Source organism: Arenibacter palladensis, assembly GCF_900129275.1.
Lineage (GTDB): Bacteria > Bacteroidota > Bacteroidia > Flavobacteriales > Flavobacteriaceae > Arenibacter > Arenibacter palladensis.
This window is the reverse complement of the sequence record NZ_FQUX01000009.1, coordinates 57672-173014: the sequence shown is the minus strand read 5'-3', so window position 1 is coordinate 173014 and position 115343 is coordinate 57672. Positions and strand designations below refer to the sequence as shown.

Genomic DNA, 115343 nt, shown 5'->3' with positions numbered 1-115343 from the left:
ATTGAAGGGGAAAATATTAAGAAGGATAAAATATTTCAGGCCAAGGAAAAGTTCTTGGAACTAAAAGCAGAGCACGAAAAGGTTATAATCAATAAGGACAAGAAGATTTCAGAGGCTGAAAAACGCACAAGGGATAAAGAATCCCAGGTGAGTAGCGAACTTGCTAAAGGCAAGAAATTGGGAGAGCAGTTGGAGCTTAAGTTAAAGGAGGTTGATTATAAGAGTGAATTCCTTGAAAAGAAACAATCCGAGCTTGAAAAACTTCACAAAAGCCAGGTACAACAGTTGGAGGTAATTTCGGGACTATCGGCCGAGGAAGCCAAATCACAATTGTTGGAGTCCCTTAAGGATACGGCAAAATCCGATGCCATGGCTTACATTCAAACTACGGTGGAAGAAGCAAAGCTTACGGCCCAGCAAGAAGCCAAGAAAATTATTATCAATACCATTCAGCGAATTGGTACCGAAGAGGCAGTGGAAAATTGTGTTTCTGTCTTTAATTTGGAATCCGATGATGTAAAAGGTAGGATTATCGGACGTGAAGGACGAAATATTAGGGCTTTGGAAGCCGCTACAGGGGTAGAGATCATTGTGGACGATACTCCCGAGGCGATCATTCTTTCCTGTTTCGATTCTGTACGTAGAGAGGTTGCACGTTTGTCGTTGCACAAGCTGGTAACTGACGGAAGAATCCACCCTGCCCGAATTGAGGAAATAGTAAAGAAGACAGAAAAGCAGATAGAAGAGGAAATTGTTGAAATTGGTAAGCGTACTGTGATCGATTTGGGAATACATGGTCTGCATCCAGAATTAATCAAGGCGGTGGGTAGAATGAAATATCGTTCTTCCTATGGTCAGAACCTTCTTCAACACTCCAGGGAAGTTGCCAAACTATGTGGTGTTATGGCGGCCGAATTAGGAATAAATCCGAAACTGGCCAAGCGTGCCGGACTATTACATGATATTGGAAAGGTTCCAAATACAGAGGCGGAAGTGGAAACACCACATGCCATTCTTGGTATGCAATGGGCGGAGAAGTTTGGTGAGAAACCAGATGTTTGTAATGCCATTGGTGCCCACCATGATGAGATAGAAATGAAAACGCTTATTGCACCAATAGTGCAGGTGTGTGATGCTATTAGTGGTGCAAGACCAGGGGCAAGAAGACAGGTGTTGGATTCATATATTCAGCGATTGAAGGATTTGGAAGATATCGCGTTCGGATTTGGCGGAGTGCAAAAAGCATACGCAATTCAGGCGGGAAGGGAATTAAGGGTTATTGTAGAAAGTGAAAAAGTTAGCGATGACAAAGCGGCTGAACTTTCTTTTGAAATTTCCCAAAAAATCCAAACAGACATGACCTATCCCGGTCAGGTAAAAGTTACTGTTATTAGGGAAACTAGAGCGGTCAACGTAGCCAAGTAATTTTGCAAGAAATTTAAAAAACTTCCCCAAAATGATTATCAAGGTCATTTTGGGGAAGTTTTTTTATATCTATCGTAGATAAACAAATAGATTGCTGGCTTTCTTAAAATTAGATAATGGGACAAGTATTACAGTTGGAAATGGAAAATAAATTACATTTCTGTCTATTTAATCTTTTGTTCTCCCTATTTATTCACAAACGTGAATGTGAACGTGTAAATTAATCAGAAAAATTGTTATGTGGTTAAACGCATCCTGCTTACTGGAATTCCAAATACCGGTTCCTAGTCCGTTTTTGCTTAAGTTGCGTCCGCGAAGTGGACGGAATCAGTGGATTGCACGTGAAGAGTATATTTTGTCACCGAGTGCACCTGTGAACGAGTTCACCGACATGTTTGGCAATTTGTGTCAGCGATTGGTTGCGCCGGCGGGGAATTTTTCGGTACGAACATCTGTTTATGTGGAAACGGCAGACTCCTCTGATACTGCTCCCAACGCTCCATTTATAGAAGTACAACAATTGCCTGATGACACCCTTCCTTTTCTTTACCCAAGCCGGTATTGTGAGTCGGATCGGTTTACTGAAATGGCTGCATCACTTGTAAGAGGTTATTCCTCTGGTTATGATCAGTGTACTGCAATCGTTGAATATGTCCGAAACACAATAGAGTACACCCCCGGAGCTGGGCAGCAGATCATAAGTGCCACAGAGTTGAACCAATTAAGTGCAGGAGTTTGCAGGGATATGGCACATTTGGGAATAGCTTGTTGTAGGGCACTATCAATACCATCACGTATGGTAGTGGGGTACCTTGAGGGTCTTGTTCCTATGGATTTGCACGCGTGGTTCGAGGTCTATGTTGGAAATCGGTGGTACACTCTTGATCCTACCCAAGCCGATATGAATGGAGGTCGTATTGCAATCGCTTATGGTCGCGACGCAGCGGATGTTGCCATCTTTTCACAATTTGGAAACCCTGTGGAGCTGTTAAATATGAAAGTTACAGTAGAGCAGATGTCAGGACCGAATTACTAAAACCGACGGAATTTTCTAATCTTTTCTATAGGGCCTACTAATAGTTTTACTGTTATATATGTCCAGTTCTCTAAGGCCTGTTTCGGTCCATTTATCCCAGTATGACTGCTGTGATAGGTCACTATATACAGCCTTATCATAAGCCTCCTGCTTTAATAGAAGTTCTTTGTTGACCTCATTCCCTATGCGCTCCACATTCTTTATTAGGTCCTCAAAATTCTTGATTTCCTGGTGTAATCGTTGTATGAATTTCCTGGCATAGAGCTCCGTAATGTCAAAATGCAGCTGTTCGTGGTTTAATACCAAGGATTGGTTCTTATTATTTTTATAATAGGATAGCTCACAATCGAAATAGGTGTCCACTTCCACAATAACGAGGTTTTCTTCTGATTTAACGCTGGTACTATAGCCAAAATAGGTGTTAGTGGCGGCAACATAGGGTTTGTCTAAGGTTGATCCCTTGAAATCCCTTACCTTAAGTTTTCTGTTTGGATTCCAAAGAATTTCCTTTTCAAAGGCCTCCGGATTGGGAACGGAATAGATATTTCCCCTAATTCTATGGCATGGATTCAACAGGGTATTTGGGAGCTTGTGTTTTGTTATAAATATTAAATTACCGCCTATTTCTTTGGCTTCTTTTTCTGCAGCCCTTTTAACTTGTCTTAGATTGCAGTCCCCGCTAAAGCCGTTGTGTTTGGTTGCAATGGTACCGATAAGAAAAGAGTCGCCGAGGTCAGGGTCTTCCTTGGTGATAATAAATATTGAATTGGGTTGAGGTAAGCGGTCGGTTAGGGTGTTGGAATTTTTTTTTACAATTATTCTAGACGTACCACAGCTTGTTAGTGAAATAACAAACCATAAAGCCATCATTGCACTAACCTTATTTCTACTAATGTGCCTATATTTTAATTGTTAAGATCGAGGTCTATTCTTCGTCATCGGAGGAATCTTCCTCATTTTCCGCTTCTTCTGCCTCTTTTATCAAATTATTTTCCAGAATGTTCAGCTTCTTAAGTTTGGCTTTCCAAGTGGCCAACGACTCCTTGTGGTTATTTATGTTTTTAATCACTTCTTTTACCAAGGGATTATCTTCGGAAGCGTTGGAAAAAAATTGAAGATTGTTTTCCAATTGACGAATTTCACTCTTGCTTTCGTCTATTTTTCTTCTGATAAAAGTACGTTCGTTAGAGATGGCGTAGTCGTTGTCGTTGTTGGCCAACTGTTGAATCTTATTACCGTATTTCAACAGTTCCGCCTCTTGTCTATTAACATCGAGTTTTTTGAAAAGTGCATCGAGTATTTTGTTGAACTTGGCATTTATACTCTTTTTGTTAAAGGGTACCCTTCCTGCCTCTTTCCATTCAGAAATGAATTCTTTGATGGCCACTAAATCCTTACTCTTGTCTCCACTTAATTGAAAACTCTTTAAATTTTCAAGACAGGCATTTTTCTTCTCAAAATTCTCTATCTCTTCCTTGTGGGCTTCATTTTTTAAGGCGTGTAAACGGTCAAAATAATGGTTGCAGGCAGTTTTGAATTCCTTCCATATTTTGTCGGAGTATTTTCTGGGAACGTGTCCAATTTTTTTCCATTCGTTCTGTATTCTTTTCATTTCCTGGGTGGTAGTATCCCATTCCTCACTATCCTTTAATGAAACTGCAAGCTCCAACAGTGCCCTTTTTTTATCAAGATTGGCCTGTTGGTCCTTTTTTAAATTTTTGTAGTAATTGTTCTTATTTCTATTAAACTCGCGTACAGCCTCCTTAAAACTTGCCCAAGTCTTCTCATTTACTTTTTGAGGTACTTTTCCCGCTTTAAAGAAAGAATCGCGCAATTTTTCCACTTCCTTTATTTGCTGTTGTAATTCTTTGTGACTCGTAGCAATATGTGTGGCTATTGAGCTTATGGCCTGGATAATCTCATTTTTCTTTTCCAGGTTTTGTTCATAGACCTTTTCCAGATCTTTATAGTAATCTTGTCGTCTTTGGTGCAGCAATTTGGTGGCATTGCTAAAACGGTCCCAAATCTCCTCCCTGTGCTCTTTGCCAACGGGGCCAATATCTTCCTTCCAGATTTTATGCAGGGTCTGAAGTTCTTGAAATGCCTTGTTTAAATCCTCTATTTGGACCAACTCTTCCGCCCTCTGGACTATCTTTAGTTTTTCCTCGTAGTTGTGCTTAAAATCCAGATCCCTCAGCTCTCTATTTAGGTGGAGGAAGTCGTAAAATATTTCAATGTGATGGTGGTATGTGCGCCAGACATCATTGTAATTGGCACGTGGAATTGGGCCGGCATTTTTCCAGCGTTCCTGAAGATCTTTAAAGTTTTTATAGGTTGTGTTTATATCCTCTTCAACGTTGACCAAGGCCTTAAGTTCGTTGATGATTTCCAGCCTTTGTGCAAGATTGGATTTAAGTCCCTGTTCCAGGTTTTTGTAGTAGCTGTTTCTTTTTTCCCGGTAATCCGAATACACCTCGTTGAACTGTCTTTTGGTAACCGAATTGTAACGGAAATCTATTTCGTTTCCACCACTATTTACAAAGTCTTCCTTCTTTTCGTCTATGAACTCCTGGAATTTTTGGTCAAACTCATATTTAATGCCATCAACATGCTTTTTAATGGCCTGTACCTTTTCATTCCTTACCAATCTCTGAAGTTCACCCACCAGGTTCTCCATGGACATAGCGTGGTAATCTGGCATGGGGATATGGTGCCGCTGATGGTTGTCCGAATCTTCGGCATCCTCGGCGTTGGATTCATCTATTTCTTCCAAGACATCTTCCTCCTTATCCTCCGTTGTTTCTGCTGTATTTTCATTGTTTACAACATTTTCCGCAACCTCTTCAGAAGTTGTTTTTTCTTCGTTGGTTGATACTTTTTCCGTGGTTTCTGTGGATGAAATTTCCTCCAGCTTTTCTTTATCCTTGGTTTCAGGATCGCTAGATACGCTTTTTTCTTCCGCGACTTCCTTGGTACTGTTGTCGGAATCGGTTTCCATGGTCTCAGGACTTGGAGCGGATTTTGTTCCTGTCTCGGCCTCCGAATTATTTATTGCTTCGGTATTTCCTGAAGTTTCCTCTGTACCTACATTATTCTGTAGGTTGTCTTCTTTATCTTCTAACATTTTATTAATGTTTATAGCTTTCTAAATGTAATGTACGGAAATATAATTACATCCGTCTATATATCAAAGGTAATGAAACTTCTTTTTAAGGACTTTTTACAGAGGGGATTCCTGTATTTTTATGGTTTTGAGGGGCCTAAAAGCTCCTCATGCTAGGAATTCCATATCTCCCAGGATTTTTCTGCCTGGAATTGAAGCATGTTGGAGCCATTACTTATTTTACCGCCTTGCTGCTCACCTGCCAGTAAAAATGCCGTTTTTTCCGGGTTGTAGATAAGGTCGAAAAGCAAATGTTGATCGGTAATAAAGTTGTAAGGAAGGTCGGGCTTGTCGTTTATATTGGGGTAAGTTCCTAATGGAGTACAATTTACAATTACCGTATGGTCCGTTAACACCTCCTTGTTAAGATCTGTGTAATTGAGCTGCCCATCTTTGGGGTTTCTTGAAACAAATTTATAGGATATCCCCAATTTATTAAGCACAAATGCCACTGCTTTGGAAGCACCACCGGTACCTAGGATAAGCGCTTTTTTATGGTGTCCCCGCAGATGGGGTTCTATGGATTTTTGAAAACCATAGGCGTCCGTATTGAAACCTATTGTTTGTTGCCCAATTATCTTTATAGTGTTCACAGCTCCAATAGCCTGGGCTTCTGGGTCTATTTTCGATAAAAAGGGCATAATCTGTTCTTTATAGGGGATAGTTACGTTAAAGCCTTTGATATTGCTGTTTTGTTCCAATAGGCCCTTAAACTGGTCAATCTGATCGAAATCAAAATTCTCGTACGAATGCCTTTCCAGTCCCATTTCAGAGAATTTCTTGGTAAAATAACCTCTTGAAAATGAATAGGAAATATTTTTTCCTATCAATCCAAATCTAATTTTATCGCTTTCTATTTTTTCCATACCAGTCTAATCCTAATAAAATTAATATACCAAAAAATATAAAAAATATGGCCCACCAAGTCTCTGAAGATCCCAAATTTGGCAGGAATCTTTCATAATTCTTTATGATCGGGTTATGGTTCGTGTCCAAGAGCACATTGCCGTTGATATCCGTTTTGAATAAAGTGCGTTTCCAGGGCCATACCACTCCCAGTGAGCCCGTAATAAACCCTATAATCACGGCTGTTGTTATATTCCTAAAATGCTTTAATACGTACGTCAACAGGTGGGAAAGGGTCACCAATCCCGCAGCTGATCCCGTAGTGAATACCGCCAGTATTTTAAGGGTATTGAGACGTGTCGTATTTTTAATAAAACTGAAGTCGCCCGTTAAGATTTCCGAAAACGTATCATAAAGTGCGTTTACGGAATCTACCAAAAGGAGTACATAATTGCCTAGGAGAATCAAAATAAAAGAACCGGATAGTCCCGGCAAGGTCATGCCGGAGACACTTATAATGCCACAAAAAAAGATGAAGACCAGATTGTCGTTCTGTGTAGCGGGATTAAGGAAGCTTATAGATATACCTATGATTAACCCTATTATTCCTGCCGGAATGGTCTTTTTTCCCCAATGTCCAAAATCTTTTCCTATATAGTAAATGGAACCCAATATCATTCCAAAAAAGGCAGACCATACATAGAGTTCATTTCTTTCCAAAAAATAATCCAAAATTTTGGAGACACTGAAATAACTCACCAACATACCAAAAATAAGGAGGGTTAAGAACTGGCCGTTGGTGTAGCGATAGAAACTTTTTAACCTTCCGCTAATCAAGAGTTTAAAGGCTTTTCCGTTTACCTTTTGAAGTGAATAGATAAACTCTTCATAAAATCCGCCTACAAAAGCTACTATACCCCCTGATACACCTGGAACTTTGTTGGCCGCACCCATAAATAAGCCCTTTATTACAAGGAAAAATTTATCCGTGAACGTTCTGGGGTTTTTCATTTGGGGTTGGGAGTTTATTTTTTAGCGGCCAATTTTTCCAGTATAAAAATAAGGGAAAAACCGAGTAAAGCGAGAATGATCGCACTTATTAATTGAGGATCGCCGTCGAATGAAAATGGGGAGATATTCTGATCTTTGATGGTTATTATTTTTTCTCCGAACATTTTCGTCTCCAGGACTTCTTTCCAAGGCCATATCTTATTCAAGGAGCCTAAAATAAATCCGGTCAACAGTGCCAAGGTAAGGTTTTTGTAATGTGTAAACATCCATTTTAGAAGTTTTGCAAAGCTCAGTAGGCCAAAAATGGCACCTAGGCCAACTGTAATTACAATTTTAAGATCTCTTTCATGAACTGCATCCAATACCGTTTTATACGATCCCAGTAGCACTAGGATAAACGCTCCGGATATCCCGGGTAAAATCATGGCACATATGGCCAGGGCCCCGGAAAAAAATAAATAGGGGAGTGATGCCGAATTTTCTGAAGGAGGCAATTTTGTAATGTAAAAGGCGACGGTGGCTCCCAAGATCAATATTATTATTGCGGCCAAATTCCATTTCTTTATTTCCTTGCCTACCAATATTATACTGGCCACCACCAGGCCAAAGAAAAAGGACCAAAGGGGTATGGGTTCGTTCTCCATTAACCAACTAATGAGTTTGGCCAGGGAAAGGACACTTATACCAATGCCAAGAAGCAGTGCGAGTAGAAAGTTGCCGTTAAGTTTGGTCCAAAAGGCTTTTATTCCTTCTTTTCTTAATGTATTTAAAAGGGAAACGTTTACGTTGTTAATACTGGTAATAAGTTCTTCGTATATCCCGGAGATAAAAGCGATGGTGCCTCCAGAAACACCGGGCACAACATCTGCAGCACCCATGGCCATGCCTTTTAATAAAATAATAATGTAAGATAAAAGATTGCGATTTTCCATATATGATAAAAAAACAAAAATAGTTTATTTATCTGGAAGCTTTTTTCACATCCTCAATTAAGTTTTGAGCCCATTCCGTATTGAAGAATTGGGGAAATTCGTCCTCAAATAAGTGTAGTTGGTCAAGGTCTATTTTAAGGGCGTTGATCAACCTGTATTGGGCTCTGGGGAAATCGCTAAGAAGCAGGTAGAATCCTGCCATTTTATATTGCATTTCACATCGCTGTGGATAAAATTCATGGCCTTGCAGCAATATTTCTATGGCCGCATGAACGTCTAGGTTCTGGACTGCTACATCGGCCCAATGAAACCAGGTGTCAAATTCATAATTTCCTAGGTCTACCGCTTGCTGAAAAGCATAGTAAGCCTCGTCATTATTTTTTAGGGAGGCATGGATCTTTCCGCATTTTTTCCAGTACTTGGAATTTTCCCCATCAATATTTATAGCTTTATTGATGTAGTAGAGTGCCTTTTTATAGTCTTCCTGCCTTATGTAATAATCTGTAATTGCCAACCATCCCTTGTCCAATAATGGATCTTCATGCACCGTCCTATAATAATAGGATTTGGCCAATTCATCGTTCTTTAATTTTTCGTGACATCTTCCAATCCTTAAATAGGCATGGGAAGTAGGGTCTTCAATGGCAATGGTGGTCTCATAATTTTCAATGGCTTCATTGTATCTGCCCATTTTTTCCAAAACTTTCCCTTTTTCAAAATAAGCCCCTATAAAAGAGTCATCGGAAATAATGGCAAAGTCAAAAGCGGTAAGGGCTTCTTTGTGCATCTTTTTTGTAAAATACATTTTGCCCAATTGGTGCCATGCTACTTCGCTATATGGGTTCCGTTCAAGATAATCATTGAGGTATACGATGGCTCCGTCATAATCCTCAAGGAATTCAAAACAATAGATTACATTGTAAAGTGATGAATAATCCTCCTCGTCAAAGGACACGCACATCATGAAATTTTGTTTTGCGTCCTCAAAATTATCCATGAACAAATATTCCATTCCAAGTAAGGAATGGATGTCAAAACTGTCGTCGGTTAAATTTAAAGCATGGGTCAAAAGAGAGACCGCGGCTTCGTGATTGTCTTTTTTGGAATAAATATTGGCCCTTTGGATGTATATTTCTTCGTTGTTGCTGTCTATGACCTGTAGCTCATCCAACATCTTCTCCGCCAATTCCAGATTGTTTTCAAACACAAGGACTTCAATGGACAATAACTTAAGCTCTATACTGTCAGGATGCTGTTGCAGACCTATTTTAATGGCTTTTTTGGCCAATGCGATTTTACCATTATTGAGGTAGTGGTGAATAATATCTTGAAAATCTTCCGCGTCAAAGAAGTAGACATCGTCGGTCTTGAGCATGGATTCAAACTTAGCAATTGGTTGCCCTGGTCTCTCGTTTGGTTCTAACGCCATAGGAACTTCTAATTATTCATTGGAACTAAAGTACTCTTTTGAAACCCTTAATTCCGACAGATTTGGTCTATTATATTAACAAATTAGTTAACAATTTATTGTTTAAGGCCGTCCAACACCTCCAAAATCAGCGCACATCCAAGGCTAATTTCTTGATTGTTAATGGTCAATGGCGGCGAAATGCGAATTGCATTTGGTTCAAAAAGGAGCCAAAATAATATTAGGCCTTTCTCGGCACATTTAAGGATTACCTCATTGGCCACTTCAGGCTTTTCCATTATCAAAGCCAACATTAATCCTTTACCTCTAATTTCCTTTATTGATGGGTGTTGCAAAAGTTCTCTAAAAAGTGCTTCCTTTTCCAAGGATTCCTCTATAAGATTACTTTCCGTTATTTCCTGTAAAGTGGCGAGACAGGCTGTGGCAATTACAGGATTGCCTCCAAAGGTGGTAATATGACCTAGCTTGGGGTTTTCAATTAAAGATTGCATCATCTCGTGGGAAGCTACAAATGCACCTACCGGCATGCCGCCGGCCATTCCCTTTCCAACAACCAGAATATCCGGAGTACAATCGAAATGTTCAAAAGCAAATAATTTTCCCGTTCGTCCAAAGCCCGGCTGGATCTCATCCAATATTAACATGGCGCCCACGGCCGTACAACGCTCCCTTACCTTTTTTAAATACCCGTTCTCAGGTAATATAAAACCCGCACCTCCTTGTATAGTTTCCAATACAACTGCAGCTGTTCTTTTCGTTATTTTTGATAGATCCTCTTCGGAATTAAATTGAATAAAACCAACATCTGGGATAAGTGGCCTGAAAGCTCTTTTGCGCTCTTCATAGCCCATAATGCTTAAACTTCCCATGGTATTTCCGTGGTAAGCATTCTTGGCAGATAAAATTTGGCTTCTTCCCGTGAACCTTCTAGCCAATTTTAGGGCGCCTTCTATAGCCTCTGTCCCGGAATTTACCAAATAAGTGGTTTCCAGAGGTGGAGGGAGTAGGCTGGCCAGCAGCTTGGTATAGGCAACTGCTGGTTCCTGGATGTACTCGCCATAGACCATGACATGCATATATTTTTGCGCTTGTTCCTGGATGGCCGTTACCACTCTTGGGTGGCAATGCCCCAAACTGCATGCGGATACACCTGCAACAAAATCTAGATGCGCCTTTCCTTTTATGTCGTATATATAACTTCCCTTGGCATGTGAAATTTCCAAAGCCAAAGGATGTGGGGAAGTTTGTGCTTGGTACTTAAAATAATCCTCTTTCATTTATTCTATTTGTCAAGGACCCTAAAAATCCAAGTTTCATCCAAATATTTACCGTTGAAATTGCTGTTTCGGGATTGGAGTGCTTCTTCCCAAGTATTATAGCGTTCTAAATATACGTAGTGGTATTGATTGAAATTTCGTAAAAAATGTTGGGGCTCCAAACCTTGTTTTGTTAGGCTTTCCATGAATTTTTCATAATTCTCCTTCACTTCAAAAACGTTCGCTATTAAATAGTAACCGGCATCCAAACCGTTCTCTTTAGCGCCCTCCTCGTAGCGCACGTCTGCTTTTGTTTCTGAAACGATGGCCTTGGGCTCCTTTTTCTGTTGATCTTTTTTGGTAGGTTCTATTTTCTTCAAGGGATTGGGAGGTAATAATTTGGAAGAATTTATGGAATCGCGCTTCCTTTCGTCCTCCACGGCTTCCTCCGGTTCCACGTCCAAATCTATAGGGTTGTCCACTCCTCTTATAGTGACCAGTTTAATGTTGTTGTCGTCCTCATCAAAAATGTCGTCCTTGGTCATAATTCTCTCCTTACCACGCCATATAAAACCTTTTAGCAGCCTACTGTTTTCAGGGAGTTCCTTTTCGGGGAAAATATCGCCATCGGGATTGGTGATAAAGGTAATATCCTCTATCTCATTATTGGCCAGGGTCATTCTAATGGCGCTGCATATGGTCTTGTCAATCCCAATTAGTTCCTGGTCATCATTGTACATATAATAGATGACCTCGGTATTTTTTACAAGGTCGATAAGACTTAGTTTGTTGTCTATGAATTTACCAAATAGATCCTTGCCCTTTGCCTGATTGTAGCCAACTTTGCCCACCGTATCAAGGGAAATTATAAAGGCATTATTGATTACTTTTAAGGAGTCCAATTTTTCGGTTTCCAGATCGGATAGTAAGTGGATACTGTCCCCGGTCATCTGATTTTCACCGTTCCAAATTATAGGATTGGTAATTAATTCGGTAATACCGGTCTTTTGGTTAAAATGGATGGAATCGCACTTGCCACTTAAATCGGTCTTATAGAATTTTGCATTCCTGAACGCCCTTAGGATGCGTTGTTCTGGTTTGCCCGTGACCATTAGGGTGTCGCCGTGCATATACAGGGAATCCTGTTCTACCAGATTGATCGATACGGCCCTCTTGGTGGCAAAAACGGAATCCTTGGCCTTATATACTTCAGCATAGTGCGCCCTTATCAATCCATTGTTTATGGTATCCCTTATAGTAATATTGTTTGTTGCCGATGCAAATTCGGTCTTTTTGTCAAAATATAAACTGTCTCCGGTAATAATACGGTTATTGTAGTCTATACGGGTATTTTTAATTCCGTATCCGTTTTCAATTTTGGTGTCATAGAAACCACGTTCGCAATACATTGTATAGGTTTCCCCCGTAATGGTGGACGGACCGTACAAATAGGCATTTTTGGACTCGGTATAATAATCCAATTGTTTGGAAACCAAATTGAATTCTGGGTTCACAAGGTTTACACTTTGCAAGAACTGGGATTTCTTAAGTTGTGTAAAGTAACGCCCTATTTTACTGGTAAGGGTGTTGGAGGAATCAACTACGGTTCCGTTATGTTCATAGTAAGCCTCTTGTTTTTCCCTGTCGAACCGTAAGGTGTCCGTGGTAAGTGTCATGCTGGTATGGTTCAATACCACATTTTCCCATGCCTTGGCCAGGTTTAGATTGCCATCATAATCAATTTTGCCACTGGTCAGCTGTACGGAATCTCCCTGTTGCAGTTTAATGTTCCCAATGGCTTTGAGTCTATTTTCTTTTTGGTAATATATAGCAATATCGCACCATAAATCCGCTCCCTCGTGCTCAAATTGTACCTGCCGGTCATCCTTGCTAAAGATGGCGGCCCCGGGATATTGTTTTTCATCTTTGGTAAAGTTGGCCCCATAAACAATGTTTATTTGTTTAACCTCTGTCTGGGGCTCCTGTGACCAGCCACTCCAACAAATGAATACGGTTAATAATAAAAATACGGACTTAAGCAATGTTTAAAATTTTGGTCAAAAATAGTATATTTTGAGGGAGGATAATATAGTTTGGGATAGTTTTAGTAAAACCCCAATAACGAAAAAGCCATCTTTTAAGATGGCTTTGGTTTATCGATATATGGTCTGGGTCCTATCTGGTCCTACCGAGACAATCTTGATAGGTACTTCCAGTTCCTTTTCCAGAAACTTAATATAATCTATCAGGGTATCTGGAAGTTCATCGGATTTGCTCATTTTGGTCAAATCCTTTGCCCAACCTTTCATTTCAGTATAGACTGGGGTAACATATTCCGGTTCTATGCTATAGGGCAAATGCTTTATTTGGTTTCCTTTATAGTTATAGGCCGTACATACTTTTAGTGTCTTAAAGCCACTAAGCACATCCGCCTTCATCATCATCAATTCCGTAACTCCATTAATTTCAACGGCGTATTTAAGTGCTACAAGGTCTAACCATCCACAGCGTCTTGGTCTACCTGTGGTGGCGCCAAATTCGTTTCCAACCCTGCCCATGGTTGCACCGTCCTCATCAAAAAGTTCTGTGGGGAAAGGTCCACTGCCCACGCGGGTAGTATACGCTTTGAAAATACCCAATACACTACCTATTTTATTGGGAGCCACACCCAATCCGGTACAAGCTCCTGCTGCCGTCGTGTTGGATGAGGTTACAAAAGGATAGGTTCCAAAATCGATATCCAATAAGGATCCCTGTGCACCTTCCGCCAATATTTTTTTGCCTTCCCGCTGTGCATTAAAAATATACTCTTCACTATCTATGAAGGTTAATTTTTTTAGTTCTTCCACCGCCATAAAGAAGTCGGCCTCCAATTCCTTCAGGTCATATTGAATCTCAACATTGTAAAAGCTTATCATGGCCTCATGTTTGTTGGCTAATATCCTGTACTTTTCTTTCCAGTCCGAGAATTCCAAATCACCAACTCTCATTCCGTTCCTTCCGGTTTTGTCCATATAGGTCGGGCCAATACCTTTTAGGGTAGATCCAATTTTAGCCTTGCCTTTGGAGGTTTCCGAAGCCGCATCCAATAAACGGTGGGTGGGTAAAATTAGATGGGCCTTTCTAGAAATAAATAATTTTGATTTAATATCTAGATTGAACTTTTTTAGATTATCCAGCTCCTTTTTAAAGATAACCGGGTCTATAACCACTCCGTTGCCAACAATGTTCACAGCGGTTTTGTGGAAAATCCCTGAAGGAATGGTATGCAATACATGTTTTATACCATCAAATTCTAAAGTGTGGCCAGCATTGGGGCCACCTTGGAAACGTGCAATTATGTCATAGTTTTTTGTTAAAACATCAACTATTTTCCCTTTTCCTTCATCTCCCCATTGGAGTCCTAGTAGTAAATCTACTGCCATTATTTATGTAATTGGATTAATTATTCGTGTTCTCTTCTTTATTTCGTGTTCCGTAAAAATAGAGCGAGTGGGTGTTGATCTTGATGTTGAAAACCTCCTCGATGGTCTTTTTTATACTTTGAATACGTGGATCGCAAAATTCCATAACCTCACCGGTATCCGTTAGGATAACATGATCGTGCTGTCTGTCAAAATAGGATTTTTCGTATTGGGCCTGATTTTTTCCAAATTGGTGTTTTCTTACCAATTTGCATTCCAAGAGAAGCTCAATAGTATTGTAGAGTGTGGCCCTGCTTACCCGATAATTCTTATTTTTCATGGTGATATAGAGCGATTCTATATCAAAATGTTCTTCGCTATCGTAGATTTCCTGTAAAATTGCGTAGCGCTCAGGTGTTTTTCTGTGACCATTTTCCTCCAGAAAAGTGGTGAAGACATTTTTGACTATTTCTTGATTCTTATTTTCGCCCATAGCATTTACCCAGCGTTAGGGTACAAATGTACAGTTAAAATTTAAATTCTGGATACTTTATCGATGCCGTTAATGCGCTTTAGATTATCTATAACTTTTTTAAGGATAGCATTGTTTTTTACAACAAGGGTAATTCTTCCCGAGAATGTTCCCCCATCCGTACTGAAATTAATATTTCTCATATTCACATGTAGGTTGCCTGAGATTACCTCGGTAATTTCACTGATCAAACCTATGTTGTCTATCCCGGTAAGCATTATTTCCACGGTAAATTCTTCTTGGGAAGAATCGATCCATTTAGCGGATATGATTCTGTAGGCGTAATTGGACTGAAGGGAAATGGCGTTAGGGCAATTTTTTTTATGCACCTTAATTCCATCGTTTACGCTAACAAACCCAAATACCTCATCACCGGGTATGGGGTTGCAACATTGGGATAATTTATATTCCAATTTGTCCTCTTCCTTACCAAAAACAAGGGTATCATATTTTGTGGTTATTTCTTCCTTGTGGATATCCTCCGGAACTGGGGTCCTCTTTATTTTATTTTTAAAGAAGGTTATAAATGCGTTGCTATAGGAGGCCGCAAAATCTTTCAACATCTGATTGTCAATAGCCCCTATGCCCACTCTATAGAACAGGTCCAGACTGGTCTTAAGCTTAAAAAAGACGACCAACTTATTTATGGTGTCCTCGTTAAGGGTAATTTTTTGGGATTTTAATTTACGCCTAAGGATTTCCTTGCCCTCCATGGCCGTAGATTTCTTTTCTTCCCTTAATGAAGATTTTATTTTGGACCTGGCTCTTGCCGTTGTGGCGTAATCCAACCAGCTTTGACTGGGTTTGGCCGTGTCCGAAGTAAGAATGTCCACTTGATCGCCACTCTGCAATGTGGTATTTAAAGGTACCAGTTTGCCATTTACTTTGGCCCCCCGGGTATGCATGCCCACTTCGGTGTGTATATTGAATGCAAAATCCAATGGGGTGGCCCCTTTAGGAAGGGATTTTAATTCCCCTTTGGGCGTAAATACAAATATCTCTTTGGAATAGAGGTTAAGTTTAAATTCCTCTACAAAATCTACAGCATTGGTATTCGCATTTTCCAAGGCTTCCTGTAGTTTGTTTAACCACTCCTCAATACCCTGTTCTTTTTGATTGCCGTGCTTGTATTTAAAATGTGCGGCATAGCCCTTTTCGGCAATTTCGTGCATTCTTTCACTTCGGATCTGAACTTCCACCCATTTTCCCTTTGGGCCCATTACAGTGATATGCAAGGCTTCATAACCTGTAGATTTGGGGGAGGAAATCCAATCCCTTAAACGGACAGGGTTAGGGGTGAAGTGATCGGTAACGATGGAATAAATCTTCCAAGCCAAAAACTTTTCGTTATGCCGGTCCGATTTATATATGATCCGAATCGCAAATTTGTCATAAATCTCATCGAAGGATACATTCTGAACCTTCATTTTTCGGCGAATGGAGAATATGGATTTCATCCGGCCCTTAATGTAGTAATTAAGGTTTTCTTTATCCAATGAGTCACTGATTACACCGGAAAAAGCATCGATATAGGCCTGCTGTTCTTCTTTGGACTCTTCAATTTTACCTAAGATGTCTTCGTAAACATCCGGTTCCGTATACTTAAGACTAAGGTCTTCCAGTTCCGTTTTAATATTGTAAAGCCCTATTCTATGCGCTAATGGTGCATATATGTAAAGGGTTTCCGAGGCTATTTTCACTTGTTTATGCTCTGGCATGGAATCCATAGTGAGCATATTGTGATACCTGTCCGCAATCTTTATAATGATAACCCGAACATCGTCATTAAGCGTAAGGAGCATTTTTCTAAAATTCTCCGCCTGTTGGGAAATGTTCATATCCTTTTTCAGGTGGGCAATTTTAGTGAGTCCGTCTACGATCCGTGCAACGGTCTCGCCAAACAAGCGTTCTATGTCCGCCAGCGTATATTCGGTGTCCTCAACAACATCATGGAGCAGGGCAGAAGCTATGGAAACTGCATCCAAACCTATTTCGGAAGCCACAATTTTGGCTACCGCTATGGGATGGAAAACGTATGCCTCTCCCGATTTTCTTCTTTGGTTCTTGTGGGCATCTACGGCAATATCAAAGGCAGAGCGTATCAATTTCTTATCCTCATCGGTAAGGCTTTGATAGCTTATGCGGAGCAGTTCCTTATATTGCTTCGCTATTTCCTTGTTTTCTTTCTCTATTGCAGCTTCGGTCATCATAAATTAAAAATAGCACAAACTATGATAGTAGACAACAAAAATTATGCCTTTAAGTTTTCAATTCTGGACATTAGGGTTGGGTGCGAGTAGTGCATAAAAACATAGGCAGGATGAGGAGTAAGATTGCTTAGGCTATTCTTGGATAATTTTTTCAAGGAGGTAATCAGAGGTTTGGAAGCAAAGGTTTCCTTGGCAAAATCATCTGCCTGATATTCAAATTTTCTGGACATGGCGTTCATGACCAATCCGGTAATTTCGGAGATAGGGCTATATAGTATTCCAAAACCTATAAGCGCTGCGTGAAAACTGGGTTGCGAAACACCAATAGCCAAGGAAACCTCAGGATTATTTATAAAAATGGACAGGATAAAAAGGGTGAAACCAGTAAGTAAAATGGAGGCCGATAAATTGAAAATGATGTGTTTTCTTTTGTAATGTCCCACTTCATGTGCCAGTACCGCTACAATTTCGTCTTCTTCAAGGTCATTGATCAGGGTATCATACAGGGTAATTCTCTTTTCCTTGCCAAATCCGGAAAAATAAGCATTGGCCTTGGTAGATCTTTTTGACCCATCTATCACAAAAATATTTTTTAATTCAAATCCTACCTTTTTGGCATAAGCTTCAATTTTACTTTTTAAACTACCTTCTTCCAAAGGGGTCTGTTTGTTAAAAAGCGGAACTATCAGCTTGCTGTAAAAAAGGTTCATGAAAAGTGAAAAAAAGGCTATGAGGGCCCAGGCATAAATCCAAAAGTTGGTGCCGGCCCATTGAAAAAACCAGATAATCAAAGCAAGTATTCCTCCCCCAAGAATTATCATCATAATCCAACCTTTAATCTTATCGGTCCAAAATAACTTTTTGGTACTCTTGTTAAAGCCGAATTTCTCCTCAATTACAAAGGTGTGGTAATAAGAAAAGGGGGTTGTGACAATATCATTGCCTATCATAATTATACCGAAAAAAATAAGAGCAATCAGAATAGGGTTGTCACTGTAGCTCCTGGCAATGGTATCTATCCATTCAAATCCCCCGAAAATCAGAAATATTAAGGTAAGGCACAGGGAGAAGACAGAGCTTGCCAATCCAAAGCGATAGTTGGTTTTTTTATACTCCTGCGATTTTCTGTATTCCTCCTTGTCGAAAACGTCGTTCAGCTCATTGGGAACAACATCCGTATAGCGTTGGGCGTTCAAATATTCCAGCACGGCTTCAATTAAAAATTGAATCAATAAAATGGCGATTATGATATAAAAAAGGGTATTACTATTCATTTAAAAGGCTAATGGATTTCAATATTATTATATGTCGCAGTTTTGCGGATGCCGGTTTTTCCTTAAAATCCCCGTTGTCTCCTTGCCTCAAAGATAAGTATTGCTGCGGATACGGAAACATTCATAGAGTCTATTTCTCCATGCATGGGAATTATAATATTTTCGGTTGCCTTGTTGAGCCATTGCTCGGATAGACCTGTAGCCTCTGTTCCCACTACTATTGCCGAGCCTTGGGTGAAATCTACTTTTGTATATGGTTTGGAGGCACTTAATGCCGCACAGTTGATGGCAATATTATGACCCATTAAGAATTGGATTATTTCGGGTGTGGATCCCATGGCTATATTGGTAGTGAAAACGCATCCTACACTGGAACGGATTATATTTGGGTTGTATAGGTCGCTTTTTGGGTTGGCAATGATTACAGCGTCCAAGTCGGCAGCATCGGCAGTACGGAGTAGGGCGCCAATATTGCCTGGTTTTTCCGGGGCTTCCGCCACTAAAATAAGTGGATTGTCGTTTTTGAATTTTAAGGACTCCAGAGAATGCTCCCGAGATACTGCTATGGCCAATATACCCTCTGTGGTATCCCTATGTGCCAATTTTTGAAAGATATCCTTTGATATGGCAATTACTTCGGGGGCAGGGGAAATATTTTGTATTAATTCCAAAATAGTATCACTAGGCACCAGTTCTGGAAAGAAAAGAATGGCCTTTAAGGTATACTGTCCCTTAATGGCGAGTTGCAGCTCTTTGATGCCTTCAATAACAAAAAGCCCATTTTTTTTTCGTTCCCGGGATTTTTCCTTTAAAGATATTGTACTCCTTACCAAGGGGTTGTGAATACTGCTTATCTCTTTTATATAGCTCATTTGTGCAAAAATAATATATTATGTTAACTTAATTATGGTTTTACGACCAATGGGGCAACTAAAATAAGTAAGATGAAATATGTAATTGCAGTTGTGCTATTGGCTAGTACGCTATCCTGTAAAATGGAAAAGAACTCAAAGGGAATTGAAGTGGAATTGGCAGAGCCCAAGACAGAAACAAGGGTTGACCTGGAACGATATCCAGAACCGTTAACAAAGGTTTTTGAGGCCCATGGGGGGTTGGCAAATTGGAAAGATCAGAGGACTTTGATCTTCAAATTGGGAGAGGAACTGCATACTATGGATTTACAAACCAGAATGGATAGGGTGGACGGACCAGCTTATTCCCTTGGGTTTGATGGTGAAAAGGTATGGCTGTTGAACGAAGAAAAAGCGTTTAAAGGAGATCCTGTATTTTATCACAACCTTAGGTCTTATTTTTTCAATATGCCTTTTATATTGGGTGATGATGGAATTGTTTATGGTGAAACTGAGGATTTGGTATATGAGGGTGTCAATTATCCCGGTATTGCCGTAAGTTTCAAATCAGGAGTCGGCACCTCCTATAAAGATGAATACTTTTTGCATTATGACCCCCAAACTTTTAAAATGGCATGGCTTGGTTATACGGTCAGCTACAGAAGTGGAGAGCGTTCAGATAAAGTAAGTTGGATAGGGTATCATGATTGGGCGGATGTAAACGGCCTTAAGGTGCCCAAGGAATTGACTTGGTACAGTTCGGAGAGGCGCACGATTAAGGAGCCTCGAAAACCAGTAGTGTATGAGGGAATTGAATTTAGTGAAGATGCCAAACCGGCAAGTTTCTTTGAGAAGCCCGAAAACGGGATATTTGTTGAAGGAAAGGTACAGAAGTAGTACTCTTTAAATAGGAAAAGGGGTTGGAAACAAATAGTTTTCCAGCCCCTTTTTTTGTTTTTGATAACCTTTGACTATTTACCGTTGTATTTTTCCATGTATCTTTTCCATAACTCCGTTTGGTGGGTTTCCAATGAAATGTCCCTTCCGTCAATAAAGGCTCTACTCAATTGGTTGGTCCGCATATCCAGTGCGTCGCCTTCAGAAATAAACAGTGTGGCACTTTTACCTACTTCCAAGGTTCCGTAATCTTGGTCAATTCCCAAGATTTTCGCCGGATTTTGTGTGATCAATTGCAGTGCTTTTTCTTTGGCAAGTCCTTGTTGAACTAGCTGTCCGGCATAAAACGGCAGGTTTCTATTTTGAAAATTTTTAGCATCCGTGTTTTGCATAGCTACCAATATTCCGCTATCGGATAGTATTTTGGGCAGTTTGTAGGGGAGGTCATAGTCATCGTCCTCAGAAGACGGCAAGTTGTGGGGAGCCCTTACCAGTACGGATATTTGATGCTGTTTTAAGAAATCAGTGATTTTGTTGGCGTGATAACCCCCAACCAACACAACTTCCTGTATCCCTAAATTTTTGATGTTGGTAATGGCGTCCAATATTTCCTTTTCACCATCAGCATACACATAAAGCTTTTGTGTACCATTGAACAAGCCTTGGGTAGCCTCAAATGCCGGATTGATTTCTGGCGCCGGACTGTTACCATAGGCTTGGGCATTTTTAAAAAAGCTAATTATTTTATCCTTCTCCTTTGTGTAGTTTTCATTGGGTTTATGCCTACGGTCCTGGCTTTCGGAAGAAGGACTTCTTTTAAATCCGTTTGGCCAAGATAAATGTATGCCGTCATCGGCCTTTACCACTGCATCTTCCCAGTTCCAGGCATCGAACTGCATAACGGATGATGTTCCTGAAATAGTGCCCCCTTTAGGCGATATTTGTCCCAGGAGTACTCCGTTGGGACGCATACTTTCCACAACTTTGGATTCGGCATTATAGGCGATTAGGCTTCTAACATGGGGTATTATTTCCCCAATTTCATCCTTGTCATTGGAGGCCCTAACAGCATCTACCTCTATCAACCCCAAGGAAGCACAGGTGACAATGAAGCCAGGGTAGACATGTTTCCCATCGGCCTTTATAATAGTTCCCTTTCTGGCAATTCTGGTCTTGGCATCACCTACAAAAGAAATTTTTCCACCCTCGAACATGATAAGGGAGTTCTCTATAACTTCACCGTTACCCAAGTGGGCTACAACGCCTTCAATACTTATGGCTTCCTTCTGTGCGCTGGCGGGAGTTTGTTGTGCGGTTCCTTTAATGGCAAATGACAACAGAACAAGTGCTATTGCGTTTCTTATATTTTTCATCTTAATTTTTATTTTAAAGGCTGTCACAATGCAATTCCTCTTGGTTTTTTTTCTTCGGTTCCTGGGTAGGGCTGCCGTTGTCCTTTTCTTTAAGCATAAGGTTGATTAGTAGGGCCTTTTCTTTTTTTATGGCTTCCCTTTGTTGCTTGTCTTTTTCCAGATCGAAATATACAGCTCCCTCAATTATAGTTTTTTCCACCATGGCATAAACGGATAGGGGGTTGTTGTTCCAAAGTACCAGATCCGCGTCTTTTCCTTCCTTGATACTTCCCACCCTATCATCTATATGCAAAAGCTTGGCTGGGTTTATAGTAACCATTTTCCAGGCTTCCAGCTCGGTCATCCCACCATATTTAACAGTCTTGGCAGCTTCCTGGTTTAAACGTCTGGACATTTCTGCGTCATCACTGTTTATGGCAACGGTAATGCCTTGGCTCTGCATGATGGCCGCATTGTAGGGGATGGCATCGTTTACTTCGTACTTATAGGCCCACCAATCACTAAAGGTGGATGCCCCTACACCATGTTCGGCCATTTTATCGGCAACTTTATAGCCTTCCAATATATGGGTGAAGGTGTTAACTTTAAAGTTGAATTTTTCTGCCACTTTCATAAGCATGTTAATTTCGCTTTGAACATAGGAATGACAGCTTATAAAACGTTCCCCATTAATTATTTCCGCCAAGGTTTCCATCTCTTCGTCAAACCTGTAGGGCTGCCCACTTTTTTTCTTGAGATCATATTCTTTAGCCCTTTGGAAATAATTGATAAACGTTTGTTCCACTCCCATTCTGGTCTGTGGAAATCTGCTAAAACTGTTCCAGTTGGATTGTTTTACGTTTTCACCAAGGGCAAACTTTATAAATTTGGGAGAGTTGTAATAAATCATCCTCTCTGCACTGGCACCCCATTTTAATTTTAGGATAGCCGACCGTCCGCCAATAGGATTGGCAGAACCGTGCAGTAGTTGGGCAGAAGTTACACCACCTGCTAAATCACGATAAATTCCAATGTGTTTGGGGTCTACCACATCTTCCATTTTTACCTCTGCAGAGGAATTCTGACCGGATTCATTAATGGACAAAGCAGCAATATGCGTATGTTCATCAATTATACCAGCGGTCAAGTGTTTTCCTGTGGCGTCTACCACCGTTGCCCCACTGGGTTTTAGGTCTTTGCCTATTTTGGCAATTTTGCCGTTTTTAACAAGTACGTCTGTATTTTCCATAATACCTACATCCTCACTGGTCCAAACCGTGGCATTTTTGAACAGGATGGATTCTGGTTTGGGTTGCTCGGAATAGCCGTAGCCAATGTTGGGAAATGCAATGGGTACTACCACTGGTTTTTTCTGGGTAACGTCTTTTTCTTTTTCGGAAAATGCTGAGGTCATTATAGCGTTAAAGGTGGTTTCGGTACCATCGGGCAACAAAAGTTTACCTACAAGATTATCTGAGCTGGATGCTACCATTGCAGATAACCTAAATGCTTGGTCACCATCTTTGTTATTAAAGGAGAGTGTAAGCCAATTATCGTCGTAATTAATTTTGGAAGTCAATTTCTCCTCTCCTTCTTTTACCTCCACCTTAGGTTTGTCCGTCTCTCCGGTAATTGATAATTGGAACATCTTTTCCCCGGCAATTAAATTGTAGTTTCCACGGATATCCTTAAGTTGCTTGTCATGGATAATATGCTTTTGGCCCTGTACCCAATTTTCATAGAGAACAGTTCCCTTGTCAAAAATATCCCCTGAAGTAATTAAAAAATTAGCTTGACTACCGTTTAGTAAGGAACCGATTGTATTGGATTTGCCCAAAATCTGTGCGGGAATCGTGGTGAGCGCCTCCAAAGCCTTTGTTTTTGATAAGCCATACTCAATAGCCTTTAATAAATTATTTCTGAAGGCGGAGGTAGATTTTTGGTCATGGAGTGTAAGTCCAAAAGTTATGTTGTTTTCTTCAAGGACTTTGGGGTTTGTAGGTGCCTGGTTCCAGAAGCGCATATCTTCCAGGCTTACGTAATCTGCCAAATATGGGTCGGAAACGTCATAAGGATCCGGGAAGTTAATTGGAACGATCAAGGTGGCATTGGTAGCTTTGATTTCCGCTACGCTTTCAAATTCATTTCCTCCTGCAAGTATGGTGTAATTAATGTTGAACATATCCCCGATCTTATCTGCCCTTAATACGTTGTCCTTGTCCTTGGCTTCGAATATTTGAACTAGACCTTTGTTGGCGTTCAGCGCCTCTAAGGAAAGATCCTTGGTGGTTACATTGCCTTTGGCGTACCAATCTGCATCAAAGTACATTTGCCTCAACAATGCCAAGGTGCCCATTAAAGAAGTGGGATAGGCTTGTCTTTTGGCAACGCTTTTGGTCACCGAAAAGTATTGTGCCGATTTATCTGCCAATACCCTATCAGAATCATTGCCAAATTCGTTCAATGAAATTAAGGCGCCGTTTCCACGGGCAATTCCATCCTGTATATGGGTGTTTACAACCCCAAATCCTGCTTCCCTTAATTCCTTTGCTTTTTTACTGTCGTAGTTGAATCTGGAAATTGCATTGTTTTCCGGCATTATATGGTCGTTCCAGTAAAAACCTTCCCTAGAGGGTTCATATTGTGCCGATCGCCCCCCTGAAGCTGCTGCTTTGGGTATGTCTACCCCAAAATCTGAATAGATATCAATGAATGAGGGATATATGGATTTTCCCTTTAGATCTATCAATACTGTGTTTTTGGGAAGTTGTACAGTCTTTCCAGCCTCTATTACTTTTCCCTTCTGAATAAGCAATATCCCCTTGTCCAATACTTTGGTCGGGGTTATATGGATCTTGGCATTGATGAAAGTCGTAAAATTGTTGTTCTCCGCCTTTACGCCATCATTTTTCGGAAAGTAGTCTTGGGCCGATAGCGTTAACCCGTAAAAAAGTGAAACAAGTACATAAAATCGTATTCTCATATATCAATGTATTCTTTATTAAAATGGGTTTAAAAATAATATATCCCATAAGAATATCAATAGGATTTAGACTTATTATACCGTAAAAATCAGTCCTGGATTTTGAAGATAAACAAAAAATTCTGCTATGCATTGACCATTATGGAACAACGGGGTGGCAAACGGTTATAACATGTCCATTAGATTGGATTGTCGCGGTAATAGTTTACCAATAGGGTCACCACGGCATTGTAGCTTTTTATTCCTTCCTTCTGACTGTTGGCCTTTAAAAAAGTATTGAATATAGATTTAAAAATAGGCTCGGTCGGATTTTCATGTGCCTCCCAAAATTCGGCAATTTCTTTATAATTCTTTTTTACTCCTGGATTCAGTTTGTTGTACTGGTGTTTAAACTCCTCTTGGTCGTGATTCGCAAGATCATTAAGGCAATAGCTTAGGGCGTAAGCATATGCGGAATATTTAAAATAGATATCCTCATTGCTCACGGTTGCCAAATAACCAATAAAATTGGTTTCATTTTCTGCGGAAAACCCCAATTGGTGGCCTATCTCGTGGCCACATATAACAGGAAATCTGAAATTGGGAAGTTCACTATTTGCCTGGGCTTCATTGGTGAAAGGGTTTAAATAACCGCCATAACCCATATAACTCAAAGGGATGCTGAATATGGATTTTTTTAAGCTGGGATGGTGGTAGGTAAAAAGGGGAATTTTGTTTTTTAGGGATTGGTAGCCTTCCAGGGTGCGGCCCATAATTTCTTTCTTGGTATAGGGGACTTGAACTATTTTACTGGTGTCGGCGGTTATCTTGAATTGGATTTCATTGGTTTTAAGCACCAGTTGTTCCACAAAATCTACCAGGTCTTCTTGGCTGTGTTTATCGCCAAGTTGCAGGGATTGCGAAAGCGGTTGCCTGTAATAATTTAATCCCCACAAGAGATGAAATGTAAAATAAGCAACGGACAAGACCATAGCTACATCCCGCATAAACCCCCATAGTTTGTTTTTAATGGCCATTCTATTCACGAGGATATAGCGCACTCCCAAGATAATTAGAAGTGCATAAAGAATGTCACCTACGGAAAAAGGGATCCATCCCATTAAAATACGCCAAAATCCGGAAATATAAGGGTATATACCTTTGCTGTAATAGGTTTCTATAAATTCAGGGTATTGCCCAAGCCATTTTACCAAGATTATTTGAGGGACCAATAAAAGGGCGATAAGATTTTTAATTTTAGTATTCATCGGGTCAAAAATAGCCAATAATCTAGCATGGTTGTTTTTCTATCTGTATTTTTGACTTCATAATTTATAAATATGAATAAGGAAATAAGAGTTTTAGAGCCTAAAAATATCTGGAATAAATTTGCCGATTTAAATGCTGTTCCAAGACCATCCAAACATGAGGAGCGAGTAATAGAATTTATGATGGACTTTGGTAGGTCGCTTGGTCTTGAAACCACCAAGGACGCTGTGGGAAATGTAATAATTAAGAAGCCTGCATCGGTGGGTATGGAAGATAGGAAAACCGTAATTCTACAGTCGCATTTGGATATGGTACACCAAAAAAATGCTGATACGGATTTCGATTTTAGCACCCAGGGTATAGAGATGTATGTTGACGGAGATTGGGTAAAAGCAAAAGGTACCACCTTGGGGGCCGATAACGGTCTGGGGGTAGCTACCATAATGGCATTGTTGGAGAGCAAGGATATTTCCCATCCTCCTTTGGAAGCTCTATTTACCATAGACGAAGAAACTGGAATGACAGGGGCCAAGGGATTACAGGGAGGACTTTTGGAAGGGGATATTTTGTTGAATCTGGATACAGAGGATGACGATGAAATTGATATTGGATGTGCCGGAGGAATAGACATTACTGCGAAGGGAGTTTATAGGGAGATTCCCTTGGACGAAGGCTTTGCTGCCTATAAAATAGTGGTAAAAGGTCTCTCTGGAGGCCATAGTGGAATGGATATACATTTAGGACTGGGTAATGCCAATAAGATCATGAATGATTTATTGATCATGGGGCATGAGCAACTTGGTTTAAGGATTTCTAAAATTGATGGTGGAGGATTGCGAAATGCAATTCCTAGGGAAAGCACTGCTTTGGTTGCGGTAAAAGTATCGGACTCCAAAGAATTGGAAACTTTGTTTAAAGATTGGGCAAGTAATTTAAAAAAGGAGTTTGCGGCGACCGAGCCTAATCTTGTTATTTTTTGCGAACCTGCACCTCTTTCACAAATGGTTATGGAAGCCAAGGACCAGTTGGCACTAACGGAAGCTATTAAGAATGCTCTTAATGGGGTCCATGCCATGAGCAAAACCATGATAGACTTGGTGGAGACATCCAATAATATTGCAAGGGTGGAGGTCGGAGATGGCCAGATAAAGATTGCATGTCTAACCCGGTCATCCGTAGAGGCCGGTAAAATGGAATTGGCTAAAAACCTACAGAGCAATTTTGAAAAGGCTGGGTATGAAGTAGTTTTAAGTGGGGAATATCCTGGTTGGAATCCCAATCCTGATGGGGCTATCCTGGAACTGTTACGTACAAAATATAGGGAGCTTTTTAATGAGCAGCCCAGAGTAGTTGCCTGTCACGCAGGTTTGGAATGTGGAATTTTGGGAAAGAATTATCCTGGAGTAGACATGATAAGTTTTGGACCAACTATAAAAGGTGCCCATTCTCCCGATGAACGTGCCAGCATATCTTCCCTGCAAAAATTTTGGAAATTCATTTTGGAAATACTTTTGGAAATTCCAAAAAAGTAGTTGGCCTATGGCCTGAAAGCTGCATAGGTTTTAAGATGTACAGGTCTGTAAAACAATTATATAGCTTGATATAAAAATCCTCCATCTTTTCTAGATGGAGGATTTTTTTTTTTAGGATTACATGATTAAATTTCTTATATTTAAAAGAGTCAAAAGATATCAATAATGGGAATTAAAAGTTTTCAGGGGCCTAGAGTTCAACAACCCAGTGAAGAAGCACCACTTAGGGTATGCGACTATATGACCAAAAAACTGATTACTTTTAAACCAGAACAATCTGTAGAAGAAGTAATCGTGGCCTTATTGAAGTATAAAATTTCTGGTGGTCCGGTGGTGAATGATAGGAATGAATTGGTCGGGATGATTTCTGAGGGGGATTGTATTAAGCACATAAGTGAAAATAGGTACCACAATCTACCGAGCTCCAATTTGACGGTGGAAGGACACATGATAAAGAATGTGGAAACCATTGACGGCAATATGAATATTTTTGATGCGGCCAATAAGTTTTTGAACGAAAAGCGAAGACGTTTTCCAATAGTGGAAAATGGAAAGTTGGTGGGACAAATTTCCCAGAAAGATATATTAAAGGCTACCTTAAAACTTAAATCGCAAAACTGGAAATAGGATGTCCTCCTAGGTTTGGTCAGAAGGGGAAATGCTTCTCAGGACTGGATGCGTTTTTGTTGGTAGCCGTATTTGCATAACGAAATAAGTAATAAAAAAAATCCTAGTTGATCTTCAATATAGAGACCAACTAGGATTTTTTAACTTTTGGAATATTATTATTGGGCTATTCCAGTAATTTCCAGATCAAAAACCAATTTGGCATCTGGGGGAATAGGACCGTAGCCAGCTTCACCATATCCTAAATGGGATGGTATAAATAAACGAACCTTATCCCCGACCTTCATTTGCATAAGACCTTCCTTAAAGCCTGGAATTATCCTCGCTTCAGGGCTGTAGTCCATTGGAATGGCTTCGTAACCTCTACCTTGTTTTCTGGCCTCCTGATAAACGCCATATTTTTTAGCGATCTCTTCGTAGTTGCTGTCAAAAAGTGATCCGTCCGATAAATATCCTGCGTACAACACATTTACCTTTTGCCCTACTTTGGGTTTTTCTCCATCGCCCTCTGCTAGGGTAAGTATTTTAAGCCCGGATGGAAGCTCTTCTGCCTTGCTTTCCTCCGCTGTAATTTGGGCCACGAAATCGGTCTTCATTTTCTCCATTGCCTTGAGCCTTTCCTCTTCCTCGGCAAAGTAATCGCTCATTACTTTTACGGCATCGAATTTTTTGGCTTCCTTACCGTTTCTGATAATTTCTACAGTGTTCATAACCACATCCGTAACCGGTCTGTCGCCTTCCGCAGTTTTAACATTGGCAATGGAATCAACGATATCCATACCTTTAACAACCTCGCCAAAAACAGTGTGTCTACCGTTTAGAAAGGGAGTTTCTTTATGGGTAATGAAAAACTGACTTCCGTTGGTGGTAGGTCCGGAATTGGCCATGGATAGAATACCGGCCTTATTGTGTGTAAGGGAATCGTTAAATTCATCCTTAAATTTATATCCAGGATTTCCCATGCCCGTTCCTGTTGGATCTCCACCTTGAATCATAAAGTCCTTTATAATTCTATGAAAGATGATACCATCATAATATTTTTTGCCCTTTAGGCTGTCGGTAACAAAAGGATTGTTTCCTTCGGCCAGGGATATAAAATTGGCAACGGTCAAAGGGGTCTTTTGGTACTCCAACTTAAGGAGGATTTCACCTTTGGTGGTGGTAATATCCGCAAAAATACCATCTCCCAAATCAGCATGCTTACTGGACTTACAGCTGGAAAATGCTATGGATACTACTGCCAATAATAAATAAATGTTCTTCATTGTAATTAATTTTAATTGTTTTCTTTTTGTTTATCTATATTTAAAATGGTAATGGTGGATTTAATAGGGACATTTACCCCAATTTTATTATTGTCACCGTGATATCCGTAAGATAGGGAGGAGGGGAACAAAAATGTTGCGCTTTCCTTCTCTTTTAAGAGTTTTACGCTATTTCTTAAGCCGGGGAAAAGGTCCTGTTTGTCTACCTTATAGGTTATGGTGCCTATATCCTCTGTGGAGTATATGGTGTCATTGTTGAAAGTCATAACATTGTACTGCAATGTAACCAGGTCATCTGTTTTAGGGTAGTAATCGGTCTGGTCGCTCTTGCTAATATAATGGTACCACGAGCCGATTCCGCTGGAGAAATAGGTGTTCAAGGAGTCATTTTTAATGATTTCCATGATTTGTTTTTCTTCCTTTGCCAATAGGTCCTTATTCCTTTCCACCGACTTTTGTAAAATACTTCCGGTTTTAACTTTGACCGGCTTTCGCGGTTCAGGTCCATTGCAGCTAAAAAAGGCGATAATAAGCAAAAGAAATATTAGGTTTTTCATGCGTTTAGATCATCTTTATATTGTGGTAGTAAGGACTTGAATAGGCTTATGGTTTCTTCTATGGAAACATCGCTTCGTCCACCTGCCGCATTTGTATGTCCACCTCCATTAAAATGGGCTCTAGCGAATTCATTTACGGAAAAATCACCTTCCGATCTAAAGGAGATCTTGACGATTCCTTCCTCCCGGTTTTCAATGAAAATAACGGCGAAGACAATTCCTTCCAAGGTTAGACCGTAATTTACAAATCCTTCCGTATCCCCCTTTTTGTAATCGTAGGTATCCAATTCGTCTTGTGATAAAGTGATGAATGCCGTATGATATTCCTCTAGGATAACCATGTTTTTTAAAGCGCAACCCAAAAGATGCAATCTACTTGGGGTGTTGGTATCATAGACCTTGTTATGTGCTTCCGTATTTTTGGCACCTCTCTCTATTAATTTGGCAACAACCAAATGTGTCCGGCTGGTGGTGGAAGAATATTTAAAGGATCCGGTATCGGTCATAATACCGGTGTATAAGGAAATTGCAAGTTCTGGGGTAATGCTTTCCAATTCGTCAAGACCTTCAATTACATTAAAAACCATTTCACAGGTAGAGCTCATGCTAACGTCTGAGTACATAATTTTGGCATAATCGTCAGGTTCCTGATGATGGTCTATCATTACAAATGTAGCTGAAGAATTTTCCAAAAGTGGTTGCAGTTGCCCTATCCTTCCTAAGTGATTGAAATCTAAAGTAAATATTACGGAAGCCTTGTTAATTAAGGATTTGGCTACCGAGGAGTCTCTTTCAAAATTGACTATTTGCTCGCTGCCCGGCATCCATTTTAAAAATTTGGGAAAATCATTGGGAACAATGATGGTAGCATCCTGACCTTTGCCTTTCAGAAAGTGCCATAGCCCCAAAGTAGAACCAATAGCGTCCCCGTCCGGATTTTTGTGCGGTATAATTACAATTTTCTGAGGGATGTCCAATAAGCCCTTAATTGCCTTTATAATCTCTAAATTCATGCGCGCAAAGATACAATTTAATAATATATGGCATTGTGAGAAAAATCTATTTTTAAATTGGGCACATACCGAGTTGGCATGCGTTAAACCAAAGCTCTTAAATTGGGTATGAGAAGGTAGGAATTGAATGTATTATATTTTATAAGTGTATTAAGAATTGTCCGGGTCTTTATGCAAAATAATGACATGTAAAATTTTGGACCTTGGGCTATAGGTGATTAAAAGTAGGGGTTTCTTGTGATGTTGAAAAAAAGTCGGATTCTTGGTTATATTTGTGGGAAAACATTTTGATGCTGGATATATTTCTTATTGTCTTAGGACTAGTATTGTTGATTGCAGGGGGGAATTGGCTTTTGAAGGCGGCAGTGGCCTTGTCGTTAAAACTAAATATACCAAAGATTGTTATAGGTATGACGGTGGTTTCCTTTGCAACTTCCGCACCCGAGTTGATTGTTAGTGTAAATGCCGCTTTGGAAGGATTTCCCGATTTGGCGTTGGGCAATGTTGTGGGGTCCAATATTGCCAATCTAGGTTTGGTACTGGCAATAACCATCATTTTGGGCAGCATTGAGGTTAGAAAGAGTTTTTATACTACGGATTGGCCGGTTATGATGTTGGCCTCCTTTTTATTCTTCATTTTTATTTATTTTGATGGCGAATTGCAAAGATATGAGGGCTTTGTCATGGTGGTCGTACTCTTTATTTTCTTGGTATATCTATTGCGTTTTCAGAAAACTGCGGTTGTTGATGAATTGCCTGAGGATGATGTGCCGCTGCCTTTATATAAGACGGTGCTATTTTTGGGACTGGGAGGGCTTGCCCTTTGGGGAGGTTCAGAGCTATTGATTAAGGGTGCCGTAGGGCTAGCTACTTTTTATGGTGTTAGTGAGCGGGTAATTGCAGTAACCGTAGTATCAATTGGGACCAGTATTCCGGAATTGGCCGCCTCAGTCATTGCCGTAATTAAGAAAGAAAAGGCCATATCATTGGGAAATCTAATCGGGTCGAATATTTTTAATCTTTTGGCTGTTTTGGGTATTACATCAATGATTACACCTATTAAAGTGTTGGATCAGGGCTTGCTGACCAACGATATTTTTTGGATGTTGGGTACATCCTTTTTAATCCTTCCCCTAGTGTTTTTACCTAAAGGGCTTAGGTTGGGATGGAAGGACGGTGTAATCCTTCTAGCGGTTTACGTGCTATTCGTATATTTAACAATAAGCTAAGGAAGTTAGTATAATTAGATTATGGGAAGGTTTGGTCATAATATTATTGCTTTCTTTTTTTTGGCCTTTGCCACGGTACATAGCCAAGAAAATCAATTTGTTAGCGGTGTTCTTCTCGATTCCGAAACCTTGGAACCCATATCTTTTGCCAGTATTAGGGTCAAGAATAGGGCGGTGGGTGTTATTTCCAATAATGATGGCAGTTTTAGGGTTCCGCTGAAATTTAGGGAGTTGAACGATACCTTGCATATTTCCTCCATGGGATATGACTCCAAGGAAATAGTGATTAGCAGTTTAAGGCCCAAGGATATAAATCAATTATACTTAAATCCTATGCTGGTCCAATTGGAGGAGGTTACCCTAAGTGCATCCAAGAAAAGTAGAAGAGACAGAAATGCGGGAAATGACAAAGATAAGCCCGTAACGGCCGAAGACATTATTGCCAAGGCCATAGAAAAAATCCCGCTAAATTATCCCTTTAATCCACAGTCCTACGTTGGGTATTACAGGGATTACCAATGGAAATCTGGAGGCTATACCAATTTAAATGAGGCAATTGTTGAGGTTTTTGACAAGGGTTTCGGGACTTTGGATTATGAGGAATCCAATACAAGGATATACGAGTACTCGAGAAATACGAACTTTCCAATAGATTCCTTGAGTGAAAGACTATATGATTATGGCGAATATAAGACCAAGACCATCCCTAGGGCTTATTTGAATAGCTATGGTGGCAATGAATTTGTAATATTGCGCATCATGGATGCCATTAGGAATTATAACACCTTCTCCTATTCCTACGTAGATCACTTGGATACTGATTTTGTTAAGAACCATGATTTTACAATTGAGGACGATACCTCGTTGGACGGTTTGCCATTGTACGTAATAGATATTTACAAACACAATAGAAGGATAATGGTACGTGGCAAGATTTATATTTCCAAGGATAATTTTGAAATCGTTAAATTGGAATACGCTACTTATGACGCCTTGCTGGGAACTAGGAAAATAAGTAAGACTAGTAAGAGGATTGAAGATAGGTTACTTTATAGAACCGTTGTGGAATACAAGAAAGAGGACCATAAAATGTTTCCCAGTTATATTTCCTTTAGCAATAAATTTGAGGTAAAGGTGCCACCGGTTTTTACGGTAAAGGATGTGCTTATAGACTTTGAAAACCAGCGATTTGAAATTGCATTCAACAGGGTTCCCTTGCATTTTAGGGTACTTAAGGATAAAAATTACAATATTAGTTATAAGGGTAAGGGAATAGATGTTGAGAAGGTTGTTCTTGCAGATAGTGTAACCGTACAGTTGTATCCCAAGATGAACCTTGGAGATCAGGCCTTGGAGATTTTTTATAAGGAACCAGGAGAAATAGCCAAAGATGATTTTCGGATAGTCATGGATAACATTATAGATATGGATGGGAACAAGTTGGATTACTCCGAGACGTATTCCTTAATGCAATTCAGGGAATTTTTTGTTCAGCAACGAAAACCGGTAGTGCAATATCCTGACAAGCATCTTTATATGGGTAAAAATTGGCCCATTTTCCAGGATCAACCCATTATTAAACCTGATAACTACCATGATTTTTGGATGAACACTCCACTGCGTAACGAAGGGGCCATCATAAAATAATGCAAATAAAAAAAACCGCCCCTCTTTCTCAAAAGGAACGGTCGGTAAAAATAATCAACAATTATTTTTTTACTCTTTATATTTTAACAGATTTAACCGTTTTAACGATTCTTCCTGCTATTTTGTATGGATCACCATTGGAAGCCGGTCTTCTATCTTCCAACCAACCTTTCCAGCCTTTTTGTACTGTAATGATTGGAATTCTAATAGAGGCACCCCTATCGGAAATACCATAGCTAAAGTCATTGATAGAAGCTGTTTCGTGCTTTCCTGTCAAACGTTGTTCGTTAAATTCACCATAAACGGCAATGTGCTCTTTTACAACTGGACGGAAGGCCTCACATATCTTTTCGTAAACTTCCCTAGAACCACAGGTTCTCAAAGTAGTATTGGAGAAGTTAGCGTGCATACCTGAACCATTCCAATCGGTATCACCAAGAGGTTTTGGGTGGTATTCTATATAGTAACCGTGTTTTTCGGTTAATCTGTCCAATAGATATCTTGCAACCCAAATTTCGTCACCTGCTTTTTTGGCACCTTTGGCAAATAACTGGAATTCCCACTGTCCACAAGCAACTTCTTGGTTAATTCCCTCAAAGTTTAGACCGGCGGCGATACAGGCATCTGCATGCTCTTCTACCAAGTCACGACCATGGGTATTTAGACCACCAACAGAACAGTAGTACATACCTTGTGGTTTGGGATATCCACCTCTAGGGAATCCTAAAGGAAGTTCCGTTCTGGTGTCCATAATGAAATATTCTTGCTCAAATCCAAACCAGAAATCATTGTCTTCATCTTCAATGGTAGCCCTACCGTTAGACACGTGTGGGGTACCATCAGCATTCATGACCTCGGTCATTACTAAGTAACCATTGATGCGATGTGGGTCAGGATAAATTGCTACGGGCTTTAACACACAGTCAGAAGATCCTCCTTCCGCCTGGCGGGTTGAACTTCCATCAAAAGACCAGATTGGGCAATCTTCCAGTTTACCACTGAAGTCATCCTCAACCTTAGTTTTACTCCTCATGTTTTGTGTGGGCTCGTACCCGTCCAACCAAATGTATTCTAATTTAGACTTGCTCATAATATGTATTGTTGATTTTTATTATTAACGCAGACAAAAATAATAATTTTCACCATATATGCCATTTTTTAGTGGGTTAAATGACAATAATGTTGAAATTTTTTTGGAGACCCCTATTTTTTTGGGGGTATATTATTAAATATGTATTTTATGTGGATTATTTTAATGAATTGTTATTTTTGTCAAAAAATAAAATATGTCAAATCAAAGATTTAAGGCCATAGCCAGTAGTCATACCAGAACAGAAATAAATGTAGAGGACTTTGGCAGACGTTCGGAATACTTTGGAATGAACGTGTTCAATGAGGAACGTATGCTGCAATACTTGACCAAGGATGCTTATGATAGGGTAAAGGCAGCTGTGGTATCGGGTGTTAAAATAGACAGAAAAGTTGCGGACCAAGTTGCGGAAGGGATGAAGACTTGGGCTATATCCATGGGGGCAACCCATTACACCCATTGGTTTCAACCTCTTACAGGAACCACTGCTGAAAAACACGATGCTTTTTTTGATTTTTCACCCGAAGGACGGGTAATGGAAAAGTTCGGTGGTGGTCAATTGGTGCAGCAGGAGTCGGATGCCTCCAGTTTTCCAAATGGAGGAATACGCAATACTTTTGAGGCCAGGGGCTATACGGCCTGGGATCCAACTTCACCGGCATTTCTTTACGGTACCACCCTATGTATACCAACAGTTTTTGTGGCCTATACCGGCGAAGCCTTGGACAATAAAGCTCCGCTATTGAGGGCGTTGAATGCCATGGATGAGGCCGCGACTACAGTAGCCAAATTCTTTGATAAAAATGTTAGCAAAGTATACGCCACTTTGGGCTGGGAGCAGGAATATTTCTTAATAGACAAGTCATTGGCTTTTTCCCGACCCGATATTAGCTTGGCCGGTCGTACGTTGGTAGGTCAATCCGCCGCAAAGGGCCAGCAATTGGACGATCATTATTTTGGGGTTATACCAAATCGCGTTTTGAATTTCATGAAAGATCTGGAAAAGGAATGTACCAAATTGGGGATTCCGGTAAAAACCAGACATAATGAAGTGGCCCCCAATCAATTTGAGCTGGCTCCTATCTTTGAGGAAACCAATCTGGCCGTAGATCACAATCTATTGCTCATGGATGTCATGGAAAAGATTGCCGATAAACATTTCTTTAAAGTGCTCTTTCATGAAAAACCGTTTAGGGGTATAAATGGATCTGGCAAGCATAACAACTGGTCTTTGTCTACGGATACCGGTGTCAACTTGCTTAGCCCTGGGTCTACACCTATGAAAAACCTTCAGTTTTTAACTTTTTTCGTGAATACGATAAAGGCGGTGGATAATTATGAGGAATTATTGCGCTCTTCCATTGCTTCTGCCGGAAACGATCATAGATTGGGTGCCAACGAGGCGCCTCCAGCCATCTTGTCCATTTTTATAGGGGAACAATTAAATGAGGTGTTGAATGAACTGGAAGGGGTAACCAAAGGGAAATTGTCCCCTGAGGAAAAAACGGAATTGAAGTTGAATGTGGTAGGTAAGATTCCGGAAATTCTCCTGGACAATACCGATCGTAACCGTACCTCGCCTTTTGCATTTACCGGAAACAAGTTTGAGATGAGGGGGGTAGGTTCCAAGTCCAATTGTGCCAAACCTATGATGGTACTCAATACCATTGTGGCCAAGCAACTTATGGCCTTCAAAAAGGAGGTGGACCAATTGGTGGACAAGAAAGGTCTTAAAAAGGATGAGGCCATTTTTAACGTCCTTAGGGAATATATAAAAACTTCCAAGAGAATAAGGTTCGAGGGCGATGGTTATAGCGAAATTTGGGAGAATGAGGCCAAATCCCGTGGTTTGAGCAATAATAAGAATACCCCAAAGGCACTGCAAGTGCTTACCTCCAAAGAAAGTTTGGCACTGTTCAAGTCAATGAACGTCATGAGCGAAATTGAGGTCAGGGTGCGACAAGAGGTGGAATTGGAAGAATACATCCTTCATATTCAAATTGAAGGCAGGGTCTTTAATGAGCTTGCCTACAGCTATATTATACCGGCCGCTGTGGAGTATCAGAATAAATTGATAAAAAATGTGGTAGGGCTAAAAGAAATTTATGGTGCCGCCCACAAGAAAATGTCCGAAAGTCAGTTGGATATTGTTGAGCGTATTTCCGAACATATCCGCGCTATCAAGATCAAGACCGATGCTATGGTAGACGAAAGGAAGAAAGCCAACAATATGTCCGATATAAACAAGAAGGCCTTTGCTTATTGCGATAACGTACGGCCCTATTTTGATGAAATTCGTTACCACTGTGATAAATTGGAACAATTGGTAGGTGATGAATATTGGCCCCTAACCAAGTATAGGGAACTATTGTTCATTAAATAATAGTGAGATTTATTAAATTATGAATTAAAAGCCTACGATTAGTGGGCTTTTTTTTATGGATTCTTCTATTTTTGTCGCAAACTTTTATTCATGAGCTCATCCAACAGCAAAAGATACGATCAAAGAGGGGTTTCCGCTTCCAAGGAAGACGTGCACAATGCCATTAAAAATATTGATAAAGGCTTGTTTCCCAAGGCTTTTTGTAAAATTGTGCCCGACTACCTCACCAATGATGAAGAGTACTGTTTGGTGATGCATGCCGATGGTGCGGGTACTAAATCCTCCTTGGCTTACATGTATTGGAAAGAGACAGGTGATATCGCTGTATGGAAGGGAATAGCGCAAGATGCCCTGATCATGAATGTGGACGATCTTATTTGTGTTGGGGCAACGGACAATATTATGTTGTCTTCTACCATAGGGAGAAACAAAAATTTAATTCCTGGAGAAGTCATTTCGGCCATCATAAATGGGACTGAAGAATTGATCGAGGATTTGAAAAAACATGGGATAACGATAAGATCAACTGGAGGGGAAACGGCAGATGTAGGGGATTTGGTGCGTACCATAATCGTTGATTCCACGGTAACGGCAAGATTGAAAAGGAGTGAGGTGATCAATAATGCCAATATAGAAGCTGGAGATGTAATTGTTGGATTATCTTCCTCCGGGCAGGCCAGCTATGAAAAGGAATATAACGGGGGTATGGGTAGCAATGGGCTTACCTCTGCCAGGCATGATGTTTTTGCCAAATACCTGGCGGAAAAATATCCGGAAAGTTATGATGCTGCTGTGCCTGAAGATTTGGTGTATTCCGGTACTGTGAAGTTGACCGATGCTGTTCCCGACGCCCCATTGGATGCAGGGAAATTGGTGTTATCCCCAACCCGTACCTATGCTCCAATTGTAAAAAAAATTCTTGGTAAGTACTCTGCGAACGATATTCATGGAATGGTTCATTGTAGTGGAGGCGCACAGACCAAAATTCTTCATTTTGTAGATAATCTTCATATTGTAAAGGACAACCTATTTCCTGTTCCTCCTTTGTTCAAATTAATTCAAGAACAGTCGGGGACCGACTGGAAGGAGATGTACCAAGTTTTTAATTGTGGACATAGATTGGAATTGTACGTAAATCCCGCTATTGCGGAGGACCTTATTGCCATTTCGGAGAGCTTTGGGGTTGAAGCCCAAATTGTGGGTAGAGTGGAAGGGAATTCTGTTAAAAAACTCACAATTAAAAGCGAGTACGGCACCTTTGTGTATTAAGGTATACGAATACCCTTTTTCCTACGTTGTTTTATAAAGAAATTACGTTATGGAAAGAAAGCAGTTTTTAAGGACTTTAGGTACCGGAGCGGCATTTGCCCTCACTTTTCCCTGCTTACATGGCTGTTCATCGGATAGCGATGAAGTTATAGATCCCAAACCCGTACCAACGGGCGTGGATTTTACTATTGATTTAAATTCAACGGAAGGCGCCAAATTGCAAAACAATGGCGATTTCATAATTAAGAATTATGTGGTCGTGGTTAAAAACCTGGAAGGCGAATTTGTGGCCGCAAGCCAAATCTGTAGTCATCAACAGACAGATGGGATAAGTTTTAAAACAGATAATGGAGGTTATTTTAAGTGCTCCACCCATGGTTCTACCTTTAGTCAGACTGGTACCCCATTAAACCATATCGGTAACGATGTTGCCAAACCCCTTAAAATATTTAATACGGAATTAGAAGGGCAGATCCTTCGTGTCTTTGAATAATCCAAACTGATTTTTAACTACTTGCTTGCATGGGATTTTCCTTAAAATCATTCTTCGGATGTTTATTTTGCATCTCTGTACCATTTTCTTTGCAGTCTTTTTGCAATGGGAATTCGGTCACAAATCTCGCGTCAATAAGTAAAGTAATGATGAATGTATTTTGGTTTGTATTGAACGGATCTAGGTTTTCTAATGCTAATACGCTTACTCTAGGCTCTGATAAAAAAAGTTCCATTTTTAATTCTGTCTTAGGGTGAGGGCTTTATTTTCTCTATTAATATTTTGCATGGTACTTATGGGCCATGCCCAAGAGCTTAATTACGTTACCGTTCAGCGATCGGTGAACTTAATGGGCGATAAATTTGATATTACCGTAGTAGCGGATAATGAGGAAATAGGCTATATAAATATTGAAGAGGCAGTTTCGGAAATTAAAAGGATAGAAAAACTGATATCTTCATGGGACGAAGAATCCGAAACTTCAAAAATCAATAAAAATGCCGGAATAAAGCCAGTAAAGGTTAGTGTGGAGCTGTATAAGCTAATTGAAAGGGCCAATCAGATTTCCGAAATAACCAACGGTGCTTTTGATATTACATTTGCGGGTTTGGATAAGATATGGCAGTTTGACGGTTCCATGAAATATAAGCCTACCAAGGAGGAAATTAAACAATCCGTAAGCAAGGTGGGGTATAAAAAAATTATCCTGAACGAGGAAGATCATACAGTATTCCTACAATTCAAAGGGATGAAGATCGGTCTAGGCGGTATAGCAAAGGGTTATGCTGCCGATAAGGCCAAAGAACTGTTGGTGGGAAAGCAGGTTAGCGCAGGGGTTATCAATGCATCCGGTGACCTTACCACATGGGGCACCAAGGCTACCGGGGAAAAGTGGTTGATCGGCATTGCAAATCCGCTGAGCAAGGACAAGATATTTTCGTGGCTACCCGTTTTGGAATCTTCTGTAGCCACTTCCGAGAGTTACGATAAATATATCACATTTGACGGTAAGAAATATTCCCATATACTTGATCCCCGGACCGGAAACCCAATTTCAGGAATAAATAGTGTATCGGTCTTTTCCAAAACCGCCGAATGGTCAGATGCGTTGGCCACGGCTATTTTTGTACTTGGCGTTGATTCGGGAATGGCATTGATAAATCAATTAAAGGGAACCGAGGCAATCATTGTGGACGATAACAACAAAATGCACAAAAGTAGTGGGATCCTTTTCAATTGAATCCTAATTAATATAGCCTTCGCTCTTTAGTTCTGTCTTATCCTCAATTTTTTTGGAACAACCGTTTTTAAGAAGATAGACCGTATCGCTTACATCTAAAATATCATTGTAAAAATGATCGGTCAGGATTATAATGCTCCTTTTCTTTACCTGGCTGATAAGGGCCTTGAATTTCTCTACAAATATTGGTGCAATGAATGAAAAGGGCTCGTCCAGAAGAATAATTTCCTTTTTGGACAGAAGTATCAAGTAAGCTTCTATAACCCTAATTTCACCACTGGATAAATCATTGATCCTACTCTTGTCGTATTCTCTAAAACTCTCGAAGAGGTTTATGAATTGTTCCCAGGAAACATTGAACAATCCAAATGCACGCTTTATATTTAAATGCCGCGGCAAAAGGGAATATTGGGGTAGGTACCCTATTTTTCCGGTCATATACATAGGTCTTGGAAGGCACTTTCCGTTACTGCGGATATTCTTGTATTTGGGTTGTAGATCCCCAAATAGAATTCTCAACAAGGAAGTTTTTCCGCAGCCATTTCTTCCAAGGATCCCTGTAACTTTTCCGCGTTCGGATTTTATATAAATACCGTATAGGATCTTTTTTCCATCAAACTCCAGTTCAACACTGTCAATTTCCAAGGTCAAAATAAACGGATGAGGTTAATAAATACTAGGGTTAGGGCGATGTCCATTAGAAGTGAAATTAGGATAAGGACTATTTTGGACAAACCAAAATTTTGATAAAATGTCAATCGCTTTCGCTGGGCAATATCAAAATACGAAAGGAAGACCCCTAAATAGAACAATATCTTGAAACTTAGTATCATGGCATTCAAGTTGGATATCTTGAAAATAACACTCCCACTAAATACCATAAAAACCGTAACAAGAAAGGATATCCAAAGGTAAGGTTTGGCAAAGCGGAAACTCAATTCATAGGTTCTAAAATTGAAAATAGAATTCATCTATTGAATAGGATATGGTTAAATGTACAAAATTATCGTAAATTCGCAGTCCAAGTGTAGATTGTATATGATAGATAAATTAAATATAGTAAAGCAACGTTTTGATGAGGTTTCGGACCTTATAATTCAGCCTAATATTATAGCTGATCAAAAGCGTTATGTGGCACTAAACAAGGAATATAAGGATTTAAAACAGCTTGTAGACAAGAGAGATCTTTATTTGGAGTATACCAATAATATATCCGAGGCAGAGGAGATTCTGGCCGATGGCAGTGATCCCGAAATGGTGGATATGGCCAAAATGCAGTTGGAAGAGGCCAAGGAAAAATTGCCCAAATTGGAAGAGGAGATCAAATTGATGCTGATTCCAAAGGATCCGGAGGATTCCAAAAACGTAGTGGTAGAGGTAAGAGCTGGTACCGGAGGGGACGAAGCCAGTATTTTTGCGGGCGATCTTTTTAGAATGTACACCAAATATTGCGAGTCCAAAGGATGGAAAACAAATGTCATTGACCTAAGTGAAGGTACAAGCGGTGGCTATAAGGAAATTCAGTTCGAGGTTACCGGCGAGGATGTGTATGGCACTCTTAAGTTTGAGGCGGGCGTACACCGTGTTCAACGTGTTCCTCAGACCGAAACCCAAGGAAGGGTGCATACCAGTGCCGCCACGGTTATGGTGCTTCCCGAGGCCGAGGATTTTGATGTGCAGATAGACCCCAAGGACGTGCGGATAGATTTTTTCTGTTCCTCAGGGCCTGGAGGTCAATCCGTAAACACCACCTATTCTGCAGTACGATTAACCCACATTCCAACAGGTTTGGTGGCACAGTGTCAAGATCAGAAATCACAACACAAAAACAAGGAAAAGGCATTTAGGGTATTACGTTCCCGTTTGTATGACATGGAATTGGCCAAAAAACAGGAGGAAGATGCTGCCAAGAGAAATTCGCAGGTAAGTAGTGGTGACCGTTCGGCTAAAATTAGAACTTATAATTACCCACAGGGTAGGGTAACGGATCATAGGATCGGATTAACGCTATACGACTTGCAAAACATTATTAACGGCGATATTCAACGTATTATAGACGAATTAAGTTTGGTTGAGAATACGGAGAAACTAAAGGAAGCCTCTGAGATTTTTTAATTCCTATGACCACTGATTTTTTAGTTGGACAGATTCGAAAAAAGGAATCTTTTCTTTGTATTGGGTTGGACACGGACTTGGATAAGGTTCCAAAACACTTATTGCAAGAGGAAGATCCCATTTTTGCTTTTAACAAGGCCATAATTGATGCAACGCACCATTTATGTGTGGCCTATAAGCCCAATACTGCATTTTATGAGGCTTATGGAATAAAAGGATGGCAGGCCTTGGAAAAAACCATCAACTACTTAAATAGCAATTATCCAGAAATATTTACTATTGCAGATGCCAAACGTGGGGATATTGGTAATACCTCTACCCGTTATGCCAAAGCATTTTTTGAAGATTTGGGATTCGATTCTGTAACCATTGCCCCCTATATGGGTAGGGATTCCGTGGAGCCATTTTTGGCGTTTAAGGATAAGCATACCATATTGTTGGCATTAACTTCCAACAAAGGAGCGTTCGATTTTCAAACAAAAATGGTAGAAGGAAAGGAGTTGTACAAACAAGTACTGGAGATTTCCAAAACCTATGAAAATTCTGAAAATCTAATGTATGTGGTAGGTGCTACCAAGGCAACTTTTTTAACGGAAATAAGAAATATTATTCCAAATAGTTTTCTTCTTGTACCAGGTGTAGGGGCACAAGGTGGCAGTTTGGTCGAAGTGTGCAAATACGGAATGAGTGATAATGTAGGTCTTTTGGTGAACTCATCCAGGGGAATTATTTATGCTTCGGACCAAGAAAATTTTGCGCAGGCCTCTGCCGAAAAGGCAAAAGAATTGCAGCAGCAAATGAGTTTGGAGCTTAAAAAACGCTAAGTTACCTAATTCGTTAAGGTTTCAATGATTTTTTGGATCTTAGCGGCCTTCAATTCAAAAAAATCGGCAAGTTTCGAATCGGAGTATTTTTTGCTGCTAGCCTTGTCCATGAAACTTTGGTATTGGTGCTCCAAAAAACTTATTTCTTTTGAAACATTGGTCATTGGGGATACGGAACCCACTTTACAATATTGATTTTCCATATAATTTTTTTCTAACAAATATAACTAGAATAAGGGTTTGAGGGAGGCTGTCAATAAGCGCATTTATCTAATAATCAGGTAATTTGTCTATTTTTTAACCTTGTGTTAATGTTGGAAAATGTATTTTGAATTTTTTGGTCCACATCAAGTGTATTGGAATTAACACTACATTTATAAAAAATGAATATTGATCAGTTATAATATACATAGTCATGATACCTCTAAAAAATGGGTGACTTTTGTGCATGGTGCAGGAGGTAGTTCTACTATTTGGTACAAGCAGCTTAGGGAATTTAAAAAACATTTTAATGTACTTCTATTGGATCTTAGGGGCCATGGGAACTCTAAGGTACATCTAAAGGACGCTTTTAAGAGCAAGTATACTTTTGACAATATTACCGAGGATATATTGGAGGTGATCAATTTTGAAAAGATTGAAAAATCACATTTTATTGGAATTTCCCTAGGCACAATTTTGATTAGAAATTTGGCAGAAAAACACCCCCATCGGGTAGAGAGCATGATTATGGGAGGGGCCATTATGAAATTGAACCTCAGGTCGCAAATATTGATGAGACTAGGTGTTATTTTAAAATCTATAGTCCCTTATTTATGGCTGTACAAGTTTTTTGCTTTTGTAATAATGCCCAATAAGAACCATAAGGAATCGCGGTTACTTTTTGTTCGAGAGGCTAAAAAATTGTACCAAAAGGAATTTATTCGATGGTTTAAGTTAACCTCGGAGATTAACCCATTGCTACATTTTTTTAGAACGGTAGATATAAAAATACCTACCCTATACGTAATGGGGGCAGAGGACTATTTGTTCTTGCCTACTATTCAACAAATTGTGCTGGATCATAAAAGTGCGGAGCTGATAGTGGTCCAGAACTGTGGGCATGTTGTGAATGTGGAGCAGCCCCAGTTCTTTAACGATACGGTAATTGGGTATCTTTTGGTAAAATAATGTAAATCATTTCTTTTAGGAATGGCTGAAATTGTATCCTACCTTGTTGCAGGGGCCACATATATGTGGTGATCAGCGGGAATGGATTGGTATACCAACAAAAAAACCGGTGCTCCCACCGGTTTTAAACTAACTAACTCAAAAAATACTAACTCAAATTCTTTTGGTATAACTCGTATTGCAATTTTAGGCAACTAAAAGGTTGTAATCTGTGCTTGTTTAAGTGTAACGTAAAGTAATTGGATTTATTGTGTAAAATGACCATAAATTGTTCATTTTTAATCCTGTAGGGCAAAAACCTTTTTCAACACATCTGTTGTTCTTGCGGAAACCTTGTTCCTTATTTCTTTTTCTTCAACGGCAATCATCGTAAATACCCCTTTTAAGGCCTCTTGGGTAACGTAATCTGTTAGGTCTGGATTTACATTATTGGTAAGAGGAATGCTGTTGTATCTCGTAATTAGGTTGTTCCAAATTTTGTCTGCCCCGACTTTTTCAAAGGAATTTTTGATTACCGGGTTAAATTTATTGTAGAGTTCTGTTTGTGTAGCATTGGTAAGGTATATGGTTGCTGCATTGTCCGAACCCAAAAGAATGTTTTTGGCGTCGTTAAAAGTCATTCCCTTTACGGCATTTACAAATATGGGCGTTGCTTCACCAACAGCGTCCTCTGCAGCCCTGTTCAGTATTTTTAGGCCTTCATCAGCTAGGTTGGAAAGTCCAATGTCCCTAAGGGTCTTGTCTACTTTCTGTAATTCCTCAGGAAGCATAATTTTTACCAGTTCGTTCCCAAAAAAACCATCGGTTTGGGTTAGTTTACTTACCTGTTTATCAATCCCCATATTAAGGGCTTCCTTTAATCCATTTGCAATTTCGTCATTGCCCAAAGTGCCTCCTTGGGGCAATTGGTTGACTACCTGTTGTAATTCCGAACATCCAATAAATTGAAATAGGACTACGGCTAATAAGATTTTTTTCATTTTAAAATTTTAAAGTTATACCTATAACTTATACTGTTGGGATTTAGTACTTGGCGTTAAGAGAAAATTACGGTTTTGTTGTTGTATACCATGGTCTTCCTGTTAATATGAAGCTTTACGGCCCTGGATAGTACAATTTTTTCTAAATCCCTACCCTTGGTTATAAAGTCCTTTATGCTGTGTGCATGTGTTACTGTGGTAACATCTTGCTCTATAATGGGGCCGGCATCCAATTCCTCGGTAACGTAATGACTGGTGGCACCTATAATTTTAACACCCCTCTCAAAAGCGGCATGGTATGGTTTTGCGCCGGCAAAGGCAGGGAGGAAGGAATGGTGGATATTGATAATCTTATTGGGGTAGTGGTCAATAACCTTACTACTTACAATTTGCATATATCTGGCCAATACAATAAAATCTATTTGATATTCCTTCAGTAGGGCCAATTGCCTATTTTCGGCCTCACTTTTTGTGCTTTTAGTTACAGGTACATGAAAAAAGGGAATATCGAATTGTTTGGCCACATATTCCAAATCACTGTGGTTGCTTAAAATGAATGGTATTTCAACCTCTAGTTCACCTGAATTATACCGGCTTAATAAATCGTATAAACAATGGTTGTATTTGGAAACAAAAAGGGCCATTTTGGGTTTTACGGATCCCAAATACAAACTCCACTCCATTTGATGGGGTACGGCCAATTCTTCTTCAAATTCTTGTTTTAAATTTTTCACGGCCGGAATGTTCTTTTCAAAATCGCTTTCCAGTCTCATGAAAAACACACCCGCTTCTTTATCTACGTGCTGATCAATATAAATAATGTTGCCACCTTTTCTGTGTATAAATCCGGTTACCGAACTGATAATTCCGGATTTGTCGGGGCAATTAATAAGGATAGTTGTCTTCAAAGTTTAACTGTTTTAGGTGGCAAAATTAGGATTTTAGGAATGAAGTACTCTAGTTGAGGGATATTTTTATAATATTCTAATTATATCAATCTAATTTTTGCTATTTTGTTAAATTGCACCCGTATAATGGTCCTTTTTTTGTCTATTAAAAAAATAGCGCCTAATTAATTTAAATCTTTCAATAATCGCCTTGAAGGGTTCGGGAGAATAGGGGTAATTTATTAAATTGATAAAAGGAAATTAGAATTGTTTTTATGAAGCAGAAGCCACCATATATTCCTAAAAATAAAGTTCGTATAGTAACAGCTGCCTCTTTGTTCGATGGTCACGATGCAGCTATTAACATGATGCGGCGTATTATTCAGTCCACTGGGGTGGAAGTAATTCATTTGGGCCACGATCGTAGTGTGTCCGAGGTGGTTGATTGTGCCATTCAGGAGGATGTTAACGCCATTGCCATAACTTCGTATCAGGGTGGGCATATGGAGTATTTTAAATATATGCACGATCTTTTGCAGGAAAAGGGTGCGGACCACATTAAAATTTTTGGTGGCGGCGGTGGGGTAATTCTACCTACGGAGATCAAAGAATTAATGGATTATGGGATAACTCGAATATATTCTCCAGATGATGGTAGGACCATGGGGCTACAAGGGATGATAAACGATTTGGTGGAGCAAAGTGATTTTCCTGTTCCTTGTTTGGAAATTCCCAAGGGCCGGTCTGTGGTGCAATTATTGGAAGAAAGGAACGTAAATGCCATTGCACGGCTCATTACCTTGGCAGAAAATAGGCATGAGGACTTTGTAAGGGAATTTTCGGGTTTGAATGTAATGGAAAATGCAGTGCCTGTTCTTGGTGTAACTGGGACGGGAGGTGCTGGAAAATCAAGTTTGGTAGATGAACTGGTAAGAAGATTTTTGTTGGATTTCCCAGATAAGACCATTGGAATCATCTCTGTTGATCCGTCCAAAAGGAAAACGGGCGGTGCATTGTTGGGGGATCGAATCCGTATGAATTCCATTAACGACTCTAGGGTCTATATGAGATCTTTGGCTACTAGGCAGTCCAATTTGGCATTGTCCAAACACGTTGACGAGGCAGTTCAAGTCTTAAAAGTGGCTGGCTTTCATTTAATTATTTTGGAGACTTCAGGGATTGGTCAGTCGGATACGGAGATAATTGAACATAGTGATGTTTCCTTATATGTTATGACACCGGAATTTGGGGCCGCTACCCAGTTGGAAAAAATAGATATGTTGGATTTTGCGGATGTCGTGGCTATTAATAAGTTTGATAAAAGAGGGGCGCTCGATGCACTAAGGGACGTGAAAAAGCAGTACGTGCGTAACCATGGTCTTTGGGAGGCGAATCAGGATGAGCTACCTATCTTTGGAACCATAGCCTCCCAATTCAATGACCCTGGGATGAACCGATTGTATTTGAGCGTAATGGATAAATTGGCTTCAAAAATCGGAACGGTCATTAATTCACAGTTCCAAAATGGAAATATGGATGATGGGAAGGTTTATATTATACCTCCTTCGCGAACGCGTTATTTATCAGAAATAGCCGAAAGCAATCGGGCCTATGATAGGAAGTCCTTTCAACAGGCGGAATTGGCCCAACGGTTATATGGTGTTTTTAAGACCATACAAGCTATATCCAAGGTAGATTCCGAGGTGGATTTTAATTTATTTCTACAAAAGAGAGGATTGGACACGGAAGCAATTTTGGAGTTGTCCCTGCCTGAGGACAAAAAACAATTGTTGGGACTCTTGTTCAAAGAGTTCGATGAAGTAAAAATGAATTTGGATTCCCACAACTGGGAACTGATCCTAAATTGGGAAAAAAAGGTTCAACAGTACAAAGATCCAACCTTTAAATATAAGGTAAGGGGAAAGGAAATTAAATTGGAGACCCATACAAAATCTCTTTCCCAAACCGATATTCCGAAGGTAGCACTTCCAAAATACAGGGCATGGGGCGATATTTTGGGTTGGATCCTCCAAGAAAATGTACCTGGTGAATTTCCTTATACGGCCGGACTCTATCCTTTTAAAAGAACAGAAGAAGATCCCACAAGAATGTTTGCGGGAGAAGGTGGTCCTGAACGCACCAATAGGCGCTTTCATTATGTTAGTTTGGGATTGCCGGCCAAACGTTTATCCACTGCATTTGATTCGGTAACGCTGTATGGTCAAAATCCGGACTACAGACCTGATATATACGGGAAAATTGGTAACGCCGGGGTGTCTATCTGCTGTTTGGACGACGCTAAAAAGTTGTATTCAGGATTTGAGCTTTGTAGTCCCACCACCTCGGTGAGTATGACCATCAACGGTCCTGCCCCAATGTTGCTGGGTTATTTTTTAAATGCCGCCATTGATCAGAATTGTGAGAAATATATTTTGAAAAATGGTTTGGAAAATGAGGTTGAAGGTAAAATTGCTGCGTTATATGGGGCTAAAAGCCTTGCAAGGCCAAAATATAGGGGAGAATTACCGGAAGGAAATAACGGTTTGGGTTTAATGTTGTTGGGAGTTACTGGTGACCAGGTCTTGCCCAAACATATATATGCAGAAATTAAAAAGAATACCCTAAATACGGTCAGAGGTACGGTGCAGGCAGATATACTAAAAGAAGATCAGGCACAGAATACCTGTATTTTTTCAACCGAATTTGCCTTACGACTAATGGGGGATGTGCAGGAATACTTTATTCGGTACTCGGTACGCAACTTTTATTCTGTTTCCATTTCGGGATATCACATTGCGGAAGCAGGGGCCAATCCAATCACCCAATTGGCCTTTACGCTGTCCAACGGTTTTACCTATGTTGAATATTATTTAAGTAGGGGGATGGATATCAATAAATTTGGTCCCAATCTGTCCTTTTTCTTTTCAAATGGGATAGACCCCGAATATGCGGTAATCGGAAGGGTTGCGCGTCGCGTATGGGCAAAGGCCATGCATCTTAAATATGGAGCAGACCCCAGGGCGCAGATGTTAAAGTATCATATCCAGACCTCAGGGCGAAGCTTACATGCCCAAGAAATAGATTTTAATGACATCCGTACTACATTACAGGCTTTATATGCCATCTATGATAATTGTAATTCCTTACATACCAATGCCTATGATGAGGCAATAACCACTCCAACAGAAGAGTCGGTTCGCAGGGCAATGGCCATTCAATTGATTATAAATAAAGAATTGGGCTTGGCCAAAAACGAAAATCCTTTGCAAGGTTCCTTTATAATTGAAGAATTGACAGATCTGGTAGAGGAAGCCGTGTTATTGGAGTTTGACCGCATTACTGAACGAGGTGGTGTATTGGGGGCCATGGAAACCATGTATCAGAGATCCAAAATTCAGGAGGAGAGTCTGTATTACGAGACGTTAAAGCACAATGGGGAATTTCCCATTATTGGAGTAAACACCTTTCTGAGCTCAAAAGGGTCCCCAACAATTCTGCCAGCAGAAGTTATCCGTGCTACAGAATACGAAAAAAAGGCCCAAATAGAAACCTTGGAACATTTACATGCTATGATGGGGGCAACTGCGGAGACCCAATTAAAGGAATTACAGGAATTGGCAGTTAGAAACGGAAATATTTTTGAAAAGTTGATGGAGGTTACCAAGTTCTGTTCCCTTGGACAAATTACGGATGCCTTGTTTGCTGTAGGGGGTCAGTACAGGAGAAATATGTAGTTACAAGGATATGGTTTTAGTTCCAATGAGGCCATTCTAAATATAGCTATGGGTAGATAATAGGTTACCAAAAAATCAGGAAGTAGTAGAAGGGCAGGTTTAGCTTCGAATAGATCGTCGCCATACTTTGTACAATCTTCTGAAACTTTTAATTTCGCTCCTCAAAAGGTTCAAATATTCCTTTTCCTTTACACCATCTTTTTCCAAACCAGTACAATAAGAACTTATATTTCTTATGATAACATTGATAAAGGTAGCGCTTCTCATTCTGGCAGCATAGCATTCTGAGCGCTCGGCTGCTTCAATTTGTTGGGGAATCAAGATGGAATCGGTTAATAAGGAATCTACCATGATATCCCTATGGCTGTTGGATTGGTATAACTTAAGAAGATCCTTGTTATAGGATAGGTACGATGCAATTTCCCTGCTCATCTGTAAAAGATCCAAGGATTTGCGATAAATCGGAATCGTACTTAAGTTTTTGTAAGGCATTTTTTTATGACAAATTCTGTTATATAAAATTACGTCGAAATTAGTAAAATTGAGTTTATATAACAAAGTAAAATTGTATTTTAGCTATTGAAAGTTAATATTTTTAATACATTTTATTTTGAATACAAAGATTGATGTCCTTAATTGGAAGATTCTAAAATTACTTCAGGAAAATGCCAGGGAATCTTTTGCCAATATTGGCAGGAAAGTGGGTTTAACGCCCCCTGCCGTTGCGGAAAGAGTTAAGAAAATGGAAGACATTGGGGTTATTTCTGGATACAAAGCTGTTGTGTCCCATTCGCATACCGGATATCAGTTAAAAGCTATAATTACGCTGCGTGCCTTTATGGGAAAGTTACGGCCTTTTTTAGATATTGTAAACACTTACGAAGAGGTAGTTAATTGTTATAGGATTACAGGTAATGAAAATATTATTATGCTTGTGGTCTTAAAGGATCAATTTCATTTGGAAAAATTTATAGACAAGCTAATACAATATGGGGAGACACGCACCCATATTATTCTGTCCGATGTAGTGTCCAATGCTCCCATTAAAAAAAGAGAGGTCTAATTATACATGGGTAATATAAATTTGAAATTAAAAGAGTCAAGCAGTTTTGGTGCTTTATTTTTATTATTTAATTTAATGAATTGTAAAGCCTGGAGGCAAAAAAATGTGGAAGTCTTATAACTCTTGGGAAATATTACTTGTATCTATTGTGTTTAGGAGTGGCTGTAGTACTATTTTAATTTGGCTAGGTATTTGATGACAATAATTCTATGAAAAAAATTATATTATTTCTGTTTCTTGGGGCTGGCTTATGGGGCAATTCACAACAGATGACCTTGAAAAAAGGTATCGTTGTCGATTCAATCCCTGTAAAGGATTCCATTTCCGAAAGTTATTCCCTATTTCTTCCTACCAGCTTTGAAATGGATAGGAATTGGCCCATACTTTTTGTTTTTGATATGGAAGGTCAAGGTAAAAGGGCCGTACGTATGTTTCAGGAAGCAGCGGAGAAACAAGGCTATATTCTAGCAGCACCTAACAATGTAAATGATTCTTTATCCACTTCCCAGAATATTCTGGTCACGGGAAGAATGTTCAATGATATTATTAGACTTTTGCCCATTCAAAAGAATAGAACCTATAGTGCCGGGTTTGATAGCGGTGCGAGATTTGCATCTGTGCTACCCATTTTTGTAAAAGGTATTTCGGGAGTAATTTCCTGCGGCGCCGTGTACCCCAATATGGACATATTGGATACGAACAATTTATTTCAATTTATAGGAATTGTAGGGAAGGAAGATTATGCCTATCCGGAAATGCTGGCAGGGAAGTCCCTTATGGGGCGTTTAAAATTTCCTAATCATTTGCTGGTGTTCAATGGGGGACATGAATGGCCCAATAGCCAGTATCTTGAAAAGGCCTTGGAAATTTTCAATTTGTCTGCCATGGGGAAGGGGCAATCGGAGAAAGATGAAATTTATATAAATGAAACTTATGCCCAAAATTTGGAGGAAATAAATCGTTTGATCAGGTCCAACAGATTGATTCAGGCCGATAATTTATTGGATGAAGTCATGTCTGTATATAGGGTTCTGAAGGATAGCGATTCTCTTAAGAGAATAAAGCGGGAGCTTAGAAAGAATAAGCTTTTTAAAACCATGACACGCAATGAGAACAACACTTTAATGAAGGAGTCATTTATTAAGGAGGATTATGTATATTATTTGGAGGAGGATTTAGCGACCTATAATTATAATAATTTGGGTTGGTGGATTTATCAAATGGGTGAGTTGAAGAAATACGATAACAGTAAAATAGAGGCGGAAAGGGAAATGGGAAAACGCCTTTTGGGTTATGTAAATGCGCTCATTGAAGATAATTTGGACATAGTTAATTCCGGAAGTCAGGTAGATCAAGATGTCTTGAGTCTACTATGGATGCTAAAGACCATAACAGACCCTACGGATTATAGCTATTACCTTAAAATAATAGCGAATAGTGCTAAAATGGAAGACTATGGAACCTCCCTCTTTTATTTGGAGGAATTATTGAAGAAAGGGTATAAGGACAAAGCTGAATTATATAGTTTGGAAAACACAGCTTTATTGCGCATTACCCCGGAATTCAATGAAATTGTGGCAAAATATTTAAAAGATGCCCGTTACGACATCATTGAAGAATAAGTTGGTACCATAGAGGAAATAACATCTTTTTTAAAGCTTTAAGCCATAAGAATGGACCATATCACAGATTTAGATCAGATTTGATGGCTGCCGAAAAGTAAAGGAGTATCTATTTTTTAAATTGAATCTTATTTGTGTAAAAAACCTTGTGTTAATAGTTATGGATTTGCTCTAGCAATAGGTTTGAATACTTCGACGCTTGCACGCCCGTTCCCTTTCAGGAGGGCTTTATAACATAATCAGTAGTTTTCTTTAGGGGTATAAGTAGCTTGTGCCAAGGTAATTGACTTTGTAAAATAGCCATAGCTAGGGTTGGTGTCCAAAATTCTTTTATTCAGAAAAATGGATGTTGTATTTTTATGCCAAAAGAAGGAAAATGAAGCAGTTAATTTTGGTTTTATTCTTACTGTCCCTGGGCTGTAAGGAAAAAAGGTACCATGATCAGGAGCAAAACAATACGGAGGAACATGTCTCCGGAGCCTTGGAGGATATTATGCAATTCCAGAAAAAAATGAACATGGAATTCAAAGATCCAGAAATCTCTCCCTTGCCGGACAGGTATAGAAAGGATTTTACTTCTTTGGATTTTTTTGAGCCCGATACTACCTTTAGGATTATGGCAAAATTCACCCGAACACCCGAGGCCTTGCCTTTTATGATGCCGACCACTACAGAAAGACAGACAGAGGAGGTTGTATTTGGGATCATAACTTTTAGTCTACATGGACGTACCCATAAACTGGAAGTTTATCAGAACCAGGAATTAATGCAACAGGACAAGTATAGGGATTATTTGTTTTTGCCCTTTGCGGACCTTACCAATGGGGAAGAAACCTATGGTGGGGGTAGGTATATAGACTTGACCATTCCTAAGGGAGATACTATTCTTTTGGATTTTAATAAGGCCTATAATCCATATTGTGCTTACAATCCAAAATATTCCTGTCCGTTGGTTCCCAAGCAGAACAGATTGGATATTCCTATTGCGGCAGGGGTAAAGGCGTTTAAAAAGGACTAAAAATATAAAAGCCCCGCTCTAAGCGGGGCTATAAATAATAAACTCAATTCTATTTAGAAGGAGTATACGGCAGCTAGTACAAATGAGGATAAACTCTTTTGTGCGGCCAGATCCGAATCTAGGAAATTAAAGGAATCATCTGATGCGCTATCCAAACGCAATTCAGGCTTGATTATTAAATTGCCTATAGTGGCACTACCTGTAAGCGTTACAGCGAAAACACTGGAATCTTCAACTCCGGTTCCAATAGCACCGTAGTCTCCTGTTTCTGCGAAATATTCACCTCTTAATCCCAAGGTGAAGTTATCGGAAGTAGCGTATTGTGGATATAGGGCTACACCAGCAAATCCAATATCGTCATTGTCGTAAAGGGCTGCATTGATTCCCAAGAAGAACTCATCAGACAAATCGAAACCACCTGTGAAGTCAATTTCAAACGCCCCGTCATCCGCTAGGAAATTAAGGAATTGACCGCTGTACCCCAATTGGGCTCCGAAAGCATATTTTTCGGTAGGATTCAATTCGGTTAGATCTGTTGGGTTCATGATGGCCAACATAAGGCTAAAATCATCAGATAGTGTAAAGTCTGCTTTCAAACCGGTATGGGAGAAAGGACCATAAGAAAACAAATAAGATGTACTGTAGTTGAAATTGGCAACAGGAGATATTACTTCGTAACCTAAGAAGGTGTTGAAGTTACCAAATGTTAATTTAACCGATGGGCTTAAATTCCAATATACATATAATTGGTTTACAATATTCCCGGTAGCTGAATATAAAGGAGAAGCAAAAATAGCATCTGTTCCTCTAGGTCCAAAAACAAGGTCGGCTACAAACCCAACATCTTCGCCTTCATATGCGGCTATCACATTGGCCATCCCCAAAGCAAAACCAGGCAAGTTGGCAAATGAAGATCCTGGAGCTGCATTAGGCAGGCCCGAAGCATCGTCAAATCCGTTATCACCATTCAAGTTGGTTCTGTAGTAGGCATCCACACTTCCACTTAGGCTAAATTTCTTAGCTTCTTCCTCTTCCTGCGCGAAAGTTACTGTTGAGGCAAGGGCAAATGCAAGTAATAGTAAATTTTTTACGTATTTTGTATAAATAATCGTTTTCATAATTCAATTGTTTATATCCTTTTAAGGATGTTAGCTTATTATTGAGTTGTTGTAATGAAAAAGGGTTATAAACGGAGCGTTCTGCAAAACGCTCCGTTACCTTTTGTTGTGTATATTAGTGTTGGTTCATTCTGAAGTCGGCATAAGCATCCATTCCGTGCTCATGTAAATCCAATCCTTCCAATTCTTCTTCTTTGGAAACTCTTATTCCAGAAGTTTTCTTGATAGCGAAAAGAATGATAAATGCGGTAAGGCAACAGAAAACACCTGCAGCGGCCACACCTGTCAATTGATATAAAAATTGTGTTACACCGGCCTTAACTCCGAAGATCCCTACGGCCAAAGTACCCCAGATACCACAGATTAAGTGTACCGCTACTGCTCCAACCGGATCGTCCAGTTTTAATCTGTCTATCAAGGCAACACCCAATACAATAACTACACCGGCTATAAGACCTATAATAATGGATTCAAAGGGAGACATTAGGTCGGCTCCTGCAGTAATTCCTACCAAACCACCCAAAATACCGTTCAGCATCATGGTAACGTCATAGTTTTTGTAAAGTATCGTAGAGAATATAAAAGACCCTATTCCACCTGCGGCAGCTGCCAAACAAGTAGTAACCAATACTATAGAAGTTCCAGCTGGATCCGCGGATAATACTGATCCACCGTTAAAGCCGAACCAGCCTAACCATAGAATAAGTACTCCTGCTGCTGCCAAAGGAATATTGTGTCCAGGAATTGCATTTGGTTTTCCATCTTCGCCAAACTTGCCAATCCTTGGTCCTAATATGTATATGGCAATCAAAGCTGCCCATCCCCCTACGGAGTGTACCAATGTAGATCCTGCGAAATCGTGGAAACCACCTTCATCACCACCAAGAGTGGAAAGGAATCCACCACCCCATTGCCAAGATCCTACGATAGGATAAACCAAACCAACGTATATTATAGTGAATATCATGAATCCACCTAGTTTAATACGTTCTGCTACTGCTCCGGAAACTATGGTTGCAGCTGTTGCGGCAAACATGGCCTGGAAAAGAAAATCTGTCCAATACGTGTATCCTTCACTATAGGTAAGATCCAAACTACCATCTGGTAATATTGGGGCTTCAATGCCGAATCCTGCAAAACCAAGATAACCATTGAAATCACCAGGATACATAAGGTTAAATCCTCCTATATAATATAAGAGTAACCCTATACAGATAATGAATACGTTCTTAAATAAAATGTTAATTGTGTTTTTTTGTCTGGTTAGTCCGATTTCCAAAAGAGAAAACCCTAAATGCATGAAGAATACGAGAGCCGTACATATCATCATCCAAACGTTATTTGCTGTAAATAATCCTACGTCCATGTTGTTATTTGTTTGTTGGTTCTTAAATTTTTTAGTTGATTCCTGCTTTTCCGCTTTCCTTTGTTCTGATTCGATAAGCTTCCAAAACTTCGGAAACGAAAATTTTACCGTCGCCTACGTTGCCTGAATATGCTGTATCCAGAATAGTGTTTACGGTAGTTTCCAAGAAATCGTCCGATATTACAATGGAAAGATACCTACGTTGAATGTCGGATGTGCTATAGGAAATGCCTCTATAGACATGCCCTTCTTTTTCATTTCCGACTCCAGTTACGTCCCAGTAACTAAAAAAGTTTACTCCAATTTGATGTAGCGCTTTTTTTACGTCATCAAATTTTGACTTCCTAATAATTGCCTCGATTTTTTTCATAATTGATTTATTATTTATGAAGCAAAAATATATATTAATTCAATACACCCCTATTTTTTGAGGGGTATATGCGTCAGAATTACGTTTTATACAAAAATGCCCCTTAAATTTTAAGGGTATAGTGTTTCAAACTTAATATAATGTTGATATGTTAAAACTTTTAACACTTGTTAAGGTCAAAAACTGAAAAAATCGCGTCTTTTTGGGTGATTTGCTGTTGATAATGCAGAAAAATGGCCAATTACATCAAAAAAAGTAGATGGGCTTTATGTGTGTTAAAATAATTGGATGGAGCTTATAGCTTGGAAAACCAGAATCCAAAAGCAACTGCAAGGATTCCAATTACGATACTGGAAAGAGTATAGGTTGTGAAGTTGACAAAGTCCCCGGTTTTTAAAAAGGAGTGTTGTTCCAGGGCAAAGGTGGAAAAAGTAGTGAAGCCACCACAGAAGCCTGTGGTTAATAATAATGTCTGATTGTTGGTAAGGAAATTGTTTTTAAGTGAAAGTCCTAGGATAAAACCAATAAGTAGGCAACCTATTATATTGACAATAAAAGTGCCGAGAAAAAAATTGTGAAAAGTGTTGTTGAAAGTTTTGCTTATTAAAAACCGTAAGCCACTACCTAGGCCCCCTCCAAGAAAGACGAGTAGAAACTGCTTCATGTACACATAGTTTTTATTCCTTGTTCAAAGTAAATAAAAATTATCATATACAAAGGTCTTAATAATAGGTATAGCGTTATCGTAAATACTATTTTGACATAGTATTTAGGTAAAGATGCATAAATTTCCTTAGACAAGAATTAAACTGCCTTCTTATATTTCGAGTTAATTAAATCTAGGGGGAAGATTACTGTGGTAGATTCTGAAATATTTTTGACGGACTTTTCTTTCTTTTTGGGACTACTGTTAAAACTGACTAAAAAAAGCAATGCGTTTATGCCAATAAGAACTAATAAAATACTGAAAAAAGTTACCATACAACTAAATGATTTAGTTATTCAACGCAAAATTACGTCTTTTCGTATATTAAACGATGTAATAATCAGGAATGTTATTCGGAAGGGTTCTTTTTGTGGCGAAGTGAAAAATAATGTTAATTTTTAAGGAAAAACTTAATAAGAAACAAAATTACTATGAATATTGTGAAGAAAAGTCCTACCCATTTAACACCCTTATAGTTTTTTTTATGAAGTTTTTTGTCTTTTTGATAGGAAAATATGGTGATTACTACAAAAGCAACAAAAAAAAGCCCGGCAAAAATTAATTGTCCCGTACTGAACATATTTATATTTTTACGCAAATCTAACTTAAATAATTTCAATTATGAAAAGTAAACTTAATGCAGTAGAATTGTTCCATAATTCGTTTGGGTTGGGTGTTTCTAAAGAAGTAAGGGCCAATTTGGGCGAAGCTAAGAATTTACTTCGCTTTAATTTGATGGATGAGGAGAATAGGGAATATCTGGAAGCGGCAAACAATAATGATTTGGTTGAAGTTGCAGATGCACTTGGTGATATGCTGTACATATTATGCGGAACTATTTTGGAACATGGCATGCAGTATAAAATAGAGGAAGTATTTGAGGAAATACAGCGAAGTAATATGAGTAAATTGGGGGAAGATGGTAAACCAATTTATAGGGAGGATGGAAAAGTGCTTAAGGGGCCAAATTATTTTAAGCCCAATATTGTGGATATTCTAAATAAAAGGTAGGCTTTAGTTGTTGAAAAGCCTCAATTAAGACAAAAAAACTCCCCTCGTCTTCTAGAAACGAGGGGAGTTTTTAATATGTGATAATAGTTTTAATTAAACTTCTACCTTGTATCTCCATCCAAATTTGTCTTCGGCCTTATTGTATTGTATATCTGTAATACGCTTCTTTAGTATGGAGGCATAACTATCCTTTAATTCTGGAAGGTCATAATCCTTTCCTTGGTATCCAAAAGTGGCAATAGGAGAAATTACAGCGGCGGTACCTGCACCGAACATTTCTTTGAGACTACCATTTTCTGAGGCTTCGACCACTTCCTTTACGGTAATTTTCCTAACCTCTACTGCTATGTTTTCGTCCTTGGCAATGTCTATAATGCTCTTTCTAGTTATACCATCCAATATTCTATCACTTGTAGGACTGGTAATCAAGGTGTCGTTTATCCTAACAAATATGTTCATGGCCCCGGCCTCTTCAATGTATTCGTGGTTGTTGTCGTCTGTCCAGATTACTTGATTATAACCTTTTTCCACTGCCAACTGCGTTGGGTAAAACTGTCCCGCGTAATTACCGCCTGCCTTGGCAAAACCAACACCGCCATTGGCCGATCGTGAATATTTCTCCTCTATCAAAACCTTTACCTTCCCTGCAAAATAGGAGGCCGATGGGGAACAGGCAATAATAAATTTGTATTCGTCCGAGGGGGAAGCGTGGAATCCGCATCCAGAGGCAAATACAAAAGGTCTAATATATAAGGAGCTTCCCTCGGCAGTTGGGATCCATTTGTGGTCTAATTTTAAAAGTGCTTTTAAGCCGTCCATAAAGTAATCTTCAGGGAATTCCGGCATGGCAAGTCTTTTGGACGAAATATTGATCCGCTTTTGGTTTTCCAAAGGACGGAAGAGCCAAACATTTTGATCCTTGTCCTTATAGGCCTTCATTCCTTCAAAAACAGATTGTCCGTAATGAAATATTTTGGCGGATGGGTCAAGTGTAATGGGTTGATATGGAACTATTTTTGGTACTTCCCATGCGCCATTCTTATAATCACAGACCATCATATGATCTGTAAAATATTTTCCAAACGATAAATTATTAAAATCTACTTTATCAATTTTCGAGTGTTTAACTTTCTCAACTACTATTGAATTTGAAACAGTTTGCATACAATTCTGATTTAAAGCAATAAAATTAAGCAAATATCATTAGTAGTACTTCTTTTTTCGTCTAAAAATACCCAGTTTTGTAAAGAGATATAAATTCTGAATATTTTGAGACAATTTAACATTTTGATTGTGACTTTTATGGTGTTTTCGGCCTGTATGGCTCAAAATAAGCCACTGGTAAATGCCAAAGCATCCCAGATAGATGGTGGGAATGCTTATTTTGGAACCCACTTTGCCGATGCCGATGTGCTAACCAGTGCAGAAATGCGTGGGAATTATGAAAAAATGTCCACAAAGGATACAATGGCATCCAAGTTTTCCGGTCTGGTAACGGAGGTATGCAAGGTAAAAGGATGTTGGATGAAGTTGCAATTAGAGGACGGCAAAGAAACAATGGTTAAATTTAAGGACTATGGATTCTTTGTGCCAAAGGAACTTGTTGGAAAAGAAGTTATTGTAAACGGTTTGGCCTTTGTTGAAGAAATGAATGTTAAGGATCAAAGACATTATGCCCGTGATGCGGGAAAATCGGATGAGGAAATTGCGGCTATAATCAATGCGGAAACAAAATATGCCTTTGAGGCGGATGGAGTACTGATAAAAGAATAATTTGAAGAGGAAAATCATAACCACGGCGGACGGTTCCAAAACCATTCAGATAGAGGATTGGAACGAGCAGTACCACTCGGTGCATGGAGCTATTCAGGAAGCCTATCACGTTTTTATAAAGCACGGTTTGTCCTTATTCCATGACCAACCATTATCTATTTTGGAAATAGGTTTCGGAACAGGCTTGAATGCACTTATAACCTTATTGGAATCTAAAAAGCGAGGTTTGGATATAGTTTATAAGGGTATAGAGGCCTATCCCGTTATTCGGGAAGAACTGGAACAATTGGATTATATAGAAGCATTGGATGCAGGGGATATGGAACAATGTTTTTTTAATATGCACCAAACTTCTTGGGGGCAATCACACCCAATATTACCCAATTTTTCATTGATAAAACAGCAGATCGATTTTAGGGAGATCGCAGACGTTGATCAGTTTGATCTAATTTATTTTGATGCCTTTGGTGCCAGGGTTCAGCCAGAACTTTGGACAGAGGAAGTTTTTGCCATAATGTTCAGGGCCTTGAAAAAAGATGGTGTGTTGGTTACCTATTCGGCAAAGGGAAGCGTTAGGAGAGCTATGCAGGCTGTAGGATTTGTTGTGGAGCGTTTGCCAGGGCCTCCTGGGAAAAGGGAAATGCTACGGGCCTTAAAGGTTTCATAATAGTTGCAACATTATTATGGTTTACTTAACAGCTAAAGGGTTTGTACTGTTAAACCTAAACTAAAGTCAACTATTTAAATCTTAAAAACCCATATATTTATATCAAAGTTGATAGAAAGAAAGCAAGGGTATGAAGGTTTTGGTAACAGGTGCAACGGGTTTGGTGGGGAGTGAAATTGTAAAATTGTGCAAGCAAAACAATATCTCGGTTAATTACTTGACCACCAATAAGGATAAAATCGTTTCCCAGACGGGTTATAATGGCTTTTACTGGAATCCGGATAAGAATGAAATAGATGCAAATTGCTTCAGTGGGGTAACTACAATTATCAATCTCGCAGGGTCAAGTATTTCCAAGAGATGGACAAGAAAAAATAAAAAAAGGATTCTTAACAGTAGGGTTAAATCCCTTAGGACCTTGTTGGAAGCTATATCCAAGGTGAAAGTCCATGGCATAAAAACAATAGTCTCTGCTTCGGCAATAGGGATATACCCCAATTCCCTGTCCCAGTATTACAGGGAAGATGTACAAGAAGTGGATAATAGTTTTTTGGGGGAGGTGGTATCTATCTGGGAGAAAGAGGTAGATGCTTTTGAGAAATTAAATATTAAAACTGCCAAGATTAGAATAGGATTGGTGATGTCCAATAAAGGTGGGGCCTTGCCAGAAATGGCCAAGCCTGTAAAATATTACGTTGGGGCTGCTATGGGATCGGGCAATCAATGGCAATCATGGATTCATCTACAGGATCTTGGGCGCGTATTTTTACATGTAATTTCAAGGGATCTAACTGGGGTTTATAATGCCGTAGCGCCCAATCCGGTGACCAATGTAAAGCTTACCAAGGAAATAGCAAGAGTTTTGGACAGACCATTGTTTTTACCCAATATTCCAAGAACGGTAATGCATTTGGTTTTGGGTGAAATGTCCTATTTGCTATTTGCAAGTCAGCGTGTAAGTAGTAAAAAAATTCAAGATTCGGGATTTGATTTTATATATCCCAATATCTGCAGGGCCTTGGAAAATATTTATTTGGATAAAGGAGGGCAAACGGCAACAGATGCACTCTATCGCAATGAGTTTATATCCTAGGAATAACAATTAGAATTATTTTATAAACAATGAACATCCGCCACTGGCGGATGTTTTTTTATAAAGTTTAATGACATTATGACATTTTTAAAGAATTGGCAGTACTTTTGCCATCTGAAATCGGAAGTATATAAATGTATTTTAAATGAGCAACGAAAATAAAACGGAAGAGATGGAAGATGATGTTCTGAACAATATAGAGAATCAAGATTTGGAACAAGATGGTTCATCTACTGAAAGCGAAGACTTGGGAAATAGCGAAGAACTCAGCCTGGAAGAGCAATTGAAGGAAGATCTTAATAAAGAAAAAGACAAATTTTTACGTCTTTTTGCAGAATTCGAGAATTACAAAAGACGTACTTCCAAGGAGAGAATGGATTTGTTTAAAACGGCCGGTCAAGAAGTTATAGTGTCTTTATTGCCCGTTATTGATGATTTTGACAGGGCTTTGAAGGAAATTTCCAAGTCCGAGGATCAGGAAATGTTCAAAGGAGTAGAATTAATAAGCAATAAATTCAAGGAAACCTTAAAAAGTAAGGGTCTTCAAGAAATTGAAGTTAAGCAAGGAGATGCTTTTGATGCGGAAATACATGATGCCATTACACAAATTCCCGCTCCAAACAAGAAGTTGAAGGGGAAAATAGTGGATGTGGTTGAAATGGGTTTTAAATTAGGTGACAAAATTATACGCCATCCAAAAGTGGTTGTTGGAAATTAAAAATATTTTATGAAGGAGGATTATTATGACATCTTGGGCATTGGTAAAAATGCTACTGCGGCGGAAATAAAAAAGGCTTATCGCAAGAAGGCAATCGAGTACCATCCCGACAAGAATCCTGGGGATGCCAAGGCGGAGGAAATGTTTAAAAAAGCTGCCGAAGCTTATGAAGTATTAAGTGACCCCAATAAGAAGTCGCGCTATGACCAATATGGCCATGCAGCCTTTGAGGGCGGCGGCGGATTTGGCGGCGGTGGCATGAACATGGATGATATTTTCAGTCAGTTCGGAGATATTTTTGGCGGTGCTTTTGGCGGTGGAGGTTTTAGTGGCTTTTCCGGATTTGGAGGTGGCGGTGGCCAACGCCGTGTTAAGGGTAGCAATTTAAGAATCAGGGTTAAATTGACTTTGGAGGAAATTGCCAATGGTGTTGAAAAGAAAATAAAAGTAAGGAGAAAAGTTCAGGCAGAAGGGGTTACCTACCAGACCTGCGGGACCTGTGGAGGTCGTGGACAGGTTACCAAAATAACCAATACCATTCTGGGAAGAATGCAGACAGCCGCTACCTGTAGTACCTGTGGAGGCAGTGGGCAAATTATTGATAAAAAGCCCAGTGATGCGGATGCGAATGGATTAAAAGTTTCCGAGGAAACTGTGAGTATCAATATACCAGCTGGGGTAGAGGAAGGAATGCAGTTAAAAGTACCCAACAAAGGAAACGATGCTCCTGGAAATGGAGTTCCCGGGGATCTATTGGTGGCCATTGAAACAGAAGAGCACGATACTTTAAAGCGGGAAGGGGATAATCTTCATTATGACCTTTATATCAGTATTTCTGAAGCAGTTTTAGGTACATCTAAAGAGATTGATGCCGTAGGTGGTAAGGTTAGGATTAAATTGGAAGCTGGGATACAGTCCGGTAAAATACTTAGACTGAGAGGGAAAGGAATTACCAGTCTAAACGGATATGGCAGTGGAGATTTATTGGTGCACGTAAATGTTTGGACGCCCAAGGAATTGAACAAGGAGCAAAAAGATTTTTTCGAACGTATGCAGAACAACGAGAATTTTGAGCCTAGACCCGAGAAATCGGATAAATCTTTCTTTGAAAAGGTCAAGGATATGTTCTCTTAGCATAGGTATTATCGTTTTAAATAAAAAACGTATATTTGAGATAATATTGGGAAACCAATATTATTTTCTTTTTCATAGCAATTTTTTTTCCCATCCTTGATTCGTTGAGGGTGGGTTTTGTTTTTTAGTGAAACCCCGTTTTTATAAGCCCCGAAGGGGTGCAATAAAAAAGGATGGTTGAACTAATCCCGCCCTTTGGCGGGATCACTAGAATGAAGTCTCTTCAGGCCCCGAAGGGGCGCATTAAAAATGGATGGTTGAACTAATCCCGCCCCTTGGCGGGATCTCTAGAATGGAGTGTCTTCAGGCTCCGAAGGAGCGCATTGAACCTGGCTGGTTGAACTAATCCCGCCTTTTGGCGGGAGCTCTTGGTTGGGGTGTCTTCAGGCTCCGAAGGGGTTCAATGGGTAGGGTTGTTAGTATGGATCCTGTAATGTTGGGCGATACATGAAGTTTTAAAAACTTCTGATTTCTATGTTTATTGGTGTAGCCAGTTTCAGAATTTTGTAAAGCACCGCACCTTCGACAGTGATCGAAGTTAAAACATGCAAAAAACCTTAAAAAGGAATAATTTATAAATTTCCAGCCTATCTCTTCAGCCGCAATTATATATCTTTGGGGAAATTGCGTGCATGAATAATATATTGGTCGCTAATGAGGTTTCCAAGCAGTTTGGGAGCCATATAGCTCTCAACAAAGTTTCATTGGAAATTCCCAAAAATAGTATCTACGGTCTGTTAGGACCCAACGGAGCAGGGAAAACCACCTTGATACGTATAATTAATCAAATAATCTATCCGGATCAAGGGGCAATTTTCTTTGATGGTAAGCCTTTACAGGCCCAGCATATTGCAATGATTGGATATTTGCCAGAGGAAAGGGGACTATATAAAAGTATGAAAGTAGGGGAGCAGGCACTATATCTTGCCCAGCTAAAAGGACTGTCCAAGTCCGACGCCAAAATCAGGTTAAAATATTGGTTCGATAGATTGGAGATTGGAGACTGGTGGAACAAAAAAATACAGGAACTTTCCAAGGGTATGGCTCAAAAGATTCAATTTATTGTTACGGTTTTGCATGAGCCAAAGCTTCTGATCTTTGATGAGCCCTTTAGTGGTTTTGATCCTATAAATGCCAACCTTATTAAAGATGAAATCCTTCAATTAAGGGATAAGGGCACTACTATAATTTTTTCTACCCACCGAATGGAATCTGTGGAGGAATTATGCGAGTATATTGCCTTGGTGCATAAATCGGAGAAAATATTGGATGGTAAACTTAGCGATATTAAAAAGGCGTATAAAAATAATATTTACAAGGTAGGGCTAGGTTTGCAAAGTGCTAATGGACTCTTGGAGGATCTAAAGGATAAATTCGAGATTCTATCTTCGGAATATGTGGACGGTGGATCGCAACTAAATTTTACGGTAAAATTGCCCTCTGATGATACAGGCCCCTTTCTATCGCATTTGTCGGGTAAAGCAAATGTCAATAATTTCATGGAGACGATTCCATCGGCAAACGACATATTTATTAGAACCGTTCAATCCAAATAATATTTATGGGTAAGTTAGCGCTAATCATAAAACGCGAATATTTAGCAAAAGTTCGAAATAAATCATTTGTAGTCATGACTTTCCTTAGTCCTATCCTTATGGTGGGGATGGTAGTACTTATTGTTTATTTGACCAAGATCAATGATAACGAAATAAGGACCATTGGTGTATTAAATGAAAGCAATTATTTTTCTACGGATTTTCAGGGAACGGAAAGCAATTCATTTGTAAAGTTTAAGGGCATTGGCTTAGAGGCGGCGAAGGATTCAATTCAAAAAATGGGATTTTACGGCTTGCTATACATTCCCAACGAACAGGACCTGGAACAAGTGGCAAGTAGATCTTTTTTTTACAGCAAGGATGCTCCTGGTTCTTCCATATTGAATAATTTGGAAAATGTGTTCAAAGACCGTTTGCGTTTGCAACGACTACAGGAATTGGGGGTGTCGGTTTCCGATTTTGAAAGTGTTGACAATAATTTTGAAATCAAGACTGCGACCTTTACTGGGGAGCAGAACTTGAAAGGAATAACCGAAATCAAGGCTTTTATAGGAGGGGCATTCGGATACCTGATTATGATGTTCATCATCATTTATGGTGGTTTTGTTATGCGTAGTGTTATTGAGGAAAAAACAACCAGGATAATAGAAGTCATTATCTCTTCGGTGAAACCATTTCAGCTTATGCTGGGAAAAATTATAGGGACCTCCTTGGCAGGAGTTACCCAGTTCGCTATCTGGATTATATCGGCTTTTGTGATGTTCGGTGTATTGATTCTGGTATTCGACATTGATCCATCAGCTCTCAATTCCGGGGCAAGTAATACGCCTGTCCTGATAGGGGGGGCTGCCTATGTGGCAGCATCCGATTCTGCCATGCAATTATATGCGAACGAACTTTTTAGGATTCCTTGGATAATGCTTATTTGTTTTTTTGTCATCTATTTTGTCTTGGGCTACCTAATATACAGCTCAATATATGCAGCAATCGGGGCGGCGGTGGACAATGAAACGGATACTCAACAGTTTATTTTTCCTATTATATTGCCTTTAATGTTGGCCATTTATGTAGGTTTCTTTTCTGTCTTTAATAACCCTCATGGCCCAATAGCTGTAGGATTCTCATTATTTCCTTTAACATCACCTATCGTAATGCTCATGCGTCTTCCTGGGGGTATCGGTGAAGGAGGTGTACCTATTTGGGAGATTGCCGTTTCAATTCTTCTTTTAATTATCACTTTTGTCGGTATCGTGTGGCTGGCGGCCAAAATATATAGGGTGGGCATATTGATGTATGGAAAAAAACCTTCGTATAGGGATTTGCTTAAATGGCTGAAATATTAGTATGGAAAAACTAAAGGATTTTTTTAATGGCTTAAATGAATTCCTCAGCTATAAAATTTGGAATGGGGATAAGGTGGATATAACGGCAGCTACCTTTTTAACTATAATTATTTCTATAATTGTAGTAAACTTTTTCCTAAAACTGATTCATAAATTGGTTACTGCAAAGTTGCCCGAAGAGGACAAGAATAAGTTTATCAGTGTTTTCGGATTTTTAAGATACCTGTTCTACATATTAGTGGTCTTGGTTATCCTACATACCTCCGGTGTAAACCTCACGGTCTTGTTGACCGCTTCGGCAGCACTGTTTGTTGGTTTGGGATTTGCCCTTCAATACTTGTTCCAGGACATCATTTCCGGGATTCTTATTATTATGGATCAGTCCTTGCGCGTAGGGGATATTGTGGAGGTAAATCAAAAAGTTGGTAGGGTTTTTGAAATAAGGTTGAGGACAACCAGGGCACTTACAAGGGATGACAAGGTAATCATTATCCCTAACCACCAATTTTTAACGGATAGTATTTATAATTACACCCAAAATCATAAAAGTACTAGGGAGAACGTTAAGGTTGGAGTAGCCTACGGAAGCGATGTTGTTTTGGTGACTAAAATTTTGGAAAATATCGCTAGCGAACAAAAAGGGGTTTTAAAAAATCCCAAGCCATTTGTGCTATTTGAAGATTTTGGGGATTCTGCCTTATTGTTTTCCATCAATTTTTTCATTAATGACAGTTATGGAGATCCAAAAATTAAAAGTGCTATGCGGTATATCATCGATGCTAAATTTAGGGAACACAATATAAGTATTCCATTTCCCCAAAGGGATGTTCATGTGTTTAATCCCAGTTCAATTGAGACTATGCAAGTTGAAAATAAGAATATTGGGAATGGGAATTAGAATAAAGGGATGGGAATTCTTAATGGGATTCTTTTTGTCGATCAATTTTTGTCTTGCCCAAACACCGGATGTTTTTAGGTTAGAGTATATGCTAATGCCAAGAAATACGGCGGAAGCAAAATTGTCCAGAATTAAATTGGTAGCCAACCTGCCAATTAAAGTGGGAAAGAACGACAATATTATTGTCGGGGGCGAATACAATCGCATTGAATACGATCTAAATCGTAGAACACCTTATGACGATGTAATCACAGAAACATTTCACGTGGCCGATTTAAATATGGCCTACATATTGCAATACAATCAGGATTGGCGCTTTGTTGGGGTCGTAACACCTAGATTGTCGTCTACTTTGACCAATGATATTGGTCAAGGTGATGTCTCCGTAAATATGACGATAGGGGCACTTCGGGATAGGCCAAAAATTGAGAAACCAACCCGCTTGGTATTGGGAATAGCCTATAACTCCACAGTGGCCGTTCGGGTGCCCTTGCCTTTGGTTTATTATGAAAAGAGATTTCATCCCAATTGGGCATATGTAGTTGGAGCTCCAAAAAGTGGTATGAAGTATTTTTTTAACGATAATCATATGTTGCAAACGGAGTTTATCTTGGATGGATATTACGTTAATTTACAGAATACGGTGATTAGCTCCGATTCTGGTGTTGCCTCTTCCATTTCCACCTCGGTGGCTTTGTTTACCTTGGGTTACCAATATGCAGTGGCGAAAAATATTTTCTTTTATGGCTACGCAGGCCATACCTTGTTTCAGGCAGGGGTGCTGAGGGATGAGGACCGAAATGATATTTTTACATTGAATGATCAGCCTAGTTTCTATTTTAGAACAGGTTTTAGAATTGGAATTTAAAATAATGAAATATGTCTAGAATACTAGTTATAGAGGATGAATCGGCCATTAGAAGGGTTTTGGTGAAAATCCTTTCGGAAGAAAATGAAAACTATAAAGTAGAGGAGGCGGAAGATGGGTTGATGGGATTGGAAGCAATAAAAAAAGATGATTTCGATCTTGTCCTGTGCGATATAAAGATGCCAAAAATGGATGGGGTAGAGGTTTTGGTAGCTGCCAGAAAAATAAAGCCTGAAATTCCTTTTATAATGATTTCCGGACACGGAGACCTGGATACGGCCGTGAATACCATGAGACTAGGGGCCTTCGATTATATTTCAAAACCACCAGACCTGAACAGGTTGTTGACTACGGTGCGCAATGCTTTGGATAGAAAGGATTTGGTGGTAGAGAACAAGATATTAAAGAAAAAAGTTAGTAAAAACTACGAAATGATCGGGGATAGTAAGGAAATCTCCGTGATTAAGGAAATGATAGAGAAGGTGGCCCCAACCGATGCCAGAGTCCTCATTACGGGTTCCAATGGTACCGGTAAGGAACTTGTTGCCCATTGGATCCATGAAAAAAGCGAACGAAATGCCAATCCTTTGATAGAGGTCAACTGCGCGGCAATTCCTTCAGAATTAATTGAAAGTGAGCTTTTTGGACATGTTAAGGGAGCTTTTACTTCTGCTGTAAAGGATCGGGCCGGTAAATTTGAGGCCGCCAATAATGGAACCATATTTTTGGACGAGATAGGGGATATGAGCCTTTCTGCCCAAGCAAAGGTTCTAAGGGCACTTCAGGAGAATAAAATAAGCAGGGTTGGATCGGATAAGGATATCAAGGTAGATGTTAGGGTAGTGGCCGCAACCAATAAGGATTTAAAAAAGGAAATAGAAAGCGGAAGGTTTCGTGAGGATCTATACCATAGGTTGGCCGTAATTCTTATAAAGGTACCTGCCCTAAATGATAGAAGGGACGATATTCCTTTGCTTATAAAGCATTTCTCCGAAAAAATAGCCGCTGAACATGGAACTGCACCCAAAATATTTTCAGCAAAGGCAATTGACCTATTGAAAGGCTATGATTGGACAGGAAATATCAGGGAATTGAGAAATGTGGTAGAGCGCCTTATAATCCTTGGGGGCAATGAAGTAACCGAGGAAGATGTGAAATCTTTTGCCAGTAAATAAGCGGTATTGGTTAAAATGGTGAGGGCCTGTCTAGATAATTGTGGATGCCTGTGAACATTGTTCCGCTATAAACGCGCAACACTAATAAGATCGAGGTATAATTGCTTCCAAGGAAGTAGACCAAGTCTGATTTATCTATTTACATGTGCAAATTGCTAGTTTTTGCAGCCACTCAGCTTCTTAAGGGCATTGGCAGCAATTTCCTTGGTTTTTAAGTTGTAATATTTTTTACCTTCGGAAAGATTGGGCTTTAGAAGTTGCTGTTCGCAAATATCGTACACGTTTTGTGTAAATGCCGTGGCTTCCTTACAATCTACGGATTCTACCACCTTGTCCAAAGATTCTTTGAACTTTTCCAGAGCAATATCCACTTTGATTTCAAGGGTGTTTTTGTCCAAAGGTTTGTGTGATTCTAATTCGGCAATGGAAGTCTTGGTATTCATGGCCAAAACATCATTATTGTACCTACTGTTGTGGGAGTCATGTTCGTCCAAGGCTTCCATGCTTCCCGAAGCATTATCCAAAGCCTTTTTTAGTAATATTTTTACACTTGGCATAGAGGTGGCCCTAGTGGCGTTGGTTAGGTTGGTAGAACTTTCATGTAAAAGCTCCATGGCATGCTCGCACCCACAATCCTCTAATTGCGATTTGGATTTTACTATGGCGTTCAAGGCCTTATAGGCAAAATATTTGGACATGTTAATGTCCTCTGTGGCTATTGCCTTTTCAGTTTGTGATTGAATGTAGCCAATATTGGAACCAGCGTATTCACAGGCTTTGTTACTCTTAAAAGATGAGAAAATAAACACTGCCAAAGAACAAACGGCTATAACGGAAAGTCTCATAAAGTAGGTTTTAGTTTATTGTTATACTGGGAAATATAACTTTGTAAAGGTAATCTTACGACTTTGTTATTTTATGATTTTTTCGACGAAGTACAGAAATAGACCATTTTTTTAGACCAACTGAAACTTTCTATGGTTATATGGTTGTTTTTAGTTTCCGATTTCTTTGTAAATAATCGATGAAGTCCCTCATAGACTCCTTTTTCCCTTTGGAAGGGTAAGGCAATTCCTTATTGGTTGTAGATCTAATGGCCTACCGAGGGTATTTGGTTTCGGAGACAGCTAATATTTGGCAATTATTGAAGAAATCCGACGACTTGGGGGATTCTGGCCCTAACTTTTAGGTAATCTGAAAAATTTCATATATTTTTTGTTTTTAATTGCTCAGCAATGTAGCACTAAAACCAATTCATGAAGAACATAGAAACAGGGACCTATAGGGTTGATAGCGAAATTAAATTGTCCGATCTAAATACGAGGGAAGATTTGGAATCTTCCGATAAAAAATTAAGGAAAGCACTGGAAAGCGTTAGGATAGAGCTGGGAGAGTTTCAGGATACTTTGTACGCCCATGCCAAATACAGCGTCTTAATTTGCTTACAGGGTACAGATACTGCCGGGAAGGACAGCTTGATCAGGGAAGTGTTTAAGGATTTTAATGCTAGGGGAGTGGTGGTCCACAGTTTTAAGGTGCCAACAGAACTGGAATTAAAGCACGATTATATTTGGCGGCATTACATAGCCTTGCCTGCTAAGGGAAAATTTGGGGTTTTTAACCGTACGCATTATGAGAATGTTTTGGTGACCAGGGTGCATCCGGAATACATAATGAACGAACATATTCCTGGGATTTCCAGTGTAGATGACATAGACCAAAGTTTTTGGGACAAACGCTTTGAACAGATAAATAATTTTGAACGCCATATTGCGGAAAATGGGACTATCATATTTAAATTCTTTCTTCATTTGTCCAAAGAAGAGCAGCGACAAAGATTATTGCGCAGGTTGGAACTAAAGAAAAAAAATTGGAAGTTTTCCCCTGGCGATTTAAAGGAAAGACTTATTTGGGATCAATACCAAAAATGCTATGAAGATGCACTTAACAATACTTCGAAGCCACATGCTCCTTGGTTCGTTATTCCCGCAGACAACAAAAAGGCTGCCCGGTTAATAGTGGCCACTATTTTGCATGAAGAGTTAAAAAAATACAAAGATATAAGGGAACCGGAACTGGATGATAAAATAAAGGCTAATTTAGAAGAATATAAAAAACAATTGGAAAACGAATGAGGTATTTATTGTTGATATTATTACTAATTACTACACAAGTTGAAGCGCAGAATAATGATCAAAAACAAATTGATGAAATATATAAAACGGCCCTTACCAGTGGAAGCGGGTATGCTTGGTTAAATTATTTATCCAACCAGATTGGCGGAAGACTTTCTGGTTCTTTGCAAGCACAAAAGGCCGTAGATTACACAAAAAAAGTTTTGGATTCCATGGGGTTGGACCGCGTTTGGCTTCAGCCTGTTAAAGTCCCAAAGTGGGTGAGGGGCACACCGGAATTTGCTTATATAGAGAGCGATCCAGGATTGACCAACAATGTTCCTATATGTGCTCTGGGAGGATCTGTAGCAACGCCTCTTGGCGGTGTAAAGGCAGGAGTGGTGGAAGTGCAGGGTATTGAAGGCTTAAAGGTATTGGGAAAAGAAAAAATTCAAGGGAAGATCGTGTTCTTTAATAAAGCCATGGACCCGACCAATATAAATACCTTTCTCTCATATAGAGGTTGCTCCGACCAAAGGTACTCAGGTGCGGCCGAAGCAGTCAAATACGGAGCGGTAGGGGTTATAGTAAGGTCGTTGAACCTTCGATTGGACGATTTTCCCCATACAGGTGCTATGAGTTATGGGGACACCCCCATAGCAAGCAGGATTCCCGCTGCAGCCATAAGTACAAATGGAGCCGAACTGCTTAGTGCTACCTTGAAACTGAACCCGGATATAAATTTTTTCTTTAGGCAAAATTGTAAAATATTGCCAGATGTGGAATCCTACAATGTAATTGGGGAAATAAAAGGGAGTACCTATCCAAATGAAATTTTGGTGGTGGGCGGACATTTGGATTCTTGGGATTTGGGTGATGGTTCGCACGATGATGGTGCCGGATGTGTACAAAGCATGGAAGTGCTGAGGTTGCTTAAAGCCACAGGGTATAGGCCAAAGCGCACCATACGGGTGGTGCTCTTTATGAATGAGGAAAATGGACTTCGAGGAGGAACCACCTATGCGGAGCAAGCAGCCATAAACAATGAGAAACATATTTTTGCCCTCGAGAGTGATTCCGGAGGGTTTACACCTCGTGGTTTTTCTTTTGATTGCAACCAGGCCAATTTTAAACAGGTAGAGAGTTGGAAAGATTTGTTTGAGCCTTATTTGGTACACCTGTTTGTGAAAGGCGGGAGTGGAGCGGATATTGGACCGCTAAAAAATGATAATATTGTTTTAGCAGGTTTAAGACCGGACAGTCAGCGGTATTTTGATCACCACCACTCAGCAAACGACACCTTTGCCCATGTAAATAAAAGGGAATTGGAACTTGGAGCTGCTTCAATGGCCAGTTTAATCTACCTTTTTGATCAATATGGTATTAAATAGTTACTTACGGTAACTTTAGGAACAACACTTGGCGGAAGGAATTGTATGGATTATAATGTGCGAAAGGAGGTAAATTAATGTTTTCTATTCTCCAGCGCTTTTTATAAACAGAAAACTTATCCTTACCTTTGCGGACTAATTAAAAAACAGCGATATGCAAGACGGAATTTACGCAAAATTCAATACTTCGAAAGGAGAAATACTGGTAAAGCTTACCCATGATAAAACCCCTGGGACTGTGGGTAACTTTGTAGCCTTGGCTGAAGGTAATTTAGAAAATAGTATCAAAGCTCAAGGTAAGCCTTACTATGATGGATTAAAATTCCATAGGGTTATTCCCGATTTCATGATTCAAGGTGGCTGTCCGCTGGGAACTGGTACGGGTGATGGAGGTTATAAATTTGATGATGAATTTCATCCAGACCTTACCCATGACGGACCAGGTGTACTTTCTATGGCCAATGCGGGTCCAGGTACAAATGGAACCCAATTTTTTATTACCCATGTGGCTACTCCTTGGTTGGATAACAAGCATACTGTTTTTGGTCACGTAGTAGAAGGTCAGGATGTTGTGGATGCTATTAAACAAGGTGATAAAATAGAAAGTTTAACCATAGAAAGAATTGGCGCGGAAGCCGATAAATGGAACGCGGTGGAGGCCTTTAGGACTTTTGAGGGTTCAAGGGAAAAAAGACTTGCAGAGGAAAAGAAAAAAATAGCTGCTGAATTGGACAAGGTGGCCGCAGGATTTAACGAAACAGAAAGCGGACTTAGATATAAAATTGTGCAAGAGGGAAAGGGGCCCAAATCTGTTAGTGGAAAAAATGTTTCGGTCCATTATGAAGGATCCTTGTTGAACGGCCAAGTTTTTGATTCCTCCTATAAGAGAAAGGAACCCATTAGTTTTCAATTGGGTGTAGGCCAAGTTATTCCAGGATGGGACGAGGGTATTGGCTTATTGAAGGTTGGTGACAAAGCTAGATTTGTAATTCCTTCCAATTTGGCCTATGGAAGTGCCGGTGCTGGAGGGGTTATACCGCCAAATGCCACCCTTATATTTGATGTTGAATTAATGGGGATAGGATAAACCCCAATTTTTATAAAAAAAAGACCCTAAGTAATTAGGGTCTTTTTTTTTTACTAAAGTTTCGTAAAATTGAGAGTCGACAAAAATATTCAACCCCATTCTATTAAATATGGAGTTAAACCATAATTGGCAATTTCTTAATAGCTTTTTACCTTTTGGTCCTATTTAGGCTTAATACTAAAAGGGCTATGTTTATTACCAACAAGGACAGTAGAATAGTGAAAAAAGTGGTCATGCTAAAGATATTTATAATGGTGTTTATTCAGTGTTTTTAAGGAAGATGATAAATGTGGGAAAAGGTTGCGTAAGAATTATAAATATTACTTTTTGAAATGAGAATTCTAGCAAATTGGGAATTGAAAAGAATTAGTTGGAAACCTTTGTAGGTAGGTTAATATTGGTACCAAAGTGCAATAAAAAACCCATCCGATAGGATGGGCTCTATTTTCTAAAAAAAATTGTACCGTAATTATTAAATCACTTTTACATTTACTGCGTTCAATCCTTTTTTACCTTGTTGTAATTCAAATTCTACAACATCACCTTCGCGAATTTCGTCGATTAAACCAGAAATGTGTACAAAGTGATCTTCGCTTGAGCCTTCTTCAGTGATAAATCCGAATCCTTTGGAGTCATTGAAGAATTTTACTGTTCCTTTATTCATTATAAAAAATTAAAAAAATTAAATTAGCCGACAAGATAAGGTTTTATAATTTAACTGCATGATTTTTTGATAGTTATATTTTTTGTAGAGAACCCTTTAGAACTTATGTAAATGAAAATAACGGGCTAATCAACTGTGTGTTAAAGGTGTTGATTCCATAATAGTTTTCCTATTTCCAATTATTTTTTGGTCATCCTGATCTCTTATATGGCACAGGAAATAAGTATTTCTTGATGTACCTGCCAAGTATTTTCGGTGAGGTGGGAAGATTATATTGTGTTAAAACAAAAAAAGTCTTCCCGGTTTGGGAAGACTCCATTATTTGATAATGCTTAAAGTTGTATTACTTGAAAATTAGAGGTTCGGCTGTGGCGTCATCCTTAAATACGGCTTAATTTCTTCCACGCCTTTGGTGAATATTTTTTTGGCATCGTCTGTATTGATAGACGGACTTACGACTACTCTATCTCCATTTTCCCAGTTTGCAGGAGTGGCTACTTTGTGGTAGGCGGTTAACTGGAGGGAGTCTATTACCCTAAGCAATTCGTGAAAATTACGTCCTGTAGAAGCAGGATAAGTGATTATAAGTTTTACCGTTTTGTCCGGGGCTATGATGTAAACGGAACGCACGGTTAAACTGTCGTTCGCATTTGGATGGATCATATCGTACAGGGTAGAAACCTTTTTGTCATCGTCAGCGATAATGGGAAAATTAACTGTGGTATGTTGTGTCTCATTAATATCTTTGATCCATTCACCATGAGATGCAACCCCATCAACACTTAGTGCCAGCATTTTTACGTTTCGTTTATCGAACTCACCTTTAAATTTTGCAGCAGTTCCCAACTCGGTCGTACATACCGGGGTAAAATCTGCTGGATGTGAAAATAAAATTCCCCATCCATCACCCAAATAATCATATAAATTGATCATTCCCATCGAACTATCTGCTGTAAAATCAGGGGCTACGTCGCCCAATCGTATTGTTGCCATATTTTAGTGTTTTAATTAAAAATTTATTATCCTATAAAATTAGTAGATTATATTGGAACCAACTTTTTTTAAAGGTTAAAAATGTATTAAAATTTAACAAAAAAAACTGGTCTTTAGAAATTATTTGATAGGAAATCATTTTTTTGCTTTTATTTTATAATCTTCTTAAATACAGTGATTAACGGGTTTTATCTAATCAGATTTCTTGTGTGTTTTTTTTGTGATGTACTCCTTTTTGTGAATAGAAGGCATCCCTTGTACTACCATTATTCCAACTCAAATAATAGACGGGACCAATATTAAAATAGAACCGTATTATTTATTGGGTTTACTATTATTATTCACTTTACTTCTTTAATTTTATGTTATGGAAGAAAACACCTTAGAAGAATTGAAATATCCCATAGGCCATTTTGTGTTTCCGGAGATGGTAAGTGATGTAACGCTGTCCGATTGGATCTCCGAATTGGAGGCATTGCCTACCCGATTGGAGGACTTGGTAGTTAACCTAGGCGATCAGCAATTGAATACACCGTATCGGCCAGGTGGTTGGACGATTAGGCAGGTGGTGCATCATATTGCAGATAGCCATCATAATAGTTATATCAGATTCAAATGGGCTTTGACTGAGGATAAACCTATTATCAAAGCTTATGATGAGAAGGAATGGAGCAAGCTATTTGATGCCAATAATGCCCCAATAGTACTTTCCTTGAACTATCTTAAGGCGCTGCATGCAAAGTTGGTATATCTCTTGAAAGGTTTGTCCAAGGAAGATTTACAAAGGGTATACATCCATCCCGATGGTAATGTAGCTGTAAGCCTTTTGGAAAATATAGGAAAATACGCTTGGCACGGCAATCATCATTTGGCACACATAGAAGGTATACTTGATCGTAAGGGATGGAATTGCCCATAGTTCTTTGCTACAGAATTCCTTAGAACAGCAATAGACTTTCCTAATAGATTAAAGCAAAAATGTAGTTCAATACTATTATTTTTTCCACTTAATATTACACCCCATACTCGGTTTTTGTTTCGCACTTATTTCGCTTCCGCTAAGAAGGGCATCCATGGCTGTTCTTAGGTCTTCCCCTGTAACGGGTATGCCATTTCCGGGGCGGGAGTCATCAAACTGCCCTCTATATATCAACTTTAAATCGGCATCGAATAAATAAAAATCAGGAGTGCATGCAGCATCATAGGCCTTGGCCACCACTTGGCTCTCATCGTACAAATAAGGAAAGGTGTACTTCTGTTCTTTACTGATGAGTTTCATTAAATGGGGAGCATCCTGAGGATAGTTTTCTGCGTCGTTGCTTGAAATTGCTATAAATGAAATATCTTTAGTTTGATATTCCGAGGCGGTTTTGACGATTTCGGCATTCAAATGCTTAACAAAAGGGCAGTGATTGCAGATGAACATTATTACGGTGCCCCTGGAACCTTTTAAGTCTTGAAGGCTTTTTTGTTGGTCCGAAGTGGTATCGAGTAGTTTAAAGTTGGGTGCTAATGTGCCCAAAGGAAGCATGTTACTGGGTGTATTGGCCATGACTTTAATTTTTTTTATAGGTCTTATACAAAGTTAAAGGAAATGCTAGATACTTAAACAGTTCCGGCATTTGTTATTTTGTGATGAACTGAAAAATGTTAAATGCTGATTAAAGACGAAAGAGGCTATAAGCATTCAAAATTAAATGCGGTTAAATGCAGGACTGTATTGAGTACAGGAGAAAAAATAGAAATTGGAGTAGCTTTATGGGGTTGATGATAAATGTGATTGACTAAGGAGAATATGAAGGAACAAGCGTCCCGGATTACAAAAGGGTATGCAAAGGAGTTGCAACTTTTGGCCCATGTTGAATGGACACAAGATGTAATTGTTACCTATAAAATAATTGATAAACTTTGAATTGTTAGATGAACGAAACTATTACCTGGCCCGATTTTACCAAAATAGATATGAGAGTGGGCACTATTATTGAAATTAAAGATTTTCCAGAGGCTAGGAAACCTGCCTATCAAATTCATGTAGATTTTGGTAAGAACATAGGCATTAGGAAAACATCGGCGCAAATCACGCAAAGGTATGCCAAAGAAGAACTTTTGGGGAAGCAGATAATTGCCGTGGTTAATTTTCCTAAAAAACAAATTGCAAATTTTATGAGCGAATGTCTTATATTAGGGGCTGTTGACGGTTCCGATGTAATATTGTTGCAGCCGCAAGCTGAAGTTGACAATGGACTTAAAATTTCGTAATTTTTGGTAACTATCCCCCTGGATAAGATTCATATAGATTTTAATGAACAATCACTCTGGGTGCTTAATGTGGCATTGGCCCTGGTGATGTTTGGGATTGCATTGGATATATCCGTGGATGACTTTAAACGCTTAGCAAGAAAACCTAGGCCACTTTTTGTGGGTGTTTTGAGCCAGTTTGTGTTGTTGCCGGCCGTAACCTTTGTATTGGTTTTGTTAGTGGAACCCCTGCCGAGTATTGCGTTGGGAATGTTCATGGTAGCCGCATGTCCCGGGGGCAATATTTCAAATTTTATCACTCATTTGGCCAAGGGGAATACGGCCTTGTCCGTAAGCTTAACGGCCATGGCCACCTTATTGGCCGTCTTTATGACCCCATTGAACCTACAATTGTGGGGTTCCCTTTATGGGCCAACCGCATCAATCCTTCAAGAAGTAGCCATTGCGCCTTTTTCTATGGTGAAATTGGTGGCATTGCTTTTGGCATTGCCATTGTTTTTAGGGATGTGGATAAACCATATCAGACCAAAATTTGCTTCTAAAATAGCCAAGGTTCTTAAAGTACTTTCCTTGGTGTTCTTTGTAACCCTCATTTTTATTGCATTGTATGACAATAGGGATATTTTTATGGAATATGTGCTCTACGTATTCTGGATAGTAGTTTTACACAACCTCCTGGCTTTTGTTACGGGCTATTCGGTGGCGAATTTTTTTTGGCTTTCGCATATGGATAAAAGAACAATTGGCATAGAAACCGGAATTCAGAATTCAGGCCTGGGATTATTGCTCATATTTACTTTTTTTGACGGAATGGGCGGCATGGCACTTTTGGCTGCTTTTTGGGGTATATGGCACTTGATATCTGGTTTGGCCATAGCTACTTTTTGGGGTTATTTTCCAATTGATAAAGAAGAATTTGTTTGAAAAGACTGGGCTATCTTGTTATTTGGGTTTGGATACGTACGGCCTTGACTTTTTATTTTTCAAAAATAAAGATCGAAGGCTTGCACAATGTACCTTCGGGAAAACCGATAATGTTTTTGGCAAATCATCAAAACGCTTTGCTTGATGCCTTATTGATAGCAACCCACTGTAGTCGTAAACCCTATTTCTTAACTAGGTCCGATGTATTTAAGACGACCCTGCTAAAGGCCTTTTTCGAATTTTTACAGATGATTCCCGTGTACAGGATTAGGGATGGAAAGAATTCATTGGCGGGCAACAATGCCATTTTTGAACGCTGCTCCAAGTTGCTGCAAGGAAGAGAGGCCATTCTTCTATTTCCAGAAGGGAACCATTCATTAAAACGTCGGGTCCGGCCATTGAGCAAGGGGTTTACCCGTATTTTATTTCTGGCTTTGGAAAACAACCCGTCATTGGATATTGGAATTGTGCCCATTGGAGTGAATTATGCCAATGCTGAAAAGTTTCCCGATAATGCTGCACTGTATTATGGCAAAGAGATAAGGGTCCAGGATTTTTTCAATAAAGAGGATTTGTCGGGATCTGTAGGCCGAATGAAGGAGGAAGTGTATCATCAATTAAAAAAGCTCACCACCCACATAGAAGAGGAATCAAGTTACGGGGATATAGTATGTAAATTGGATAGCGCCAATGTGGATTATTTGGATCCTATGGAGGTTAATCTAATTTTGGAAAAAGAGGCTTTCCCTGACCATGAGTCAATTGGAAAATTAGAAACTGGGCCAAAGAATTACATTTTAAAGGCGGTATTTTTTATTTTGAATTTTCCAATGATCATTATTTGGTCAAAACTGATTAAACCAAAGGTAAGTGAACCGGAATTTTTGAGTACTACGCGTTTTATGTACGGCTTAATATTTTATCCTTTCTTTTATCTTTTATTGTTTGCCGGCATGCTTACTTTCCTGAATTGGCCATATGCTTTAATTGTGTGCCTTGCCCATTTAACACTAAACATTGTCCTCGTTAAATTGGGTGGAAAGGCTAAAACTGGGTTAAAATAAAAACGGCCCCAATTTACAGGGACCGTTATGTTTTTATAAAAAATAGGATGATTAAATATCGTCAAAGCTTACATCTGTAAAACTATCTGTAGAACTGATAGATCCATTTTCCTCTGAATCTTCCTTTTTAAAATCTTTTTGGTGACGTTCGGAAATAACTTCAACTCCTTTTTCATCGATAATGTAATCCATCATCTCATCCAAATTCTCCTTAAAGGCGGTAAAATCTTCCTTGTATAAATAAATCTTGTGCTTTTTATAATGAAAAGAACCATCGTCATGGGTAAACTTTTTGCTTTCGGTAACAGTTAAGTAATAATCTCCTGCCTTTGTGCTTCTAACATCGAAAAAATAAGTTCTTCTTCCTGCTCTTAAAACTTTTGAATAAATTTCTTCTTGGTCCATTAAATCTTTATCGCTCATTTCGTCTAGTGTATAGTTAATTTTTCATAGGTATATATCTGTCAAAAGTGGAAAAAAAAACCTAATATAACAACATTTTTCTATTTTTCTTTCTCAGAAAGTTGGTGCATATAAAGCTCCTTGTAGTATCCTTCTACAGAATTTAATTCTTCATGTGTACCTTCCTGCATTAATTTTCCATTTTCCAAAACTATAATTTTGTCAGCGTTTTTAGCTGATGAAACTCTATGGCTTACTATGAGGGTGGTCTTGTTTTTGGATTCTTTTTTCAGTTGGTTCAAAATTTCTTCTTCCGTTTCAGTGTCAACAGCGGAAAGGCAATCATCGAAGAGATAAATTTGTGGGTCTTTAAGAAGTGCGCGTGCAATTGAAACACGTTGTTTTTGGCCACCGCTTAAAGTGATGCCCCTTTCTCCCAAAACCGTCTCGTACTGTTTGTTAAAGCCCATGATATTCTCATGTACTACCGCTTTCTTGGCAACGGCAATAATTTCCTCATCTGTTGAATTTTCTTTTCCAAACTTAATATTGTTCTTTATGGTATCCGAAAAAAGGAAAGCATCTTGGGGTACCGCCCCTATGGATTGTCGCAGGCTTTGCAGATTTAATTCCTTAATTGGAACGTCATCTATCAGGATTTCTCCAGAGTCAATATCGTACAAACGGGCAATTAGATCCAATATGGTCGATTTCCCAGAACCGGTTTTTCCCAATATGGCAACGGTCTCGCCTTTGTTTATGGTAAAAGATATGTTGTTTAGAGCGGTAATATTGGTGTCCTCGTAGGTGAAGGTTACATTCTTGAACTCAATTTTTCCTTTAATAGGGGTTTCCTCCTTAACCGTGCTTACAATGTTGGGTTCTTCCTGTAAAAATTGATTAATCCGCTTTTGTGAGGCTTCCGCCCGTTGCACTATAGAGGTAACCCAACCCACGACGGCTACCGGCCAGGTGAGCATGTTTACATATAGGATAAACTCGGCTATGATTCCAATCGATGCTATTTCCCCATCTATATATTGTTTGCCACCAATGTAGATGACAAAAATATTACTGATCCCGATCAATAGGATCATCAGTGGGAAGAACCAGGCATTGACCTTGGCCAGATCCATACTTTTGTTTTTTCCGTCCAGTGCCAAATTTTTCAACTCGGCATTTACCTTGGGTTCCAAGGCATACGCCTTAATGACCGAAATTCCCGAAAAGGATTCCTGGGTAAAAGTGGAAAGGGTTGACAAAAATTCCTGTACAATTGTACTGCGTTTATGAATTACTTTGCTGATCTGATAGATCAATACAGAAAGTATAGGTAAGGGCAACAATGCATACAAAGCCAGAACGGGTGCCTTTATAAACATCAGGGGAACCAGGCAAACAAAAAGAGTTAGCGTTTGTATTCCGTACATAATGGCTGGCCCACCATACAATCTTACCTGATTTACATCTTCGCTTATCCTGTTCATTAAATCGCCAGTCCTATTTTTTTTGTAAAAATTAAGACTCAACAGTTGATAATGGTCAAATACTTCATTCTTTAAATCGTACTCAATGTACCGGGAAACATTAATAATGGTCTGCCTCATCAGGAAGGTAAAAAAACCGGACAGCAATGCTGCTCCTACAATGATCAGTATGTATTCCAACAACATTTCCTTGGCTTCGGCCTTAAGGATATTATTACCTATAAAGCCTTCAACAACTTCAATGGATTTTTTTACATATGATGGCATGACCAATTGAAAAATTCGGGCTATCATGGTAATTATGATACCAACAAGCAGCTTAAATCGGTACTTCCTAAAATATTTATTTAGATGCTGAAGTTCTTTCATTGGTTATGAAACAGGAATTGCAGGAATTTGGATTACAATTCGGCAAAGATAGTTTTTTGGATCCAAACCAAATGTTATAAAACACATAAGATAATACCCAAAAAGGTAGTTAGGATTAAAAAATATAATCCTATTTTTGTACCCGAAAGTTTTATTTATCTTACTAAAGTTCTTTAAAAATGCTTACAAGAAGGCACATTAGGGTTAAAGTTATGCAATGTATTTATGCATTGACGCAATCGAAGGATGATTCCCTTGAAAAACAAGAGAAATTTTTGAAAGTAAGCATAGAGAACATGTACACACTATACCTGTTGATGCTGAGCCTTTTTATAGAGTTGCATGAAAGGGCGGAGAATCAGATAAGCCTTTCTTCCAAAAAATATCTCAAAAACAACACGGATTCTTATCCCAACAAGGAAAAATTCCTAAGGAATAAACTTTTGTTACAAATTGCCGAGAACAAGACGCTAAAGGATGAATTGTCCAAAAGAAAATTGAACAACTGGTATTTGAACGAAGAGTATATCAGGATAATCTACAATGAGGTTATGGAAAGTGATATATATGCCAAATATATGTCCAATCCCGAAAGCACTTATGAAGAGGACAAAAAGCTTATCTTAGATTTGTTCCGTGACATAATTGCACCCAACGAAAAGATTTACGATTATTTTGAAGATGACAAATTAACATGGGTAGACGACATCCCCATTGTAAATACCTTTCTCTTAAAGCAGTTTAAAAAAGTGAAGGAAAGTACTGTTCCGTCTTATTTTTTACCGCCCCTATTTAAGGATGAGGACGATATGGTATATGCCAATAGGCTTTTAACGAAAACATTGTTGAACAATTCCAAATTGGAACAGGAAATAGAGGGGAAAACCCCCAATTGGGACAAGGATCGAATTGCGGATATTGATGCCATTCTTTTAAAAATGGCTATATGCGAACTACTCAATTTTCCATCGATACCGGAACGGGTTACCATAAACGAGTTTTTAGAGATTGCCAAGGAATACTCCACTCCCAAGAGTAGCATATTCATTAACGGAATTTTGGATAAGCTGGTAAGGGAGTATAAGGAAGATGGGAAACTAAAAAAAGTTGGTAGGGGTTTGTTATAAACAAATATTCCTTAATTTTGCGCAAATAAAAATTAATAGGGATGGAAAGAGCCATATTAATTCTTGAAATTTACCAAGATGATTAATGGCAATTTACATTTTACCTTTTAATAAATAATTAAATTTAAACAGATGAAAAGAATATTCTTAACCTTAAGTATTATTTCTGTTCTTGTCCTTTCTTCCTGTAAGGAAAAGGCCTCCAGTAAAATTGAAGCTTCCAATGTAGAAGTTGCTGCCGAAAGGGATGCAGCTGCAAAAAGTCTTCCTGTTATGGAGTTCGATAAAGTTGAGCACGATTTTGGATCAATAGATCAAAATGCCCCACAGGAAACAATTTTTACATTTACCAATACTGGTGATGCTCCTTTGATCATTACCGATGCAAAAAGTAGCTGTGGTTGTACTATCCCGGAATATCCAAAAAATACTCCAATAGCGCCAGGTGAAAAAGGTGAGTTGTTGGTGAAGTTTAACGGTTCTGGACAAAATCAGGTAACAAAGACTATAACTGTTACCGCCAATACTAGTAAAGGAACTGAAACACTTAGAATAAAGGCATTTGTAACTCCAAAAGGAGCAGGTCCTGTAGGTCCTGTTAAATAAGTAGATAAAATTATGTTAGAACAATATCCATATCTTCCGCTGATATTAATGTTTGTAGTGGTGTATTTTTTTATGATCGCACCACAAAGAAAACGTCAAAAACAAGAGAAGAAATTTGCCGAAGAATTGAAAAAGGGAGATAAAGTTGTTACCAAGAGTGGTATGCACGGAAAAGTTGTCGATTTAAATGACAGTGATTTTTCCTGTGTTATAGAAACCATGGCCGGGAAAATAAAATTTGATCGTACTGCCATATCTATGGAGATGAGCAAAAAAGTAAACGCACCCGAAAAGAAGTAATTTTTTTTCCCGAATAGTTTAAAAAGCACCAACCAAAAGTTGGTGCTTTTTTGTTGTAAAATTTTGTACATTAAGGACTTATTAAATCCATAATTTCATGATTTACAACAGAAGAAAATTCATTAAGCAGAGCGGTCTTATGGCAATGGGGACCGGAGCGTCATTTTTATTTCCGATGGAGCTATTGGCTTCAATGCGGGCGAATATAAGTCCAAACGACAAAATTGGTGTAGGCTTGATAGGGTGCAATGGTATGGGTTTTAGTGATTTGAGTTCCATGCTTAAAATGAGTGAAATACAGGTGGTGGCCCTTTGTGATGTGGACGATAGTGTTTTAAAAAAGAGAACGGCCGATTTGGAAAAGGCGGGAATAAAAAAGCCAAAGTTATATAAAGACTATAGGGAATTATTGGAGGATAAGGATGTTGACGTAGTAATTATTGGGACTCCCGACCATTGGCATTGTCTACAGCTTTCCGATGCCGTTAAAGCTGGTAAGGATGTATATTGTGAAAAACCCTTGGCCAATTCCATAGAGGAATGCAACCTTATGCTAAATTCCGTTCAGGCAAGTGATAGAATGGTACAAATAGGGCAATGGCAAAGAAGTCAGCCCCATTTTGTGGATGCTATAGATTTTGTCCATTCCGGAAAATTAGGTGAAATTCGTTTGGCAAAAGCGTGGGCCTATCAAGGTTGGATGGGGTCTATTCCTGTTTTGCCCGATACTGCAGCTCCTGCTGGAGTGGATTACGGTATGTGGTTGGGTCCCGCTCCACTAAAACCGTTTAATACCAATAGGTTTCATTTCAATTTTAGATGGTACTGGGATTATGCCGGAGGTTTAATGACAGATTGGGGAGTGCACTTAATGGATTATGCCCTATATGGAATGAAGGCGAACACTCCTAAATCGGTGATGGCCCTGGGCGGTAAGTTTGCCTATCCCGATGATGCTTCGGAAACACCGGATACCTTGCAGACCGTTTATGAGTACGATGGTTTTTCAATTTTGTGGGAGCATGCTACAGGGATAGATAACGGTAATTACGGCCGTAATCACGGTATTTCTTTTATAGGAAATAATGGAACGCTTGTTTTGGATCGCAACGGTTGGGAGGTGATATCGGAAAAAGATAAGATGCAAAGTATACCATTACAAAAAAACCAGGGTAACGGACTGGATAAACATACTGTGAATTTCATTGAAGCGGTGAAATCCAGGGATGACTCTAAATTAAAAGCTCCCTTAAAAGTGGGGTATGACGCGGCTTTGGTGTGTCATATGGGAAATATAGCCTTTAAAACTGGCAATAGGGTATATTGGGACAATACTTCCGGACAATTTTCGGATGCTGCTTCAAATGCATTGATAAACGCCCATTACCACAACGGCTGGGAGTTGCCAAGGGGGTAAATGGTGTTAGGTAAGAAATAGGATGAACTTAAGCGAGATTATTTCAAATAAAAATCATTAAATAGATTGGTCATCAATATCTTTTGGATTTGCTTTGTGAATAATAATTAATGTTTTGATTTAAATATCAAATAAACACAAGAAGAAACTGGGGTGAAATTCATGTTAAAAGTTAAAAATTTTGCTGGTAATGAGAACCTTACAAAATTCCGGCCTGCCCTAAAGTTTTTGCTGCTTCTCATTCTTCCTTTACTTTTTATGTCCTTGAAATTACAAAATCCAACCCCTAGAAAAGAAAGGGCATTTGTAGTCTACACTAAAGATTCCGTACAACTTGAAGTGGATTTACTTTTTAATGCCAACGACCTGCCCGCAAAATATTACAGTTTCGTGGTTACACCAGTTTGTGAGGAAGGTGTATGCTATAATTTGGTTGCCGAGGTATATTGGGACCTTTTAGGTAATTTCTTGGATTACACCGAAGTGCCTTTGGATCCTTTAACAAAATTTGACCATATCAAGTTCACGAGGGAGGATCATGATAAAATGAAGGAAATTTTAAGGGATAAAACCTCCTTACTGGCCAATTACAAGGCCGAGGATTTGGTAGATCACAGTATTGAAATTAAATCGGAGGTTATAGATGGTGTTGCAGGTGCCACCTACAAATCCCTTAGTGGGGCTGTGGTGCGTGGAGCTGTATACAGTTCCCATACCTTGTGGCACATAGTAAATGGAGAACTGGCAGATAAGATTGTGGCCCATACCGAAGCTTTGATGAGCGAAGAGGTACTTGTTTCTATGTTGGATTCCGATAATTACAGTCTGCAATTCTATGCTTTGAACAAGATTGACACGGGGAATGAAAAGTATACCCCAAAACTTATTAGGTTAATTACTGAAGGCGATTCATATGTGCCATTTTTTGCAATTGAAAAAATACCGGATTGGGCCTGGTCATCTGCCAAATATCAATCCGAAATAATTAGCTTGTTAAAAGAGGTTGAATTTCGAATGCAAAATGAAATACTCAATAGGTTTAACAATAAGGTGTTAGACGTGAATGCTACAACTTTTTTGGCCTGTGCCATGGGATCACTAAATAAGTCCCAATTTAAGAAGGCATTTAAAATCCTATATGATAATAGGGGTCAATTAACACCTAAATCCATTGAAGAAATAGTAGTGCAAAAGAATTCCGGGAATAATGAATTTTCAAAAGAGGCTGAACAATTTCTAACTTCCATAGCAAAGGAGGGACGGCTTGTTTCCCCATAAAATAGAAAGAGAATAAAAAAACAATGTCGAATTATAATAAGTAAAGGAATGACAAAAAGAAGAGGATTTATGAAAACCATTGGATTGGGGTCCAGTGCTTTTTTAATGGGCCCTATAAGCGTTTTTGGAAAGGATGCCGTGGATGGGGTGCAATTATTGGGGCAGACTTCCGCTGATCATAATAAAGTCCAAGCCTTTGTAGATACTGAGGTCTATAAGAAAAAATTTTATGAAACCGATATCCTTATTGCTGGGGCCGGAATGGCGGGAATATGTGCAGCTTTGGCCGCGGCACGAAATGGCAGCAAGGTAATACTTATCCAAGATAGATCTCGGTTGGGGGGCAACGCAAGTAGTGAAATAAGAATGCATATTTCTGGAGCCAGCCAGTTAAACCAAATATGGAGGGAGACCGGCATTTTGGAAGAACTGGTTTTGACCGAAGCCGTTCAAAATCCACAACGCTCCTATGAAATGTGGGATTTTATTTTGTACGACAAGTTGATCTCTGAAGAGAATATAACCCTATTACTGGATACAGCACTATATGACGCTGAGGTAGTAGATGGAAAGATTAATCAGATAATGGCGCTTTGCTCGCCCACAGAGGAAATTTCTGTAATCAAGGCCAAATTCTTTGCCGATTGTACAGGCGATGCGACCTTAGCCGCACAGGCGGGTGCGCATTATATGCGTGGAAGGGAAGCAAAATCAAAATGGGGAGAATCCCTTGCCGTAGATGTTGAAGATCAAAAAACAATGGGGAACAGTTTATTGTTTACGGCAAAAAAATATGATAAAAACATGCCGTATACCCCTCCTAAGTGGGCTAGAAAATATACGACCAAGGATTTTTTGCACCGAAATATTTCAACTTATGAATACGGTTATTGGTGGTTGGAATTGGGAGGTGAAATAGATATTGTACGTGATGGACAACAAAATAGAAAGGATCTTTTAGCAGTGCTATTTGGAGTTTGGGATTATATTAAGAATTCCGGAAATCATCCGGATTCGGAAAATTGGGCGTTGGATTCCATTGGGATGATTCCAGGAAAAAGGGAAAGTAGACGTGTTGAAGGTGATTACATAATGAAACAGGAAGACGTACAAGCAGCTACCTTGTTTGAAGATAGGGTGGCTTATGGAGGTTGGCCATTGGACGATCACCCTCCTGGAGGAATGGATACCACTGGTGAAGTCCCCTATGTTTCTATACCATTAAAAGGTCCATATTCCATTCCTTTCAGATCATTATACAGTAAAAACATCCCAAATCTGTTGATGGCCGGTAGAAATATAAGTGTTTCCCATGTGGCACTTTCCTCCACTAGGGTAATGGCAACCTGCAGTACTCTTGGCCAGGCCATTGGTACTGCAATGGACTATTGCAATAAAAAAGGGATACTTCCAACCGAGTTAGGGAATAATAGTGAACATATAAAAATACTACAACAAATATTACTGAAGCAGGACCAAGCACTTCTTGGGGTGAAGAACGAAGATGGGGCCGATCTTGCCAAATCAGCCAAGATAACTACCTCCTCTGAAACCGAGGATGGACAGGCGACAAACATTATAGACGGATACAACAGGGAAGTTGGGGATGGCAATACCCATAAATGGTGTGCCAATATGGAGAATGGGGAGCAATGGATCATGTTAAGTTGGAAAAAACCAATCAAAATAAACAAAATCCAGTTAACGTTCGATACGGGCTTAGACCGTTTTTTGCGACTTTCGGCCCAGGACTGGGTCAATGATAACCAAATTAGAGGCCAACAACCGGAAACGGTTGCCGATTATACTGTAGAGGTCAAAGGCAAAAATATTGATAAAGTACTCCTTAGCAATGAAAATAATTATTTAAGACTTGTTAACCATAGTTTTGATCCTGTTGAAATAAAGCAATTGAAAATTAGGGTGACAAAGACCAATGGGGATCCACTTGCTAAAATATTTGAGGTACGCTGTTATCACGAATAAAGTGCTTGTTTGAAATGCGGGGTTCGCGTTTCAAAGTGCTGTTTTGACGCACTAGAAGAGGTTATTGGTTAGGAACAAAAATGAATTTGTAATTATAACATTATTGAAATGATATCATTCTTATTATCAATTGGAGCTTTAATACTTGGGTATTTTACTTACGGGAAATTGATGGAAAGGATATTTGGGGTGGATAAGGATAGGGAAACACCAGCAGTAAGGCTTAGGGACGATGTTGATTTTATGACATTGCCCACTTGGAAGGTCTTTTTGATCCAATTTTTGAATATAGCAGGCTTGGGACCCATCTTTGGTGCTATTGCAGGGGCTATGTTCGGGCCCGCCGCTTTTTTGTGGATCGTATTGGGAAGCATCTTTGCAGGTGCGGTGCACGACTACTTTTCTGGAATGCTGTCCATTAGGCACGATGGATTGAGTATTAGTGAAGTGGTCGGGATATACCTTGGACCTACTGCAAAACAGTTTATGCGACTTTTTTCAGTGGTACTGTTAATTTTTGTGGGGACCGTTTTTTTGGTAGGTCCGGCGAAAATAATTGATGGGATGACCGGGAACATCTGGAACGTATGGATTTGGGTGGCCATTATTTTGGTTTATTACGTGCTCTCCACATTACTACCCATAGATAAATTAATAAGTAAACTTTACCCCATTTTTGGAGTAGCCATGTTGCTAATGGCCATAGGCTTGGTAATTGCACTTTTTTTTGGGGACTACAATATTCCTGAACTGGTTCCAGCGAATTTAAGAAATATGACCAACGATCCAGAGGCAACCCCCTTGTTTCCAATACTGTTCATAACTATTGCCTGTGGTGCCATTTCAGGATTCCATGCCACCCAATCCCCACTAATGGCGCGCTGTATGAAAAATGAAACTCTAGGGAGAAAGATATTTTACGGTACTATGGTCACAGAGGGTATCGTAGCCTTGATATGGGCTGCGGCAGCTATGACGTTTTTTGGCAATGTAGAAGGTTTAAACGGCGCCATGATTGCCAATAACAACAATGCCGCTTGGGCCGCCAATGAGATCTCTCTTAACATGCTCGGCCAAATTGGGGGAGTATTGGCATTATTGGGTATTGTTGCTGCGCCAATTACATCGGGCGATACAGCATTTAGGTCTGCACGCTTAATACTGTCCGATATATTTAAGTCTAACCAAAAAAAAATAGTCAACAGGCTGCTTATTAGTCTACCGCTATTCGTAATCGCCTTTGTACTTACCCAAATAGATTTTGGTATTATATGGCGATATTTTGCCTGGAGCAACCAAACCTTGGCTATGATCGTGCTTTGGACTATAACTGCCTATCTAATCTATGAAAACAAGGCATATTGGGTTACCCTTTTGCCCGCAATTTTTATGACAATGGTGTGCAGTACCTATATTTTAATTGCCCCGGAAGGTTTTCAATTGCCAAACGATATTTCTTATATAGGTGGTACGCTAATAACGCTGACCATTACAATCGCATTTTGGGTATATACCGCCCAAAAGAAAAAGGTCTTTGTAGGGGTTTGAGGAATAAAATAGAAACCTTCTCCTTAAAAGATGGTCTAAGTATTATTTTTATAAATAACTCAACCACCATTTATCCTTATTATTAATCTTATAGATCATATACTTCTTACACAAGGGGTATAGTGCAAGTACTACCCCGATCCAAACCATATAGGTAATCCACAGGGGGTATCCATAGGTGACCAATGTTTCGTTCATAAATACATCGGCGGTCAAAATCATATCTTTCCAGTTTCCACCAAAAATTATAATTCCAATAATTGCTGCAGTATGGATTATAAATACGTGTAGGAAATAATAGAAGAAGGGCACTCTTCCAAAAATTAAAAAGAAATCCGTGATCGAATTTTTTACATTTTCAATGACATAAAGGAACAGTAAGGCAGGACCAATAGTAATAAGAACAAATGCCAAGGAAGGAGGATACTTGGTAACGTTAAAAAAGGAAATAATGGTTTTGGTACTGCTATCCCGAACGGTCCATGGCACCAAATCCCCATAGACATTCAAACCCCTGATTACAAAGAATAGGGCCAAGGCTCCCAAGCCCATACGTAACAACCATGTTCTTCTTAATTTCTCATCAAAGTCCTTTAAATATAGCTGTCCCAAGCAATAACCCAGTGCCATTAGTCCTATCCAAGGAATAACAGGATAATGGAATAATATCATTTTATCGGGACCGAGGACCATGGTATGGTTCTGATGCAACAGGTACCACACAATGGCTTCAGGACTATTTCCTTGCATCACCAATCCGTCCAATAGATTGTGCCCAGCAATTATTATAAGCCCCAATACAAGAATCCATTTATAGGGTAGATATATCAGAAATGATAAACAGATCATACTAAAGCCAATGGCCCAAATTACCTGTAGTATGGGAAAACTATAGCTTAGGTCAAAGGTCCATATTAGGTTGTTGACCACCACCTCCATAAAAATTAACCAAATGCCCCTAGTGAGCAGGAATTTGGAGAGCTGGGATTTTGTTTTGTTTCTTCCGTAGAGGAAAGCAGAAGTCCCGGCAAGAAAAACAAATACCGGGGCGCAATAATGGGTAATGAAACGTGTAAAAAACAATATGGGCGTTGTGGTTTCCACATCGGTAGGGTCAATAAAAAAGGAGCCGTAGTTAAAATAATCCCTAACGTGGTCCAAGGCCATAATTACCATAACCAAGCCCCTTAAAATGTCAATGGACTCTATTCGGTCGGTTTTTGGTTTCATGTGTTCAGGGTCAAATCAAAAATAACTTCCTTAAATATAGTTGTTTAAAGGATTTAACTGTAAAATTTTATTAAGCATTTACCTAAGTAGTATAAGGCAAGTCTGGGCCATCTCATTTCGAATTTCAGACAAATTATTTTGAGATCTATTTTATGGCTATCGCCGCACTTGTTGGTCCTTTCAACGGCATTATTGAAGTTGATTTAAATCCGGCTTCCTTAGTCATTTTGTCAAAATCTGAAAAGGAGAAATCATAGCCTGCTTCTGTCTCAATGAGCATGTTCAAGGACATTAAAAGTCCAAAGGCATTCTTGTTTCTATCGTTATCTATGATATTTTCAATTACAACAAAAGCTCCTCCCTCTGGCAGGGCATTATATGCTTTTTTGATAAGTTTCTTTTTATCATTGGTGCCCCAGTCATGTAAAATGTTGCCCATGGTAATTACGTCCGATTTTGGAAAATCATCCGTAAAGAAATCCCCTGAGGTAATTTTTACCTTATCCTTTAAACCCATATTCTGCATGTTTTCCTTTGCAATTGGTTCTACTTGGGGCAGATCCATGGATGTACATTGAATATGTTGATTGTTCATGGCAATGTGGGCCGCTAAATATCCTCCTGCCCCGCCAATATCGCAAAGTGTTTTGTATTTTGAAAAATTAAATGCTTTGGCAAATTCTATAAAATTTCCCATTTGTACCCCTGCCATGGCCCGTACAAATTCCCGAAGTTTTTTTGGATCGGCATAAACCGCTTCAAAAATTGGTTTACCTCCATTTTTGGTTTCATTTTGTGGCAACCCTGTTTTTAGGCCATCCTCCAGATTATTCCAAAAAGGATACAAACGGTTGTTGCACATTTCCAATATTCCACCTATATAGCTAGGCTTGTTCTTGTCCAGAAAGAAATCTGCATCTTCCGCATTACTGTAAAGTGCACTTTCCTTTATTCCTTTTCTTTTTAAAAAGCCCATGGCAACCAAGGCGTCCAGAAAATCATAAAGACTGCGCGAATGTAAACCTAGTACGGATTGAATATCCTTTCCGGATAATTCCCGCTTGGCCAATACGGTAAAAAGTTCCATATTCACTGCCGTGAGTAAGGTTTTGGTTCCGAAAAACCCGGTACCTACCTGCATAATTTTTGAGGGATCTACTGTAATCTGTGCTGCTGCTTCCATGTTACAAAATATTTAGATTAAAATGTCACTGGTACTTTTTAAAAGATTATAATCGTTTTTAAAAATATCGAGTATTCTTTGAGGTACATCCATCTTTGACCTTGGGACCCCACATTTTTTTATTATCATCCTTATATCCTGGGCCTTTTTGCCTCTCCAGAAGGCAGCCTTGGTATAACCAATGGCACAGATTTGTCCGTTCTGTTCAAAGACCTGGCTATGATATACCCATTTGTCATCCCATCCTTCCAGTATAAGGGTGATTGTGAAAGTTGACCATATTCTTAAAGGTTTTTTGTAGATGATCTTTTGCGACCCTAAAACGGCATACATTCCCTTTTTTACCGTATTCTCAAATAGTTTAGATCGGAACATTTTTTCAAATCGGATAAAGTCCATATAATAAGCGTATTTGGCATTGGACATATACCTGAAAGTGTCGCAATCTAAAATGCCTACCCTTCGTTTTCTTATTTGATTTGATGTAAGATCAACTTCCTTCCAAAATAATTTGGAACCTATAAAAATGTATAACAAGTGCAACCAATAATAGATCATAGTTATTATGTTGGTTTTGCCTTGCATTTCGGATAATAGTAGTCACTTTCAGGTCCTTGGAAAATTTTTCCATTATACATTTCTGAAATTGGCCACTTTAGAATTTAAAGAAAGGCTTACAGGGGGAAAGTTTTGATTTTTCTTTAAAGCGAAAGCTGTATTGAAATAGTAATAGGTTCCAATACGGTATGTTTGTCTTTAATAGCCTTGTTCTTGGGGTCGTTAATAATTGCTCCAAGCTTTTCCATGTCCGCATCCTCAAAAACCAAAACCACGGAATTAGGGTCATTTGTGTCCTGAAATGTTCTAAAACTGGATACTACAGGAGAAAAAAGTTTTACACGATCTTCATGACCCTTAAGCCAAGTATCAATGTTTGCTACCTTGTGTCTGGTTACAATTGTTTGTTTCATTTTAATTGTTTTTATACCTTTTTTTGGTGGATTTTCATTACCTCATTTTTTCTAAAATATTCAATATTATTTCAGGATGCTAACCATTTGATTTTCAGAATATAATGCAGCCTAAAGGTGCGGTTGGTTTGATCATGGTTTTATGGAATTACCTTAATGTTATTCCGCTTTATGCACCTCCATTTCAATTTCTATCATAAACTCTGGTAGTGCCAGTTCCTTGACGCCTATCCAAGAACCTGTAGGGAATTGATTTTTATATATCTCATTTCTATAGGCGGCAATTTCTAGAAACATGGGCATGTTAGTGGTGAATACATTTTCTACCACCACATCATCGAAGGTACATCCATAGTGTGCCAAGACCTTTTCCAAATCGGAGTAACAGTTTTTCATTTGCTGTTCAATATCGCCTATTGCGGTCGGGTTGCCTTCATCGTCCATACTGACTGCTCCAGAAATCTTTATTTCGTTTCCAATTTTTACGGCATGTGAGTAGCCATATGCCTTCTCGACTTCAGGACGCAGTAGAAAGTATTCGGGAATTTCCTTTTCAACAATAATCGCAGGTTGATCCATAGTTTTCACTGGAGTTTTTTCCTTGCAGTTGAAACTTATTGCTATTAGGGAAAGTAGTAGAATTTTTATGGATAATTTTCCTTTTGTGTTCATTGTGATATTAACCTTGGTGGTTTTCTTATTTTGGCATGGGCCTGGAATATCCCAATTGTTCATAAACTACTAGATTGTCATAAAAGGCGTCTTCCCGAACGGCCTTTCCTTCGATGTCGAACTCCCAAACACTAAAACCATGGGTTTCAATTTTTTTGTTGGTAGGTGGATTTCCCAGGAATTCCCCTTTGTTGGTGCCGGTACAGGTCCAGTTGAGATAGGCCTTGTTGCCATCAATTACCGTTTTGTCCAAGATTACCTTAAAATCGGGAAAGGCCCCATGGTAGATATCCATAAAGTCTCCGTAATCGGATTGCTTTTTGGCAATGGTGACCCCATTGGCCATTCTTGTGACATTTTTGACCAAATTAGCATACATTAAGTCCTTGTCGTTTGCATTCCAAGCCTTGGTTACATTATCTATAGTGGTCTGGATAGCTTTTTCATCTGCAGACATACTGTTTTTCATTTCCATTTCCTGTATGGCAAGCATTATCGCGGAGGGGTCCCACATACCAACTTCCCTGACAATTTTATCATCTTGGAAACGATAGGTGAGGTGTATGGGAATGTTCACTACCTGACCATTTCCGGCAAGGGTACCTTGCCAATCCAACCAACAATTTACCCATGTTTCCCCATCATCGGTAAGGACCATTTCATATTCTTGGTCTTTGTCCAGAAAACTTCTTTGGGAGTAGGCCATATCCCTTTCTTTGTGGTAGGCTATTACCTCCTCTGGCGACAAAGGGTTTTCCTTGGAGTTGTAATAGGTTTTTGAAGTATCGGCATAGATACTGGTATCGTAGGTCTTCTTATTGTAATTTCCAATTAATTGCTTAACGGTATTTATTTGCGGGGATTCCTGGGTATAACGTTCCGGCTTTTTTTCCTCACAGGCGGCTATAAAAGCTATGGCAAGCCCAATAATTATATATTTTTTCATGACGCTTTAGTTTTTTTATTTGTACCTGACGGGATTATAACTCCCGTCAGGTTTTGAACCAATACTATTTTTTGGTCAATTCCGGATTTTCTTGATATATCTCGTCAGAATGGGTAATCACGTATTTATTCCAGGACTTAAAAAAGGCATTGCGATCTTCTTCCTTGGGCCAGGCTTTATTGATTAATTCATTCTGCATATCTGAAGCGGCATCTATGTCGTTCCAAGAGGCATGTTCACTAATGATGACCAAATCCCGTAAATCTGCACCGGATATATGATGTAGCACCCGTTCACTAATGACCTTGTCGTTCTTAAAGGATATTTTCTCGGAAAATTCTTTTAAAAGTCCATTGAGTTCGGCTCGGGTACCATTTTCGGGCACACTAAGTTTCCAAGTGGTAACTGTAAAATAGTTTCCCTCCTGTGCTAATACTGAGGTAGGAATAAATAGGGCGAGGATCATTAGGGCTCCGATAATTGATTTTGTAGTTTTCATACGGTTGAATTTAATGGTTATTAATCTCATTTTATATTTTAAAAACAGGTAGGAGGGTTGTAGATATGGTTTGGTTTATTTTCTTTACGAAATTGCTAATTCAAATTGAAAATCTGCAAACTACTTGATACCCTAGGGTTTACTTTGAAACCTTTAACCTACCTGTTTATCTATTTAATTTGATGGGGTATAGGCTAAATCGGGATGCATCTGTCCGCTCTCCGTTTCGTATTTTTGGACATAGCTGAACACTTCATCAAAAAGCTTTTTCCCTTCTTCCCCCAATAAGGCTTCATTTTCTTTGGATTTTTTGGCATAGTCTTCAGCGTCTACAGCAGAAATTACAGCGAGATAGTAATCCCCCATATTACCAAACCCATTGTGGTATATGCGATAGTACTCCTTGGATCCTTTTGCAGTATAAAGGGCTTTTAATTCCTTCAGTTTTCCTTTAAGATTTTGAATGTTGCTAGGGGTAACATGTAAGAAATGCCATTTTCTATAGTTCTGACCCTCGGTGGTTGTGCTTATTCCTTCGGGCATATAAGTGAGCTCCTTATTCAGATAAATTACGTAATCCCCATGTTTGTCATAACATTCATTATATCGCTTAAAAAGAGTTCTAAACGCTTCTTCTCCCATTTTTTCTGCCAAGGGAGCCATTACGTTCTTGTCCAACTCTGCCATATTTTCTATAGGTGAAATGTTGAAGTACCTGCCCGTGTTGGTAGAGCCAACTTGCCAGCTCATATCCTTAAGATTGTGTTTTATACAAGCTTCCTTGAAATCTTTGGAAACCAAATTATAGTCGTTTATTTTCGAAGGTTTAACCTGGTCTTCGTGAACGTAGTACGCTTGGTTTTTTTCGCCCTGTGCCGAGCTTGCAAATGGCAATAAGGCCATTGCAATTGCAATAAAAAAGATTTTTTTTAGTGTTCTCATGACAATTGTTGTTTAATGGTTTAATATTTAATTTTTAAATGAGTTGATATATGCAACTATTTCAGATTAGGGGTTTCCAGGGAGTACCCCAATTGCTGCAAAAGTTCCAGTTCATTGTAAAAAATATCCTCTCGGTATATTCTGCCCTCCGCATTAAAATAAAGATGTGAAAATCCCTTTATTTTTACTTTCTTACCTGTGGCCATTACCTCGGCAAATTCGCCAGTATTGGTCCCTGTAAATATCCAGTCAACATAGCCTTGGTTATCACAAACAAGGCTATTGCCCAAGGTTATGGCATAGTCTGGGAATCCGGTACCATAGAGATTAATTCTTGCCTTTAATTCTGTTTTATTGGTAACCACAGGTATTCCGTTCATGTTTCGTAAATAATCTTCGGTTACCAGACTGTCTATTTCTTTTTCTCCTTTTGGGTTTAGATAAGCGATTATAGTTGTCTCAAGGTTGTTTTTTGTCGCCGCTATATTGATATTGGACTGTTCCATTGTTTCATTGACCTCCTGAACTTTGTTGTTTTTGCATGACATACAACCTATAACCATAAAAACTAAAAATATCATTGGTGATTTCATGACTTTCAAATAACTACATACCAATGACTAATTAATTGTTTTTAATGTTTAATATCAATTAGATTAGGACGGAGTCCTTGTTTTAATGTCCGAACAACTAGTTTTAATTAGCCTGTGATTTATTCCAATAATATCGTATCTTGAGCTTCCCCGGATTTTTAAGGTTTATCAGTGTTTAAAAAAATGGGCAAACATTACTTCATAGCAATTTTCATTTTTTTTCTTGGCAGCCCTTTGCTATTAGGTCAACTTATAGACTTTGATAGAGACAATCCTTATGAAAAGGTATTTGTGGATACCGATAATTTTGGGGCCTCCTATCTGCAACAATTGGAAGATTTATATGTTCAGGCTCCTACGGATAGCCTACAATTCGAAATTCTGAATGATCTCGCCTACTATTGGCATACCCGCAATTTAATTAAGGCCTTAAATTTTACCGAGGAAGGACTAAAGTGTAGCTTGGCCAAGGGTGATATGCTTTGGCATGGCAGATTTCAAATTACGCAGGGTGCCATTCTATTGCGAATGGAAAAGTTGGATAAGGCCCAAGAGGTTTTGGAGGAGGCCAAAGCCAAGGTGCAGACCAAAGATTTGCCATTTTTAAACACACAACTGGGTTATGTTTATGAGCGTAGAGGGCAGCTGGACAAGGCAGCCGATTACGCCTTGGAAGGACTGCAGTTAGGAGAGGAGTTGAACGACAAAAAGGCTATAGCCTTGGCTTATAGTGATTTAAGCAATATTTTCTGGAAACAGGCTAAATACGATAAGGGTTTAAAATACGGTATTAAATCCGTTGTCATTTTTGAAGAAAGGGGAATAATTGATCTGGATTATGATTTTACCCTGTATGTGGTGGCCAACAATTTCCTAAAACTTAACAGATATGAAGAAGCATTAAAATATTATGAACATTCTTTGGCGATAGGGGAGCGCTACGGATTCTATAATAACTTAAGTGATGTTTATATCTCCCTAGTAGACCTATATGCATATTTAGGTAATTACAGGAAGGCTGAAAGTGCAGGCCTTAATGCTGTTAAGTACGCCACTTATTTGGATAACGATTTTATGTTGATGCGTTCTTGGTTATCTATAGGGAAACTGCAAAACCTTCAGGGAAAATATAAATATGCCATAGAAAGTCTTCAGAAATCGCTGGATGTGGCTACCGCCGAATTTGGAGACGAATACTATTTGAGTCAGGTGTACGAAGCTTTAGGAAAGGCTTATGCCGGAAACCATGATTATATGGAAGCCTATAAGGCATTTTCAAAGTATGATGGACTAAAAAAAGAAATCTTTACGGCAGAATCCGATCAACGTATAGCCCTGCTGCAAACGGAATTTGAGGTTGCACAGAAGGAAGACACCATACTTATGCAACAGGGAACCATAAGAAAGCAAAAAAGTAACCAGATGTTAACCTCCATTATCACTGGATTGTTATTGTTCTTGTTGATCGTGGGCTTTGTAGCCATAAGAATTAACCGAAGAAAGAATAAGCTTCTTCAACAACAAAACCAGGAAAAGGAATTTCTAATAAAGGAAATCCATCACCGGGTGAAGAATAACCTTGAGGTGGTCTCCAGTTTGCTTTCCCTTCAATCTTCCCATATAGGTGACAAAAAAATAAAGGACAATATGCTCCAAATCCAAAATCGGATTCAGAGTATGAGTATGATCCATCAAAATTTGTATCAGGGAAAGAATTTAGGGAGCATTGAGATGAAGAATTATTTCAATATTTTGGGCGATTATGTGCTGCAATCCTATGGTACGGAACAAAGGATCGTGATGGTCTATGATATGGAGGAGCTAGAATTAAATGTAGATATTGCAACCCCTATAGGGTTAATAGTCAACGAGTTGATTACCAATTCTTTAAAATACGCATTCCCCAATAATCTTACCGGCGTAATCACCATTAGATTGGTCCAAAAGCCTGAACATTTGGAACTCACTGTTACAGACAATGGTGTGGGTATTCAAAAAGGAAAGGAACTCAGTGGAACAGGATTTGGCACTCAATTGATAACGCTTTTAACCAAACAATTGGATGGCAAAATGGTCCTTCGCCAAAAGAAAGGGACTTCGGTTTCCTTTGAATTTCAAAATCACAAAGCAGCTTAATTATGGAACAAAAGACCCGGATTTTAATTGTAGAGGACGATATGATCATCGCAGCCAATATTTCTGTGCAACTCTCCAATTTGGGGTATGAAGTAATGGGGATTGAAACTAGGGGAGAGGAGGCCATTTTACATGCCACCGCTAATTGCCCAGATATTATTTTGTTGGATATTAACTTAAGGGGCAATATAAATGGTATTGAAGCTGCCGAACAAATTCAGAAATTTAAAAGGATTCCTATTATCTATCTTACGGCTAACAGTGACGAAGCTACTTTTGCCAAGGCAAAAGCTACACGCCCCCATGCGTTTATATCCAAACCATTTAATAGTTTAAATCTGCAGCGGATCATTGCCTTGGTGGTAGATCAAATAAAAGACAACAATATGGACACCCTTGAGGTCTCGGAAAATTTGGAGGTGCTTTCGGATCGAATTTTTGTTAGACATAATGGAAAAATGGTAAAACTACTTCTAGATGATATTTTGTATATAGAAGCAGATAGAAATTATAGTAATATAGTTACTTCAAACGGAAATTATTTGGTGAGTACTACCCTTAAGCTAGTGGAAAATGAAATGAAAAGCCAAACCTTTCTTAGGGTCCACCGATCTTATATGGTCAATATTTCCAAATTGGATGTAGTTGCGGATAACCATTTGGAAATAAACAGAAAAGTAATTCCACTCAGTAAATCCTTTAAGGAGCATCTACTGAAACATTTACACACTATTTAATTACCACCAAGTCAGATTAGCATGCTCTGGAATGCGTCCAAGTGTTATTAGTAGTTTTCTTTCGATGCCGCTATGCTTTGCCTTAAGCCAATTACCGTTTTTTCAATGCTTGGGTAAATATAAGTTTGTCTACGGACAATAGTGCCCTGCATTCGTCCTATTCTTCCCCAAATATTGGAATTTATTGATTAATATAATATGGGATATGGTTCAAGTCAACCTTATGTCCAAAATCGCTTTTGGGTATTGTTATAATGTTGAGTCAATAATCTCGAAAGAACTTTATTAATCCGTAAAACCTGATTATTATGAAAAATTTATTAATTCTTATAGCATTGTTGATGGTGGGCAACATGGCTGTGGCCCAGGAAAAATTGTACCTCGTGTTCGAGTTTATGAAGGTAGACAATGAGCAGGAAATGGAGTATAGTGCAACCGAGGAGTTTTGGGAAAAAATTCAAGAACAGCGAGTAAAAGCCGGTGATATTAGCGGTTGGGATCTATGGTCCCTGTATCCAGGGGGTGAGATGCAGGATTTCCAATATCTCACGGTAACTGTCTATAACGATCCCGTAAAGATGATGGATGGTAGCAGTTGGGCACATCTTATGGATAGGGCCAAGGCTGCCTATCCCAAAATGTCCGAAGCGGATCTTAATAAAAAATTAAATCATTCCTCCACTACTAGGGACTTGGCGGTAAGGATATTCTCTGTAGAAATAGCCACCACCAAGGGAGATTTTGATATGCCTATTGGTACGGTTGCCCAAATAGATATGATGAAGGTAGGTTTAATGGATTATGATGCTTATGAACAAGCGGAGATGGAAATCTTTCAGCCCATCCATCAAAAAGTTGTCGACTCCGGAGGCAAATCCAATTGGGGCCTTATACGCTTTATTTCTCCGATAGGAAGTGACACCTATGCCTCTCATATGACCGTAAGTATGTTCAAGGATTACAAGCAGGCCCTGAACCAAAATATTAATTGGGGAGAAGGGGCAACACCGGCCTCTACCAAAGCAATGCAGGATGGTATAGCGTTGAGGGACATGAAATATGTTTACATGGCCAATTTGATGCGCAAGGTACGTTGATCAAATACCCTCTTTTTAGTACAAAAAATAATAAAACCTATAATAGTAATATTATAGGTTTTATATTAGGTAGATAAACTTTCAATGAATATATATGGTCATTTCCATTAATAAAAAAAGACCATAGTACTTACTTTTTTAAGGTAATTGTAGTTTCCCCTTTGCCTATTATTATAATATCGGCCATATCCAAAAATAGGCCGGTTTCCACAATACCCGGAATTTGTTTAAGATTGCTTTCCAATAATTGGATATTTGAAACGTGTGCCATATCAAGATCCAAAATAAAATTGCCCTCATCAGTGACAAAATTACTTCCATCCTTGAGTCTTAATTTTGGATGTAACCCCATTTTTTGCAATAACTGCTCAATTTTTTTGGTAGCAAAAGGAATGGTTTCCACCGGAAGCTTAAAATCGCCCAACCTTTTTACTTCTTTTTTGGAATCCGCAATGATAATGACCAAATCGGAATTATAGGTTAATATTTTCTCCCTCAAAAGGGCGCCACCCCCTCCTTTTATAAGTTGCATATAAGGATCAAATTCATCGGTGCCATCAATATAAACATCAATGCCGTTGGTTTTTTCCAAGGTAGTAAGGGGTATCCCTAATTCCGTTGCCAATTTATTGGTATTTTCAGAGGAAGGTACCCCAACTATTTCTAATCCGTTCTGTACCAGTCTCCCCAATTCTTTAACCATGTGGGCTGCGGTTGAGCCTGTTCCCAAACCTACGGTCATTCCACTTTTAACATATTTTACGGCTTCTATGGCCGCAAGCTGCTTTTCTCTATCCAGACTCATTTTGTAATAATTGTGTATAAGAATTTTAAATACTACTCTGTTGTTATTTTTTTTGCTTTATCCTATTTGCAATTTCATGCGAACCTGGATTACTGGTTTTTTGCAATTCCTCTATTATTTTTGGATGGTCCTCAGGCCTTGTCTGAGATAACTTATAGGTTGCCTGTATTTCTGAAATGTTGATTTGAAATCCAATAATACCCTTAATTTGCCTCATGGTCTTATGGGACAAATTATGGATGGAAACCGGGTTGGCCGACGTTTTTTCGTATTTGTCCACCAATTTATGAAGGGAATCTAGAACTGCCCCTTCGTTTAATATTTGTATTTTACCGTAAACGTGCACCGCTATATAGTTCCAGGTAGGGACTTCCTCCTCCTTGTACCAAGACGAGGAAATGTAGCTATGTGGACCATTAAAAATGGCCAAGACCTCTTTGTCCTCCACAAAAGATTTCCACTGTGGATTGGCCTTGGAAATATGACCTACCAATATGTCCTTTCCTTCGGCATCAATATCCAATTCCATTGGAATATGTGTGGCCCAAGAACGGCCATCGGTTTGGTTGATTAAAATGCCAAAGCTGTTTTGAACTAAGAATTCCCGGACTTCATCCAGGTTTTCGTTTTTATAATGGGATGGGGTGTACATGATTTGCGTGGTGCTTAAGTGGTTAAATGCTCTAAACCCGATTTAATCCTTAACTGTTATTAAAACCGGTAAATGGTCCGAAATATGCATATTATTGGGCATTCTGTCATCTATATGCGTATAGGAAAGGACCTCAATATTATTTACAAAGATATAGTCTATTCTGTTTTCCATGACCCTGTCCTGATCAAATCCATTAAAAGTCCCTGTGGGCCCATAGAAAGGTTTTTTCGATATTTCCATAGCATCCGTTAAGTACTTTTTTAAGAATTGAATAGGCTGGGTGTCTGGAGTCAAATTTAGATCCCCCATTAGGAATACGGGAAGGTCGGAGGTGTTTATTTCTTTAATTTTTTTATAAATGAGTTCGGCAGAGTTTATCCTGGCCTGCATTCCCCTATGGTCGAAATGTGTATTAAAAACATAGAATTGTCTTTTAGTCCTTACATTTTCAAACAAGGCATAGGTGCAGATCCTCTCCATAGAGGCATCCCAACCCACCGATACTTTTTCCGGGGTTTCAGATAACCAAAAAGTATTCGTTTTTAATACTTTAAAAGAATCGGTATTATAGAAAATGGCCGAGTACTCTCCCTTTTGTTGACCGTCGTCCCGACCAACTCCCACATAGGAATATCCAATGAGGGCATTATTCAAATAATCCACTTGGTGGTGAAGGCCTTCCTGAATACCTATTATATCGGCATCATAGTGCTGAATTAGTTTGGCCAAAGATGCCTTGCGTTTATTCCAATTATTGATCGTATCAGAAGTATTATCGTACCTAATGTTAAAACTGATAAGATTGGTAGCTTGGGACAATGAGGTATTGGGAATTAAAAATATGCCCAAACCCATTAAGAAGGAGGTGAATACGCTTTTCATTAGATGTTTATCTTTAACTTTTAGAGTAAATCCTTTAAAAGAATAAATATCCTGAATTTTTTAAATACCTGCTAATCCTTTTGAGTATATATCACCGAAATAAAAGAAAAAAGGGGACTGATATTTTAATATCAATCCCTTTTTGGCCTATTATTTCTGTTTCTGTTACGGTTGTTATTTCGTCCGCCTCTAGGATTGGAATGTCCTGTCCTTGGTTTTTGCCTATTGTTGTGATGCTTTTTCTCTACCAAGGGTATCTCTTCCGATCCATCATCCACATAAGGGTGGTCCGCAATAACGGGTACCTGCTGGTTAATTAATTTTTGAATATCCTTTAGGTAAGGTCGCTCTTCCGCATCACAAAATGATAGCGCAACCCCACTGGCACTTGCCCTTCCTGTTCTGCCTATTCGGTGTACATAAGTTTCCGGTACGTTGGGCAGGTCATAATTAATCACCAAGGAAAGTTCTTCAACATCGATTCCTCTGGCGGCTATATCTGTTGCGATTAGGACCTTTAATTCCCCATCCTTAAAATCGCCAAGAGCTTTTTGACGTGCATTCTGTGATTTATTGCCATGTATGGCATCGGCCTTTATATCTGCTTTGGCCAATTGTTTTACAATCTTATTGGCACCGTGTTTGGTACGTGAAAAAACAAGGGCGGAATCATTTGGATCTTTTTCCAATAAGTGGATCAGTAGGTTGGGTTTGTTTTTTTTGGTAACAAAATAAACGCCCTGTTCTACTTTTTCCGCTGTTGCTTGTTGAGGTTTTATGGTAACGCGTTCAAAATCTCCCAATATTTTCTTTGAAAGTTCCACTATGGCAGGTGGCATGGTAGCGGAAAAGAAAAGGGATTGGCGATTTTCCGGCAGTTTGGCAATTATCTTTTTAATATCGTGGATAAAGCCCATGTCCAACATTTGGTCTGCCTCGTCCAATACGGCGTATTTAATGTCCTTTAAGGAAATAAAGCCTTGGTTCATTAAATCCAATAACCTTCCGGGAGTGGCAATAAGGACATCAACACCCTTTCTTAGGGCGTCTGTTTGTCTTCCTTGTTTAATACCACCGAAAATAACGGTGTTTTTTATTCCTGTGAATCGGGAATAAGAGGTGAAATTTTCCCCTATCTGTATGGCCAACTCCCTTGTTGGAGTCACTACCAGGGTTCTTATTTTTCGTTGTTGCGGATTGGCTTCCCTGTCCATCACCAATTGTTGTATGATGGGTATGGAAAACGCTGCTGTTTTGCCGGTTCCTGTTTGTGCGCAACCCAATAGATCCTTTCCTTTTAGTAATATGGGTATGGACTTTTCTTGTATCGGGGTTGGAGTTGTATAGCCTTCGGCCGTTAGTGCCTTAAGGATAGGCTCTATAATACCTAATTCTTTGAATGTCATGTAGTATGTAAAATATGCGGCAAAGGTAGGGGATTAGTTTGGATAAAACGTTTAAATCAAAAAAATAGACCTTAGAATCCAGCAACAGCGGCCTCTGCGCAGCGTTCCCCGTCCATCGCTGCCGATACAATGCCCCCAGCATAACCACCGCCTTCCCCGCAGGGAAAAAGTCCTTTTATTTCCGGATGTTCCAAATTTTCATTTCTTGGAATATTTACAGGGGAGGAGGTCCTTGATTCTACGCCCACAACATTGGCCTCTGCAGTGTAGTAACCTTTCATTTTTTCACCAAAGGCGGTAAAACCCGAACGTAGCCTACTACCAATCAGTTTGGGTAAAAGCGAATGCAGAGGAGCAGATTTCAATCCCGGCTGATACGAGGTAGGGTTAAGGTCGTTGGACAGTTTACCTTCCACGAAATCGGTAAGTCGCTGAGCAGGTGCAGTTTGTGTGCGCCCACCTGAAGTAAAAGCCAATCGCTCCAAATCCTTTTGGTATTCCAAGCCCTTCAATGCGCCATGCTGCTCGTATTTGTGAATATCGAGATCTACATTTATTTCAACTACAATACCGGAATTGGCAAAAAGGTTATTTCTTTTGGAAGGCGACATACCGTTGACCACCACTTCTCCCGGTGCGGTTGCCGCAGGAACTATAAATCCTCCCGGACACATACAGAACGAGTATACACCCCTGTCCTTCACCTGTTCCACCAGACTGTAGGAGGCGGCAGGCAGCAATTCATTTCGTTGCCCTTTACAGTGGTACTGAATACTATCTATAATATGTTGAGGGTGTTCTACCCGGACGCCCATGGCAAATGACTTGGCTTGTAAGGCAATATTTTTGTTGTTCAGCAAGTAATAGATATCGCGGGCGGAATGCCCTGTTGCCAAAATAACCCTTTCCGCTTGCATTTCGGAACCATCTTGCAGAACAATGGCTTTTATGGCGTTATTGACAATGGTAAAATCGACCACCTTGGTTTGAAAGTGTATTTCACCACCATATTTTATAATGGTTTCCCTTATGTTTTGAACCAGCTTGGGCAATTTGTTAGTGCCAATATGGGGATGGGCGTCTATAAGGATTTGTTCTGTTGCACCGTGAAAGACCAAATTTTCAAAAATTCTCCGTACATCCCCTCTTTTAAGGCTTCGGGTGTACAGCTTGCCATCGGAATAGGTACCGGCACCTCCTTCTCCAAAGCAATAATTGGAGTCCTCATTTACTATATGATCCCTATTGATGGCTTTTAGGTCCCGTCTACGGTCTTTTACATTTTTGCCCCTTTCAAGTACTATGGGCCTATATCCCAATTCTATACAGCGCAGAGCGGCATACATCCCGGCGGGTCCAAAACCAATAATGTGTATTTTCTTGGCTTTGGAAACATCCTTGTAATCAAACTTGTACTCCTTGTTTTTGGGAGCGGGTTCATTGATGTAGACCGAAACCTTATAATTAAAGTAAATGGTGGATTTACGGGCATCGATCGATTTCCTAAGTACGTTTACCGCAGAAATTTCCTCCATGGGAATTCCTAAATATTTTGAAGCTTTCTTTCTTAGGATATCGTCTACCGATTCTTCCAATAAAGTGGTCCTGAGCTGAATGTTTCTTACCATAGCGCAAAATTACTTTAATTAAAGTAATTATTTGTCCAAAAAATAGGACTCGTCTGTGTGTTCTTGGTTTGTTTAGGAGCTATACTCCTTTTTGTAGGACAACGGGGTTCTATTGGTAATTGCCTTGAACTGTTTGTTGAAATTGGACAGTGTTTGAAAACCGCTTTCGTAGCAGGCCTGACCAATATTCATTTTATCTTCAATCAGTAATTTGCAGGCGTATCCAATTCTAATTTCACTTAAAAATTCAGAAAAGGTCTTGTTCGCATGGATCTTAAAGTATCTGCTAAAGGAGGTAGGGGTCATATTGGCCAAAGAGGCCACCGTGCCCAATTCTATTTTGTTTTTGAAATTCTTCATAACATAGGCGTGTACATTGTTCATCCTTTCCGTATCCCCCTCCTTTAAAGAGTTGGTATAGCCCGGACTGGCCAGTACAGTGCTTTCAGTGGTGTTGGCAAGGCAGTTTAGAATTTTGAAAAGCTCAAGAACACTCTCCATGCCTTCAAGATGTAAAAGGTTGTTGATCATGCTGCGAATGGTGTCAGCTGTTCTACCCGTTACATCCAGGCCTCGCAAGCTCTTTTGGAACAATTGCCTTAGCTTGATCATTTCTTCCTTTTGCAATAAACTTTTGCCAATAAAATCGTCGTGAAAGTAAACTACGATTCCCTCGGACCATAAATTTTCCTCAACAGCGTACCCTTCATTGTCACTGCGCCACATATGGGGTAAATTTGGCCCTGTAAAGGTGATATCCCCTTCCTTAAAATGCTTTACATGGTCACCAATAAATCGGGTACCACTACCTTTTAATACCATAAATAGTTGATATTCCGGATGGAAATGCCAAATAGGGTCAAAATTAGGTTGACGCAACAATTTGGCAACAAAGGCGTGGGAGTTGGGAATGGGCGATTTTTGTAATGCGGATTTCACTAATGGGCAAGGGTTTTATTCTCCAAAAATACAGTTGTCAATCTTGGATATGTATCCTTAGGATTGTAATTATTTGTCAATAAATATAGGTAAAAATCATAATCAATGATATAATACAGTCAATTGTAGATAACATCGAGGATTCTTTGTGCTTTATTAATTGTTATAATTGTTAAACTTAAATACAACTAAATCATGAAAACCATACAGGCTAGTTTTGTTTGTTTACTTATTGTGCTTTCAACCTTGGTAAGTTGTGGTCCTTCTGAAAGGAAAAAGAAGGACGATCAACCCAGACGAATTGAGATGCTATTTTTGGGACATGCCCTAGAGCACCATAATTCTCGGGTATATATGCCTATTTTGGCCTCTGCCTTAACCCAAAGTGGTATAAACATCACTTATACGGAAGAAGTGGAAGACCTTAATCCAGAGAATTTGGCTCTTTATGATGGGGTAATAATTTACGCCAATCATGAAAATAGGTTTCCTGAACAGGAAAAGGCATTGCTGGATTATGTTGCGGCCGGACATGCATTTTTACCAATTCATTGTGCCAGTTTTTGTTTTAACGAGTCCGAAGAATATGTGGATCTTGTAGGTGGACAATTTAAAACGCACGGTACGGATACTTTTACGGCTAAAATAGTTGATAAGTCGCACCCCATCATGCAAAATATTAAGGAATTCTCTACCTGGGATGAAACCTATGTGCATGATAAATTGGCTAATGATATCACTGTTTTGATGGAAAGGGTGGAAGGGGAGCATCATGAACCTTGGACATGGGTAAAGCAATTTGGTAAGGGCAAAGTGTTCTATACCGCCTATGGACATGATGAAAGAACATGGAGTAAACCTGGATTTCAAAACCTGATCAAAGAGGGAATTCTATGGGCGGTAGACGACCAAGTTAAAAAGAACTGGGCAGAATTTTCTAAAGACATACCAACCTTGGAGTACAAGGAGATGGCCAATATCCCGAATTACGAGAAAAGGGATCCCGCACCAAAATATCAATTGCCTTTAACTCCAAATGAATCGGCGAAATTAATCCAGGTCCCAAGTGGGTTTAAGTTGGAGCTGTTTGCTTCGGAACCCAATATTATTAACCCTATAGCTATGAATTGGGATGAAAAAGGTAGGCTATGGGTAATAGAGACCGTTGATTATCCCAATACAGTGCGGGACGATAAAGGCTCGGGAGACGACAGAATAAAAATATGTGAAGACACCGATGGGGATGGTAAAGCGGACAAGTTTACCGTATTCGCAGAAAACTTAAATATACCTACCAGTTTTACTTTTGTCAATGGGGGAATATTGGTTTCACAGGCACCTTATTTCTTGTTCTTAAAGGATTCCGACGGTGATGACAAGGCAGATATAAAGGAAGTTGTAATGGATGGATGGGGAGTTTTTGATACCCATGCCGGGCCTTCCAACCTTCAGCGTGGTATAGACAACAATATCTATGGTGTAGTGGGTTATTCAGGATTTAAAGGAAATATTTCGGGTGAAAACTTCGATTTTGGCCAAGGAATATATCGTTTCAATAGCAACTTTGGCAATTTTGAATTTTTGACCAATACCAGTAACAATACCTGGGGATTGGGGATTACCGAGGATAATTCCATTTTTGCTTCCACAGCAAACAATACCCATAGTGTGTTTATGGGCATCCCCAATAAGAACTTGAAGGATGTGAAAGGCATTTCATTAAAAGGGAGTTCAAAAATAGATGGTCATTACGCAATGTTGCCCATAACCCAAAATATTAGGCAGGTCGATGTTTTTGGGGGTTTTACCGCCGCAGCCGGCCACCATTTTTATACGGCACGAACCTATCCTGAAAAATATTGGAACAAGTATGCTTTTGTGTGCGAACCCACGGGAGGAGTAGTGCATATTGCCAAAATTGAAACGGATGGTGCAGGGTATTTGGAAAAGGATGGTGGCAATTTAATGGCCAGTTCGGATGAATGGTTTTCCCCCGTTGAGGCAAAAGTGGGGCCAGACGGCGCTGTTTGGGTATTGGATTGGTATAATTTTATTATTCAACATAATCCCACGCCCAATATAGACAGAGGGGGCTATGATGCAGTAAACGGACTGGGGAATGCCTATGAAAATCCACTTCGCGATAAATCCAAGGGTCGTATTTGGCGAATTGTGCCCAAGGATGCGGCGGATTATCGAAAGCTGACTTTGGACCGCGAGGATTCTAAAGCTTTGTTGAAAGCACTGTATAACGACAATATGTTTTGGCGTATGACCGCCCAGCGCTTATTGGTTGAAAATGGAAATACGAATGTTGTACCGGAGCTAATAAAGTTGGTCAGCAATACCAAAGTGGATGCTTTGGGGCTTAATCCGGGCGCTTTGCATGCCTTATGGACTCTTGATGGACTTGGGGTTGTTTCTTCAAATTCAGAAGCCATGGAGGTGGTTAAAACAGCTGTAAAGCATCCCTCCGCTGCGGTTAGAAAGGCTGCCATCCAAATATTGCCTAAAAGCGACTCTTTGGATGCACTTTTGTTGGAGGCCAATGTGCTCATGGACAACGATCCGGGTGTGCAATTGGCGGCACTTATCTATTTTTCCGAAAGGGAGCCTAAGGAGGAAGTAGGGCAACAATTGTTCGAATTGAGTAGGAATGAACAAGTGTTGGCCGACGATTGGTTGGCAAAGGCACTTTATGCTGCAGGGAGTAAGCACCATAAAGGATTTATCACCGCTTTCCAGTCTGCCAACCCCAATTTTAAAATGGGATCGACCGAAAAAAATCAAAGGCAGGCAGTTGGACTTGATGATTCGCAATGGAAAACCATGCTTCTTCCCCAATTTATAGAAGATGCAGGATTGCAGATGGATGGTATAGTTTGGTTTCGCAGAAATCTTAACCTGCCTTCAGATGTAGCTGCCAAGTCGGGTACTATTTCTCTAGGGCCCATAGATGATTCCGACAAGGTTTATGTTAATGGTGAGCTGGTAGGGGCAACCGAGAAGGATTATCAGGCCAATAGGGTGTATCAAATTCCATCAGGGATATTGAAAGAAGGCAAAAATTCTATAGCCGTCCGGGTAGAGGATACTGGCGGTGGCGGAGGGATCTGGGGTAAAAAAGAACAAATGTTTTTAAAGACAGGCCAATATAGTGTTTCGTTGGCAGGGGATTGGAGATACGAAGTGGAATTGGACTACTCCAATAGTGCCAAAAGCGCTTTTGCGGATAAACCCTTGGCTCAGCTATTGGTAGAAACGTATATTAACGAGGTGGATGTGGGCGCGGACAGTACCTCGGGCAGCAGTTCGAGTGCTGTGACCATTAATATCAAGACCATTAAAAACGAGATGAAATATGATATCACGGAGTTTGTCGTAGAAACAGGAAAACCCGTTGAACTTGTATTTGAGAACACAGATTTTATGCAGCACAACCTGGTCATTACCAAGGTAGGTGAAAAGGAAAAAGTGGGGATGGCCGCCGATAAATTGGCCATGGATCCCAATGGGGCAGAGAAAAATTATGTTCCTGAAATGCCTGAAGTGCTTTTTGCCACAGCCATTATTAACCCTGAAGAAAAGGTTGTCTTAAAATTTATAGCTCCCGAAGAACCAGGAGATTATCCTTTTATCTGCACCTTTCCCGGCCATTGGCGAATTATGCAAGGGGTTATGAAGGTAGTCAAGGCAAAATAAATTAGAAAATCACTAAAATGTATGAGCATAAAAAATTGTAAAATAAGATATTGTAACATTTTACTTAAAGCAATAATTATATAATGACTGATAATGTAAAATACGGAGTAAGCACCTGGCTTTGGGAGTCACCTTTCAATACCCAATCCATTGCCTTGTTTCCGAAAATTAAAGGCATGGGGTATGATTTAGTGGAAATTCCAGTGGAAGATCCCGAATTGATCAATGGGCAATTGGTAAGGCAAGCTCTTGAAGATAATGGATTGGAGGCTGTTGTTTGTGGAGCATTCGGGCCTACCAAGGATTTGACCCATGAGGATAGTGCGGTGCATCAAAATTGCTTCAACTACATAGAAAAATGTTTCCAGCTGTGTAATCTGTGGGAAGTGGATTTTTTGGCCGGACCCATGTATGCCGCAGTAGGCAAAGCAAGAATGCTTCCTTTGGAAGATCGAAAAAAGGAATGGGATCTGGCTGTGACCAATATAGGCAAAGTATGTGCTATGGCTAAAGACCATGGATTGTCCATTGCTCTGGAACCGCTAAATCGTTTTGAGTCGGACATGATCAACACTGCTGAAGATGTAATGCGTTTTATTAGAGATGTTAATTGTAGTAATGCTAAAGTATTACTTGATGGTTTTCATATGACCATTGAGGAGAGTAACTTATCCCAAGCCATAAAGATTGTGGGGGATAGGTTGTTGCATGTGCAGGTTTCGGAAAACCACAGGGGTATTCCGGGGACTGGTCTAACCCCTTGGGTCGATTTTGCAGAGGGATTAAAAGCTATTGGGTATAAAGGGGCGATAGTCATAGAAAGTTTTACTCCAGAGATCAAGGAGTTGGCAGGGGCAGTATGTATCTGGAAAAACTTGGCAAAGAGTCAGGACGAATTTGCCTCCCAGGGAATTGAGTTTTTAAAAAGAACGTTTAAATAAAAAATAGTTTAAGATGAGCACTAAGAAAGTAAATATCGCTATTGTAGGATTGGGATTTGGAGCTGAATTCATTCCTATCTACCAAAAGCATCCAAACGCCAATTTGGTGGCTATATCACAAAGAAATCCTGATAAATTGAAGGCGTTGGCCGATGCGTTCGATATTGAAAAAAGATATACTTCCTACGATGAATTATTGCTGGATCCGGAAATAGACGCAGTTCATATCAACACACCTATTCCAGACCACGGCATACAGTCTATCAAGGCCCTAAAAGCAGGAAAGCACGTGGCCTGTACGGTGCCTATGGCCACTACAGTGGAGGAATGTAAGGAAATAGTACGCCTAACGGAGGAAACAGGCCTAACCTATATGATGATGGAGACCGTGGTATATGCTAGGGAATTTTTGTATATGAAGGAGTTGTATGAGAAAGGTGAGCTAGGTAAGGTACAGTTTTTAAAAGCGAGCCATCAGCAGGATATGGACGGTTGGCCAAATTATTGGCCCGGTTTGCCTCCAATGCATTATGCTACACACTGTGTAGGACCTGTTCTAGGCCTTTTGCGCAGCGAGGCGGAGTACGTGTCTTGTTTTGGGTCCGGAACCATACGGGAGGAGTTGATTCCTCATTACAACTCGCCGTATGCGGTGGAGACCACACATATTAAATTTCGGAATTCAGATTTAAGCGCACAGGTCTATCGTTCACTTTTTGATGTGGCAAGGCAGTACAGGGAAAGTTTTGAAGTGTATGGTTCAAAGAAATCGGTAGAGTGGCCCCTTATTGAGGGGAAGCCATTGGTGTTGCATACTGCCAAAAAACCGGAGCCAGAGATTCCAGAGGAAGTGGAAAGCCCGGATTTCGCAAAATTATTGCCCAAAGAAATACAACACTTTACAACCCAGGGCGTGTATGATTCGGAAGAGCATCAACATCTTTCATTTACACAGGGGGCTGGTCATGGGGGCTCGCATCCACATTTGGTGCACGAATTTGTAAATGCACTGATTCAGAATAAGGCGCCATATCCCAATGCAAAACAATCTGCCAATATTACCTGCGTGGGAATTTTAGCGCATGAGTCTGCCCTTAAAGGAGGGGAGTTGATTAAGATTCCCGAGTTCACATTGTTGGATAAATAGTTTATTTAAAACATTCTATGTGATAAAATGTAAAGTGATATTTTAAGTGTATTTGGAAGGATTTAGTGGGTTTTATTTGAACGGGAATAATGATTTGGGTTAATTTTTTTTCAAAAAAAGCGTTATTTATTTGAAAATATTCCCTAAATTTAACATTCATAAGTAAGACTTAAAAAATAAGTTATTTGGTAAAAAGCCTATTTTTTAACTTTTAAAAGAGGACGTAGGGGTGCGTCCTCTTTTTTATTTTAAGGATATTCATCTCTCCTGGAACAAAAACCCCAAAGCTGTATCAGTTTGCATTGTCATGTTGACATCCGTTCAATAGTTGTCCATTAATGGGTGGAAGACTCTATTTGGTGGCAGTAATTTCTCCGTTATAAGTGATAATCCAGATAAAGGTAAATTCAGATTTAGGGTTTGAGTTAATTTTTTTTCAAAAAGAAACCATTTCTAAGGGAATAAACTTTAACTTTATAATTCATAAGTTAAGACTTGAAAAATACTTTTCTTTAAAAGAAACTATTTTTTGAAATTTTAAAAGAGGACGTAGGGGTGCGTCCTCTTTTCTATTTATGGTTATTTCCTTTCCAGTTCATCCCGTGAAATCTACAGTTCGGTAGATCCAATTTCCCGGCCTTTTTTATTTGAGCCACATTTGTGCAATGAATACATTACATAAAATTAAGCTATGCATAAGGTAATATTGATAATTCTAGCAACAGTGGTCAACGAAATGGCTGCAGGATGTGATCAAAGTAAATTGGTAAGTAACCAAATCTTAACTCCTTTAAATCAATACAGTGGGAAAAATGAATATGCTAAAGTAGTGGGTAAGGAGGCATATTTTTATCGTGTAAATCCCTTAAGCTGTCTTCCATCGGAACTTGAGCCGTCATGGAACTTTTTAGTAACTTTAAACCAGGAGCTTTCTATTGTTACGATGCCCATAAAGTGAGTTTTGGGGCTTGTGAAATAATGGATGTAAATAATGCCGAATGATACGATTTATTAGACATTTAGGAAATGCACTGTTTATAGGCACCTTGCTATATTTTGTGTTTCTTGCTGTATTCTTTTTTATGGGAGAATTTGATGGTGGCTTTAGTTTTCAAAGGGCTTTGGAAGAGTACTATACCAACATGATTTTTGCTGTAATCCTTTATATGGTGAATGCGTACTGGATTCAGTTCCTTATAGTTAAATATGGGCAACAGATGTATAGGGGGAAACGTTTATTGCTTGGAATTTCAGGTAATATAGTCTTCTCTTTGATAGGGATATTTTTCTCCCGTTTAATTGTGAAGATGGGGATTGAGGATTTGCCCTTCTCTGTTTTTGTGGTAAATGAGAATTTGGGACATTACAAAGTCTCTCTCTTATTGGCTATTCTTATTTCTGCAATTTTTTATTTGGCTTGGTACTTTAAACATAGGCAGGAGAACAAGGTAAAGGAGCAGAAAATAATTGCAGGTACTGCCTCTGCCAAGTTTGATGCCCTTAAGAATCAGTTGGATCCACATTTTTTGTTTAACAGTTTAAACGTGCTTACCAGTTTAATCGAGGAAGATCCCTTGCAAGCGCAAAAATTCACAACTTCGCTTTCTAAAGTATATCGATATGTCCTGGAGCAAAAGAACAAAGACTTGGTAACCGTGGATGAGGAGCTAGCCTTTGCGGAAACTTATGTGCGGTTGTTAAAAATGAGGTTTGAGGATAGTATAATTTTCGATATTCCCGAAAAAGGCAATGATGCGGAGGCGAAAATTGTACCCTTGTCCCTTCAGCTCCTATTGGAAAACGCTGTAAAGCA

The 115343-nt window shown here is 39.3% G+C and carries 103 protein-coding genes and 1 other annotated feature (2 of these 104 cut by a window edge); of the genes, 51 read left to right on the top strand and 52 right to left on the bottom strand.

Annotation, left to right across the window (positions count from 1 at the left end):
- Positions 1-1425: the 3' portion of a ribonuclease Y gene (gene rny, locus BUA60_RS19560; RefSeq protein ID WP_072864779.1), read on the top strand. It extends 141 nt beyond the left edge of the window; the window shows 1425 of its 1566 coding nt (coding positions 142-1566); its start codon lies beyond the left edge, outside the window; the stop codon is at positions 1423-1425.
- 238 nt (positions 1426-1663) lie between these two features.
- Positions 1664-2461 (top strand): transglutaminase domain-containing protein, encoded by a 798-nt coding sequence (locus BUA60_RS19555; RefSeq protein ID WP_072864710.1) that lies wholly within the window; start codon positions 1664-1666, stop codon positions 2459-2461.
- A gap of 15 nt (positions 2462-2476) precedes the next feature.
- Here BUA60_RS19555 and BUA60_RS19550 read toward each other — a convergent pair whose 3' ends face one another.
- From BUA60_RS19550 to BUA60_RS19490, 13 genes are all read right to left on the bottom strand, one after another.
- A complete protein-coding gene (locus BUA60_RS19550; RefSeq protein WP_072864708.1) occupies positions 2477-3331 on the bottom strand; it encodes a hypothetical protein in 855 nt (284 codons plus the stop codon).
- A gap of 55 nt (positions 3332-3386) precedes the next feature.
- Positions 3387-5585: a DUF349 domain-containing protein gene (locus BUA60_RS19545; protein WP_072864706.1), complete on the bottom strand. Its 2199-nt coding sequence runs from the start codon at positions 5583-5585 to the stop codon at positions 3387-3389.
- Positions 5586-5737: 152 nt separating this feature from the next.
- A complete protein-coding gene (locus tag BUA60_RS19540) occupies positions 5738-6490 on the bottom strand; it encodes a shikimate dehydrogenase family protein (protein WP_072864704.1) in 753 nt (250 codons plus the stop codon).
- Positions 6468-7481: a DUF368 domain-containing protein gene (locus BUA60_RS19535; protein WP_072864702.1), complete on the bottom strand. Its 1014-nt coding sequence runs from the start codon at positions 7479-7481 to the stop codon at positions 6468-6470. Before BUA60_RS19535 ends, BUA60_RS19540 begins: the two co-directional genes overlap by 23 nt.
- A gap of 14 nt (positions 7482-7495) precedes the next feature.
- Positions 7496-8413: a polyprenyl-phosphate transporter gene (locus tag BUA60_RS19530; protein WP_072864700.1), complete on the bottom strand. Its 918-nt coding sequence runs from the start codon at positions 8411-8413 to the stop codon at positions 7496-7498.
- Between the two features lie 28 nt (positions 8414-8441).
- A complete protein-coding gene (locus BUA60_RS19525) occupies positions 8442-9842 on the bottom strand; it encodes a tetratricopeptide repeat protein (protein ID WP_072864698.1) in 1401 nt (466 codons plus the stop codon).
- Between the two features lie 95 nt (positions 9843-9937).
- Positions 9938-11119 (bottom strand): aspartate aminotransferase family protein, encoded by a 1182-nt coding sequence (locus BUA60_RS19520; protein ID WP_072864696.1) that lies wholly within the window; start codon positions 11117-11119, stop codon positions 9938-9940.
- 5 nt (positions 11120-11124) lie between these two features.
- Complete coding sequence (locus BUA60_RS19515; RefSeq protein WP_084532698.1) at positions 11125-13140, bottom strand: OstA-like protein; 2016 nt, start codon at positions 13138-13140, stop codon at positions 11125-11127.
- 111 nt (positions 13141-13251) lie between these two features.
- Positions 13252-14523, bottom strand: coding sequence for an adenylosuccinate synthase (locus BUA60_RS19510; protein ID WP_072864693.1), 1272 nt, complete (start codon positions 14521-14523; stop codon positions 13252-13254).
- Positions 14524-14539: 16 nt separating this feature from the next.
- On the bottom strand, positions 14540-14995 hold the full coding sequence (locus BUA60_RS19505; protein WP_031444710.1) for a Fur family transcriptional regulator: 456 nt from the start codon (positions 14993-14995) through the stop codon (positions 14540-14542).
- Between the two features lie 41 nt (positions 14996-15036).
- On the bottom strand, positions 15037-17241 hold the full coding sequence (locus tag BUA60_RS19500) for a RelA/SpoT family protein (protein ID WP_072864691.1): 2205 nt from the start codon (positions 17239-17241) through the stop codon (positions 15037-15039).
- Between the two features lie 44 nt (positions 17242-17285).
- The gene (locus BUA60_RS19495) at positions 17286-18518 is read right to left on the bottom strand and encodes a M48 family metallopeptidase (RefSeq protein WP_072864689.1); all 1233 of its coding nucleotides are present in this window, start codon (positions 18516-18518) and stop codon (positions 17286-17288) included.
- 62 nt (positions 18519-18580) lie between these two features.
- Positions 18581-19390: a TrmH family RNA methyltransferase gene (locus BUA60_RS19490; protein ID WP_072864687.1), complete on the bottom strand. Its 810-nt coding sequence runs from the start codon at positions 19388-19390 to the stop codon at positions 18581-18583.
- A gap of 72 nt (positions 19391-19462) precedes the next feature.
- Between BUA60_RS19490 and BUA60_RS19485 the strand changes: the two genes are divergently transcribed.
- On the top strand, positions 19463-20266 hold the full coding sequence (locus BUA60_RS19485) for a DUF6503 family protein (protein WP_072864686.1): 804 nt from the start codon (positions 19463-19465) through the stop codon (positions 20264-20266).
- Between the two features lie 74 nt (positions 20267-20340).
- Here the strand turns inward: BUA60_RS19485 and BUA60_RS19480 are convergent, their stop codons facing one another.
- The 3 genes from BUA60_RS19480 to BUA60_RS19470 all read right to left on the bottom strand — a co-directional run bounded on the left by BUA60_RS19480 (position 20341) and on the right by BUA60_RS19470 (position 25848).
- Positions 20341-21639, bottom strand: coding sequence for an amidohydrolase family protein (locus BUA60_RS19480; RefSeq protein ID WP_072864684.1), 1299 nt, complete (start codon positions 21637-21639; stop codon positions 20341-20343).
- Between the two features lie 13 nt (positions 21640-21652).
- Positions 21653-24601, bottom strand: coding sequence for an amidohydrolase family protein (locus tag BUA60_RS19475; RefSeq protein WP_072864682.1), 2949 nt, complete (start codon positions 24599-24601; stop codon positions 21653-21655).
- Positions 24602-24780: 179 nt separating this feature from the next.
- The gene (locus tag BUA60_RS19470; protein WP_072864680.1) at positions 24781-25848 is read right to left on the bottom strand and encodes a DUF3810 domain-containing protein; all 1068 of its coding nucleotides are present in this window, start codon (positions 25846-25848) and stop codon (positions 24781-24783) included.
- A gap of 72 nt (positions 25849-25920) precedes the next feature.
- Between BUA60_RS19470 and BUA60_RS19465 the strand changes: the two genes are divergently transcribed.
- Together BUA60_RS19465 and BUA60_RS19455 are read left to right on the top strand one after the other, a co-directional pair.
- Entirely contained in the window at positions 25921-27381 is a 1461-nt protein-coding gene (locus BUA60_RS19465) for an aminoacyl-histidine dipeptidase (RefSeq protein WP_072864678.1), read from the top strand.
- 165 nt (positions 27382-27546) lie between these two features.
- The gene (locus tag BUA60_RS19455; RefSeq protein WP_072864674.1) at positions 27547-28008 is read left to right on the top strand and encodes a CBS domain-containing protein; all 462 of its coding nucleotides are present in this window, start codon (positions 27547-27549) and stop codon (positions 28006-28008) included.
- A 158-nt stretch (positions 28009-28166) separates the two neighbouring features.
- Here the strand turns inward: BUA60_RS19455 and BUA60_RS19450 are convergent, their stop codons facing one another.
- The 3 genes from BUA60_RS19450 to BUA60_RS19440 are packed head-to-tail and all read right to left on the bottom strand — an operon-like array spanning position 28167 to position 30843.
- A complete protein-coding gene (locus BUA60_RS19450) occupies positions 28167-29273 on the bottom strand; it encodes a peptidylprolyl isomerase (protein ID WP_072864672.1) in 1107 nt (368 codons plus the stop codon).
- 11 nt (positions 29274-29284) lie between these two features.
- Complete coding sequence (gene gldI / locus BUA60_RS19445) at positions 29285-29830, bottom strand: gliding motility-associated peptidyl-prolyl isomerase GldI (RefSeq protein WP_072864670.1); 546 nt, start codon at positions 29828-29830, stop codon at positions 29285-29287.
- Entirely contained in the window at positions 29827-30843 is a 1017-nt protein-coding gene (locus BUA60_RS19440; RefSeq protein WP_072864668.1) for a DHH family phosphoesterase, read from the bottom strand. The genes gldI and BUA60_RS19440 overlap by 4 nt, the downstream gene beginning before the upstream one ends.
- Positions 30844-31133: 290 nt before the next feature.
- Between BUA60_RS19440 and BUA60_RS19435 the strand changes: the two genes are divergently transcribed.
- On the top strand, positions 31134-32072 hold the full coding sequence (locus BUA60_RS19435) for a calcium/sodium antiporter (protein WP_072864666.1): 939 nt from the start codon (positions 31134-31136) through the stop codon (positions 32070-32072).
- 21 nt (positions 32073-32093) lie between these two features.
- The gene (locus BUA60_RS19430; protein WP_072864663.1) at positions 32094-33719 is read left to right on the top strand and encodes a carboxypeptidase-like regulatory domain-containing protein; all 1626 of its coding nucleotides are present in this window, start codon (positions 32094-32096) and stop codon (positions 33717-33719) included.
- A gap of 76 nt (positions 33720-33795) precedes the next feature.
- Here BUA60_RS19430 and BUA60_RS19425 read toward each other — a convergent pair whose 3' ends face one another.
- Complete coding sequence (locus BUA60_RS19425; RefSeq protein WP_072864661.1) at positions 33796-34809, bottom strand: glutamine synthetase beta-grasp domain-containing protein; 1014 nt, start codon at positions 34807-34809, stop codon at positions 33796-33798.
- A 196-nt stretch (positions 34810-35005) separates the two neighbouring features.
- Here BUA60_RS19425 and BUA60_RS19420 point away from each other — a divergent pair, with 196 nt between their 5' ends.
- From BUA60_RS19420 to BUA60_RS19410, 3 genes are all read left to right on the top strand, one after another.
- The gene (locus BUA60_RS19420; RefSeq protein ID WP_072864659.1) at positions 35006-37192 is read left to right on the top strand and encodes a glutamine synthetase III family protein; all 2187 of its coding nucleotides are present in this window, start codon (positions 35006-35008) and stop codon (positions 37190-37192) included.
- Positions 37193-37282: 90 nt separating this feature from the next.
- Entirely contained in the window at positions 37283-38461 is a 1179-nt protein-coding gene (locus BUA60_RS19415; RefSeq protein WP_072864657.1) for an AIR synthase related protein, read from the top strand.
- A gap of 49 nt (positions 38462-38510) precedes the next feature.
- Positions 38511-38954, top strand: coding sequence for a QcrA and Rieske domain-containing protein (locus BUA60_RS19410; RefSeq protein ID WP_072864655.1), 444 nt, complete (start codon positions 38511-38513; stop codon positions 38952-38954).
- Between the two features lie 13 nt (positions 38955-38967).
- On the opposite strand, the gene BUA60_RS19405 is transcribed toward BUA60_RS19410, so the two are convergent.
- Positions 38968-39189, bottom strand: a complete 222-nt coding sequence (locus tag BUA60_RS19405; protein ID WP_072864653.1) for a hypothetical protein — start codon at positions 39187-39189, stop codon at positions 38968-38970.
- 51 nt (positions 39190-39240) lie between these two features.
- On the opposite strand from BUA60_RS19405, the gene BUA60_RS19400 reads away from it, so the two are divergent.
- Entirely contained in the window at positions 39241-40194 is a 954-nt protein-coding gene (locus BUA60_RS19400) for an FAD:protein FMN transferase (RefSeq protein WP_084532697.1), read from the top strand.
- A gap of 3 nt (positions 40195-40197) precedes the next feature.
- Here BUA60_RS19400 and BUA60_RS19395 read toward each other — a convergent pair whose 3' ends face one another.
- A complete protein-coding gene (locus tag BUA60_RS19395) occupies positions 40198-40845 on the bottom strand; it encodes an ATP-binding cassette domain-containing protein (RefSeq protein WP_072864650.1) in 648 nt (215 codons plus the stop codon).
- A 387-nt stretch (positions 40846-41232) separates the two neighbouring features.
- Between BUA60_RS19395 and prfA the strand changes: the two genes are divergently transcribed.
- Together prfA and pyrF are read left to right on the top strand one after the other, a co-directional pair.
- Positions 41233-42309, top strand: a complete 1077-nt coding sequence (prfA, locus tag BUA60_RS19385; protein WP_072864646.1) for a peptide chain release factor 1 — start codon at positions 41233-41235, stop codon at positions 42307-42309.
- Between the two features lie 5 nt (positions 42310-42314).
- Positions 42315-43133 (top strand): orotidine-5'-phosphate decarboxylase, encoded by an 819-nt coding sequence (gene pyrF / locus BUA60_RS19380; protein ID WP_072864644.1) that lies wholly within the window; start codon positions 42315-42317, stop codon positions 43131-43133.
- Positions 43134-43138: 5 nt separating this feature from the next.
- Here pyrF and BUA60_RS19375 read toward each other — a convergent pair whose 3' ends face one another.
- Positions 43139-43336 (bottom strand): hypothetical protein, encoded by a 198-nt coding sequence (locus BUA60_RS19375; RefSeq protein ID WP_072864642.1) that lies wholly within the window; start codon positions 43334-43336, stop codon positions 43139-43141.
- A gap of 187 nt (positions 43337-43523) precedes the next feature.
- Here BUA60_RS19375 and BUA60_RS19370 point away from each other — a divergent pair, with 187 nt between their 5' ends.
- Positions 43524-44303, top strand: a complete 780-nt coding sequence (locus tag BUA60_RS19370; protein WP_072864640.1) for an alpha/beta fold hydrolase — start codon at positions 43524-43526, stop codon at positions 44301-44303.
- 278 nt (positions 44304-44581) lie between these two features.
- Here BUA60_RS19370 and BUA60_RS19365 read toward each other — a convergent pair whose 3' ends face one another.
- On the bottom strand, positions 44582-45283 hold the full coding sequence (locus tag BUA60_RS19365; RefSeq protein ID WP_072864638.1) for a DUF4197 domain-containing protein: 702 nt from the start codon (positions 45281-45283) through the stop codon (positions 44582-44584).
- A 56-nt stretch (positions 45284-45339) separates the two neighbouring features.
- Complete coding sequence (gene purU / locus BUA60_RS19360) at positions 45340-46191, bottom strand: formyltetrahydrofolate deformylase (RefSeq protein WP_072864636.1); 852 nt, start codon at positions 46189-46191, stop codon at positions 45340-45342.
- Positions 46192-46445: 254 nt separating this feature from the next.
- Between purU and BUA60_RS19355 the strand changes: the two genes are divergently transcribed.
- The gene (locus BUA60_RS19355) at positions 46446-49904 is read left to right on the top strand and encodes a methylmalonyl-CoA mutase family protein (RefSeq protein WP_072864634.1); all 3459 of its coding nucleotides are present in this window, start codon (positions 46446-46448) and stop codon (positions 49902-49904) included.
- A 99-nt stretch (positions 49905-50003) separates the two neighbouring features.
- On the opposite strand, the gene BUA60_RS19350 is transcribed toward BUA60_RS19355, so the two are convergent.
- Positions 50004-50396 (bottom strand): hypothetical protein, encoded by a 393-nt coding sequence (locus tag BUA60_RS19350; RefSeq protein ID WP_031444683.1) that lies wholly within the window; start codon positions 50394-50396, stop codon positions 50004-50006.
- Between the two features lie 118 nt (positions 50397-50514).
- On the opposite strand from BUA60_RS19350, the gene BUA60_RS19345 reads away from it, so the two are divergent.
- The 3 genes from BUA60_RS19345 to BUA60_RS19335 all read left to right on the top strand — a co-directional run bounded on the left by BUA60_RS19345 (position 50515) and on the right by BUA60_RS19335 (position 53607).
- A complete protein-coding gene (locus BUA60_RS19345; RefSeq protein WP_072864632.1) occupies positions 50515-50967 on the top strand; it encodes an Lrp/AsnC family transcriptional regulator in 453 nt (150 codons plus the stop codon).
- Between the two features lie 209 nt (positions 50968-51176).
- Positions 51177-52589, top strand: coding sequence for an alpha/beta hydrolase family protein (locus BUA60_RS19340; RefSeq protein ID WP_072864630.1), 1413 nt, complete (start codon positions 51177-51179; stop codon positions 52587-52589).
- Between the two features lie 376 nt (positions 52590-52965).
- A complete protein-coding gene (locus BUA60_RS19335; protein WP_072864777.1) occupies positions 52966-53607 on the top strand; it encodes a DUF1684 domain-containing protein in 642 nt (213 codons plus the stop codon).
- A gap of 53 nt (positions 53608-53660) precedes the next feature.
- Here BUA60_RS19335 and BUA60_RS19330 read toward each other — a convergent pair whose 3' ends face one another.
- The 4 genes from BUA60_RS19330 to crcB all read right to left on the bottom strand — a co-directional run bounded on the left by BUA60_RS19330 (position 53661) and on the right by crcB (position 57125).
- Positions 53661-54725, bottom strand: coding sequence for an outer membrane beta-barrel protein (locus BUA60_RS19330; RefSeq protein ID WP_072864628.1), 1065 nt, complete (start codon positions 54723-54725; stop codon positions 53661-53663).
- A gap of 115 nt (positions 54726-54840) precedes the next feature.
- Positions 54841-56091 carry an ammonium transporter gene (locus tag BUA60_RS19325; protein ID WP_072864627.1) on the bottom strand — a complete coding sequence of 417 codons (1251 nt, stop codon included), beginning with the start codon at positions 56089-56091 and terminating at the stop codon, positions 54841-54843.
- A 31-nt stretch (positions 56092-56122) separates the two neighbouring features.
- Positions 56123-56461: a P-II family nitrogen regulator gene (locus BUA60_RS19320; RefSeq protein WP_072864625.1), complete on the bottom strand. Its 339-nt coding sequence runs from the start codon at positions 56459-56461 to the stop codon at positions 56123-56125.
- 295 nt (positions 56462-56756) lie between these two features.
- The gene (crcB, locus tag BUA60_RS19315; protein ID WP_072864623.1) at positions 56757-57125 is read right to left on the bottom strand and encodes a fluoride efflux transporter CrcB; all 369 of its coding nucleotides are present in this window, start codon (positions 57123-57125) and stop codon (positions 56757-56759) included.
- 663 nt (positions 57126-57788) lie between these two features.
- Between crcB and BUA60_RS19305 the strand changes: the two genes are divergently transcribed.
- On the top strand, positions 57789-58178 hold the full coding sequence (locus BUA60_RS19305) for a pyrophosphohydrolase domain-containing protein (protein WP_072864621.1): 390 nt from the start codon (positions 57789-57791) through the stop codon (positions 58176-58178).
- A gap of 23 nt (positions 58179-58201) precedes the next feature.
- Positions 58202-58330: a sequence feature (ribosomal protein L10 leader region), on the bottom strand.
- Here the strand turns inward: BUA60_RS19305 and BUA60_RS19300 are convergent.
- The gene (locus BUA60_RS19300; RefSeq protein WP_072864620.1) at positions 58272-59342 is read right to left on the bottom strand and encodes a branched-chain amino acid aminotransferase; all 1071 of its coding nucleotides are present in this window, start codon (positions 59340-59342) and stop codon (positions 58272-58274) included. Its footprint overlaps the feature before it by 59 nt.
- Positions 59343-59447: 105 nt before the next feature.
- Between BUA60_RS19300 and BUA60_RS19295 the strand changes: the two genes are divergently transcribed.
- The 10 genes from BUA60_RS19295 (at position 59448) to BUA60_RS19250 (ending at position 69403) form a co-directional block, all read left to right on the top strand.
- Complete coding sequence (locus BUA60_RS19295; protein ID WP_072864618.1) at positions 59448-59951, top strand: DUF4920 domain-containing protein; 504 nt, start codon at positions 59448-59450, stop codon at positions 59949-59951.
- Position 59952: 1 nt separating this feature from the next.
- Positions 59953-60618: a tRNA (5-methylaminomethyl-2-thiouridine)(34)-methyltransferase MnmC2 gene (gene mnmD, locus BUA60_RS19290; protein WP_072864617.1), complete on the top strand. Its 666-nt coding sequence runs from the start codon at positions 59953-59955 to the stop codon at positions 60616-60618.
- A gap of 130 nt (positions 60619-60748) precedes the next feature.
- Positions 60749-61711, top strand: coding sequence for a TIGR01777 family oxidoreductase (locus tag BUA60_RS19285; RefSeq protein ID WP_072864615.1), 963 nt, complete (start codon positions 60749-60751; stop codon positions 61709-61711).
- A 145-nt stretch (positions 61712-61856) separates the two neighbouring features.
- Positions 61857-62429 carry a nucleotide exchange factor GrpE gene (locus BUA60_RS19280; RefSeq protein ID WP_072864614.1) on the top strand — a complete coding sequence of 191 codons (573 nt, stop codon included), beginning with the start codon at positions 61857-61859 and terminating at the stop codon, positions 62427-62429.
- Between the two features lie 9 nt (positions 62430-62438).
- On the top strand, positions 62439-63563 hold the full coding sequence (gene dnaJ, locus BUA60_RS19275; RefSeq protein WP_072864612.1) for a molecular chaperone DnaJ: 1125 nt from the start codon (positions 62439-62441) through the stop codon (positions 63561-63563).
- A gap of 632 nt (positions 63564-64195) precedes the next feature.
- Complete coding sequence (locus tag BUA60_RS19270; protein ID WP_072864610.1) at positions 64196-65119, top strand: ABC transporter ATP-binding protein; 924 nt, start codon at positions 64196-64198, stop codon at positions 65117-65119.
- A gap of 5 nt (positions 65120-65124) precedes the next feature.
- Positions 65125-66462 carry an ABC transporter permease gene (locus tag BUA60_RS19265; protein ID WP_072864609.1) on the top strand — a complete coding sequence of 446 codons (1338 nt, stop codon included), beginning with the start codon at positions 65125-65127 and terminating at the stop codon, positions 66460-66462.
- A gap of 1 nt (position 66463) precedes the next feature.
- Positions 66464-67360 carry a mechanosensitive ion channel family protein gene (locus BUA60_RS19260; protein ID WP_072864607.1) on the top strand — a complete coding sequence of 299 codons (897 nt, stop codon included), beginning with the start codon at positions 66464-66466 and terminating at the stop codon, positions 67358-67360.
- A complete protein-coding gene (locus tag BUA60_RS19255; RefSeq protein ID WP_072864605.1) occupies positions 67350-68228 on the top strand; it encodes a DUF6268 family outer membrane beta-barrel protein in 879 nt (292 codons plus the stop codon). Before BUA60_RS19260 ends, BUA60_RS19255 begins: the two co-directional genes overlap by 11 nt.
- Positions 68229-68239: 11 nt before the next feature.
- Positions 68240-69403, top strand: coding sequence for a sigma-54-dependent transcriptional regulator (locus BUA60_RS19250; protein ID WP_072864603.1), 1164 nt, complete (start codon positions 68240-68242; stop codon positions 69401-69403).
- Between the two features lie 155 nt (positions 69404-69558).
- Here BUA60_RS19250 and BUA60_RS19245 read toward each other — a convergent pair whose 3' ends face one another.
- Entirely contained in the window at positions 69559-70248 is a 690-nt protein-coding gene (locus BUA60_RS19245) for a hypothetical protein (protein ID WP_072864601.1), read from the bottom strand.
- A gap of 411 nt (positions 70249-70659) precedes the next feature.
- Here BUA60_RS19245 and BUA60_RS19240 point away from each other — a divergent pair, with 411 nt between their 5' ends.
- From BUA60_RS19240 to BUA60_RS19230, 3 genes are all read left to right on the top strand, one after another.
- Positions 70660-71538, top strand: a complete 879-nt coding sequence (locus BUA60_RS19240; RefSeq protein WP_072864599.1) for a PPK2 family polyphosphate kinase — start codon at positions 70660-70662, stop codon at positions 71536-71538.
- Entirely contained in the window at positions 71535-72908 is a 1374-nt protein-coding gene (locus BUA60_RS19235) for a M20/M25/M40 family metallo-hydrolase (RefSeq protein WP_072864597.1), read from the top strand. Before BUA60_RS19240 ends, BUA60_RS19235 begins: the two co-directional genes overlap by 4 nt.
- 154 nt (positions 72909-73062) lie before the next feature.
- Positions 73063-73995 (top strand): peptidylprolyl isomerase, encoded by a 933-nt coding sequence (locus BUA60_RS19230; RefSeq protein WP_072864596.1) that lies wholly within the window; start codon positions 73063-73065, stop codon positions 73993-73995.
- A gap of 472 nt (positions 73996-74467) precedes the next feature.
- Here the strand turns inward: BUA60_RS19230 and BUA60_RS19225 are convergent, their stop codons facing one another.
- Positions 74468-74659 (bottom strand): cold-shock protein, encoded by a 192-nt coding sequence (locus BUA60_RS19225; RefSeq protein WP_026812084.1) that lies wholly within the window; start codon positions 74657-74659, stop codon positions 74468-74470.
- Between the two features lie 354 nt (positions 74660-75013).
- The gene (locus BUA60_RS19220; RefSeq protein ID WP_072864594.1) at positions 75014-75652 is read right to left on the bottom strand and encodes a peroxiredoxin; all 639 of its coding nucleotides are present in this window, start codon (positions 75650-75652) and stop codon (positions 75014-75016) included.
- Positions 75653-76019: 367 nt separating this feature from the next.
- On the opposite strand from BUA60_RS19220, the gene BUA60_RS19215 reads away from it, so the two are divergent.
- Positions 76020-76571, top strand: a complete 552-nt coding sequence (locus BUA60_RS19215; RefSeq protein WP_072864592.1) for a YfiT family bacillithiol transferase — start codon at positions 76020-76022, stop codon at positions 76569-76571.
- A 75-nt stretch (positions 76572-76646) separates the two neighbouring features.
- Here the strand turns inward: BUA60_RS19215 and BUA60_RS19210 are convergent, their stop codons facing one another.
- A complete protein-coding gene (locus BUA60_RS19210; RefSeq protein ID WP_072864589.1) occupies positions 76647-77204 on the bottom strand; it encodes a thioredoxin family protein in 558 nt (185 codons plus the stop codon).
- A 368-nt stretch (positions 77205-77572) separates the two neighbouring features.
- Between BUA60_RS19210 and BUA60_RS19205 the strand changes: the two genes are divergently transcribed.
- From BUA60_RS19205 to BUA60_RS19195, 3 genes are read left to right on the top strand one after another with little or no spacing between them, the layout of a single operon-like run.
- On the top strand, positions 77573-77911 hold the full coding sequence (locus tag BUA60_RS19205; protein ID WP_072864587.1) for a tRNA-binding protein: 339 nt from the start codon (positions 77573-77575) through the stop codon (positions 77909-77911).
- A 3-nt stretch (positions 77912-77914) separates the two neighbouring features.
- Positions 77915-78835, top strand: a complete 921-nt coding sequence (locus BUA60_RS19200; protein WP_072864585.1) for a bile acid:sodium symporter family protein — start codon at positions 77915-77917, stop codon at positions 78833-78835.
- Positions 78832-79899, top strand: a complete 1068-nt coding sequence (locus tag BUA60_RS19195; protein ID WP_178347036.1) for a lysophospholipid acyltransferase family protein — start codon at positions 78832-78834, stop codon at positions 79897-79899. Before BUA60_RS19200 ends, BUA60_RS19195 begins: the two co-directional genes overlap by 4 nt.
- A 51-nt stretch (positions 79900-79950) precedes the next feature.
- On the opposite strand, the gene BUA60_RS19190 is transcribed toward BUA60_RS19195, so the two are convergent.
- Positions 79951-80322, bottom strand: coding sequence for a PUR family DNA/RNA-binding protein (locus BUA60_RS19190; protein WP_072864583.1), 372 nt, complete (start codon positions 80320-80322; stop codon positions 79951-79953).
- Between the two features lie 80 nt (positions 80323-80402).
- The gene (locus BUA60_RS19185; protein ID WP_072864581.1) at positions 80403-82157 is read right to left on the bottom strand and encodes an ABC transporter ATP-binding protein; all 1755 of its coding nucleotides are present in this window, start codon (positions 82155-82157) and stop codon (positions 80403-80405) included.
- 179 nt (positions 82158-82336) lie between these two features.
- On the opposite strand from BUA60_RS19185, the gene nusB reads away from it, so the two are divergent.
- From nusB to BUA60_RS19150, 7 genes are all read left to right on the top strand, one after another.
- Positions 82337-83284, top strand: a complete 948-nt coding sequence (nusB, locus tag BUA60_RS19180; protein ID WP_072864580.1) for a transcription antitermination factor NusB — start codon at positions 82337-82339, stop codon at positions 83282-83284.
- Positions 83285-83416: 132 nt separating this feature from the next.
- Positions 83417-83890 carry a DUF1573 domain-containing protein gene (locus BUA60_RS19175; protein WP_072864579.1) on the top strand — a complete coding sequence of 158 codons (474 nt, stop codon included), beginning with the start codon at positions 83417-83419 and terminating at the stop codon, positions 83888-83890.
- A gap of 12 nt (positions 83891-83902) precedes the next feature.
- Positions 83903-84190: a preprotein translocase subunit YajC gene (gene yajC / locus BUA60_RS19170; protein WP_072864578.1), complete on the top strand. Its 288-nt coding sequence runs from the start codon at positions 83903-83905 to the stop codon at positions 84188-84190.
- A 97-nt stretch (positions 84191-84287) separates the two neighbouring features.
- The gene (locus tag BUA60_RS19165) at positions 84288-85607 is read left to right on the top strand and encodes a Gfo/Idh/MocA family protein (RefSeq protein WP_072864576.1); all 1320 of its coding nucleotides are present in this window, start codon (positions 84288-84290) and stop codon (positions 85605-85607) included.
- A gap of 258 nt (positions 85608-85865) precedes the next feature.
- A complete protein-coding gene (locus tag BUA60_RS19160; protein WP_218587955.1) occupies positions 85866-86885 on the top strand; it encodes a hypothetical protein in 1020 nt (339 codons plus the stop codon).
- A gap of 48 nt (positions 86886-86933) precedes the next feature.
- Positions 86934-88871 carry an FAD-dependent oxidoreductase gene (locus BUA60_RS19155; RefSeq protein WP_072864572.1) on the top strand — a complete coding sequence of 646 codons (1938 nt, stop codon included), beginning with the start codon at positions 86934-86936 and terminating at the stop codon, positions 88869-88871.
- 108 nt (positions 88872-88979) lie between these two features.
- Positions 88980-90419 (top strand): carbon starvation CstA family protein, encoded by a 1440-nt coding sequence (locus tag BUA60_RS19150; RefSeq protein ID WP_072864570.1) that lies wholly within the window; start codon positions 88980-88982, stop codon positions 90417-90419.
- Between the two features lie 48 nt (positions 90420-90467).
- Here BUA60_RS19150 and BUA60_RS19145 read toward each other — a convergent pair whose 3' ends face one another.
- The 9 genes from BUA60_RS19145 to BUA60_RS19105 form a co-directional block, all read right to left on the bottom strand.
- Positions 90468-91649, bottom strand: coding sequence for an acetyltransferase domain-containing protein (locus tag BUA60_RS19145; protein ID WP_072864568.1), 1182 nt, complete (start codon positions 91647-91649; stop codon positions 90468-90470).
- A gap of 145 nt (positions 91650-91794) precedes the next feature.
- Positions 91795-92832, bottom strand: a complete 1038-nt coding sequence (locus BUA60_RS19140; protein ID WP_072864566.1) for a methyltransferase — start codon at positions 92830-92832, stop codon at positions 91795-91797.
- A 12-nt stretch (positions 92833-92844) separates the two neighbouring features.
- Positions 92845-93390: an acyl-CoA thioesterase gene (locus tag BUA60_RS19135; RefSeq protein ID WP_072864771.1), complete on the bottom strand. Its 546-nt coding sequence runs from the start codon at positions 93388-93390 to the stop codon at positions 92845-92847.
- A gap of 143 nt (positions 93391-93533) precedes the next feature.
- Entirely contained in the window at positions 93534-93803 is a 270-nt protein-coding gene (locus BUA60_RS19130; protein WP_072864564.1) for a hypothetical protein, read from the bottom strand.
- A 159-nt stretch (positions 93804-93962) separates the two neighbouring features.
- The gene (locus tag BUA60_RS19125; RefSeq protein ID WP_394333335.1) at positions 93963-94382 is read right to left on the bottom strand and encodes a RidA family protein; all 420 of its coding nucleotides are present in this window, start codon (positions 94380-94382) and stop codon (positions 93963-93965) included.
- Positions 94383-94500: 118 nt separating this feature from the next.
- On the bottom strand, positions 94501-95421 hold the full coding sequence (locus BUA60_RS23090) for an ester cyclase (protein ID WP_072864562.1): 921 nt from the start codon (positions 95419-95421) through the stop codon (positions 94501-94503).
- A gap of 64 nt (positions 95422-95485) precedes the next feature.
- On the bottom strand, positions 95486-95920 hold the full coding sequence (locus BUA60_RS19115; protein WP_143153240.1) for a hypothetical protein: 435 nt from the start codon (positions 95918-95920) through the stop codon (positions 95486-95488).
- Positions 95921-96094: 174 nt separating this feature from the next.
- On the bottom strand, positions 96095-96862 hold the full coding sequence (locus BUA60_RS19110) for a hypothetical protein (protein WP_072864558.1): 768 nt from the start codon (positions 96860-96862) through the stop codon (positions 96095-96097).
- Positions 96863-96918: 56 nt separating this feature from the next.
- Complete coding sequence (locus BUA60_RS19105) at positions 96919-97410, bottom strand: ester cyclase (RefSeq protein ID WP_178347035.1); 492 nt, start codon at positions 97408-97410, stop codon at positions 96919-96921.
- 228 nt (positions 97411-97638) lie between these two features.
- Between BUA60_RS19105 and BUA60_RS19100 the strand changes: the two genes are divergently transcribed.
- The 3 genes from BUA60_RS19100 to BUA60_RS19090 all read left to right on the top strand — a co-directional run bounded on the left by BUA60_RS19100 (position 97639) and on the right by BUA60_RS19090 (position 101425).
- A complete protein-coding gene (locus BUA60_RS19100) occupies positions 97639-99591 on the top strand; it encodes a histidine kinase dimerization/phosphoacceptor domain -containing protein (RefSeq protein WP_072864554.1) in 1953 nt (650 codons plus the stop codon).
- A 2-nt stretch (positions 99592-99593) separates the two neighbouring features.
- A complete protein-coding gene (locus BUA60_RS19095; protein WP_072864553.1) occupies positions 99594-100328 on the top strand; it encodes a LytR/AlgR family response regulator transcription factor in 735 nt (244 codons plus the stop codon).
- Between the two features lie 308 nt (positions 100329-100636).
- Positions 100637-101425, top strand: a complete 789-nt coding sequence (locus tag BUA60_RS19090) for a hypothetical protein (RefSeq protein ID WP_072864551.1) — start codon at positions 100637-100639, stop codon at positions 101423-101425.
- Positions 101426-101555: 130 nt separating this feature from the next.
- Here BUA60_RS19090 and rpiA read toward each other — a convergent pair whose 3' ends face one another.
- The 6 genes from rpiA to BUA60_RS19060 all read right to left on the bottom strand — a co-directional run bounded on the left by rpiA (position 101556) and on the right by BUA60_RS19060 (position 107740).
- Positions 101556-102230, bottom strand: a complete 675-nt coding sequence (gene rpiA / locus BUA60_RS19085; RefSeq protein ID WP_072864549.1) for a ribose-5-phosphate isomerase RpiA — start codon at positions 102228-102230, stop codon at positions 101556-101558.
- 43 nt (positions 102231-102273) lie between these two features.
- On the bottom strand, positions 102274-102882 hold the full coding sequence (locus BUA60_RS19080) for an FMN-binding negative transcriptional regulator (RefSeq protein ID WP_072864546.1): 609 nt from the start codon (positions 102880-102882) through the stop codon (positions 102274-102276).
- Between the two features lie 42 nt (positions 102883-102924).
- Positions 102925-103767, bottom strand: coding sequence for an endonuclease/exonuclease/phosphatase family protein (locus tag BUA60_RS19075; RefSeq protein ID WP_072864544.1), 843 nt, complete (start codon positions 103765-103767; stop codon positions 102925-102927).
- Between the two features lie 131 nt (positions 103768-103898).
- The gene (locus BUA60_RS19070) at positions 103899-105173 is read right to left on the bottom strand and encodes a DEAD/DEAH box helicase (RefSeq protein ID WP_072864542.1); all 1275 of its coding nucleotides are present in this window, start codon (positions 105171-105173) and stop codon (positions 103899-103901) included.
- Between the two features lie 71 nt (positions 105174-105244).
- The gene (locus BUA60_RS19065) at positions 105245-106801 is read right to left on the bottom strand and encodes an NAD(P)/FAD-dependent oxidoreductase (RefSeq protein ID WP_072864540.1); all 1557 of its coding nucleotides are present in this window, start codon (positions 106799-106801) and stop codon (positions 105245-105247) included.
- 72 nt (positions 106802-106873) lie between these two features.
- Positions 106874-107740, bottom strand: a complete 867-nt coding sequence (locus BUA60_RS19060; protein WP_072864539.1) for an AraC family transcriptional regulator — start codon at positions 107738-107740, stop codon at positions 106874-106876.
- Between the two features lie 195 nt (positions 107741-107935).
- Here BUA60_RS19060 and BUA60_RS19055 point away from each other — a divergent pair, with 195 nt between their 5' ends.
- The 5 genes from BUA60_RS19055 to BUA60_RS19035 form a co-directional block, all read left to right on the top strand.
- Entirely contained in the window at positions 107936-111442 is a 3507-nt protein-coding gene (locus BUA60_RS19055; protein ID WP_072864537.1) for a PVC-type heme-binding CxxCH protein, read from the top strand.
- Between the two features lie 83 nt (positions 111443-111525).
- Positions 111526-112383 carry a sugar phosphate isomerase/epimerase family protein gene (locus BUA60_RS19050; RefSeq protein WP_072864535.1) on the top strand — a complete coding sequence of 286 codons (858 nt, stop codon included), beginning with the start codon at positions 111526-111528 and terminating at the stop codon, positions 112381-112383.
- 13 nt (positions 112384-112396) lie between these two features.
- The gene (locus BUA60_RS19045; RefSeq protein ID WP_072864534.1) at positions 112397-113530 is read left to right on the top strand and encodes a Gfo/Idh/MocA family oxidoreductase; all 1134 of its coding nucleotides are present in this window, start codon (positions 112397-112399) and stop codon (positions 113528-113530) included.
- A 691-nt stretch (positions 113531-114221) separates the two neighbouring features.
- The gene (locus tag BUA60_RS19040) at positions 114222-114488 is read left to right on the top strand and encodes a hypothetical protein (RefSeq protein WP_072864533.1); all 267 of its coding nucleotides are present in this window, start codon (positions 114222-114224) and stop codon (positions 114486-114488) included.
- Between the two features lie 40 nt (positions 114489-114528).
- A protein-coding gene (locus BUA60_RS19035) for a 2TM domain-containing protein (protein ID WP_072864532.1) crosses the window boundary here: on the top strand, positions 114529-115343 show its 5' portion. It continues 523 nt past the right edge of the window; 815 of the gene's 1338 nt are visible here — the first part of the coding sequence; it begins with the start codon at positions 114529-114531; its stop codon lies off the right edge, out of view.

Coding starts and splice junctions, on each gene's coding strand:
- BUA60_RS19555 (WP_072864710.1), top strand. CDS start 1,664: ATGTGGTTAAACGCATCCTGCTTACTGGAATTCCAAATACCGGTTCCT.
- BUA60_RS19550 (WP_072864708.1), bottom strand. CDS start 3,331: ATGATGGCTTTATGGTTTGTTATTTCACTAACAAGCTGTGGTACGTCT.
- BUA60_RS19545 (WP_072864706.1), bottom strand. CDS start 5,585: ATGTTAGAAGATAAAGAAGACAACCTACAGAATAATGTAGGTACAGAG.
- BUA60_RS19540 (WP_072864704.1), bottom strand. CDS start 6,490: ATGGAAAAAATAGAAAGCGATAAAATTAGATTTGGATTGATAGGAAAA.
- BUA60_RS19535 (WP_072864702.1), bottom strand. CDS start 7,481: ATGAAAAACCCCAGAACGTTCACGGATAAATTTTTCCTTGTAATAAAG.
- BUA60_RS19530 (WP_072864700.1), bottom strand. CDS start 8,413: ATGGAAAATCGCAATCTTTTATCTTACATTATTATTTTATTAAAAGGC.
- BUA60_RS19525 (WP_072864698.1), bottom strand. CDS start 9,842: ATGGCGTTAGAACCAAACGAGAGACCAGGGCAACCAATTGCTAAGTTT.
- BUA60_RS19520 (WP_072864696.1), bottom strand. CDS start 11,119: ATGAAAGAGGATTATTTTAAGTACCAAGCACAAACTTCCCCACATCCT.
- BUA60_RS19510 (WP_072864693.1), bottom strand. CDS start 14,523: ATGGCAGTAGATTTACTACTAGGACTCCAATGGGGAGATGAAGGAAAA.
- BUA60_RS19505 (WP_031444710.1), bottom strand. CDS start 14,995: ATGGGCGAAAATAAGAATCAAGAAATAGTCAAAAATGTCTTCACCACT.
- BUA60_RS19500 (WP_072864691.1), bottom strand. CDS start 17,241: ATGACCGAAGCTGCAATAGAGAAAGAAAACAAGGAAATAGCGAAGCAA.
- BUA60_RS19495 (WP_072864689.1), bottom strand. CDS start 18,518: ATGAATAGTAATACCCTTTTTTATATCATAATCGCCATTTTATTGATT.
- BUA60_RS19490 (WP_072864687.1), bottom strand. CDS start 19,390: ATGAGCTATATAAAAGAGATAAGCAGTATTCACAACCCCTTGGTAAGG.
- BUA60_RS19485 (WP_072864686.1), top strand. CDS start 19,463: ATGAAATATGTAATTGCAGTTGTGCTATTGGCTAGTACGCTATCCTGT.
- BUA60_RS19480 (WP_072864684.1), bottom strand. CDS start 21,639: ATGAAAAATATAAGAAACGCAATAGCACTTGTTCTGTTGTCATTTGCC.
- BUA60_RS19475 (WP_072864682.1), bottom strand. CDS start 24,601: ATGAGAATACGATTTTATGTACTTGTTTCACTTTTTTACGGGTTAACG.
- BUA60_RS19470 (WP_072864680.1), bottom strand. CDS start 25,848: ATGAATACTAAAATTAAAAATCTTATCGCCCTTTTATTGGTCCCTCAA.
- BUA60_RS19465 (WP_072864678.1), top strand. CDS start 25,921: ATGAATAAGGAAATAAGAGTTTTAGAGCCTAAAAATATCTGGAATAAA.
- BUA60_RS19455 (WP_072864674.1), top strand. CDS start 27,547: ATGGGAATTAAAAGTTTTCAGGGGCCTAGAGTTCAACAACCCAGTGAA.
- BUA60_RS19450 (WP_072864672.1), bottom strand. CDS start 29,273: ATGAAGAACATTTATTTATTATTGGCAGTAGTATCCATAGCATTTTCC.
- gldI (WP_072864670.1), bottom strand. CDS start 29,830: ATGAAAAACCTAATATTTCTTTTGCTTATTATCGCCTTTTTTAGCTGC.
- BUA60_RS19440 (WP_072864668.1), bottom strand. CDS start 30,843: ATGAATTTAGAGATTATAAAGGCAATTAAGGGCTTATTGGACATCCCT.
- BUA60_RS19435 (WP_072864666.1), top strand. CDS start 31,134: ATGCTGGATATATTTCTTATTGTCTTAGGACTAGTATTGTTGATTGCA.
- BUA60_RS19430 (WP_072864663.1), top strand. CDS start 32,094: ATGGGAAGGTTTGGTCATAATATTATTGCTTTCTTTTTTTTGGCCTTT.
- BUA60_RS19425 (WP_072864661.1), bottom strand. CDS start 34,809: ATGAGCAAGTCTAAATTAGAATACATTTGGTTGGACGGGTACGAGCCC.
- BUA60_RS19420 (WP_072864659.1), top strand. CDS start 35,006: ATGTCAAATCAAAGATTTAAGGCCATAGCCAGTAGTCATACCAGAACA.
- BUA60_RS19415 (WP_072864657.1), top strand. CDS start 37,283: ATGAGCTCATCCAACAGCAAAAGATACGATCAAAGAGGGGTTTCCGCT.
- BUA60_RS19410 (WP_072864655.1), top strand. CDS start 38,511: ATGGAAAGAAAGCAGTTTTTAAGGACTTTAGGTACCGGAGCGGCATTT.
- BUA60_RS19405 (WP_072864653.1), bottom strand. CDS start 39,189: ATGGAACTTTTTTTATCAGAGCCTAGAGTAAGCGTATTAGCATTAGAA.
- BUA60_RS19400 (WP_084532697.1), top strand. CDS start 39,241: ATGGTACTTATGGGCCATGCCCAAGAGCTTAATTACGTTACCGTTCAG.
- prfA (WP_072864646.1), top strand. CDS start 41,233: ATGATAGATAAATTAAATATAGTAAAGCAACGTTTTGATGAGGTTTCG.
- pyrF (WP_072864644.1), top strand. CDS start 42,315: ATGACCACTGATTTTTTAGTTGGACAGATTCGAAAAAAGGAATCTTTT.
- BUA60_RS19375 (WP_072864642.1), bottom strand. CDS start 43,336: ATGGAAAATCAATATTGTAAAGTGGGTTCCGTATCCCCAATGACCAAT.
- BUA60_RS19365 (WP_072864638.1), bottom strand. CDS start 45,283: ATGAAAAAAATCTTATTAGCCGTAGTCCTATTTCAATTTATTGGATGT.
- BUA60_RS19355 (WP_072864634.1), top strand. CDS start 46,446: ATGAAGCAGAAGCCACCATATATTCCTAAAAATAAAGTTCGTATAGTA.
- BUA60_RS19350 (WP_031444683.1), bottom strand. CDS start 50,396: ATGCCTTACAAAAACTTAAGTACGATTCCGATTTATCGCAAATCCTTG.
- BUA60_RS19340 (WP_072864630.1), top strand. CDS start 51,177: ATGAAAAAAATTATATTATTTCTGTTTCTTGGGGCTGGCTTATGGGGC.
- BUA60_RS19335 (WP_072864777.1), top strand. CDS start 52,966: ATGAAGCAGTTAATTTTGGTTTTATTCTTACTGTCCCTGGGCTGTAAG.
- BUA60_RS19330 (WP_072864628.1), bottom strand. CDS start 54,725: ATGAAAACGATTATTTATACAAAATACGTAAAAAATTTACTATTACTT.
- BUA60_RS19325 (WP_072864627.1), bottom strand. CDS start 56,091: ATGGACGTAGGATTATTTACAGCAAATAACGTTTGGATGATGATATGT.
- BUA60_RS19320 (WP_072864625.1), bottom strand. CDS start 56,461: ATGAAAAAAATCGAGGCAATTATTAGGAAGTCAAAATTTGATGACGTA.
- crcB (WP_072864623.1), bottom strand. CDS start 57,125: ATGAAGCAGTTTCTACTCGTCTTTCTTGGAGGGGGCCTAGGTAGTGGC.
- BUA60_RS19305 (WP_072864621.1), top strand. CDS start 57,789: ATGAAAAGTAAACTTAATGCAGTAGAATTGTTCCATAATTCGTTTGGG.
- BUA60_RS19300 (WP_072864620.1), bottom strand. CDS start 59,342: ATGCAAACTGTTTCAAATTCAATAGTAGTTGAGAAAGTTAAACACTCG.
- BUA60_RS19285 (WP_072864615.1), top strand. CDS start 60,749: ATGAAGGTTTTGGTAACAGGTGCAACGGGTTTGGTGGGGAGTGAAATT.
- BUA60_RS19280 (WP_072864614.1), top strand. CDS start 61,857: ATGAGCAACGAAAATAAAACGGAAGAGATGGAAGATGATGTTCTGAAC.
- dnaJ (WP_072864612.1), top strand. CDS start 62,439: ATGAAGGAGGATTATTATGACATCTTGGGCATTGGTAAAAATGCTACT.
- BUA60_RS19270 (WP_072864610.1), top strand. CDS start 64,196: ATGAATAATATATTGGTCGCTAATGAGGTTTCCAAGCAGTTTGGGAGC.
- BUA60_RS19265 (WP_072864609.1), top strand. CDS start 65,125: ATGGGTAAGTTAGCGCTAATCATAAAACGCGAATATTTAGCAAAAGTT.
- BUA60_RS19260 (WP_072864607.1), top strand. CDS start 66,464: ATGGAAAAACTAAAGGATTTTTTTAATGGCTTAAATGAATTCCTCAGC.
- BUA60_RS19255 (WP_072864605.1), top strand. CDS start 67,350: ATGGGAATTAGAATAAAGGGATGGGAATTCTTAATGGGATTCTTTTTG.
- BUA60_RS19250 (WP_072864603.1), top strand. CDS start 68,240: ATGTCTAGAATACTAGTTATAGAGGATGAATCGGCCATTAGAAGGGTT.
- BUA60_RS19245 (WP_072864601.1), bottom strand. CDS start 70,248: ATGAGACTTTCCGTTATAGCCGTTTGTTCTTTGGCAGTGTTTATTTTC.
- BUA60_RS19240 (WP_072864599.1), top strand. CDS start 70,660: ATGAAGAACATAGAAACAGGGACCTATAGGGTTGATAGCGAAATTAAA.
- BUA60_RS19235 (WP_072864597.1), top strand. CDS start 71,535: ATGAGGTATTTATTGTTGATATTATTACTAATTACTACACAAGTTGAA.
- BUA60_RS19230 (WP_072864596.1), top strand. CDS start 73,063: ATGCAAGACGGAATTTACGCAAAATTCAATACTTCGAAAGGAGAAATA.
- BUA60_RS19225 (WP_026812084.1), bottom strand. CDS start 74,659: ATGAATAAAGGAACAGTAAAATTCTTCAATGACTCCAAAGGATTCGGA.
- BUA60_RS19220 (WP_072864594.1), bottom strand. CDS start 75,652: ATGGCAACAATACGATTGGGCGACGTAGCCCCTGATTTTACAGCAGAT.
- BUA60_RS19215 (WP_072864592.1), top strand. CDS start 76,020: ATGGAAGAAAACACCTTAGAAGAATTGAAATATCCCATAGGCCATTTT.
- BUA60_RS19210 (WP_072864589.1), bottom strand. CDS start 77,204: ATGGCCAATACACCCAGTAACATGCTTCCTTTGGGCACATTAGCACCC.
- BUA60_RS19205 (WP_072864587.1), top strand. CDS start 77,573: ATGAACGAAACTATTACCTGGCCCGATTTTACCAAAATAGATATGAGA.
- BUA60_RS19190 (WP_072864583.1), bottom strand. CDS start 80,322: ATGAGCGATAAAGATTTAATGGACCAAGAAGAAATTTATTCAAAAGTT.
- BUA60_RS19185 (WP_072864581.1), bottom strand. CDS start 82,157: ATGAAAGAACTTCAGCATCTAAATAAATATTTTAGGAAGTACCGATTT.
- nusB (WP_072864580.1), top strand. CDS start 82,337: ATGCTTACAAGAAGGCACATTAGGGTTAAAGTTATGCAATGTATTTAT.
- BUA60_RS19175 (WP_072864579.1), top strand. CDS start 83,417: ATGAAAAGAATATTCTTAACCTTAAGTATTATTTCTGTTCTTGTCCTT.
- yajC (WP_072864578.1), top strand. CDS start 83,903: ATGTTAGAACAATATCCATATCTTCCGCTGATATTAATGTTTGTAGTG.
- BUA60_RS19165 (WP_072864576.1), top strand. CDS start 84,288: ATGATTTACAACAGAAGAAAATTCATTAAGCAGAGCGGTCTTATGGCA.
- BUA60_RS19160 (WP_218587955.1), top strand. CDS start 85,866: ATGTCCTTGAAATTACAAAATCCAACCCCTAGAAAAGAAAGGGCATTT.
- BUA60_RS19155 (WP_072864572.1), top strand. CDS start 86,934: ATGACAAAAAGAAGAGGATTTATGAAAACCATTGGATTGGGGTCCAGT.
- BUA60_RS19150 (WP_072864570.1), top strand. CDS start 88,980: ATGATATCATTCTTATTATCAATTGGAGCTTTAATACTTGGGTATTTT.
- BUA60_RS19145 (WP_072864568.1), bottom strand. CDS start 91,649: ATGAAACCAAAAACCGACCGAATAGAGTCCATTGACATTTTAAGGGGC.
- BUA60_RS19140 (WP_072864566.1), bottom strand. CDS start 92,832: ATGGAAGCAGCAGCACAGATTACAGTAGATCCCTCAAAAATTATGCAG.
- BUA60_RS19135 (WP_072864771.1), bottom strand. CDS start 93,390: ATGATCTATTATTGGTTGCACTTGTTATACATTTTTATAGGTTCCAAA.
- BUA60_RS19130 (WP_072864564.1), bottom strand. CDS start 93,803: ATGAAACAAACAATTGTAACCAGACACAAGGTAGCAAACATTGATACT.
- BUA60_RS19125 (WP_394333335.1), bottom strand. CDS start 94,382: ATGGATCAACCTGCGATTATTGTTGAAAAGGAAATTCCCGAATACTTT.
- BUA60_RS23090 (WP_072864562.1), bottom strand. CDS start 95,421: ATGAAAAAATATATAATTATTGGGCTTGCCATAGCTTTTATAGCCGCC.
- BUA60_RS19115 (WP_143153240.1), bottom strand. CDS start 95,920: ATGAAAACTACAAAATCAATTATCGGAGCCCTAATGATCCTCGCCCTA.
- BUA60_RS19110 (WP_072864558.1), bottom strand. CDS start 96,862: ATGAGAACACTAAAAAAAATCTTTTTTATTGCAATTGCAATGGCCTTA.
- BUA60_RS19105 (WP_178347035.1), bottom strand. CDS start 97,410: ATGTCATGCAAAAACAACAAAGTTCAGGAGGTCAATGAAACAATGGAA.
- BUA60_RS19100 (WP_072864554.1), top strand. CDS start 97,639: ATGGGCAAACATTACTTCATAGCAATTTTCATTTTTTTTCTTGGCAGC.
- BUA60_RS19095 (WP_072864553.1), top strand. CDS start 99,594: ATGGAACAAAAGACCCGGATTTTAATTGTAGAGGACGATATGATCATC.
- BUA60_RS19090 (WP_072864551.1), top strand. CDS start 100,637: ATGAAAAATTTATTAATTCTTATAGCATTGTTGATGGTGGGCAACATG.
- rpiA (WP_072864549.1), bottom strand. CDS start 102,230: ATGAGTCTGGATAGAGAAAAGCAGCTTGCGGCCATAGAAGCCGTAAAA.
- BUA60_RS19080 (WP_072864546.1), bottom strand. CDS start 102,882: ATGTACACCCCATCCCATTATAAAAACGAAAACCTGGATGAAGTCCGG.
- BUA60_RS19075 (WP_072864544.1), bottom strand. CDS start 103,767: ATGAAAAGCGTATTCACCTCCTTCTTAATGGGTTTGGGCATATTTTTA.
- BUA60_RS19070 (WP_072864542.1), bottom strand. CDS start 105,173: ATGACATTCAAAGAATTAGGTATTATAGAGCCTATCCTTAAGGCACTA.
- BUA60_RS19065 (WP_072864540.1), bottom strand. CDS start 106,801: ATGGTAAGAAACATTCAGCTCAGGACCACTTTATTGGAAGAATCGGTA.
- BUA60_RS19055 (WP_072864537.1), top strand. CDS start 107,936: ATGAAAACCATACAGGCTAGTTTTGTTTGTTTACTTATTGTGCTTTCA.
- BUA60_RS19050 (WP_072864535.1), top strand. CDS start 111,526: ATGACTGATAATGTAAAATACGGAGTAAGCACCTGGCTTTGGGAGTCA.
- BUA60_RS19045 (WP_072864534.1), top strand. CDS start 112,397: ATGAGCACTAAGAAAGTAAATATCGCTATTGTAGGATTGGGATTTGGA.
- BUA60_RS19040 (WP_072864533.1), top strand. CDS start 114,222: ATGCATAAGGTAATATTGATAATTCTAGCAACAGTGGTCAACGAAATG.